Source organism: Shewanella spartinae, assembly GCF_019457555.1.
In the GTDB taxonomy this organism is placed as follows: domain Bacteria; phylum Pseudomonadota; class Gammaproteobacteria; order Enterobacterales; family Shewanellaceae; genus Shewanella; species Shewanella loihica.
Window position 1 is genome coordinate 3339708 of the sequence record NZ_CP080418.1, and the last position, 115343, is coordinate 3455050.

The 115343-nt window shown below is 54.5% G+C and carries 84 protein-coding genes and 2 tRNA genes (2 of these 86 cut by a window edge); 27 read left to right on the forward strand and 59 right to left on the reverse strand.

Features of this window, described 5'->3' with window-relative positions:
* Positions 1-409, forward strand: the 3' portion of a protein-coding gene (locus tag K0I31_RS14525) for a U32 family peptidase (protein ID WP_220078846.1). Its footprint begins 437 nt before the window's first position; 409 of the gene's 846 nt are visible here — the last part of the coding sequence; its start codon lies beyond the left edge, outside the window; the stop codon is at positions 407-409.
* Between the two features lie 86 nt (positions 410-495).
* On the opposite strand, the gene K0I31_RS14530 is transcribed toward K0I31_RS14525, so the two are convergent.
* Complete coding sequence (locus K0I31_RS14530) at positions 496-1146, reverse strand: hypothetical protein (protein ID WP_220078847.1); 651 nt, start codon at positions 1144-1146, stop codon at positions 496-498.
* Positions 1147-1663: 517 nt separating this feature from the next.
* Between K0I31_RS14530 and K0I31_RS14535 the strand changes: the two genes are divergently transcribed.
* The 3 genes from K0I31_RS14535 to olsF all read left to right on the forward strand — a co-directional run bounded on the left by K0I31_RS14535 (position 1664) and on the right by olsF (position 8827).
* Entirely contained in the window at positions 1664-3019 is a 1356-nt protein-coding gene (locus tag K0I31_RS14535; RefSeq protein WP_220043051.1) for a YjiH family protein, read from the forward strand.
* A gap of 250 nt (positions 3020-3269) precedes the next feature.
* Positions 3270-6947, forward strand: a complete 3678-nt coding sequence (locus K0I31_RS14540; RefSeq protein WP_220078848.1) for a sensor histidine kinase — start codon at positions 3270-3272, stop codon at positions 6945-6947.
* A 125-nt stretch (positions 6948-7072) separates the two neighbouring features.
* Positions 7073-8827: a bifunctional ornithine lipid synthase OlsF gene (gene olsF, locus K0I31_RS14545; RefSeq protein ID WP_491573764.1), complete on the forward strand. Its 1755-nt coding sequence runs from the start codon at positions 7073-7075 to the stop codon at positions 8825-8827.
* Between the two features lie 243 nt (positions 8828-9070).
* Here the strand turns inward: olsF and dapE are convergent, their stop codons facing one another.
* A complete protein-coding gene (gene dapE, locus K0I31_RS14550) occupies positions 9071-10360 on the reverse strand; it encodes a succinyl-diaminopimelate desuccinylase (RefSeq protein WP_220078850.1) in 1290 nt (429 codons plus the stop codon).
* Positions 10361-10559: 199 nt separating this feature from the next.
* Between dapE and K0I31_RS14555 the strand changes: the two genes are divergently transcribed.
* Positions 10560-10988, forward strand: coding sequence for a CBS domain-containing protein (locus K0I31_RS14555; protein WP_011866591.1), 429 nt, complete (start codon positions 10560-10562; stop codon positions 10986-10988).
* Positions 10989-11128: 140 nt separating this feature from the next.
* Here K0I31_RS14555 and K0I31_RS14560 read toward each other — a convergent pair whose 3' ends face one another.
* Positions 11129-12487 carry an NCS2 family permease gene (locus tag K0I31_RS14560; RefSeq protein WP_220078851.1) on the reverse strand — a complete coding sequence of 453 codons (1359 nt, stop codon included), beginning with the start codon at positions 12485-12487 and terminating at the stop codon, positions 11129-11131.
* Positions 12488-12995: 508 nt separating this feature from the next.
* Here K0I31_RS14560 and torE point away from each other — a divergent pair.
* The 4 genes from torE to torD are packed head-to-tail and all read left to right on the forward strand — an operon-like array spanning position 12996 to position 17539.
* Positions 12996-13166, forward strand: a complete 171-nt coding sequence (gene torE / locus K0I31_RS14565) for a trimethylamine N-oxide reductase system protein TorE (protein ID WP_220078852.1) — start codon at positions 12996-12998, stop codon at positions 13164-13166.
* Positions 13167-13196: 30 nt separating this feature from the next.
* Positions 13197-14375, forward strand: a complete 1179-nt coding sequence (gene torC, locus K0I31_RS14570; RefSeq protein ID WP_011866594.1) for a pentaheme c-type cytochrome TorC — start codon at positions 13197-13199, stop codon at positions 14373-14375.
* A gap of 12 nt (positions 14376-14387) precedes the next feature.
* The gene (gene torA / locus K0I31_RS14575) at positions 14388-16874 is read left to right on the forward strand and encodes a trimethylamine-N-oxide reductase TorA (protein ID WP_220078853.1); all 2487 of its coding nucleotides are present in this window, start codon (positions 14388-14390) and stop codon (positions 16872-16874) included.
* Between the two features lie 44 nt (positions 16875-16918).
* Positions 16919-17539 (forward strand): molecular chaperone TorD, encoded by a 621-nt coding sequence (gene torD, locus K0I31_RS14580; RefSeq protein ID WP_434086926.1) that lies wholly within the window; start codon positions 16919-16921, stop codon positions 17537-17539.
* 15 nt (positions 17540-17554) lie between these two features.
* Here the strand turns inward: torD and K0I31_RS14585 are convergent, their stop codons facing one another.
* Both K0I31_RS14585 and torS read right to left on the reverse strand, forming a co-directional pair.
* On the reverse strand, positions 17555-18781 hold the full coding sequence (locus K0I31_RS14585) for a DEAD/DEAH box helicase (protein WP_220078855.1): 1227 nt from the start codon (positions 18779-18781) through the stop codon (positions 17555-17557).
* A 169-nt stretch (positions 18782-18950) separates the two neighbouring features.
* Positions 18951-22082 (reverse strand): TMAO reductase system sensor histidine kinase/response regulator TorS, encoded by a 3132-nt coding sequence (torS, locus tag K0I31_RS14590; RefSeq protein ID WP_220078856.1) that lies wholly within the window; start codon positions 22080-22082, stop codon positions 18951-18953.
* A gap of 67 nt (positions 22083-22149) precedes the next feature.
* On the opposite strand from torS, the gene torT reads away from it, so the two are divergent.
* Complete coding sequence (gene torT / locus K0I31_RS14595; protein ID WP_220078857.1) at positions 22150-23298, forward strand: TMAO reductase system periplasmic protein TorT; 1149 nt, start codon at positions 22150-22152, stop codon at positions 23296-23298.
* A gap of 9 nt (positions 23299-23307) precedes the next feature.
* On the opposite strand, the gene torR is transcribed toward torT, so the two are convergent.
* Positions 23308-24033, reverse strand: coding sequence for a two-component system response regulator TorR (gene torR / locus K0I31_RS14600; RefSeq protein ID WP_220060182.1), 726 nt, complete (start codon positions 24031-24033; stop codon positions 23308-23310).
* A 284-nt stretch (positions 24034-24317) separates the two neighbouring features.
* Here torR and K0I31_RS14605 point away from each other — a divergent pair, with 284 nt between their 5' ends.
* Positions 24318-24686 (forward strand): PilZ domain-containing protein, encoded by a 369-nt coding sequence (locus K0I31_RS14605; protein WP_220072019.1) that lies wholly within the window; start codon positions 24318-24320, stop codon positions 24684-24686.
* A gap of 526 nt (positions 24687-25212) precedes the next feature.
* Complete coding sequence (locus tag K0I31_RS14610; protein ID WP_220078858.1) at positions 25213-26298, forward strand: linear amide C-N hydrolase; 1086 nt, start codon at positions 25213-25215, stop codon at positions 26296-26298.
* An 83-nt stretch (positions 26299-26381) separates the two neighbouring features.
* Here K0I31_RS14610 and K0I31_RS14615 read toward each other — a convergent pair whose 3' ends face one another.
* Together K0I31_RS14615 and radA are read right to left on the reverse strand one after the other, a co-directional pair.
* Complete coding sequence (locus K0I31_RS14615; RefSeq protein WP_220078859.1) at positions 26382-26882, reverse strand: GNAT family N-acetyltransferase; 501 nt, start codon at positions 26880-26882, stop codon at positions 26382-26384.
* Positions 26883-26908: 26 nt separating this feature from the next.
* Complete coding sequence (gene radA / locus K0I31_RS14620; protein WP_220078860.1) at positions 26909-28282, reverse strand: DNA repair protein RadA; 1374 nt, start codon at positions 28280-28282, stop codon at positions 26909-26911.
* Positions 28283-28612: 330 nt separating this feature from the next.
* Here radA and K0I31_RS14625 point away from each other — a divergent pair, with 330 nt between their 5' ends.
* Positions 28613-31003, forward strand: a complete 2391-nt coding sequence (locus K0I31_RS14625; protein WP_220078861.1) for a PilZ domain-containing protein — start codon at positions 28613-28615, stop codon at positions 31001-31003.
* A gap of 9 nt (positions 31004-31012) precedes the next feature.
* Here K0I31_RS14625 and K0I31_RS14630 read toward each other — a convergent pair whose 3' ends face one another.
* Together K0I31_RS14630 and serB are read right to left on the reverse strand one after the other, a co-directional pair.
* Positions 31013-31939 (reverse strand): alpha/beta fold hydrolase, encoded by a 927-nt coding sequence (locus K0I31_RS14630; RefSeq protein WP_220078862.1) that lies wholly within the window; start codon positions 31937-31939, stop codon positions 31013-31015.
* 263 nt (positions 31940-32202) lie between these two features.
* A complete protein-coding gene (gene serB, locus K0I31_RS14635) occupies positions 32203-33186 on the reverse strand; it encodes a phosphoserine phosphatase SerB (RefSeq protein WP_220078863.1) in 984 nt (327 codons plus the stop codon).
* Between the two features lie 42 nt (positions 33187-33228).
* Here serB and K0I31_RS14640 point away from each other — a divergent pair, with 42 nt between their 5' ends.
* Complete coding sequence (locus K0I31_RS14640) at positions 33229-33963, forward strand: YtjB family periplasmic protein (RefSeq protein ID WP_258406511.1); 735 nt, start codon at positions 33229-33231, stop codon at positions 33961-33963.
* Positions 33964-34177: 214 nt separating this feature from the next.
* Here K0I31_RS14640 and deoD read toward each other — a convergent pair whose 3' ends face one another.
* The 11 genes from deoD to pnp all read right to left on the reverse strand — a co-directional run bounded on the left by deoD (position 34178) and on the right by pnp (position 47815).
* On the reverse strand, positions 34178-34888 hold the full coding sequence (deoD, locus tag K0I31_RS14645) for a purine-nucleoside phosphorylase (RefSeq protein ID WP_011866609.1): 711 nt from the start codon (positions 34886-34888) through the stop codon (positions 34178-34180).
* A gap of 109 nt (positions 34889-34997) precedes the next feature.
* Positions 34998-36215, reverse strand: coding sequence for a phosphopentomutase (locus tag K0I31_RS14650; RefSeq protein WP_220078864.1), 1218 nt, complete (start codon positions 36213-36215; stop codon positions 34998-35000).
* An 11-nt stretch (positions 36216-36226) separates the two neighbouring features.
* A complete protein-coding gene (gene deoA, locus K0I31_RS14655) occupies positions 36227-37558 on the reverse strand; it encodes a thymidine phosphorylase (RefSeq protein WP_220043071.1) in 1332 nt (443 codons plus the stop codon).
* Positions 37559-37715: 157 nt separating this feature from the next.
* Complete coding sequence (deoC, locus tag K0I31_RS14660; RefSeq protein ID WP_011866612.1) at positions 37716-38489, reverse strand: deoxyribose-phosphate aldolase; 774 nt, start codon at positions 38487-38489, stop codon at positions 37716-37718.
* 449 nt (positions 38490-38938) lie between these two features.
* On the reverse strand, positions 38939-39772 hold the full coding sequence (locus K0I31_RS14665; protein ID WP_011866613.1) for a nucleoside-specific channel-forming Tsx family protein: 834 nt from the start codon (positions 39770-39772) through the stop codon (positions 38939-38941).
* Positions 39773-40113: 341 nt separating this feature from the next.
* Positions 40114-41373, reverse strand: a complete 1260-nt coding sequence (locus K0I31_RS14670) for a NupC/NupG family nucleoside CNT transporter (RefSeq protein ID WP_011866614.1) — start codon at positions 41371-41373, stop codon at positions 40114-40116.
* 177 nt (positions 41374-41550) lie between these two features.
* Positions 41551-42381 carry a TatD family hydrolase gene (locus K0I31_RS14675; protein ID WP_258406512.1) on the reverse strand — a complete coding sequence of 277 codons (831 nt, stop codon included), beginning with the start codon at positions 42379-42381 and terminating at the stop codon, positions 41551-41553.
* Positions 42365-42652 carry a DUF5363 family protein gene (locus K0I31_RS14680; protein WP_220080914.1) on the reverse strand — a complete coding sequence of 96 codons (288 nt, stop codon included), beginning with the start codon at positions 42650-42652 and terminating at the stop codon, positions 42365-42367. Before K0I31_RS14680 ends, K0I31_RS14675 begins: the two co-directional genes overlap by 17 nt.
* Positions 42653-42908: 256 nt before the next feature.
* Positions 42909-44489 (reverse strand): peptide chain release factor 3, encoded by a 1581-nt coding sequence (gene prfC, locus K0I31_RS14685; protein ID WP_220060172.1) that lies wholly within the window; start codon positions 44487-44489, stop codon positions 42909-42911.
* Between the two features lie 195 nt (positions 44490-44684).
* Entirely contained in the window at positions 44685-45575 is an 891-nt protein-coding gene (gene nlpI, locus K0I31_RS14690; RefSeq protein ID WP_011866618.1) for a lipoprotein NlpI, read from the reverse strand.
* A 137-nt stretch (positions 45576-45712) separates the two neighbouring features.
* Positions 45713-47815 (reverse strand): polyribonucleotide nucleotidyltransferase, encoded by a 2103-nt coding sequence (gene pnp, locus K0I31_RS14695; RefSeq protein WP_011866619.1) that lies wholly within the window; start codon positions 47813-47815, stop codon positions 45713-45715.
* A 195-nt stretch (positions 47816-48010) separates the two neighbouring features.
* On the opposite strand from pnp, the gene K0I31_RS14700 reads away from it, so the two are divergent.
* Entirely contained in the window at positions 48011-50044 is a 2034-nt protein-coding gene (locus tag K0I31_RS14700; RefSeq protein WP_220078865.1) for a putative bifunctional diguanylate cyclase/phosphodiesterase, read from the forward strand.
* Between the two features lie 120 nt (positions 50045-50164).
* Here K0I31_RS14700 and rpsO read toward each other — a convergent pair whose 3' ends face one another.
* The 14 genes from rpsO to rlmE form a co-directional block, all read right to left on the reverse strand.
* Positions 50165-50434, reverse strand: coding sequence for a 30S ribosomal protein S15 (gene rpsO, locus K0I31_RS14705; protein WP_011866621.1), 270 nt, complete (start codon positions 50432-50434; stop codon positions 50165-50167).
* Between the two features lie 95 nt (positions 50435-50529).
* Positions 50530-51477 carry a tRNA pseudouridine(55) synthase TruB gene (truB, locus tag K0I31_RS14710; protein ID WP_144203810.1) on the reverse strand — a complete coding sequence of 316 codons (948 nt, stop codon included), beginning with the start codon at positions 51475-51477 and terminating at the stop codon, positions 50530-50532.
* Positions 51477-51899 carry a 30S ribosome-binding factor RbfA gene (rbfA, locus tag K0I31_RS14715; protein ID WP_220043076.1) on the reverse strand — a complete coding sequence of 141 codons (423 nt, stop codon included), beginning with the start codon at positions 51897-51899 and terminating at the stop codon, positions 51477-51479. Before rbfA ends, truB begins: the two co-directional genes overlap by 1 nt.
* Before the next feature lie 123 nt (positions 51900-52022).
* Complete coding sequence (gene infB / locus K0I31_RS14720) at positions 52023-54680, reverse strand: translation initiation factor IF-2 (RefSeq protein WP_220043077.1); 2658 nt, start codon at positions 54678-54680, stop codon at positions 52023-52025.
* Between the two features lie 26 nt (positions 54681-54706).
* Positions 54707-56206 carry a transcription termination factor NusA gene (nusA, locus tag K0I31_RS14725; RefSeq protein ID WP_011866625.1) on the reverse strand — a complete coding sequence of 500 codons (1500 nt, stop codon included), beginning with the start codon at positions 56204-56206 and terminating at the stop codon, positions 54707-54709.
* A gap of 27 nt (positions 56207-56233) precedes the next feature.
* Positions 56234-56689: a ribosome maturation factor RimP gene (gene rimP, locus K0I31_RS14730; RefSeq protein WP_041407366.1), complete on the reverse strand. Its 456-nt coding sequence runs from the start codon at positions 56687-56689 to the stop codon at positions 56234-56236.
* A gap of 159 nt (positions 56690-56848) precedes the next feature.
* Positions 56849-56925 (reverse strand) — tRNA-Met (locus K0I31_RS14735).
* 103 nt (positions 56926-57028) lie between these two features.
* Positions 57029-57114 (reverse strand) — tRNA-Leu (locus tag K0I31_RS14740).
* A gap of 122 nt (positions 57115-57236) precedes the next feature.
* Positions 57237-57581: a preprotein translocase subunit SecG gene (gene secG, locus K0I31_RS14745; RefSeq protein ID WP_011866627.1), complete on the reverse strand. Its 345-nt coding sequence runs from the start codon at positions 57579-57581 to the stop codon at positions 57237-57239.
* A gap of 1 nt (position 57582) precedes the next feature.
* Positions 57583-58365 carry a triose-phosphate isomerase gene (tpiA, locus tag K0I31_RS14750; RefSeq protein ID WP_011866628.1) on the reverse strand — a complete coding sequence of 261 codons (783 nt, stop codon included), beginning with the start codon at positions 58363-58365 and terminating at the stop codon, positions 57583-57585.
* 168 nt (positions 58366-58533) lie between these two features.
* Positions 58534-59865 (reverse strand): phosphoglucosamine mutase, encoded by a 1332-nt coding sequence (gene glmM / locus K0I31_RS14755; protein ID WP_220078866.1) that lies wholly within the window; start codon positions 59863-59865, stop codon positions 58534-58536.
* An 80-nt stretch (positions 59866-59945) separates the two neighbouring features.
* Positions 59946-60731, reverse strand: a complete 786-nt coding sequence (folP, locus tag K0I31_RS14760) for a dihydropteroate synthase (protein WP_220080870.1) — start codon at positions 60729-60731, stop codon at positions 59946-59948.
* A 154-nt stretch (positions 60732-60885) separates the two neighbouring features.
* The gene (ftsH, locus tag K0I31_RS14765; RefSeq protein WP_220043079.1) at positions 60886-62853 is read right to left on the reverse strand and encodes an ATP-dependent zinc metalloprotease FtsH; all 1968 of its coding nucleotides are present in this window, start codon (positions 62851-62853) and stop codon (positions 60886-60888) included.
* 45 nt (positions 62854-62898) lie between these two features.
* Positions 62899-63528 carry a 23S rRNA (uridine(2552)-2'-O)-methyltransferase RlmE gene (rlmE, locus tag K0I31_RS14770; protein ID WP_011866632.1) on the reverse strand — a complete coding sequence of 210 codons (630 nt, stop codon included), beginning with the start codon at positions 63526-63528 and terminating at the stop codon, positions 62899-62901.
* A 91-nt stretch (positions 63529-63619) separates the two neighbouring features.
* Here rlmE and yhbY point away from each other — a divergent pair, with 91 nt between their 5' ends.
* Positions 63620-63919 (forward strand): ribosome assembly RNA-binding protein YhbY, encoded by a 300-nt coding sequence (gene yhbY, locus K0I31_RS14775; protein ID WP_033537396.1) that lies wholly within the window; start codon positions 63620-63622, stop codon positions 63917-63919.
* Positions 63920-63995: 76 nt separating this feature from the next.
* On the opposite strand, the gene greA is transcribed toward yhbY, so the two are convergent.
* The 8 genes from greA to dnaK all read right to left on the reverse strand — a co-directional run bounded on the left by greA (position 63996) and on the right by dnaK (position 75598).
* On the reverse strand, positions 63996-64472 hold the full coding sequence (greA, locus tag K0I31_RS14780; RefSeq protein WP_011866634.1) for a transcription elongation factor GreA: 477 nt from the start codon (positions 64470-64472) through the stop codon (positions 63996-63998).
* Positions 64473-64768: 296 nt separating this feature from the next.
* The gene (carB, locus tag K0I31_RS14785; RefSeq protein ID WP_011866635.1) at positions 64769-67990 is read right to left on the reverse strand and encodes a carbamoyl-phosphate synthase large subunit; all 3222 of its coding nucleotides are present in this window, start codon (positions 67988-67990) and stop codon (positions 64769-64771) included.
* A 20-nt stretch (positions 67991-68010) separates the two neighbouring features.
* Positions 68011-69183 (reverse strand): glutamine-hydrolyzing carbamoyl-phosphate synthase small subunit, encoded by a 1173-nt coding sequence (gene carA, locus K0I31_RS14790; protein ID WP_220078867.1) that lies wholly within the window; start codon positions 69181-69183, stop codon positions 68011-68013.
* Between the two features lie 160 nt (positions 69184-69343).
* Positions 69344-70159 (reverse strand): 4-hydroxy-tetrahydrodipicolinate reductase, encoded by an 816-nt coding sequence (gene dapB / locus K0I31_RS14795; protein WP_220078868.1) that lies wholly within the window; start codon positions 70157-70159, stop codon positions 69344-69346.
* A 96-nt stretch (positions 70160-70255) separates the two neighbouring features.
* On the reverse strand, positions 70256-70873 hold the full coding sequence (gene bamJ / locus K0I31_RS14800; protein WP_144203819.1) for a BamJ family beta-barrel-assembly machinery protein: 618 nt from the start codon (positions 70871-70873) through the stop codon (positions 70256-70258).
* 260 nt (positions 70874-71133) lie between these two features.
* Positions 71134-71922, reverse strand: a complete 789-nt coding sequence (locus K0I31_RS14805) for a M48 family metallopeptidase (protein ID WP_220078869.1) — start codon at positions 71920-71922, stop codon at positions 71134-71136.
* A gap of 276 nt (positions 71923-72198) precedes the next feature.
* Positions 72199-73329, reverse strand: coding sequence for a molecular chaperone DnaJ (gene dnaJ, locus K0I31_RS14810; protein WP_011866640.1), 1131 nt, complete (start codon positions 73327-73329; stop codon positions 72199-72201).
* A gap of 355 nt (positions 73330-73684) precedes the next feature.
* On the reverse strand, positions 73685-75598 hold the full coding sequence (dnaK, locus tag K0I31_RS14815; protein WP_011866641.1) for a molecular chaperone DnaK: 1914 nt from the start codon (positions 75596-75598) through the stop codon (positions 73685-73687).
* Between the two features lie 307 nt (positions 75599-75905).
* Between dnaK and K0I31_RS14820 the strand changes: the two genes are divergently transcribed.
* Positions 75906-76832 carry a DMT family transporter gene (locus tag K0I31_RS14820; protein WP_220078870.1) on the forward strand — a complete coding sequence of 309 codons (927 nt, stop codon included), beginning with the start codon at positions 75906-75908 and terminating at the stop codon, positions 76830-76832.
* A gap of 94 nt (positions 76833-76926) precedes the next feature.
* Here the strand turns inward: K0I31_RS14820 and K0I31_RS14825 are convergent, their stop codons facing one another.
* From K0I31_RS14825 to K0I31_RS14845, 5 genes are all read right to left on the reverse strand, one after another.
* On the reverse strand, positions 76927-77568 hold the full coding sequence (locus K0I31_RS14825) for a hypothetical protein (protein WP_220078871.1): 642 nt from the start codon (positions 77566-77568) through the stop codon (positions 76927-76929).
* A gap of 287 nt (positions 77569-77855) precedes the next feature.
* Entirely contained in the window at positions 77856-79145 is a 1290-nt protein-coding gene (locus tag K0I31_RS14830) for a glutamate-5-semialdehyde dehydrogenase (RefSeq protein ID WP_220078872.1), read from the reverse strand.
* Positions 79146-79179: 34 nt separating this feature from the next.
* The gene (proB, locus tag K0I31_RS14835; RefSeq protein WP_220080871.1) at positions 79180-80298 is read right to left on the reverse strand and encodes a glutamate 5-kinase; all 1119 of its coding nucleotides are present in this window, start codon (positions 80296-80298) and stop codon (positions 79180-79182) included.
* Positions 80299-80525: 227 nt separating this feature from the next.
* The gene (locus tag K0I31_RS14840) at positions 80526-81815 is read right to left on the reverse strand and encodes an NCS2 family permease (RefSeq protein WP_011866646.1); all 1290 of its coding nucleotides are present in this window, start codon (positions 81813-81815) and stop codon (positions 80526-80528) included.
* 885 nt (positions 81816-82700) lie between these two features.
* Positions 82701-84233, reverse strand: coding sequence for a M17 family metallopeptidase (locus K0I31_RS14845; RefSeq protein WP_220078873.1), 1533 nt, complete (start codon positions 84231-84233; stop codon positions 82701-82703).
* Positions 84234-84656: 423 nt separating this feature from the next.
* Between K0I31_RS14845 and K0I31_RS14850 the strand changes: the two genes are divergently transcribed.
* Positions 84657-86117: an aminoacyl-histidine dipeptidase gene (locus K0I31_RS14850; protein WP_220078874.1), complete on the forward strand. Its 1461-nt coding sequence runs from the start codon at positions 84657-84659 to the stop codon at positions 86115-86117.
* 556 nt (positions 86118-86673) lie between these two features.
* Here K0I31_RS14850 and K0I31_RS14855 read toward each other — a convergent pair.
* The 4 genes from K0I31_RS14855 to K0I31_RS14870 form a co-directional block, all read right to left on the reverse strand.
* Complete coding sequence (locus tag K0I31_RS14855; RefSeq protein ID WP_220078875.1) at positions 86674-87384, reverse strand: hypothetical protein; 711 nt, start codon at positions 87382-87384, stop codon at positions 86674-86676.
* A gap of 11 nt (positions 87385-87395) precedes the next feature.
* The gene (locus K0I31_RS14860) at positions 87396-87881 is read right to left on the reverse strand and encodes a hypothetical protein (protein WP_220078876.1); all 486 of its coding nucleotides are present in this window, start codon (positions 87879-87881) and stop codon (positions 87396-87398) included.
* Entirely contained in the window at positions 87871-88704 is an 834-nt protein-coding gene (locus tag K0I31_RS14865) for a ParA family protein (protein ID WP_258406514.1), read from the reverse strand. Before K0I31_RS14865 ends, K0I31_RS14860 begins: the two co-directional genes overlap by 11 nt.
* Before the next feature lie 979 nt (positions 88705-89683).
* The gene (locus K0I31_RS14870) at positions 89684-90580 is read right to left on the reverse strand and encodes a LysR family transcriptional regulator (protein WP_220078877.1); all 897 of its coding nucleotides are present in this window, start codon (positions 90578-90580) and stop codon (positions 89684-89686) included.
* A 187-nt stretch (positions 90581-90767) separates the two neighbouring features.
* On the opposite strand from K0I31_RS14870, the gene K0I31_RS14875 reads away from it, so the two are divergent.
* Genes K0I31_RS14875 through K0I31_RS14905 form a run of 7 tightly spaced genes read left to right on the forward strand, consistent with a single transcriptional unit; the run spans position 90768 to position 98647 of the window.
* Positions 90768-91952 carry an acetyl-CoA C-acyltransferase gene (locus tag K0I31_RS14875; protein ID WP_220078878.1) on the forward strand — a complete coding sequence of 395 codons (1185 nt, stop codon included), beginning with the start codon at positions 90768-90770 and terminating at the stop codon, positions 91950-91952.
* Positions 91953-91972: 20 nt separating this feature from the next.
* The gene (locus K0I31_RS14880) at positions 91973-92647 is read left to right on the forward strand and encodes a histidine phosphatase family protein (protein ID WP_220078879.1); all 675 of its coding nucleotides are present in this window, start codon (positions 91973-91975) and stop codon (positions 92645-92647) included.
* An 11-nt stretch (positions 92648-92658) separates the two neighbouring features.
* Positions 92659-93921, forward strand: coding sequence for an acyl-CoA dehydrogenase family protein (locus K0I31_RS14885; RefSeq protein WP_220078880.1), 1263 nt, complete (start codon positions 92659-92661; stop codon positions 93919-93921).
* The gene (locus tag K0I31_RS14890; protein WP_220078881.1) at positions 93918-94955 is read left to right on the forward strand and encodes a phosphotransferase family protein; all 1038 of its coding nucleotides are present in this window, start codon (positions 93918-93920) and stop codon (positions 94953-94955) included. The genes K0I31_RS14885 and K0I31_RS14890 overlap by 4 nt, the downstream gene beginning before the upstream one ends.
* Before the next feature lie 4 nt (positions 94956-94959).
* Entirely contained in the window at positions 94960-95727 is a 768-nt protein-coding gene (locus K0I31_RS14895) for an SDR family oxidoreductase (RefSeq protein WP_220043095.1), read from the forward strand.
* Positions 95728-95741: 14 nt separating this feature from the next.
* Entirely contained in the window at positions 95742-96488 is a 747-nt protein-coding gene (locus K0I31_RS14900) for an SDR family NAD(P)-dependent oxidoreductase (protein ID WP_220078882.1), read from the forward strand.
* A 32-nt stretch (positions 96489-96520) separates the two neighbouring features.
* Entirely contained in the window at positions 96521-98647 is a 2127-nt protein-coding gene (locus tag K0I31_RS14905) for a 3-hydroxyacyl-CoA dehydrogenase NAD-binding domain-containing protein (RefSeq protein ID WP_220078883.1), read from the forward strand.
* Between the two features lie 187 nt (positions 98648-98834).
* On the opposite strand, the gene K0I31_RS14910 is transcribed toward K0I31_RS14905, so the two are convergent.
* On the reverse strand, positions 98835-99611 hold the full coding sequence (locus K0I31_RS14910) for a TetR family transcriptional regulator (RefSeq protein WP_220078884.1): 777 nt from the start codon (positions 99609-99611) through the stop codon (positions 98835-98837).
* A gap of 585 nt (positions 99612-100196) precedes the next feature.
* Between K0I31_RS14910 and K0I31_RS14915 the strand changes: the two genes are divergently transcribed.
* Together K0I31_RS14915 and K0I31_RS14920 are read left to right on the forward strand one after the other, a co-directional pair.
* Complete coding sequence (locus K0I31_RS14915; protein ID WP_220078885.1) at positions 100197-101906, forward strand: AMP-binding protein; 1710 nt, start codon at positions 100197-100199, stop codon at positions 101904-101906.
* On the forward strand, positions 101903-105187 hold the full coding sequence (locus K0I31_RS14920; RefSeq protein WP_220078886.1) for a carboxyl transferase domain-containing protein: 3285 nt from the start codon (positions 101903-101905) through the stop codon (positions 105185-105187). The genes K0I31_RS14915 and K0I31_RS14920 overlap by 4 nt, the downstream gene beginning before the upstream one ends.
* A 507-nt stretch (positions 105188-105694) precedes the next feature.
* On the opposite strand, the gene K0I31_RS14925 is transcribed toward K0I31_RS14920, so the two are convergent.
* The 6 genes from K0I31_RS14925 to bfr (K0I31_RS14950) form a co-directional block, all read right to left on the reverse strand.
* Entirely contained in the window at positions 105695-107503 is a 1809-nt protein-coding gene (locus K0I31_RS14925) for an acyl-CoA dehydrogenase (RefSeq protein ID WP_220078887.1), read from the reverse strand.
* Between the two features lie 218 nt (positions 107504-107721).
* A complete protein-coding gene (locus K0I31_RS14930) occupies positions 107722-109671 on the reverse strand; it encodes a CocE/NonD family hydrolase (protein ID WP_220078888.1) in 1950 nt (649 codons plus the stop codon).
* Positions 109672-109862: 191 nt separating this feature from the next.
* Positions 109863-112370 carry a TonB-dependent receptor gene (locus K0I31_RS14935; RefSeq protein WP_220078889.1) on the reverse strand — a complete coding sequence of 836 codons (2508 nt, stop codon included), beginning with the start codon at positions 112368-112370 and terminating at the stop codon, positions 109863-109865.
* Between the two features lie 867 nt (positions 112371-113237).
* Positions 113238-114317, reverse strand: a complete 1080-nt coding sequence (gene dinB / locus K0I31_RS14940; protein ID WP_220078890.1) for a DNA polymerase IV — start codon at positions 114315-114317, stop codon at positions 113238-113240.
* A 167-nt stretch (positions 114318-114484) separates the two neighbouring features.
* On the reverse strand, positions 114485-114952 hold the full coding sequence (gene bfr / locus K0I31_RS14945; protein ID WP_011866669.1) for a bacterioferritin: 468 nt from the start codon (positions 114950-114952) through the stop codon (positions 114485-114487).
* Between the two features lie 10 nt (positions 114953-114962).
* Positions 114963-115343 carry the 3' portion of a bacterioferritin gene (bfr, locus tag K0I31_RS14950; RefSeq protein ID WP_011866670.1) on the reverse strand. Its footprint extends 93 nt past the window's final position, so only the last 381 of its 474 coding nucleotides appear in the window; its start codon lies beyond the right edge, outside the window; it ends in the stop codon at positions 114963-114965.

The window sequence follows — 115343 nt, forward strand, 5'->3', positions numbered from 1 at the left end:
CACTCAGGTGCTTGAGGATCTCGGCCCACGCCAGGTAGAAGTAGAGGTGTTCGGCCATGGCTTCATGCCGCTGGCCCATTCGGCCCGCTGCTTCACCGCCCGCCACAAGGGGCTGACCAAGGATAAGTGTCAGACCATCTGTATCGAAAATCCCGAGGGATTACTGGTGCAGACTCAGGAAGATCAGCCGCTGCTGCGCCTCAACGGCATTCAGACACAGTCGGCCAACTATATGGATCTCTGCGACCAACAGACTCAGATGCAGGCTCTGGGGGTCGACTACTTCCGCATCTCACCCTCGTCCCTGGCATCCATCGCCTTGGCCGATAAGTTACCGGCCAAATCGGCCAGCCACGACAGACAGTGCAACGGCTACTGGCATCAGCTGCCGGGTCTGACCCTTAGCTAGGCGAGCGACAACTAGATGAAAAAAGTAGGACTCATCGGGGAAATTTAAAAAAGCAGATAAAACGTCGACTTGAATCAAAAGGAAGGTTAACCTAGTCGACGCGTCTCTCGCTGGGTCCACACCAGCGAGAGTAGCCAACCCATGAAGCTAAACAGCGCGGCCCACTCCATGATCACAGGGCAGCGAAACTCGGGCCTGGGCTCCACCATCACGAGATCATGGTAAAACCAGGTTCCGCTCGCCACCACGCCATCATCCGTATGGGCCATCAGGATAAACGCCAGCAGCAAGCCCAGCGTCAGACCAGAGATCAACAGACTACCGCGCAGGGCAAAGCGCTTAGGCCTGTCGCTGCGTCTCAACAGGTAAACAAGATACGCCGCCACGCTCATCGCCGCGAAGTAGAAGAAATATTCTATGCCTAAGATATGCAAATGATAGACGTTAACTGGAAACAGGCCGACACAGGCCAACGCCAGAAGCGAGGCCACCAACACAGAGAAGCTGGTCAACACCCAAGGGCCGTCACTGTTTTGCAGGGCAAACAGGGCAAATAACACCAGGCTCAAGCTACCGAAGAAGAGTCCGCCGTTAAACACCACCGCCAGCTCGGAGTGGCCATACTGACCCAGCTCACTCAGGGAGAAGTTGTAGAAGCTAAAGCCTTGGCCGCTGTAATCGCTGAACCCTAAGCTGGCCGCCACCAAGCCGATAAGATGTCCTACGAGTCCAAGCAAGCCAAACCTAAATGCTAATTTAGACAGTTTCTGCTCTTTTGAAGTCATAGGCCCTTTATCGTTTAACACACTCATTGGTTAACCATATATGGAATCAGAATTATTTGCAGAGGTCTAGCGCATATTTCTGACACGGACTGAATAAAAACTCAACAAAAATCATACATGATAATCATAGTTCACCTCCACTAAAGGGGTATCTCTCAGACTAAACGTCGCGCCGCCACGCAACACCCAGGCAACAAATGCACAACCTTGTTTTCAAAGGAGTTTAACCAATATTTACCTAGCCTAGACCTTGGCAATTTAGGTACAATATAAATAGTCATAAAGTGCTAATAACTATGCTGCTGCGGTGAAACGGTTCACCAAGCATTATAATCGTTTTACATCACTGGACTTAGGGGGTAACCTTCCCCGCTTATCTCATGAATGGATATTCAGAGTGTATTGATTAACGGATCTTTGAGTAGATGGCTGCCCATCCTTGGGAAGCAAAGAATAAAGGCTAAATAAAGTGGCTGAAAAACAAACCCATAACATTAAAACCGTGCTGACGTTTCTAGTCCCTTCCATTATCGGACTGTTACTCTTCATGACCCCCATTAGCTATCAAGATGCCATCACGATCCCCATCGCCATCGTATCTAAGGGGCTGCAAAATCTATTGGGCGATAGCATTGTCGCCATCGTCACCGCCATTGTGGTGCTCACCGCTGTCGCGACTCTCATCTGCAAGGCGGCAAAACCCGCGATACTCAATCGCTATCCCTTCTTTCGTGCCCTGCTCGACGTCAGCCCCATGTGGGCCCTGGTGCGTGTGCTGGGTGCCATCTTCATCGTGCTGACCTTTACCGGCACTGGGCCCGAGGCGATTCACTCGGGCAATACGGGCGCACTGGTGCTAAACGACCTGCTCCCCGTGCTATTTTGCGTGTTTATCTTTGCCGGCATGTTGCTGCCACTGCTGCTTAACTTCGGCCTGCTGGAGCTGTTCGGCACCCTGCTGACCAAGGTGATGCGCCCTGTGTTCAACCTGCCGGGACGCAGCGCCATCGACTGTATGGCCTCCTGGCTGGGCGATGGCAGCGTCGGCATTCTGATGACCAGTAAGCAATATGAATCCCGTTTCTACACCCAAAGAGAAGCGGCGGTGATCGGCACCACCTTCTCGGCAGTCTCTATCACCTTCTCGCTGGTGGTGATCTCTCAGGTTAAGCTCGAACACCTGTTCGTGCCCTTCTATCTCACCGTCTGTCTGGCCGGTGTGGTCGCGGCCATCGTCGTGCCTAAGCTGCCCCCGCTCTCTTGGAAGAAAGATCACTACATAGATGAGACCCCGCGTCATCCCGACGACGAGGTGATCCCTCATGGCAAAGGCGTCTTCGCCTGGGGCCTGGAGCAGGCGCTGACCAAGGCGGCCAAGGCCGAAAGCGTGGGTCATACCCTGAAAGATGGTCTGAAGAACGTGATCGACATGATCTTCGGCGTGATCCCTGTGGTAATGGCCATAGGTACGGTCGCCCTGATGATCGCCGAATACACGCCTATCTTTAACTATCTGGGCATGCCATTCATTCCGCTGCTTGAGCTGCTACAGGTGCCGGAAGCCGCCGAGGCTTCTAAGACCATAGTGGTGGGCTTTGCCGACATGTTCATCCCGTCGATCCTGGCCAGCTCCATCGAGTCTGACATGACCCGCTTCATCATCGCCGCCATGTCGGTGACCCAGCTGATCTACATGAGTGAAGTGGGCGCCCTGCTGATCGGCAGCAAGATCCCGGTCAATATCCTAGAGCTGTTTGTCATCTTTATCCTAAGAACCCTGGTCACCCTGCCGGTGATCGCAGGCGTCGCCCACCTTATCTTCTAAGGCAGAGGCGTTAGCTAAAAAGGGCAGCTCAGGCTGCCCTTTTTTATGGCTGCAATGGCACATTATCTTATTCATTCAACTCGCAATTTCCCCAAAGACTTCTAAACTTAAACACTCAAGCAGCGCTCATTGTGTCGGGATTTACGCGGCTGTTTTTCGCCCCCCATCCCCAAAAAACTGAGCGCCAAACCGCCCCCAAGATCACAAGGGCCAAGTTATGACTTGCAAACACACAAGTTGGCGCGCCTAGATGAGAGCACTCATTCTCTCACTCCTGTTATTGCTACTGGTGAGCCAGCCCAGCCTAGCCTTCAGCTATCAGCCGCAGTTTGATTCCTTCGGCGCCAAGGAGGGGCTGTCGATGAACACGGTCACAGATATAGTCAACGACAAGGAGGGACATCTGTGGATCGCCACCCAGGCCGGGCTCAACCGCTACGATGGTAAGCGTTTCAAGATCTTCGACACCCAGGGGGATAACCGCGGCCCCACGGCCAAATATATCAAGAAGCTGCATTTCAGCCGCAGCACCCTCTGGCTCATCACCCGCAATGAAGGGATAAACCGCTATCATGCCGACAGCGGCATCTTCGAGCCCTTCAATGCCAGTAACAGCCCGCTGCCCGACGATATCGTCGATCTCGATGAAGACGCCCAGGGTAACCTATGGATCGCCACCGCCGACAATCGCCTGCTCTACTTCTCCCCCGCCAGCAACAAGCTGCTGGCGACCCTGGACAGCAGCACGACCCAGGGGCTACCCAGCGGACGCATCAACACCCTGTATCGCGACCGGCAGGAGAGGCTCTGGATAGGCACGCTCAACGGTCTCGCCAGCCTCAAGCAGACAGCAGATGAGATTAGTGTCTCCCAATACGCCCCTGAGGTGCGCGGCGTCTCCGCCATCGAGGCGGGTAAGAGCAACACCCTCTGGGTCGGCACCCAGGCCCGCGGCCTGTTCCTGCTAGATATCACCAATGATCAGGCCATGGCGATCGCCGCCGTACCCGCCAGCCCCGCCTTCTCCATCTCCGCCCTCAAGCGGGATAAGTTCGGCAGCCTCTGGATAGGCTTTCGCGCCCAAGGACTGGCCAGGTATGAGCCCAGCCGCAACGAGATCCACAGGCTTAACGCCTCCGCCGAGAACCGCTACAGCATCAACAGCCCAGTCATCACCTCACTGTGGATAGACAACGAGCAGCAGCTTTGGATCGGCAGCAAGGGCGGCGGCCTGAGTAAGACCTTTCTCGACGCCCAATACTTCGGTCATATCCATGGTTTTAGCTTCAACGACAATAACCTGCTCAACGTGGACATTCGCAGCCTGCTGGAGGACAGCCAGGGCACTCTCTGGGTCGGCACCGCCAGTGGTGTCTACCGGGGGCTGAAAAATCCCAGGGGCGAGCTGACGGGCTTCATCCCCTTCCATGTGCAAAACCCCGCCCTCAGTCAGGCCTTCATCAGCTTTATCAAGGAGGATGAGCTAGGTCAGCTATGGATAGGCACCCGGGGCGATGGCCTCTTTATCTATACCGCAGACAAGCAGAGCTATATTCACTATCTGGCCGATGCCAAGAGCCCCAACAGCCTGCCCAGCAATCAGCTCTATTCGCTCTATTTCGATAGGCAAGGGACCCCCTGGATCACCAGCAGCGATGGCGGCATAGCCAGATACGCCGGCATAGCCACTGGCTTCATTGCAGTGCCTCTGCCCATCAAGACGGTCACCGACATGCTGCAGGACGGCGACGGCAACTACTGGCTCACCTCCTCCAGCGACGGCCTGCTGAGGCTCGCAGCCAATGGCGAGATCACCCACTTCGCCAGCCACACGCCCCATGCCTTGCCCAAGCAACACCTCTTCTCCATAGTCGCCGGTGATAACCACAGCCTATGGATCGCCAGCAACGAGGGGCTAGTACACTTCAATACCCAAGACTTCAGCAGCCGACTGCTTACCACGGCGGATGGCCTGATCGACGACACCATCTATCTGCTGTTTGCCGACCAGCGCCGCCACCTCTGGCTCGGCACCACTAAGGGGCTGACTCAGCTCGACCCCGACAGCCTGAAGACCACCAACTACACAGATATCGACGGCATACAGGATAACGAGTTCAACTTCGGCGCCGCGGCGCTCGGGCGTAATAACAGCCTCTATCTTGGCGGCGTCAACGGCTTTAACCATTTCAATCCGGCCCAGCTGCCCCGCCGTCAGCCACCGACCCTGCCGGTGATCACAGATCTCTTTGTGCTGGGTCAGGCCCAGGGACTCCCCGACATGGACCAGGGCACGCCAAGACAGCCCCCTTCGCTGGCGCTGCCCCATACCGCCGATATCTTCTCGCTGCACTACCACAGCCCGGATCTGCACAACGCCTCCCGGCTCAGCTATCAGTACCGCCTGCTTGGGCTCAACGACACCTGGATAGCGGGCTCGCCGGAGCAGGTTGCCTACTTCACCGGCCTCAACCCGGGCAACTATCTGTTTGAGATCCGCGCCAAAGATATCAACCAGCAATACAGCCCCATCAGGCGCCTCAAGATCATGCTGGAGCCCGCGCCATGGCAATCCCCCTTCGCCTACACCTTGTACTTCACTCTGACCCTGATGCTGGTGAGCCTGATCTTCTATCGCAAGTGGTCACAGTATCAGCAACAGGCCGCCCTGCTGCACGAGGTGGCCCAGAGCGAGCAGCGCCTGCAGCTAGCCCTGTGGGGCAGCGGCGATGAGTTTTGGGACTGGAATATCGTTCATGGCAATGCCACCCGTACCAACACCTTCCTCAAGTATCCCGAGCAGGAACAGGAGCTGAAGAAGACCATAGCCACCTGTGTCCACCCGGACGACATCCCCAAGGTGTCACGGGTCGCCAAGGAGTGCATCAACGACCAGATAGATAAGTTCTCCCTCACCTATCGTGGCCTGGCGCCCGACGGCGAGTGGCTCTGGGTGCTCAATCGTGGTCAGGTGGTAGAGCGTGACGAGGCGGGCAAGGCGGTACGCATCGCAGGGACCATCAAGAACATACAGCAGCAGAAAGAGACGGAGCACGCCCTGCGCGAGCTCAATCAGCGTCTCGAGCAACGCGTCAACGAGCGCACCCTTGAGCTGCAACAGCGCAACGACGAGCTGAAACACACCCTGGATGAGCTGGAACATACCCAGGGCGAGCTGATGGACAAGGAGAAGATGGCGGCGCTGGGCGGCCTGGTGGCCAGTATCACCCACGAGGTCAACACTCCCATAGGGATCAGCGTCACCGCCGCCTCCCACCTGCAGGAGAGCGTCAAACACTTCGACCAGCTCTATCACCGCGGCGAGATCACCGAAGAGGATTTCGAGCAGTATCAGAATGAAGTGGCCGAGTGCTGCCGACTGATCCTGGCCAACCTGGAGCGCGCCTCAAAGCTTATCGCCAGCTTCAAACAGGTCTCGGTGGATCAGTCCCACGAGGATGTGCGCGAGTTCGACCTACATGCCTACCTGGAGGAGATCTTCATCTCCCTCAACCCCATGCTGTCTCGCACGCCCCATGAGTACAGCTATCAATGTCCGGAGAAGCTGATCATCCAGAGTACCCCGGGGGCCTTCTACCAGATCGTCAGCAACCTGTTTAACAACTCGGTGATCCACGCCTATCCAGATGGTAAGTCAGGCAAGCTCAGCCTAGACGTCGAGCGAACCGACCAGGGGATCTGCATCACCTATCAGGACGATGGCTGCGGCATGTCCCAGGAGGTTCAGGCCCAGGTGTTCCAGCCCTTCTTCACCACCAAGCGCGGCAAGGGCGGCAGCGGTCTGGGGATGAACATCGTCTCCAACATAGTCACTCAGGTCCTAAAGGGCGAGATCAGCATAGACTCCCAGGAGGGGCGCGGCAGCACCTTTATCATACATCTGCCCGACAGCCTGATCGTTCGCTAGGCGTCATCTGGCTGCAATAATTTGTTCATCTCTTAGTCAAACTCCCCTCTTACTCTGGCGCTATGGATAGGGTGTCTCCATCACGGGCACCATCCCTTACACAGCGAGCAGACCCCATGCAAAAGATGATCTTCACCGTAGACGATGTGGTTGCCAACAACCTGCCCAAGCTCAATCAGAGCCCCTGGCTGGCGACCCCCACCAAGGCGCTGCTGCGCTATTTCCTGATGGAAAAAGAGTGCCATGCCATCACCCAGGAGTTCGATTACCTGGAGGGGGTAGACTTTATCGAGCAGGTCCTGGCCAGCTTCAACTTCACCTACAGCGTGCCCAGCACAGAGGTGGAGAATATCCCCAGCGAGGGCCGGGTGGTGATCTATGCCAACCACCCTATCGGTTCACTGGACGCCCTGGCCATGATCAAGCTGATCAGCAAGGTGCGCCCGGACATCAAGGTGGTGGCCAACGAGCTACTGATGGCCCTGGAACCGCTGCACTCCATCCTGCTGCCGGTGCGTAACATGACGGGCGGCACCCCCAAACAGCATCTTGAGAAGATCCACCAACACCTCAAGAGCGAAGGCGCCGTGCTGATCTTCCCCTCCGGCGAAGTCTCGCGCCTGCGCCCCAACGGCGTGAGAGATCTGCACTGGCACAGCGGCTTTCTGAAGATCGCCAAGGCCTGTCAGGCGCCGCTGCTGCCCATGTTTGCCGATGCCAAGAACTCGGCCACCTTCTACGGTGCCTCGATGATCTACAAGCCTCTGGCCAGTCTGCTGCTGGTCAAGGAGATGTTCAAGCAGGCCAAGCGCACCATGCCCCTGCGCATAGGCCAGCTGATCCCCAAGGAGGTGGTGGCCAGCAGCGACTTCCCTCTCAAGACCCAGGTGAAGCTGCTGAAGAACCATCTCTATCGCATCGGCAAGAATCGCAGCCCACTGTTTAAGACTCAAAACGCCATCGCCCATCCCGAGTCGCGCAGCGATCTGATCGAAGCCCTGTCCCAATGCGAGCTGCTGGGCCAGACCCACGACGAGAAACTCATCTATCTCTACCGCCACAAGCAGAGCAATCCCATCATGCGTGAGATAGGTAGGCTGAGGGAGATCGCCTTTCGCGCCGTAGGTGAAGGCAGCGGCAAGCGCCGCGACACAGACAAGCACGACGCCGACTACCTGCATCTGGTGCTCTGGGATCACAAGGCGCTGGAGATCGTCGGCGCCTACCGTTTCGCCAGCGCCAAGAGCCTCTACCAGGATGAACATAAGGGCCTCTACAGCCAGTCGCTGTTTCAATACCGCGACGAATTTGCCCCCTACTTCGAGCAGGGGCTGGAGCTGGGACGTAGCTTCGTGCAGCCTAAGTATTGGGGCAAGCGCAGCCTGGATTACCTCTGGTTCGGCATAGGCGCCTTCCTCGCCAAACACCCACAATATCGTTACCTGTTCGGCCCCGTCTCCATCAGCGACGCCCTGCCGGAGCAGGCCAAGGCAATGTTGGTCTACTTCTACCAGACCCACTTCTGCCCGGTACAGGAGCTGGCCCACGCCAACAGCCGCTACAGCTTTACCCCAGAGCAGCACGAACAGTTAGATAGCCTCTTCCCCGGCGAAGACTATCAGGCGGAATTTAAGCTGCTCAAACAGGCGCTGGCCAGCATGGGGGCGGCCGTGCCCGCCCTGTATAAACAGTATGGCGAGCTGTGCGACGGTTTAGGGGTGAGTTTCCTCGACTTTGGCATAGACGCCGAGTTTGGCGACTGCATCGACGGTCTGGTGCTGGTGGACACCCACAAGCTCAAGGCCAAGAAGCGCGCCCGTTACATAGACTGCCACCTGCCCGAACTCAACACCAGCGGCGAAGACAGCCCGTTGAAATAGAAATAGCAATGGCTCTAGCAAAAGCGCTAGCTCTTGCGCTAGCAGGGCTATCTTCAAGCAATAAAAAAAGACGCCTCAGGGCGTCCTTTTTTATCGCAAGCTTTTGTGGATTGGTTTTGCGACAAGCTTTTGTGAATTTGTTTTGCGACAAAGGCTTGTGAGTTAGTTTTACCAATAGCGTTGGCGGACTCTCAATTAACATCAGCCCAAGCCACCCAAGCTTAACTATTTAGTCATGAATCTCTAGTCATGAAAGCGCATCAGCAGGGCGCGATAGATACGATACAGGCGCACTATCTGCGCCAGCTCTACCCGCTCGTTGACCTGATGTATGGTGCGATTGGGAAGCCCCAGCTCGATCACCTGAGTCTGGGGTGATGACAGAAAACGCCCGTCAGAGGTGCCCCCCGAGGTGGAAAGGCGCGGAAAGCTGGCGGTAACCTCAAAGATCGCCGCCTCCACCTGAGCGATCAGGCTCTGCTCATCATTTTCCTGGGTATGGTAGGGCAGACAGCCGCGCTCCCAGCGCAGGCTAATGGCATCCTCCCCCAGGGAAAGCCCGTCGAGACAGGCCTGGATCCGCGCCATGATCCCCGCCTCGCTGTAACGATAGCTATAGCGGATGTTGAAGCAGATCTCACAGCTACCCGGGACGATATTGTCGGTAAACGCCCCAGAATCCACATGGGTCACCTGCAAGCTGGTACCGGGGAAGTCGTCGCTGCCCTCATCCCAAATGAGAGCTTCCAATGCCTGCATCACCCGCGCCGCCATATGCAGGGCGTTGACCGCGTTCTTGGGATAGGCCACGTGTCCCTGCTTGCCTTTGAGCGTTAGCCGGGCCGAGATGGCGCCGCGACGACCAATCTTAATCACATCGCCCGCCTGCTTATCGGCGGTCGGCTCGGCCACCACACAATACTTGGGTAGACGTGCCTGAGCCTTGAGGCGCTCGACCAGGGTGCGGGTACCATGTTCCGCCTCGCCCTCTTCGTCGCTGGTGACGATAAACTGCCAGTTGGCCTTGGGCAGGCCATGACAACTGATGTGATCCTCGACCGCCGCCAGCATCACCGCCAAGCCTGATTTCATGTCCACAGCGCCGCGGCCAATCAGCATGCCATCCACTAAGGTGGCGGCAAACGGCGGCGTCTGCCAGCGGCTCAGATCCCCAGGCGGCACCACATCCGTATGTCCCGCCAGCGCCAGCTGCGCCAGGCGCTCATCGAAGGAGGCCAACAGGTTGCTCACCCCCTGATCCTGATAGTGGCTGACGTCGAAACCCATGGCAGCGAGCCTTTCTCCTAACCACTGCTGGCAACCGGCATCTTCCGGGGTGATAGAGGGGCGGCGCATCAGCTCACGGCAATAACGCACCGCCTTGTGCTGGCTAAGATCTTCCCGGCTTAGATCTTCCCGGCCTAGCTCTTCCTGGCTTAGCTCGTCTTGATTGTGCTTGCCTTGTGTGAGCTGAAAATGACTAGAATCGACATAGAAAGGGTCGGACTGACTGGCCTGGGATGCCAATGGCATGGATTTCATCTTTTTGCCCTGATACTAAGATAAACCCAACCATTAAAGGGCAAACCCATGACATTTATGTGAAATTTAGATGGTCATTTGTTGAACATTCATTTATCTGTTATAACTGGAAACAGGGTGAACATTCACCAAAGTCACTGAGAACCTTACAAAACTCAGTCAACCTCCCCCTAAGTCTCAGGAGTCTGCCATGGCAACACGGGTATCGGAGATCATGAGCACCAGGGTCGTCACCATAGAGATGGACGACAGGCTTACCATAGTCAAAGAGATCTTTGACAGCGCCCCCTTTCATCATCTGCTGGTGATCGAGAACGACAGCTTGCAAGGCGTGCTATCCGAGCGCGACTATCTGCGCACCCTCAGCCCCCATATCGGCAGCATAGGCGAGACGGAGCGCGACAGCGATACCCTGCAGCGCCGCGCCCATCAGGTGATGAGCCGGGATCCCATCACCATAGCCCCCGAGGCCGACATCAAGACCGCCGGGCAACTCATGCTGGCCCACGACATCGGCTGCCTGCCCGTGATGGCATTTAGCAAGATAGTGGGCATCATCACCTGGAAAGATCTGCTGCGCGCCTTCTGCCATGATGAGCTGGTTCCCCAACAGGAATAGTGCTCGCCAGTTTTGAAATTGGCCTACTCAACAGCCTTACTTATCAGCCTCGAACCACAGCCTTAAACGACAAACCCAGGTCAAGCGACCTGGGTTTGTGTTATTTGAGCTGCAGCTCAAAGCTGCTGACTCGATACTTTCTAGATAGCCCAGCCGCCCATGTAGAAGACCACCAGGCCGATAGTGATGGCTAACACACCGGGTTTCAGGGCGCGCCACTCGCCGCTGGCCAGACGGCCAACCACTAGGGTCACGAAGCCCAGCATGATACCGGTAACGATATTACAGCTGAGGATGATGAACACGGCGCAAGTCAGTCCCGCCATGGCATCGACCTTGTCGTCGAAGTTCAGCTTAGTCACGTTGCTCAGCATCAAGAGGCCCACATACATGAGCGCCGGCGCCGTAGCATAAGCAGGAACCAGATAGCTCAGCGGCGCCAGGAACACCATCAGCAGGAAGAGCACGCCAACGATTGTCGCCGTCAGGCCCGTCTTACCACCGGCCGCGGTACCCGCCGCCGACTCGATATACACGGCCGCCGGTGCACCGCCCACGGCACCTGCGAAGATGCTGCTCATGGAATCTGAGGTCAGCGCCTTACCGCCACCGACAATGTTGTCTTTCTCATCCAGCAGTTCCGCCTGACCGGCCACGGCGCGAATGGTGCCCGTAGCATCGAAGATCGCCGTCATCACCAGCGCCAGCACAATAGGCAGCACCACAGGGTTGAGGGCGCCCATGATATCCAGCTGACCGATCAGCGACTTATCTGACATTAAATCAGGCAGGGCGAATAAACCCTGGTAGGTCACGCTCGGGTCGAACGCCAGGCCAAATCCCGAAAGCGCGATGATCACCAGCAGAATGCCACCGGGCACGCCGCGGCGCTCTAGGCCTATTGTGGCCGCCAGGCCAATCACTGTTGCGATAACAGGCAGGCTGTGGATATCGCCAAGCTTCACCGGCAACCCAGCGTCGTTAGCCACGATCAGATGCACGCTATTGGTGGCGATCAGCAGCAGGAACAGGCCGATGCCTATGCCGGTACCGTGGGCGATCCCCTTAGGCAGGTTGGTCAGTACCCACTGACGCACGCCAGTGACACTCACCAGGGTGAAGACCACGCCCATGAGGAAGATGGCCCCTAGGGTCACGGGAATCGAGATCCCCTGGCCCAGCACCATGCTAAAGGCGGTGAAGGCGGTCAGTGAGATGGCGCAGCCAATCGCCATCGGCAGATTAGCCCACAGCCCCATCAGCAGGGAGCCGAAGGAGGCAATCAGACAGGTGGCCACGAAGACGGCGCCGGGATCGAAACCGGCGGCGCCCAGCATGTTTGGCACCACGATCACCGAATAGACCATGGCGAGGAAGGTGGTTAAGCCGGCAATCACCTCTTGGCGCAGCGTGCTGCCGCGAGCGGTGATGGCGAAATAACGGTCAAGCAGGGAGCTTGCAGGTACAGCGGGTGCAGCGAGAGTCTGTTCAGACTTCATAGTAGTTACCTTTTTTGATCTCTTAATTTGGAAGGCTGTGGCAAGTTAGAGCCCCACGACAGATGTCTGTGGGTGAGAGATCCACTGGGTACTTATTGGTGTACCTTACGTGACCTGCAGATCGGTAACCGAGGAGATACCGACCTTTTAAGGTAAGCAAACACTTACCCATAACACAGCCTTTGTTGGCGGCGCATTCTACAGCAAAGACTGTGACATAAACTAGAGCAAGCTAACAATTCGCCAAACTTTTGTTCAACTTTCGCGCGAAGGCTTTTTTAGCCTGAGATACCGCGACAACCATGGGAGGTCCGCTCAAGAGAACACTCAGTTAACTCATTTAATATCAGATAGTTAAAAACGAACTCTTCGCCATCAAACCACCAGGCTCAGTTTTATTCATATTTTTTCATAACTTGTCACCCTTGGTTCATGCCAGGCAGCACCCCCATTCACATCCCTCCTCTACCATGCAGCCATGGACAAAGATCAACTAAGAGAGTCTGTCATGCCATCACACCCAATAAGCGAAACACGAGATCAGGATAAATCCAAAGAGCTCAAAGCCCTCGGCTTCATCATAGTGCTGCTCTTCCCGATGCTGACCATCACAGGCATCAGCGCCTATGGCTTCATCATCTGGATGATCCAGGCCTTCGGCGGCGTCGTCGCCCATTAACCCATTACCAACTTGAGAAAGGATGTTGCTATGAAGTGGTTTATCACCCTTTGGCGTACCCTCAACAAACCCGCCAAAACCCTCACCCTTGGCGCCATTAGCCTGTCAGCCTTCCTGATGGGCATCATCTTTTGGGGTGGCTTCAACACCGCCCTGGAGGCGACAAACACCGAAGCCTTCTGCATCAGCTGCCACAGCATGGAGAGTAAACCCTACCAGGAGCTGCAAAGCACAGTGCATTGGTCGAATCACTCAGGCGTGCGCGCCACCTGCCCCGACTGTCACGTGCCCCACAACTGGAGCCGTAAGATCGGCCGCAAGATAGAGGCCTCCCACGACATGTGGGGCTGGCTGCTGCAAACCGTCAACACCGAAGAGAAATTCGAGGCCAAGCGTCTGGAGATGGCGAGCCGTGAATGGAAACGTTTCGATCGCGACAACTCACTCGCCTGTAAGAACTGCCACAACTATGACTCGATGAAGTGGGACGAGATGTCCAAGCTGGCCCAGAAGCAGATGAAACGCGCCGCCGAACTGGATCAGAGCTGCATCGACTGCCACAAGGGGATCGCCCACAAGCTGCCTGACATGGGCACCTCACGCGCCCCAGAGCTTATCGCCCAGGTGGGGTCTGGCGAGAGCAGCCTGGCTATCGGCGAAAGCTACTTCAGCGCCCTGACCAAGCCACTGTTCTTCAACGAGAAGACAGACGTAGAGGCGGGCACACTCAACATCGCCACTAAGGTGAAGGTGCTCGAGGTCAAGGGGCAACGCGCCAAGGTAGGTATCGACGGCTGGCGTAAGAAGATAGGCGCAGGCAGGGTGATCTATTTCGATTTCGGCATGAACATCCTCTCGGCCCAGCTCTCGAAAGATGCCGCCCTGGAGCCTGGCGTGATGCAAGTGTTCGAAGAGCAGCAAGACCCGCTCACCGGCCTGATCTGGCAGCGCGTCGAGGCGCAGATATGGGTGGATGGCGACTATCTGGTGAAAGACCTGCAACCACTCTGGGATTACGCCCGCGACACTTACTCCAGCAGCTGTAGTGTCTGTCACACCCAACCCGATGAGGCCCATTTCGACGCCAACACCTGGCCCGGCATGTTTCAGGGAATGATCGCCTTCGTCAACATGGACCAAGACACCCAGGCACTGGTGCAGAAATACCTGCAAGAACATTCATCGACTTTTGCCACCTCAGCGCACTAACAGGATAGCATCATGAACAGAAGAGATTTTCTAAAAGGCCTCGCCGCCAGCTCCTATGTCACCCTAAGCGGCTCATCGCTGTTGGCGCCGCTCAACGCCCTGGCCAGCACGGGCACGGATGAAGTGTGGAAAACCACGGGCTCCCACTTCGGCGCTTTTAAGATGACCCGCAAGAATGGCGTCATCGATAAGGTGATCCCCTTCGACCTGGATAAATACCCCACCGATATGATCAATGGGGTCAAGGGGTTGGTCTATAACCCGTCCCGCGTGCGCTACCCTATGGTGCGCCTCGACTTCCTGCTCAAGGGGCACAAGAGCAACACCTCAGAGCGCGGTGACTACCGCTTCGTGCGCGTCACCTGGGACAAGGCCCTATCGCTGTTTAAGGACTCACTCGATGAGATCCAGACCAAGTATGGTCCATCCGGGCTACACGCGGGCCAAACCGGCTGGCGCGCCACGGGTCAGCTGCACTCCTCCACCAGCCATATGCAGCGCGCGGTAGGGATGCACGGCAACTTCGTCAAGAAGGTGGGCGACTACTCCACCGGCGCCGGGCAGACGATTCTGCCTTACGTTCTCGGCTCCACCGAGGTCTACGCCCAGGGCACCTCCTGGCCGCTGATCCTCGAGCACAGCGACACCATAGTGCTCTGGTCAAACGACCCCTATAAGAACCTGCAGGTTGGCTGGAACGCCGAGACTCACGAGTCTTACGCCTATCTGGCGCAGCTGAAAGAAAAAGTGGCTCAGGGCAAGATCCGGGTGATCAGCATAGATCCCGTAGTCACCAAGACCCAGAAATACCTGGGCTGCGAGCAGCTCTACATCAACCCACAGACAGACGTGGCCCTGATGCTGGGTATCGCCCACGAGATGGTGAGCCAGAATCTGCACGACAAGGCCTTCATCGACGGCTACAGCCTGGGCTTCGAGGAGTTTCTCCCCTACCTGTTTGGGGAGAAAGATGGTATCGCCAAGACCCCAGAGTGGGCCAGCCAGATCACAGGGGTGAGCGTCGAGATCATCAAAGATCTGGCCAAGGTGCTCACCAAGGGACGCACCCAGATCATGATGGGCTGGTGTATTCAACGCCAGCAGCATGGCGAGCAGCCCTACTGGATGGCGGCGGTACTGGCCACCCTGATAGGCCAAATCGGCCTGCCGGGCGGCGGTATCAGCTATGGCCACCACTACTCCAGCATAGGCGTACCATCGTCGGGCGCAGCGGCGCCGGGCGCCTTCCCACGTAACCTAGATGAGGGCCAAAAGCCACTGTTTGACAGCACAGACTTCAAGGGTGCCAGCAGCACCATTCCAGTGGCGCGCTGGATAGATGCCATCCTGGAGCCAGGCAAGACCATAGATGCCAACGGCAGCAAGGTCACCTATCCCGACATAAAGATGATGGTGTTCTCAGGCAACAACCCTTGGAACCACCACCAGGACAGAAACAAGATGAAGCGCGCCTTCCATAAGCTGGAATGTGTGGTCACCATAGACGTGAACTGGACGGCTACCTGTCGCTTCTCTGACATAGTGCTGCCGGCCTGTACCACCTTCGAGCGCAACGACATCGACGTGTACGGTAGCTATGCCAACCGCGGCGTGTTGGCGATGCAGAAGATGGTCGAGCCTCTGTACGAGAGCCTGTCGGACTTTGAAATCTTCACCCGCTTCGCGGCGCTCATGGGTAAAGCGAAGCAATACACCCGTGGCATGACCGAGATGGACTGGCTGAGAAAGCTCTACGACGAGTGTAAGGCCGCAAACGCCGGTAAGTTCGAGATGCCAGATTTCGATACCTTCTGGCAGCAGGGCTATGTGCACTTCGGTGAAGGAGAGAATTGGACACGCCACAGCGATTTTAGGGACGACCCTGAGATCAACCCGCTGGGCACGCCATCAGGCCTTATCGAGATCTTTAGCCGCAAGATCGCCCAGTTTAACTACGACGATTGCCCCGGCCATCCAACTTGGATGGAGAAGAGCGAGCGCAGCCACGGCGGCCCTGGCTCAGACAAGTACCCCATCTGGATGCAGTCATGTCACCCGGATCAGCGTCTGCACTCGCAGATGTGTGAATCCCAGGAGTACCGTGAGACCTATACAGTCCAGGGACGCGAGCCTGTCTACCTCAATCCGCTGGACGCCAAGGCTCGCGGCATCAAGGATGGCGATCTGGTGCGCGTGTTCAACGACAGGGGTCAGCTGCTGGCGGGTGCCAGGGTATCGAACCGCTTCCCTCAAGGCGTGATCCGTATCCACGAGGGAGCCTGGTATGGCCCAGTGGGCAAGGATGGCAGTAAGCAAGGCGGCAACGAGATAGGCGCCCTGTGCAGCTACGGCGACCCCAACACCCTGACCCAGGATATCGGCAGCTCTAAGCTGGCACAGGCCTGCGCCGCCTACACCTGTCTGGTGGAGTTCGAGAAGTTCAGCGGTAAAGTCCCAGAAGTCAGCGCCTTCAGCGGCCCCATAGAGATCAGCCGCTAAAGTAAGCTAGCGGTCAAAGGAGATTTAAGATGAATAAGCCATCGATTTATCAAACACCAGCCAACCAGGCGCGAGCCAGGGTCTACCGCCTGCTGTCGGATCTGTTTGCCAAAGAGATAGATCATCAGCGCCGACAGAGCCTGCAAAGCGCCGAGGCGCAGGCCTTCTTTGACCTGCTGGCTGGGGAATCCAGGCTGGCGCCTGAGGTGAACACCATCCAGGCGGTGTTGGCGGGGCTGGGCGACGAGCCCTCCCTGCTGAATCTGGCCGCGGATTATTGCGGCCTCTTCCTGGTAGGTGACAAGCAGAGCGCCAATCCCTATGCAGGCCTATATCTGACGCCTGAAGGCGATGAGGAGCAGCCCCTGCTGTTCGGCCCTCAGCATCAGGAGATGCTTGCCCTGCTCAAGCAGAGCAAGCTGGGAGTGCAGAGTGACTTTCCCGAGCCAGCCGATCATATCTCGGTGATCTTGGCCTATGTCGCCCAGCAGGCCACCAGCCTGGATGATAAGGCGCAGCAAGTCTTTATCGCTAAATATCTGGATGCCTGGCTAACCGAATTTGCCAAGCGTGTGAGTGACAGAGACCCAGGCCGCTTCTATCAGGCCCTCGCCAGGCTCACCCAAATCTGGGTCAGCCTGGATTGTGAGGCGCTTGGCGCCTGATATCAGAGCTGCTAATTAACGTCTGCCACCCTGACCGCGCCGCTTGGCGCGGCGTTTCTGCGCCGCCTTGCCATTGCGACGGGGATTAGGGTCAGCCTTGGTGAGATCCGGCTCGAAACCGGGCAACCATTGCTGAGGCAGACGCTTATCCAGCAGTGCCTCTATCTCCTCCAGTAACAAGGCATCCTCTTCGCAGTAGAGGGTCACGGCGACCCCCTGCTTACCCGCACGGCCAGTGCGACCGATGCGATGTACATAATCCTGGGCCACATAGGGCAGCTCATAGTTGACCACATAGTCCAGAGATTCGATATCTATCCCCCGCGCCGCCACATCTGTGGCCACCAGCACCCTAATCTCTCCACGGCGGAAATCGGCCAGCACCTGCTCGCGGGCGCCCTGGCCCAGATCCCCATGAAACGCCTTGGCGGCTATGCCTTGCTCACTCAGGCGGGCGGCCAGCTTGTCGGCAGCCACCTTCTTACGGCTAAATACCAATACCCGCTGCCAATCCCCCTTGTTGATCAGATGCGACAGGAGGCCGAACTTGCGATCGCTATCCACCGCATAGACCTTCTGCTCGACATCCTGGCTGGCGCTGTTCTGCGGGCTGACGGCGATGCGTTTGGGCTGCTTTAACCAGCGATGGCTCAGTGCAAGCACCTTGTCATCCAGGGTTGCGGAAAACAGCAGGGTCTGACGCTCGCTCGGCAACAGCGTCATCAGCTCGGTAATCTCATCGGCAAAACCCATGTCCAACATGCGATCGGCCTCGTCGAACACCAGATGCGCCACCCCATCTAGCTTGGCGGCGCCGCGTCTGTGCAGATCCAGCAGGCGACCCGGGGTGGCGACGATCAGGTCGACGCCTGCGGCAAGCTGCTGACACTGGGCCTCTATGCTGACGCCGCCATAGACCAGCCCCGCCGACAGCGAGGTAAAACGGGCAAGATCTGAGATCCCCTGATGAACCTGCAGCGCCAGTTCGCGGGTGGGCACCAGCACCAGGGCTCTGGGCTGTTTATCTGACCCTTCAGCCTGCGCCAGGCCCATCAGCTTAGCCAGGATAGGCAGGGCAAAGGCTGCTGTCTTGCCCGTGCCCGTCTGAGCCGAGGCCATGAGATCGACGCCGCTCAGCACCAGGGGGATCGCCTCGGCCTGGATCTGAGTCGCCTCGCTAAATGCCAAGGCTTCCAGCGCCTGTTGCAGCGGCTGAGGCAGAGACAATTGAGAAAATAACATAGGTGAAGATCCCGCTTTAGTTGCTGTTGTGAGTAGAGGGTTAACAATGGGGCGCAAGTGTAGCAGATTTCGCCCATGGCTCTAGCAGATTCAGGCGCCTAATGCGCCGCTTTGTTAACTCCGCTATTGCATTGATGCCAGCTGCACTATTGCGTTGATGCTAGCTGCACTACTGCGTTGATGCTAGCTGTGCCTCGAAGGCGGCGACCGAGTCACGCCACAGCTGCCTGAGCCCGAGAATATCCACCGCCTCCGGCGTGCTCTGCTCCAGCTGTTGACAGCGCCTTGTCAGCCTGACCATACCCATGTTGGCGCTGCTGCCCTTAAGGCCGTGGAGCAGCTTACGACACACCTCATTCTTATCTTCGGCGGCCTGTCCGGCTTTCTGTTCGGCTGCCTGCTCAGCTTTCTGTTCAGGCGTGGATTCGACAAGCTGCTCCAACTGAGTCAGCTGCGCCTCGCTGGAGGAGAGATAGAGGCTCAGCATCTGCGCCATGGCCGACTCGCCGAGACAGTCGAGATCCCCCTGAAACTGAGCCTTATCCAATAGGGGGTCATTCAGCACAGGGTCATTCAGCAGAGGAGCATTCTTTTCTAAAGCCTCCGCCGACGTTTCATCAGATTCGACTCGTTCTACGGCTTCGGCCTCTTGTGTTTCTTCGGCCTCTTCGCTTCCTTTGGCGACAGGAGCCGATGTTTTTGTTGCCCGCCCTAGCCAGCGCATCAGGGCCTGCATGTTGAGCGGCTTAGCCAAGATCTCATCGAATCCTACCGCTCGATAAACTTCGAGATCCTGTGGCTGCAACTGGGCGGTGAAGGCGGCAAACAGCACATCACTCGCGGCGCGCTCACGGAGCTGACTCAGGAGATCTATGCCCGAGCCATCGCTGAGCTGAACATCCAACATCACGGCATCGAACCCCGGCGATTGGCGCTCAAAAACGGCTAAGGCCTCGGTGCAGCTCGGCGCCAATACCGCCTCGTGGCCAAGATGCGCCAGGAAGCCCTGGGCCACCATGGCATTGACCTGATTATCCTCCACCACCAGCACTCTCTTTGGTGCGACCAGAGGGATGATATCTGTGGTGTTTAGTATGGGCGCCTCACAAGCCTCCAAGGGCAGACTGAAGCCGAAGGTGCTGCCCTTATTCACCTCGGTCTCGACCCAGAGCCCCTCATTGCCGGCCCCCATCAGGGTGACCAGCTCCTTGCTGATCGCCAGTCCTAGGCCCGTGCCGCGGCTACGGCCCTGATTGGGCTGGGCACTATAGGCGATAAATAATCGCGCCTTGGCATCTTCGGGGATCCCAAGGCCAGTATCGCTCACGGTAAACTTAAGCCGCGCCCCTGCTTGGCTCACCCGCAGGCAGATCTCCCCCGCCGGGGTAAATTTGATGGCATTGCCCAGCAGGTTAAACAACACCTGGCGCAGCTTGGGCCCATCTATGTTGATCCACTCGGGGAGGCGGTCTCGCTCCAGACGCAGCGACAGGCCAGCGTTGCCCGCCCCGGCGAGCATGATGGAGACCACCTCGTCGAGCAGTTCGTTGATGGCCACCGGGCGCGGCTCATTACTCAGCTTGCCCTGCTCCAGGCGGGAGAAGTCTAAGATATCGTTCAGCACAGTCTGCAGCAGGGCGCCGCTGTACTGGGACAGGGCCAGCATCTGCTTCTGGGCCGTGGGCAGGTCAGATTCCCCCAACAGGGTCAGGGTGCCGAGCAAGCCGTTGAGGGGGGTGCGGATCTCATGGCTCATGGTCGCCAGGAAGAGTGACTTGGCCTTGTCGGCCGCCTCGGCCATCTGTCTCGCCTGGGCATGGCCCTGCACCTCGGCATCGAGGCGGCGATTGGCCTGGGCCAGCTCTTGGGTACGCTCCTGCACCGTCGTCTCCAGCGATGCCTTGTGGGCCGATAGCTCATCGGCCGTCTCCTGCAGCTCAGATTGCAGACGCTGATTGTGAGCAGTCTTCTTCTTGAAGGCATCGATGGCCGAGGCCATGGCGGTTAGCTCATCATCCCCATGGGGGTCCAGCGCCACCTGAGTATCCCCTCGGCTCAGCCGTGACAGGGCGTCGGTCGCCTCGTGGAGTCTAAGTGCGATCCCCTTGTAGATCACCCGGTATACCACAATCAGGATCAACACTAGCATCAACAGGCCCGTGCCCCAGAGCCCCGCCTTGGCCCAGAAGAGCTGGCGCAAGAAATCCCCCCTGGCCAGCTCCGCCTGGGTTTGCTGGGCCGTCATGGCTCCGTCAACTTGAGTGTTGAGCTGACTCAGCTTATCGCTCAGTGTCTGAAGCTGCGCCATCTGCAAGGCGAGCACCCCGGCATAGCGGCGCTGCAGCGCGAGTTTATCGCCGACGCCGCGCAGTATCGCCAGCTCATGGGCCAGCTCTGTGGCTCGCACAGGGTCTCGCACCACGCCCTTGAGCAGCTCTAATGGCATAAGATTAGGTTGATTGATGCCTGCAAGAACATAGCTCGCTGCGCTGGCGGGTTCATTGCCGGGCATGCCGACCAGGGCCTCAGTTGGCTGCAATCGATACTCGCCGCCGCCCTGCTCGGTCAGCACCCGCGACATGCTCACCAGCACCTTGCTGAGCCCCAGATGTTGCTCGGGCGATTGCAGCAGCTGGCCCACCAGCGCCAGGTGATGAATGAGGGCCAGGGCGCGATTGAGGCGCGCCTGAATATCGAGATCTTTCTCTATGATGGTATCGAGCAGATGGCCGCTCTGGGCCGTGCCAGCTACCTCGGGATAGGCCAGGCTCAGCTTGGCCAGCACGGCGGAATCGACAACCGCCAGCTCGGCCTCCAGCAACTCAATAGCTCGTCCGGAGGCGTCTACCAGCGCCAGGCCATCGCCCTTGAGCTGCTTGGCGAGGGCCAGACGCTCGCCCACCTGATGGCCTAGCTGAGTCAAGTCGTGGATGATCTCGGCCGCCCTGGGGCCTAGTTGGCTGTCGCCCTGAAGATTAAGCGATTTAAGGCGGGCGATGGCGCCGAGCAGGTTACTGCTCTCGATAGATAACTTGCGCCCGAGAAAGGCGCGCTCCGCCTCTTCCTGGGCTCGCTCTAAGGCCTGGGCATTTTCCTGCAGGGCGCTGACCGACTGCATCAACTGGCGCGCGGCTTCCGAGGCGGGCAGCGCCTCCTCATAGAGGTATTTGTCGGCGGCCTTCACCCAGTAGAGGGATATGCTGCCCAGGCTCACCAGCATCAGCAGGAGCAGCGCCAGCAGGCTAAAGGCCAGCATGAGACGACCGACTAAACTTTTCCCCGAGAGTGATAAAGCGCCCACATGGCTCCCGTTTAACTGTTACAATGAATCAATGACATGCGTCTGGTTACATTATACTGAGTGCCCTGTGGTGAAGCATAATAAATCTCCCTTTTTCCGCGCCTTTTCCCTCTGGGCTTGCCTCCATGGGCTGGCAATCGCCGCCAGTTTTTCGGTATCGGTGACGGCCAATGCAGTTGAGACCTGGTCACTGGAGCAGCGCACCCCCTATAACGCCAAGCTCCAGCAGGTGGAGTCGCTCAGCTATCGCCCCCTGAGTGTGGCGAAACAGCCCTGGCGACTCTGCGCCCTGGTGCCCCACCTCAAAGACGCCTACTGGATTGGCATAGACTATGGCTTGGTGACCCGGGCGCAAACTTTGGGGGTCGCCCTGGAGCTATTTGAGGCCGGCAGTTACTATGGCAAGGCGAAGCAGCTCGAGCAGCTGGAACACTGCATGAAATCCGATTTCGACGCCATCTTGCTGGGCACTGTGGACCCTGAGCTACTGAAGCACTATCAGGGGCAGATAAGCAAACCTATGCTGGCCCTGGTCAACCGCCTCGACAGCCCCCTAGTGAGTACCCGCATAGGCGTCAACTGGTATCAGATGGGCTGGCATGCCGGCGATTATATTCATCGCACTACAGCAAAACAGCCTGGCAAGACTAACACCGAGCAAGCTAAAACCGACAAGCCTGTGCAACTGGCACTGCTGCTCGGCCCCGAGAAACTCGGCGGCAGCACCTGGGTCGAGCAAGGGATCATGGCGGCGCTCAAGGGGAGCAGTGTGACCATCTCTTCCAACCGCCACGCCGATAACAATCGCGATCTCTATCGGGATCAGCTACATCATCTGCTCAAGGATCACAGGCCAGACTATATACTGGGCAGCGCCGTGGCCATCGAGGCTGCTATAGGCGCCCTGGCGCAACAGGACACAGCGCAAGGCATAGCCTTGGTGAGCAGCTATCTCTCACCCGCCACCCTGCGTGGGCTTTACCGCCATAGGGTCGCCTTTAGTAGCGACGATCAGGTGGTGCTGCAAGGGAAATTAGCGATAGACGTGGTGGTGCGGGAACTCGAGGGCGCAGCCCCCTTTGGCGATATCGGCCCCAGGATAAAGGTGCTCACTCCAGATAATATTCAGATGAAGCAGCTGACCGACAGCCTGGCGCCGGCGGATTTTTACCCCATCTACCGGGTCGAGGCGCCTAAGGCGACTCCTCAACCCTAGCCTTCTACCCTAATCTTCTACTTTTGCGGAGAACAGATAGCCCTCGCCGTGGACGGTAACGAAGAGCTCAGCATGTAGCTTATTACGCAGGCGGCGGATGATCACATCTATGGTTCTGTCGTTGACATCCTGATTACGGTGGCTGGTCAGCTGCATCAGGCGTTCACGGCTCAGCACCTGCTGTGGGTGCAGCACGAAGGCGCTAAGCAGCTCAAACTCAGCCTTGGTGAGCTTGATCACCGCCTCACCCTGGGAGAGCTTGCGGCTGTTGAGGGCTAGGCTGTAATCTTCAAATTCGATAAGATCGTCACAGCGCTCCAGCTCGGCAATCGCCTGCTGCTGCGCCTTCTTCACCAGTGAGATGCGCCAGAGCAGGTTCTTCACCCGCACCAGGAGTTCACGCAGCTCAAACGGCTTAGTCACATAATCGTCGGCGCCCATCTCCAGGCCGATGATCTTATCGATCGCCTCGTCACGCCCGGTCACGAGTATGATGCCTACCTCGGAGCGGCTGCGCAGTTCGCGGGTCAGGCTGAGGCCATCGACGCCGGGCAGGTTGATGTCCAACATCACGAGATCGATATGCTGCTGACTGAACTGCTGCCACATCTCTTCACCGTCGGCGGCTTCGAGCACCCGATAACCCTCTTTCTCGAAATAGCCCTTCAGGCGAGCACGGATCACCGCCTCATCATCGACCACAAGCACACAAGGTTGTAATGAAGTTAGGGCCATTACCCCGCTCCCAGACGCGTTAAATAAAGGTTAAGGCTATTATTCACAATTTTTCATAATTGCATATCAGCTTTATCTCAATTATGAGATCTGGCGCGGTTTTTAGCCGCCATAGCGCCCCTGTTATTAAGGCCTATGCTGCCTATCAGATCTCACGTTCGGTGCAAATAGATTTTGGCACAAGTCACTAAAGCTAAATATAAATCAAGATTTTTACACCCGGGTCATGTTAGCTTATGCTTACCTTATTAACATTACGCTCACACTTGAGGCTAGGACAGGTTATGAATGAACGGCGGCAATTTTCGCGCATCTTCTTCGATGTCGATGCGACGCTCACCCAAGAGGATAAGGTGTGGTCGACCAAGCTGCACGATCTTAGCCTGAATGGTGCCCTGGTCGAGCTGCCCCAAGAGTTCGCGCCAAACCCGGCACCAATACTCCTGAGTTTCACCCTGGAAGGCTCAGATGTCGAGGTCACCATGGAGACCCAGGTGATCCACCGTCAAGATGGCCAACTCGGCCTCGAATGCCTGCATATCGATATCGACAGCATCAGCCACTTAAGGCGCATGCTAGAGCTCAACACAGGCGATGCCTCTCTGCTCGACCGTGAACTCAAGATGTTTATCGAGGTACATGATCAGGGCTGATGCGCTCTCCTGACAGCCATGAGCTTAGCTTGAGCGCACTTAGCCAATCGCACTTAACTTGACCGCACCAGGCTTCAATGAAAGCAACACAAAGGGGACCTAAGGTCCCCTTTTCGATCTGGCGCAACTTGCCTTCGCTCTAGCCACTGGGCTGACTGCTAACCCTGGCACTACCTGATGCTAGTACCATAAATTAACTCCTATACTCTCCTGTCAATAGACCGCAAGCTCACCTCCCCCACCACCATCTAACCACTCGCTTAGCCACCCGCTAAAGCACTTCCTTAACTCTCTTTATAACTCTCTTAGCAACTCGCTTAACCTCTCATTTAAAAACGCGCGTTAAGGCTTACCAAAGCACAGCTAAAAGCCTCCCTAAAGGCTCGGCGCGAACCAAACCAACATATTCGAATATCGAATGGGTATTAGTTATTAACTATCAGGTTTTGAGCCTATTCTAGACCCATAGGCAAGACCTAGCCGAGAAACCAACCCATTTTAGGTTCAACCAAACGAGGCACTCATCATGAAAAAATCAATCGTCGCAGCCAGCATCGTCGCGCTTATGACAATCGGTGCAGTACAAACCGCTTCAGCTTGCTCTAGCGTTTCGGCCACCACAGACTATGGCACGCTAGTCGCCCGCTCACTAGACTGGGATGTTCACGTAGAAGCTCGCGCCAAGATCATTCCAGCTGGCGTAGAAATCAGCTCCAAGGCGCCTAGCTACAAGACTCAGGCCACTTGGACCACCAAATACAAGACAATGTCACTGTCTGACAACCCTATCTTCCATGGCACCGCCTACGATGCCATCAACGATCAAGGCCTGTCGGTACATGGTCAGTATCAGGAAGCCAGCAAGCCGTTCCTGACAATGCACAAAGACAATGATAATGGTGCCCCAGCGGTCAACAACGGCCTGCTCGCCACCTACATAACCTCAAACTACAAAACCGTTGCCGAAGCTATCGACGGCCTGGAAAAAGGCGAATGGCAGCCAGCCTTCTCTGATCCCCTGATGGACATGGATCACTTAGTACCTGCGCATTTTAACCTGCGTGATAATGAGGGTAACGTGGCCCTCATCCAGCTCAACGCAGGTGGTAAGCTGAAGGTATGGCGTGGTAGCACCAACGATGAACTGCGCTTCGTCACCAACGAGCCCCTGTTCCAGGATCACCTGGAGTTCTCTAAGACGATTGACCGCAGTGCACTTGGGACTAAACTCCCTGCAGATTACTCGCCACTGTCACGTTATGTGCGCGGCCTGCACCATGCAGAGAGCCAGGACTTCAAGAACATGACCTATCAGCAGACTATGGCGGCGCAGCTACTGGCCTTCCACAGCGCGGTAGCCATCCCACAATCAGTCCAGGCACCTTTCGTCGATGGTCCTAAGATTGCGGAAGAAGGCGGCGTGTTCCCAACCTTCTTCACCGTACAGTACAACCTGAAGAACGGCGACACCGTCTACTCAGACCTGTATGAAGGCCATCAGATCAAGTTCAACTTCGCAGAGGTTAGCGTTGGCAAAGAGCCGGTCTGTGCGAACCTCTCAGTCGATGCTCACGAAGGTCGCGCCGCACCAACCTTTGGCAAGTGTAGTTAACAGACCCTAAGCGCAAAAAAGCCTCCGATATCGGAGGCTTTTTTTTATCTAAACGGATCCGTTTTTTAATCTGGGCCGTTAGCTTAATCCCTTACCCGGAAGGCATCATGGTAACTCACCTCGCCCTGAGGCCATTCGCCGCGCAGTTTACACGCGAGAAAATAAGCCTCGGGCACACCGGGCAGAATAAGCCCTGCCTTGGGGGCAAAGCCAAAACGCTGATAAAACTCAGGCTCGCCCAGTAACACGCAGCCATGGGCACTTGCGTTATCGAGCGCCTCCAGCGCGGCGCCCATCAAGGCGCTGCCGCTCCCCTCTCCCTGACGTTCGGGCAATACCGAGATGGGGCCGAGTCCATACCAGTCTTGGCTCCCATCGGAGATGCTCACCCTTGACAGAGCGACATGCCCCACTATCTTTCCCTGCACCTCGGCCACTAACGATATCGCCAGCGCGCCTGCATCTCTCAGGGCGTTAACGATAAGATGCTCGGTATGATCTGTGTGGGGCGCCTCGAGAAAGGCGGCCTTGGTGATCTCTTCTATAGCGGCGATATCGCCGGGTGCTTCGCTACGTATATGCATGGGTTTCCTCTCGCTGTCCGTTCACCTTAACAGATCAGCTCTAGTAGCTCGTGTATCGTCTTGATGGGGTTGATCTTGGCGCCCAGACCTTCCATCGATTTATGATAGTTGCGAAACGGAATGAAGATCTCGGTAAAGCCATGCTGCACCGCCTCCTTCACCCTGGGCACGCCGCTGTCGATGGGGCGCACATCGCCGTTGAGACTCAGCTCGCCCATGATACAGGTGGTGCGCGGCACCACAAACTCGTTGAGGCTGCTCAGCAGCGCAGCCACCAGCGCCAGATCGATACAGGTCTCAGACTCGTCAATCTTGAGTCCGCCCACCAGATTGAAATAGGTGTCGTGATAGATCTTGGTGCGGGTATGTTTACGTAAAATCCCGGTCAACATCTTGATACGGTTCATGTTCAGGCCAACACAGACTCGCTGGGGAAACTCCCCTTCGGCCTCTGTGGTCAGGCACTGGATCTCCAGCAACAGGTTACGATTACCCTTGCGAATACAGGTGATGGCCGCCCCGGGAGACTCAGTAGTCGACCCCGATAGGAAGATCTCGCTGGGGTTATCGACACTTATCATGCCCCGCTCGGTCATCCTGAAGATGCCTACGGTATCCACGTCGCCGAAACGGTTCTTGTTGGCCCTCAGCGTGCGCACCTGGCCGTCGTTACACTCGAGATGCGTCAGGCAATCGACGATGTGGATCAGGGTCTGCGGGCCTGCCGTCTCGTTGTTCTTGTTCACGTGGGCCACCAAGAACATGGTGACATTGTTCTGCTTACAGTATTGGGTCAGCGCCTGGGCACTGCCCTTGACCTGGGATGGCGAGCCCGGGCTGCCGTTGGCCAGGTCCGTCACCACGGCCTGAATCGAGTCGATCACCGCAAACTTGACCTGCTTGGCCTCCAGCTCGGCGATGATCGCCTCCACATTGGTCTCGGCCATCAGGTAGAGGTTTTCCTCGTTGCAGTCGAGCCTGAGGCGATTGACCCGATTCTTAAACTGCGACAACGACTCCTCGGCGGTACAGTAGAGCGAGGGCATCAGCTGAGACATGCGCGACACCAGATCCGACAAAATGGTCGTCTTACCGGCGCCGGGATCCCCCGAGATGATGTTGACCGAGCCCGTGGTGAGCCCGCCGCACAGCACCCGGTCTAGCTCACCAATGCCGGTAAGCAGCTTCTTGGCCTCGAACTCCTCCACCTCGCTAAGCTTCTTGGAACCGCCACCGACGGCGCCCGCATAACCGGCCACCGAGCCCGCGCTTGACTTAGCCGGTGCCAGCCTCACCTCTGAGATGGTGTTCCACTCACCGCAGGCATTACACTGCCCCTGCCAGCGGGGAAAGTCCTGACCACATTCACTGCACACATATGCTGTTTTATTCTTCGCCATAGCTTAACTGTTTGTCATCTCATCAATGTCCGGACTCTCCAGTATCTGCTCGCGCAAACCCAAAAGGCCCTTTTCCATGCAGGCATTCTACATGAGTATCTTGAGCGGCTGTAGTGCGCATACGCCAATCCGCGTCATCACTCTGCAGTAAAATGATTCCCACAAGGGGGCTAAAATGCCTTACACTGGCGTTAGGGCTTTCAACCACAGTGTCCGCCGCAGCGTTAGCAAATTGTGCTGAATAAACAAAAGGCTATCAAGTTTTGACCTAAGCTGCCGACACAAGAAGATAAGCCGCGCCATCCACTTTGAGTCGAAAAGATATTATCCATGAGTCTAGAGCAACATAAGGCATTGATCGAACAGTTAAAACCCCTGCTGATGGAAACCAACTTCCAGGAGCTGTTTGAACATCTGACCTCAGGCGAGTCTAATTCGACCCGTTTTCTGCTCAAGATGGAGCTCAACCGCCTCTCCTCTCCCTGTACCCGGGTTATCGATCTCAGGGACAGATCCGAACTGCCCTGCGCCCCCTTTAGCAGCGGTGCCCAGACACACTTTATCGATGCGCCGGCGAAAGAGAACTTTATTCAGGCCCTAGCCCTGTATCAGGGGCAGTACACCCTTGGGGTATATGAGCAGGTGATCGAGGGGCATAAGCTGCGCCGGCAACGCGCGCGCGAAGGCGATCAAGGGGCCGACACTGCCCTCACCCCCTATGTGGCCAGCGGCGCCATCTTAGGCAGCTACTTCAATCGCGCCGAAGAGCGGATGAACTATGCGATCCGCATCGGCGTGCTGCAGCCGGGACGCAGCGAGGTGAAAGGAATTACGGTCGACCTCTCGGTCGGCGGCGCCCGCATTCGCCTGCCTGTGGATCACGGCCTCAATCCTGAACAGCCGCTTATCGTCAAGCTGCTGGAGCTGAGCGCCGAATACTATTTCGATGACCTGCAGAAAGGGGTGGAGTATCAGGTGGTTGATGTCGAGAGTAATCACGAGTTCAGCTGGATGCGTCTCAAGCGTGTCGGCGGCAGCGACGCCCTGTCGGACATGCTGGCCAACCTGATCCAGGGCTACAAGTTTCGCTACAAGGTGGATATCAACGACATACTGGTCGCCGCCACAGGGCTGGGCTTCGAGCGTCACTATCTGCCCCATCTGCCCCACCTGCCGCTATATGTGGAGCTTAAGGATGGCCAGCATCGCATCACCCACAAGCTGCTGAGCCGCGACAACCAGAAGCTGCAGCAGTATTTTGTCGACGAGAAGTCGGTCAGCCAGCTTGGCGGCATGTTGACCCATGAGCGGTTACAGGCGCTGTTTAATGCGTCTCAAGACCCAGATCACAACCTGTTTTTCTGCTTTACCTTTCAGGCACAGGGGGCGATCTTCTTCTATTCCGCCAGCCTGGCCGAACTAAAACAGAGCGAGCTGCTCGGCCTCTTCCTGCGCTTTGGTGCTACTAAGGCCAGTTGGCGCATCTTCAAGCTGGCCTGTCATGAGATAGACCATGAGATCTCCTATAAATCCAGTATCTTACCCGGTGACTCCAGCTATTACGCCTCGCTGACCGAGGCCCAGCTCAAGTGCTTCACCCATGTGCTGCAGCTGATCGATCTCACCAACGAGGAGGTGCTGCCGCAATATGAGGCCTGGGATGCCAAAGGCCATCAGGCCAACGAACTGAAACGCTTCGGCCAGGAGAAGCTGCCGGAAGATCAGATCAAGCTGTTGTCGCTGCAATTTACCGAAAGGCGCAACGAGGCGCGCTTCTCCTTCAAGACCCTGGTCACCGTCAGCCAGGGCAAGCAGACTCACCACGGTTTCACCTTAGATATCTCGGGCAAGGGGCTGCAGGTTACCCTGGATGAGCCGGCCAACTTCGATACCACGGCCCCTGTGATGGTCGCCTTTCCTAAGCTGCAACATCTGGCGGGTAAGACGCGTCTGGCGCAGCTGCCCTATCGGCTGATCCGCACCCGCAAGAACGGCGTCACCATACACCTGGCCGCCATGGTCGGCCACACGCCCCATGTCGGCGTCGCCTTCCTCAGCCGCCTCATCGAGGCCAATCGTGACAAGCTGAGAAAGCTGACCGAGGCCAACAGCGACATGAAGGAGCTCTCGGACGGGCTGAAGAACCTGCTGATGCGTGAGCTGGCTTCCGTCCCCTACTTCATCGAGAAGACGGCAAAATCGGCCAAACTCAGCATATTAGGGGTGAGCAAACATTCCAACGCCATCGCCGACCTCTTCGCCGCGGCCACCCAGGAGGCATTGAAATATGACCTCAGTGCTCTGCTGGACAAGGGGCGTCTCAAAGAGGATTTCATCACCCCTATCCGTCAGATGAAGCCGCAACACGGACTCGAGTTTTTCGAGACCTATGTACAGATCTCCCGCCAGTCTCAGGGACGGATCAAGATAAAATGCGTACCGCCAAGGGAGATTGGCGACCAACAGGCTCAGCTACACTTCATCAGACAGAGCCAGAACCTGGGCCGCTTCATGGCGCTTCGCGTCTACCGAGGCGCCGCCGGTAAGCCGGATATCAATTATATCAAGCGCGAGCTAGAATATATTGGCCTACATGCCCAGCACAAGGCCAAGAAACTGGAGCAGCTGATGTGGCACATCATAGGGGTTGGTGAGCTGCTGGACATCACGGACGAGGTGATGCTGCGCTATCCAGAGCTGCTTGAGCCGCAAAAAGAGTAACAGCCGAGGCTAGAGCGCTTGGTACCAGCTCAGCACCTGGGGAAAGTGATCCTCTGTGGCATCCTTGTTGGTCAGCATCTCGGCGTGGCCATAGTCGTGGCGGTTACCATTAGCCTTGCTGAGCAAGGTATAGGTCACCGGCTTGATATGGCACTCCTTAATCATCCGCTGCACGTCGGCCGGATTACCCAGCACCTGATCCCCCTTGCCAGCAATAAACCAGCTCTTAGGCCAGCCCTGCTTTGCCCCTAAGGCAGTTGCCGCCTTGGCGTAATCGAAGCCATCGTCATGATCTATCCACTCACCTCTGACCCAGTCGATGCTCTGGGACAGGGAAGCCTTGGTCTCGTTATCCATCCCCATGCGCCAACGGTCGGCGGCCAGATAGCCATGCCCGGCGGCAATCGCCGGCGCCAATTTGTTCCACACCAGATCCACCATGAGCCACTTCTTAAGGGAGCGTACCTTGATGGCGCGCTTACTGCCGAAGGTCAGCAGGGAGGCGACACTGGTCTGAAAGAAATCGAAGCGCGCGATGGCGCTAGCCATCAGCACGCCCCCCCAAGAGTGGGCGCACCAATGCACCTGATGAGCCTCGGGATGCTGAGACAAAATATAGTGCTGTACCAGAGGGAGTTGTTCGCGGATCACCTCCCCCTGACCATGGCTGGCGCCTGTGCTTAACTTGGGAGTACTCAGGCCGCGCCCCAGGGTATCGAGCACATAAACCACGAAGCCCGCCTCTGCCAGGTAGCAGCCAAGCCCCCTGCCCTTATCGCTGTAGAAGACGCGGCCGTTAGACATTGCGCCATGAAGCATCAATATGGGTGGCCTGCTCATGTCGGCATCGGGCCGTTTGAGCAGACGTAAATGGAGCTGTCCCTGGCGATAGGGGATAAAACGTGATTCTTGGATCAGAGTCGACACTGAAAACATCCCAGTAAAATTTGATTTAAAGTACTGACTTTAAAGGAGTAACACAAGAGCAAAGCGAGAGAAAAATTCTGCTCAAACAGGCCTAAATCCGTCTTAAACATCTGTTTAAAAATAATGACTTAAAGATCAAAGATAAATGGATGATTTTAAACATGAGTTTAATATTTACTCGGGCAGAAACTTAGCCATTATATTCGAGATAAAATAAGGCCCGCACAAGGCGAGCCTTTTGATGCTGTGTTAGACCTACCCAAGTATCCCACCTAAGCAAGGTTCACCAACATGTAAGGCAGCACCCTTAGATCCAACTTGGCAATCGCCGCATCGGCTGCCGCCTTTAGCTTAGGCTTGGCATGATAGGCGATGCCAAAATCCGCCGCCTGCACCATGGGGATATCGTTGGCACCATCGCCAATAGCCAGACGCTGACCCAAAGGGATCTGCCAGCTCTCGGCGCTGCGCAGCACGGTATCGGCCTTAAACTGGGCATCGACCACAGTGCCTATCACCTCACCCTTGAGTTTACCCTCGACAATCACCAGCTCGTTGGCATAGGCCGCATCTAGGTTTAACTCCTGCTTGAGATGCCCAACAAACGGCGTGAAGCCGCCCGAGGCCAACACCAGGCGCCAGCCATAATCCTGCAGTTCGGCTACCATGGCCTCCAGCCCCGGCATTAGCGGCAGCTGGGCACACAGGGTATCTATGATACCAGCATCGGCGCCCGCCAGCTTGGCCACCCGCTCACGCAGGCTCTGCTCGAAATCCAGCTCGCCCTGCATGGCGCGCTCGGTAACCTCGGCCACCGCCTCGCCAACCCCGGCCATGGCCGCCAGCTCGTCGATACACTCGATCTGAATCGCCGTCGAGTCCATGTCCATCACGAGTAGACCGGGCCTATCCAGCCTTGGCTGCTCAGCGCCGATATGCAGCAGCTCGATATCGTCTCGCTCGCCGAGCGTATCGGAGAGCTTCTGCCCCGCCTGCTTGTCGAGGCAGAGCTCGATACAGGTAAGATCGTTTTGGCGGATGATAAGGGCGATGCTCACAGACGCTGCACAGGACAAGAGCTGCTCGGCGATAATCACCTGACACTGAGAGCCCTGATAGACAAGGCGCAGGCGAAAATCAGCGTTGGGGGCGCTTGCTTCCTCATGGCGTGTAAGCTGACAGCCATCCAGGGTGATACTCGCGCTAACCTCATCATAGAGCCATGAAAACAGAGGATTTTGTTGCTGATTTGCCATTAGTCGTGCGTCTCCGGGTATCGGGTTAGAGGATAATCCATTATGATTAATAAAACCCTTATCATCTTCAGGTACAAAGTGTTTTTTCTTAAAGGACTCAAAAAGACCCAGAGGCTGACGCGACTGCTGCAGATAGCTGTGGCGGTCGCCCTCATGGTGGGCCTGTTCCAATTATGGGAAACTAGCCTACTACAAGGTCAGCAGCTTCTAAAGTCCCAAACCCAAAAGATGGCACGATTATTAGTGCAGCAGACCGCCTATGGCGCCGCCCCAGCGTTGCAACTGCAAAACGATGAGCAGCTACAATGGCTCACCAGCGCCCTGGTGCTGGACCCTAAGGTGATGTCGGCCACCATCTTCAGCGAGAAGGGACAACGCCTGGCATTTGCCCAGAGCGTCACCGACGAGCAGCTGGAACCTGAATCGGCAGAGTTAAAGGCCCTGCTGGCGCCTTATCCGCCCTATGTAGAGGCGGTGCTGCAGGATGATAAGAACCTGGGTTATATAGAGGTGCGTCTGGTGCCGCAGCGCTTCTTCAATGAGATCAAGGAAGCGCATCAGCTCAACATGGAACAGCAGCAGATGATGTTGATCATCGCAGGCCTCATCGGCATGTTGCTCTCCCGCGCCCTGTCCTTTAAACGGGCCGACTTCGAGCGTCGCAAGACCAAGAGCAAGATCGGTAAGAAAATCGCCGCCACCCTGGGAGCGGATGACGCGCAGGAGAGCGACGGCTCGGCCCCAGATGCAGCCGGTGATAAGAAGCGAGGCAATTAAGCCGTCCCGGGTGAAGGACAAAGACAAGACTCGCGCTCAACATAAGCCAGGTTTAGGCAGAGGAAACTCTTAGCCAGATGAAAGGCTAAGTCAGACAAAAACCTTGATCAGAGGAAAGCCCTGGTCAGAGAAAAACTTGGCCAGAGAACACATCGAACAGACATAAAAAAACGGGCCAATTGGCCCGTTTTTTTATTAAACACTCGCGTGATAATTACAGAGTAATTGCCGCTTCCAGTGTCATTTCGATCATCTCGTTGAAGGTGGTTTGACGCTCGTCAGAAGAGGTCTTTTCACCAGTACGGATATGGTCAGATACTGTCACCACACATAGCGCCTTAGCACCAAACTCTTTAGCAACGCCGTATAGACCAGCGGCTTCCATCTCAACGCCTAGCACGTCCATCTTTTCCATCACGTCGAACATTTCTGGATCTGGCGTGTAGAACAGGTCGGCAGAGAATACGTTACCAACGCGGTACTTAGTACCCTTCTCTTCGGCTGCCTTAACCACTGCGCTCAACAGGCTGTAGTCACAGATAGCGGCGAAGTCTTGGCCCTTGAAACGTAGACGGTTAACTTGAGAATCGGTACAAGCACCCATACCGATGATCACGTCGCGTACTTTAACGTCTGTGCTGATCGCACCACAAGTACCCACGCGGATCAGGTTTTTCACGCCGTAGTCTTTGATCAGCTCAGTCGCATAGATAGAGCAAGAAGGGATACCCATGCCTGAACCCATAACAGAGATACGAACGCCTTTGTAAGTACCTGTGAAACCTAGCATGTTACGTACGTCGGTGACTTGCTCAACGTTCTCAAGGAAAGTTTCTGCAATGTATTTAGCACGTAGCGGGTCGCCTGGGAATAACACTGTATCAGCGAATGCACCGTCGACTGCATTAATGTGTGGTGTAGCCATCTATATAACCCCTATTTTTAGACTTAAGTCTTTTTCTAGTAGCGGTGGCCCAATTTAAGCCACCAAATCATAATATTGTAGCAGGATGACCTTAAGTCATCCTTATTGCCTAGGCGACGAATGACTCGCCGTATTCCATAGGCTCTAGACCGAAGTAGCTCGCAATGCTCTGGCCGATATCGGCGAAGCTGTTACGACGACCCAGTGAACCAGGTGCTAGACCCGCGCCATAGGCGAGTACTGGCACGCGCTCACGGGTGTGGTCTGTACCCTGCCAGGTTGGGTCGCAACCATGGTCTGCAGTCAGCAGCAGCAGATCCTCTTCACCCAGCAGTGCCAACATCTCTGGCAGACGGCTGTCGAAGTACTCCAGCGCGCGGGCATAACCGGCGATGTCACGGCGGTGGCCGTAATGAGAGTCGAAATCGACGAAGTTAGTGAACACGATAGTACGGTCACCCGCTTGCTTCACCTGCTCCAGGGTCGCATCGAACAGAGCTTCCAAACCTGTGGCCTTTACCTTCTTGGTGATACCGCAGTGCGCATAGATATCGGCAATCTTACCTACACTAACCACTTCACCACCGGCCTCTTTCAGCTTATCGAGAACCGTCTTTGATGGTGGCTCTACCGCGTAGTCTTTACGGTTACCGGTACGGGCGAAATCGCTTGGGCCTGTGCCAACGAATGGACGGGCGATAACGCGGCCGATGTTGTATGGCTCAAGCTCTTCACGGGCGATTTGACACAAGGTGTAGAGGTTATCCAAACCAAATGTCTCTTCGTGACAGGCGATTTGGAACACAGAGTCTGCCGAGGTATAGAAGATAGGTAGACCAGAGGTCATATGTTCTTCCCCCAGCTCTTCGAGGATCGCCGTGCCTGAGGCGTGGCAGTTACCCAGGAAGCCTGATAGACCGGCGCGCTCAAGGATCTTATCGGTCAACTCTTTAGGGAAAGAGTTTTTCAGGTCGCTAAAGTAGCCCCACTCATACAGAACGGGAACACCCGCCATCTCCCAGTGACCGCTCGGAGTGTCTTTACCCGAGCTCAGCTCATCGGCATGACCGTAGGCACCGATCACTTCGACATCGTCACCGAAGCCTTCAGCAAAGCTGCCTGTGCTCTCTTTAGCGGCCAGTGCCAGGCCAAGCTTGGCCAGGTTAGGTAGCTTAAGCGGGCCTTCACGACCATCGTTGGCCTTGCCTTCGGCACATGCCTTAGCAATATGACCGAAGGTGTTTGAACCTGAGTCGCCAAAGGCTTCAGCATCTTTTGCTGCACCGACCCCGAAAGAGTCGAGCATCATAATGACAGTTCTTTTCATCTTTTACTCTCCTAGAGATCTGACTGACGAATGTAACGATAGATCTCTGGTGTTTTCTCTGGCGCTTCATCGCCAATGTGAATCGCTTTCTTCACGGCTGCCGCCGCTTCTTCGAAGGCGCTTTCAGATTGCGCATGTACCATGGCAATCGGCTTATCTGAGGTGATCTCATCGCCCAGTGCACAGACTTGGGTCAAGCCCACGCTGTAATCTAGGGCATCACCTGGCTTACGACGTCCACCGCCTAGGGTTACTACCGCAAGGCCTAGCTCACGGGTATCCATAGAGGCCGCGAAACCGCTACGGTCGGCGTATACAGGACGAATGATCTGCGACTGTGGCAGATACTTAGCATAGTTTTCGATAAAGTCGGCTGGGCCGCCCAGACCGGCAATCATGCGGCCGAAGATATCAGCAGCCTTACCGTTATCCAGCACGCGGTTGAGTTTCTCGCGGGCTTCGGCTTCGCTGGCAGCCAGGCCACCTAGCTGCAACATCTCGGCGCACAGACCCATAGTCACTTCATACAAGCGTGGATTACGGTATGCACCCGTGAGGAAATCCACCGCTTCTTTCACTTCTACCGCGTTACCGGCACATGATGCCAATACTTGGTTCATGTCGGTCAGCAGAGCCGTCGTCTTGGTACCGGCACCATTGGCTACCGCGGTAATGCTACGAGCCAGCTCTTCAGAGGCTTCATAAGTTGGCATGAAAGCGCCACTGCCCACCTTAACGTCCATGGCTAATGCATCGAGACCGGCGGCAAGTTTCTTAGAAAGAATAGAAGCTGTGATGAGAGAGATGGATTCAACGGTTGCGGTATTATCGCGAATAGAATAGAAACGCTTATCGGCGGGGACCAGGTCTCCAGTTTGACCTATGATGGCGACACCGGCTTCTTTAACGACTTTTCTGAACAGGTCGCTGTCTGGCTCAGTCTGGTAACCTGGAATCGCATCGAACTTATCCAGGGTTCCGCCGGTATGACCCAGGCCTCGGCCGGAGATCATGGGCACATATCCGCCACAGGCGGCAGCCATGGGGCCAAGCATCAGGCTGATCACATCGCCCACACCGCCAGTGCTGTGCTTGTCGATGATAGGACCGTCGAGGCCGAGGTTTTTCCAGTTAAGGACGGTGCCAGAGTCACGCATGGCTGTGGTCAGCGCAATACGTTCATCCATGTTCATGTCTTTGAAATAGACCGCCATACCCAGTGCAGCGATTTGGCCTTCAGAAACTGTGTTGTTGGTGATCCCCTGAACGAAAAATTGGATCTCTTGGGTAGACAACACTTCGCCATTACGTTTTTTACGAATAATCTCTTGTGCTAGAAACATGGTACTGCCTCCAAATTTGTCACAAAAAATCGTATTTGAGTGACAAATTCTCTTGTTTAACGCCAAAACCGTAATTTAATTACGAACAATATATACAAGTTTTGGCGTTATCAAATAGATTTAGATCACACTTAACTAATAAAGCTAACCGCGTCGCTTAGTAACCTTGAGGACCCTTAGGCGCTTCGGCCAATTCCAGGGTGTGTAGCAGGTTGTTTAGCAGGCTAGACGCACCGAAACGGAAGGTACGTGGAGTCGCCCAGCCTTTGCCTAGCAGACGCTCTGCGACACCTAAGAACTCTTCTGCGGCTGCGGCATCACGCACACCACCGGCTGGTTTGAAACCAACTTTAGGGTTCTTCTCGGCGATTACTGTCATCATGATCTCGGCGGCTTCTAAGGTAGCGTTTACTTCCACTTTACCGGTAGAGGTCTTGATAAAATCGGCGCCGGCGTCGATAGACAGCTCAGAAGCCTTGCGGATAAGCGCTGGATCTTGCAGTACGCCAGACTCGATGATCACCTTCAGCAGAACGTCGTCACCACAGGCTTCTTTACAAGCTTTAACCAGCTCATAGCCTACGGTTTCGTTGCCTTCCATCAGGGCACGGTATGGGAATACTACGTCAACTTCATCTGCACCATAGGCAACGGCGGCACGCGTCTCTAGCACGGCGATCGCGATATCATCGTTACCATGAGGGAAGTTGGTGACTGTAGCGATTTTGATCTCTTCACAACCCATTTCATTCAGGGTCTTACGAGCGATAGGAATAAAACGAGGATAGATACAGATTGCAGCTGTGTTGCCTGCAGGCGTCTTAGCCTTATGACATAACTCAATCACCTTCTGATCGGTATCGTCATCGTTCAGGGTGGTAAGATCCATCAGCTCAATGGCTTTCTGTGCTGCTTTTTTTAAATCACTCATATTAGCTCTCCGAAACGTAAATTATAAATTCAGAAACAAGAAATCGACGTATGGCAGCACCTAGAGTTGGCATCTTCTGATTATATTTATGGCCGGGCCTTCAGGCGTTGCCGTAAATTTGTTTTATCGGTACGACATAACAAGTTTACTAATTCAGGTATTCAATGCCCTGGTGAAACCAGTGGCGATCCTGACACAAGGGTCACGACTTGAATCCTTGAAGACCGGGAAGGGGGAACTAAGTAATTATACTTTGTAGAGTAGTGTTCCAGCCTTTCCGCGAAAAATCCTTTTTAGCGCGTAAAACTACTAACCTTTATGTAAACAAGCTCTATTAATATAGTCCATGCTTAGATAAAGATTACTCACTTAGGTTAAACAATCATGACAAACCTAAGAGAGATGAGGAGCCGCCTTCAGGCGGCTCCCAAACCTACAAAATTCTGAATTTAGAACTTGTAAGTTGCGGTGAAGTAGTGACCCCAACCAGTGGTTTCCAGGCCAACGATACCAGCGCCATCTTTCAGCAGGTAAACGTCTTTGTAGCCTTTCAGACCATAGCCAAGTGCATACTTGTCAGAGTGCCAGTACAGACCGAAGAAGGCTGCACCACCGTTGTCAGACATAGGAACGAACTCGTTACCCATATCTTCGTCACCACCGAACTGCCAATCAACATAACCTTGGAAAGATAGGAAGCTCTTGTTTTCGAAGAAGTAGAAAGGCTTGAACCAGTTAGCAGAGAACTGGTAACCGTTCCACTCTTTCTTGTTCAGGTCGTAGTGAGCGTATAGGTTCATGCCGGTTTTGCCTAACCAAGGCACGTTTACGTCAGCACCGATACCCCAGAAAGTAGCGTTTACGTCTTCACCGATAGCTCCGCCACCCCAGTTGAACAGAGTTGAGAAGTACAGCTCTTGAACAGGACCGAAAGACAGGTCTTTACCAGTGATCGCATCTAGAGAGAAGCGTGGGTTAAACTTCATGAACATTTTGCTAGCGCCAGAACCTTGTGCCTTGTCGCCAGCTTTTTCGTTGCCTAGGTTGAACACGTCAACATAACCGTATAGATCAACGATACCTTTACGGCCGCCGAATTCCATCTCTAGGTAGTTGTGTCCGCTTTCACCTGAGCTTGGTAGCTCGTCTACAGAGTACATAGCGTTGAACTGCATCCACTTGTAGTCGGTAGCGTATAGATCTGAACGATCTGCTGCAAAAGCACTGCTAGACATTGCTGCTACTGCGGTAGCGGCTAAAGCTAAAGTTTTAACGTTTTTCATCATCAACCCCATTATTTTATGGTTTTACTGCTCTTTACGAGTCAGCGTTTCTTTCTTTGTTGGCGCCGCATTTTACTCAAATTGTATTAAATCACAATATAATTAATGTAAAAATGCGAACACAATATTCTAACACTAAAACAAACTTCTGATTTATCACTGATATTGGCGTTTTATCACCGGCCAGATCGAAGTTTATCTACCCATGACTAAGCATCAACGGCTGTGATAAATAGTCATCTTGTTACTAATATGTTGAAAAATGGTTGAGTTAACGCTGACTCTGCCCTGCTGGGCAGAGTCGTCGTTCAGGGGCATCCCCCCAAGGAATTTCCTGAGACTTATAACGCTAGGAACAGACCTGCTAGCGTAGCACTCATTAGGTTAGCTAGAGAGCCAGCTATCACCGCACGGATACCAAGCTTAGCTAGGTCGTGACGACGGGTAGGAGCCATTGCACCTAGACCACCTAGTAGAATCGCGATAGAAGACAGGTTCGCGAAACCACACAGAGCGAATGAAATGATTGCCTTAGTTCTGTCAGTCATTACAGCGTTAGTCGCTTCAACTAGCAGACCACCGTCAGCAACGTCTTTCAGGTATGGAGCAAAGTTCAGGTAAGCAACGAATTCGTTAACAACGATCTTTTGACCGATGAAAGAACCTGCGATAAGCGCTTCGTTCCAAGGCACACCGATTAGGAATGCAAGTGGCATGAAGATGTAACCAAGGATCAGCTCTAGGGTGATACCTTCAGCACCGAACAGACCAGTTACGCCACCGATAATACCGTTGATCATCGCAATCAGACCAACGAAGGCTAGCAGCATAGCACCAACGTTCAGAGCTAGGTGCATACCAGATGAAGCACCGGCAGCCGCAGCGTCAAGTACGTTAGCTGGCTTGTCTGGATCTTCTGGCAGCTCATCCATTTCGTTAACAGTTTTCTCTGTTTCAGGATGCATTAGCTTAGCCATCAATAGACCACCTGGTGCAGCCATGAATGATGCAGCAACTAGGTACTCGATAGGTACACCCATCTGCGCGTAACCAGCCAATACTGAACCAGCGATAGAGGCTAGACCGCCCACCATGATAGCGAACAGCTCAGATTGAGTCATAGTCGCGATGAATGGACGAACAACCAGTGGCGCTTCAGTTTGACCAACGAAGATGTTAGCAGTCGCTGACATAGACTCAGTACGGCTAGTACCCAGAGCTTTCTGCAGACCACCACCGATGATACGGATGATCCACTGCATGATGCCCAGGTAGTAAAGTACCGCGATCAGCGATGAGAAGAAGACGATAACAGGCAGTACGTTGATAGCGAAGATGAAGCCCACTTTGAAGTTAGCCAGATCGCCGAACAGGAAGCCGATACCGTTTTGTGCGTAACCGATAACGCTAGATACGCCATCTGAAACACTTTTTAGAATGTCTTTACCGATAGGTACGTACAGTACGAAACCTGCAAAGAATGCCTGAATCGCAAGTGCACCAAATACGGTACGCATGTTGATAGCTTTTTTGTTGTTAGAAAGCAAAAAACCTATCGCGAGTAGGACGACCACCCCTACTAAACTCATTAAAATATCCATTAACCATCACCCTATTGTTAATACTTTTTAATTATGTTGTTAACCAACCTTTTTCACTGTCAGATTATACCCGACCGAATGGTTAAAATCGTCGTTTTGATCAAGTTTTTGAAGTTTTATTTCAAGGTGTTACAAAAAAAACTTGGTGCGATTAACATCTGTTTTTTCAAAAATAAACTAGAGGTCAAAGAGTTGCAGTGTATTTAGGAACACTTGTTCTGATACCAGAACGTTAGATTTTTTTTGCAATTTAGCGATTTTCTCAATTAGCAAATGCAAAATTAAGCTGGATCCGCCGGTTTTATCGGCAAAGTCCGACTTTTTCACCTGGGAAACCAGGGCTAAATCAGTCTCGATCACCAGATGTTCTAACGGTAACTTGACAAGAGTTTCTTGCAATTTTTTCGCTTTTTCCTCCAGCAACAGATGCCCAATACCTAGGTAATACCCCGCATCCACATATCGCTGAGCCAGCTGCATCGAGCCATAAAAGCCATGTATCACACCTCCTCTTGTTAGTGGGTAACGTTTGAGTAACGCCAGCACCTCGTTATGGGCCTTGACGCTATGCAAAATCACCGGCAAATCGTATTGCTGGGCCAACTGCAGTTGCGCCTCGAAACAGGGAAGCTGAGCCACCCAGGAACCTTTATGCAAGGCATCTAACCCACACTCGCCGATGGCTACCAGCTTAGGATCACCGCCTCGCTCATCAAGCAGTTTAGACAAGTTTTCAATATCTTGCCGCCAATCTGCCGTGCAATACCAGGGATGCACCCCGAGACTGTAGTGAAATCCGTAGCGGCTAGCGACCGCCTGCAGCTTAGGCCATTGACTGACACTCACCCCTGGGATCACCGCACCTTTAAGGCCATTGGCCTTGAGTCTCTCGACAAGCAGCTCACGCGCAGCATCAAATTCGTCGAAATCCAGATGCACATGACTGTCGATCACCCTAAGGCTTTTATCGACAGGGTCACCGTCTCGAATATCAGCGACTGGCATCATCGACTTTGACCTTAAGATTTTGAGATACTTGAGATTCTTTAGATTCTTGAAGGGCTTGCAGAGGCTCTTGAACCTCTTGGGAGCTTGAGCTTAAATTTGAGTCCTTCAGCTCTGGTTTATCTAACTCGGGCTTACCTAGCTCTGGTTTACCTAGCTCTGGTTTATCTAAATAGGGATCGCTCAGCTTGGGCGCGCAGCAGCGTTGATTCTCGGGCGTGAGGCCCATACGGTCGCACCAGGCGATGTAGGCCCGCCACCATTTGACTATCATCTTAACTCCTCACTTCTATGGCTCACCTTTATACCAATCACGGTAAGTGAGTGATCAGAAATAGCCAAGGAAAAACGTTCGAGAACAAGGCAGAATTTTTCGATGAGTTGTTGTTCTACAATCAAAAATAATAACGCCGTTATCGGACGTTTTAACAAGCTAGAATGACCAGTTATTTACTACGATTGGTATTACTATACTGAAGGGCTCAAAAAATGTGCATAAAAAAAGCAGCCTAGGCTGCTTTTTCGTTTGATTAGTTTTCGCGGGTCTTGGCGAACTCTATGTCAGGATAACGCTCCATCGACAGATTCAGGTTCACCATGGTCGGCGCCACATAGGTAAGGTTATCGCCACCATCGAGTGCCAGGTTGTTGCTGCACTTACGCTTAAACTCTTCCAGCTTCTTGGCATCTTTACTGTAGACCCAGCGCGCCGTTGCCACGCTGATCGCCTCGTAGATAGCCTCGACCTTGTATTCGCTCTTGAGACGCTGCACAACCACTTCAAACTGCAGTACACCCACGGCGCCTACAATCAGGTCGTTAGAGTCGAGCGGACGGAACACCTGCACCGCACCTTCTTCTGACAGCTGTACCAGTCCCTTGAGCAGTTGTTTCTGCTTTAGTGGATCTTTCAGCCTGATACGACGGAACATCTCAGGTGCGAAGTTAGGCACACCGGTGAAACGTAGCTTCTCGCCTTGGGTGAAGGTATCGCCGATACGTATGGTGCCATGGTTATGCAGACCTATGATGTCACCAGGATAGGCCGCCTCGGCGCGGTTACGATCGCCTGCCATAAAGGTAAGCGCATCGCTGACGTTCACATCTTTACCGATACGCACGTGATGCATCTTCATACCTTGCTCATAGCGGCCTGAACAGACACGCATAAAGGCGACGCGGTCCCTATGCTTAGGATCCATGTTTGCCTGGATCTTAAACACGAAGCCACTGAACTTAGGCTCATCGGGCTCGACGTTACGCTGATCCGACTCGCGCGGCTGAGGACGCGGCGCCCACTCGACGATACCGTCGAGAATATGGTCGACACCGAAGTTACCCAGCGCGGTACCGAAGAATACCGGCGTCAGCTCACCCTTAAGGAAGGCCTCAAGATCAAACTCATGAGAGGCACCCAGCACCAGCTCCATCTCATCGCGCAGGTCTTGTGCGTAGCTGCCGATAGCCTCATCCAGCTCAGGATTATCCAAGCCCTTGATGACGCGAGAATCCTGGATGGTATGACCCATGCCGTTCTGATAGAGGATCACCTCATCACGCAGCAGGTGGTACACGCCTTTGAACTCTTTACCAGCACCGATAGGCCAGGTAATTGGCGCACAGGCGATGTTCAGTACATTCTCTACCTCGTCCATCAACTCGATAGGATCACGAATATCGCGGTCAAGTTTGTTCATGAAGGTCACGATCGGCGTATCACGCAGACGAGTGACTTCCATCAACTTGATGGTGCGTTGCTCAACACCCTTTGCCGAGTCGATCACCATAAGGCAAGAATCAACCGCCGTCAGCGTACGATAGGTATCTTCCGAGAAGTCTTCGTGACCTGGAGTATCCAGCAGGTTCACCAAGGCCTCGCGGTAAGGGAATTGCATCACAGAGGTGGTAATCGAGATACCACGATCCTTTTCCATCTCCATCCAGTCAGACTTGGCATGCTGTCCCGACTTCTTACCCTTTACCGTGCCCGCCTTCTGCAACGCCTGTCCGAACAACAAGACCTTCTCGGTGATGGTGGTTTTACCCGCATCCGGGTGCGAGATGATGGCGAAAGTACGACGCTTGTCGACTTCAACTGTATAGCCTGACATGATTACCTGCGAATTTGATGGAGTGTTAAAAGCGGGCAATTATAGCGCCAAGCTGCACCTATGGCTAGTTTAGCGCGGCGGAACTGAGGCGGGCATCTAACCTAAGTAAAAAGGCCCGCCGAGAATGGCGAGCCTTATAGAGTGATAGGTTGCTGAGTTGCTGAATCGTTCGGCTTGGCGAACCTAAACCAGGCACTAGGGCTGAGCAATCAGCTCGTTTATCTTCGCCAGCTCGACCCTTGCATACCTGTGCTCCACAAAATCATAGATGTTGGTCGCCAAGGCCAGGCGGAAGTAGTTCGCGGCGTCACTGTAATTGCCCTGCTTCTCGGCGATCTTGGCGATATAAAAGTAGGCTTCGCACAGGCGCTCGGCATACTCGTTGGGGTGGCTCAGCCCCTGCTTGGCCACCTCAAACACCTGCTCGCGGCTCTCCTTACCCAGATAGAAGTCTACCAGCGTGGTCGACCATTGAGAGTCATCCAGTTTTGCTCTGTTGGCGGCGAGATGCTGCATCGCCTGCTCGCCATCGAGTTTCGATTCGGTGATATAGAGCCAAAGCGCACGGTAGCCATCTTGCTCATTGGCCTGATAGAAAGACTGCATGTCGGCCACGGCCAGCTCATCGCGCTGCCCATAATAGAGGGCGATTCCGCGATTAAGGTAGGCATAGTCATAATCGGGTGACAGCTCTAGCACGGCGTCGAAGGCCTCGTAGGCGCTCTCAAACTCCCCTTCCTGGGTGTAGTAGATGCCGATAAAGTTATAGGCATCGGCAAGATTAGGTTGCAGCTTCAACGACTGATGAAAATCGATGCGACTCAGAATGCGCAGCCCGACGCTGTCGTAGATCACTCCGCGGTCATAATGAAAACGTGCACGCTGCTCTGGGGTCAACTCGGCCGAGGCCAAGATATCGTTTAATCTGGCGAGGGTCACCTCGAGCTTATAGTCAGGCATAACCGGGGCAACCATCAGCTTGCCCTGCTCCGCCGTCGCCGCCGGTTGAGTCGATACACATCCTGTCAGTAACAAACTTAGGCTGGTCATCACCGCTAACGAGACCGAGCGTAATTTATGAGTCATCCATTTAACCTTTTCAGCGCTGCAATAGCCTCAATCATAGCAATACCAAATAGTGACGGCTATCTTCTATGAGAAAAAACCAATAAAAAAGGAGACCTAATGGTCTCCTTTCAAATTTCACTCGCTTTCGCTATCGATTATTCGCTTGCCGCTTCTTCTTTCGGCTGAGCTTCTTTCATCGACAGACGTACGCGGCCTTGGCGATCGACTTCCATCACCTTAACCTTCACTTCCTGACCCACTTCCAAGTAGTCAGAAACGTTGGCAACACGCTCCTCGGCGATTTGCGAGATGTGTACCAGACCGTCTTTACCCGGCAGGATAGTCACGAAGGCACCGAAGTCAACGATACGAACAACCTTACCGTTGTAGACAGTGCCCACTTCAACTTCGGCAGTGATCTCCTGGATACGACGGATAGCTTCTTTGGTCGCATCGCCGTTGGCAGAGGCAATCTTAACCGTACCGTCATCTTCCAGCTCGATAGTAGTGCCAGTCTCTTCGGTCAGCGCACGGATAGTCGCACCGCCTTTACCGATCACGTCACGGATCTTCTCAGGGTTGATCTTCAGTGTGGTGATACGCGGCGCGTGATCTGAGATCTCGGCGCGGTGGCCAGAGATAGCCTGGTCCATCACATTCAGGATGTGTACACGAGCACCGTAGGCTTGTTGCAGAGCGATCTGCATGATCTCTTTGGTGATACCTTCGATCTTGATATCCATCTGCAGCGCGGTAACACCGTCACGGGTACCAGCCACTTTGAAGTCCATGTCACCCAAGTGGTCTTCGTCGCCCAGAATGTCAGAAAGTACAACGAAATCGTCGCCTTCTTTAACCAGACCCATAGCGATACCAGCAACTGAAGTCTTGATTGGCACACCGGCATCCATCAGAGCCAGTGAAGTACCACACACAGACGCCATTGAGCTTGAACCGTTAGATTCGGTGATCTCAGATACTACGCGGATGCTGTATGGGAACTCTTCAGCGGTAGGCATTACCGCGTGGATACCACGCCATGCCAGCTTACCGTGACCGATTTCACGACGCTTAGGCGAGCCAACCATACCGGTTTCACCCACTGAGTATGGAGGGAAGTTGTAGTGCAGCATGAAGCGGCTGGTTTGCTCGCCCATGATGCTGTCGATCTTCTGTGCGTCACGCTCAGTACCTAAGGTACAAGTCACCAGCGCCTGAGTCTCACCACGGGTGAACAGAGCACTACCGTGAGTACGTGGCAGTACGCCCGCCATCACGCTCAGGGCACGAACCATGTCTGGCTCACGACCGTCGATACGTGGGTTACCCGCGATGATGCGGCTACGAACCACTTTCTTCTCTAGGCTACCAAGTAGGCCGTCAATTTCGCGTGCATCGGCATCTGGGTTTTCAGCCAGTAATGCTTCTTTAGCCGCCGTTTTAACGACATCAACCTGAGCATAACGATCTTGCTTAACCACAATCTGGTACGCTTCGGTTAGACCTGCTTCGGCCAAATCTTTAACCTTAGCAACCAGCTCTTCGTTTTGTACTGGAGCAGTCCAGTCCCACATTGGCTTATTAACTTCGGCCTTTAGCTCTTTGATCGCCTGGATAACAACTTGCTGTTGCTCATGACCGTAAACCACGGCGCCAAGCATCACTTCTTCTGGCAGCGCATCGGCTTCAGACTCAACCATAAGTACTGCATTTTCAGTACCGGCAACAGAAAGTTCCAGTTGGCTGTTTTCTAGCTGTGAAACCGTTGGGTTGAGGATGTACTCGCCATCGACATAACCCACGCGAGCAGAACCCAGTGGACCGTTGAATGGAATGCCTGAGATAGACAGTGCCGCAGAAGTACCGATCATAGAGATCACTTCTGGGCTGATTTCTGGATCAACAGAAACAACAGTGATGATCACCTGAACTTCGTTCTTAAAACCATTAGGGAATAGAGGACGAATAGGACGGTCAATCAGACGTGCAGTGAGGGTCTCGCCTTCAGATGGACGACCTTCACGCTTGAAGAATCCACCAGGGATTTTACCCGCAGCGTAAGTTTTTTCCTGGTAATTAACGGTTAACGGGAAAAAGTCACGACCTGGCTCTTCAGCTTTCTTGCCAACAACAGTAACCAATACTGTTGTATCGCCCATACTTGCCAAAACAGCTGCGTCTGCTTGACGTGCAATAACCCCAGTCTCTAGCGTGACTGTGTGCTGACCATATTCAAAACTCTTTACGATTGGATTCACGTGAACCTTTCCTTAATTTAATAACCTTAATTTCGCGGCTAAGTATACTGCAAGTCTAATCAATAGATAAAGAGCACATGTAGATGACAAAGCTGAATCTTTTCTCTAAAGTGGTTAGATAAAGATAAATTTCTGTCTATCGCTGCTTTTTCTGAAAATAGAATGTGATTGGTCACTAGGAACAAGGGGTGGCAAATGAGCGCTCGGTTTAAATCCTTAACATGGAAACAGACGACACTGGTCGTGTTTTCAGCGTTATTTTTTGCCGTTGCCATCTTTATCGTCGAAGTCGCCTTAGTCGGCGTCTCGGCCCGTCAACAACTCATGGTCGCCCAGGAAGAGCTGCTCGATTCCATCGAACAACCCGCCGCCAACGCCGTCTGGGCACTGGATGACAATCTGGCGACTCAGACCCTCGAAGGGGTACTCAAGGTCGAGCATGTGGGCGAGGCGGTGATCGAGCTCGACGATGGCAGCATGTTTGTCTCCATGAACAACCCCTTCACCGACAATCCGCTGGTGCGCAAGCTCAGTGAAAAGCTGTTTGGCGACCTGAAACAGATAAGCCGCACCCTCTACCGCCCCTCTTTCTTCGAAGGCACGGAGAAGCAGCAGATCATCGGCACCCTGACCATCTTCTATAACACCCAGGAGCTGACCGACTCCCTCTTCTCTCAGTTACGCTTTAGCTTCCTGGCCACCCTGGCCCGGGCGCTCTTGGTCACCATGGCACTGTCCATCATCTTCCACCGCTTCCTCACCAAGCCGATCGCGCAGATCAGTGAGGCGATTGATAAGATTGACCCTGAGCTGCCAGACGAAAACCTGCTGCCCACATCAACCGCCCACCAAGATGACGAACTGGGCCTGGTGACATCAAAATTTAATCAAATCTTAATTCAGTTTGGCCAGACCCAGAGCAAGCTTCGCCGCATGGCAACCCGGGATCCTCTCACCGGACTGCCTAACCGCACCCTGCTGCTGGAGACCATAGCGGTATCGATTCAGCGCGCCAGGGTGCATAAGCATCAATTTACCATGCTGTTTATCGACCTCGACCGTTTCAAGAACGTCAACGACTCTCTGGGCCATGCCCTTGGTGATCAGTTCCTGGCCCGTATCGCCAGGGTGCTGGAGCGGGTAGTCGGCGATCGCGGCACAGTGGCGCGTCTCGGCGGCGATGAGTTTGTCATCCTGGCCGAAGATGCCAGAACGCCGGATCAGGCCGCCGACTTTGTCGACAAGCTACTGATGCAGCTCAACGTGCCACTGCAGCTGAACGAGCACACCATACATCCCGCCGCGTCGGTGGGGATCTCCATCTACCCCGACGATGGCCTGAGCGCCGAAGATCTGATTCGCCACGCCGATATCGCCATGTACAGCGCCAAGGCGGCCGGCTCTAATCAGTGGGCCTTCTTCAAGCAGCAGATGACAGAACGGGCCGCGGTGCGTCTGAGAACCGAGGCCTCCCTGCACGACGCCCTGAAGAACAACGAATTCCTGCTGCATTTTCAGCCCAAGTTTAATATCAAGACCGGCAAGGTGATCGCCTGTGAGGCGCTGATTCGCTGGAAGAAAGATGGCAGGCTCATCAGCCCCATGTCTTTCATCCCTGTGGCCGAAGAGACGGGCATCATCATCCCGCTGGGACGCTGGGTGATCGAAGAGGCCTGCCGCACCCTGAAACATTGGCGTAAGCGCTACAACTACGCCATCCCCATCGCGGTCAACGTCGCCTCGCAGCAGTTTGCCGATGCCAGCCTGGTGCCGGACATTAAGCAGCTGGCGCTGAGATACCAGATAGACCCGAGTCTTTTAGAGGTGGAGATCACCGAGACCTCACTGATGAATGATATCGAGCTCGCCATCCATAAACTGGAGCAGCTCAAGGGGGCTGGATTTGGTATCGCCGTCGATGACTTCGGTACCGGCTACTCCTCGCTCTCCTACCTGCGTCATCTGCCGATCACCACCATGAAGATCGATCGCTGCTTCGTGACGGATCTGCCTAACGAGAGCGCCATCGCCTCGACTATCTTGATGCTCGGCAAGCAGCTCAACCTACATATCGTGGCCGAAGGGATTGAGAATGAGCAGCAGCTCAACTGGCTAAAGCAGATGGATTGTGAGATAGGCCAGGGCTTCTACTACAGTCAGCCGCTGGATATCAGCGAATTCGAGAACCGCTATATAGTCCCCAACACCGCCAGCATCAGCCAGATTTAATCGCCGCTTCAATGTCACCAAAGCGATTAGCCAGTGCGATTAGCTAAAGCCATCACCGAAAATCAGGCATAAAAAAAGGAGGCTTAGCCTCCTTTTTTCACTACAGCACTAATCGATAGATTAGCGACGTAGACCTAACTTCTTGATAAGCTCTTGATAGCGCTCGTTTTCAGTGCGCTTCAGGTAAGCTAGAAGCTTACGACGAGAGTTAACCATGCGAAGCAAACCACGACGTGAGTGATGATCATGGATGTGCTCTTTGAAGTGACCTTGTAGGTGGTTGATCTGTGCAGTTAGCAGAGCAACCTGAACTTCAGTAGAACCAGTGTCATTTTCACCACGACCGAAATCAGCCAGGATTTGTGCTTTTACTTCTTTACTTAGTGACATTTCTTTCTCCAAAAATAGATAGAAACTTCAGCCGATCACTAACTCAGCCAAAGAGAGCGCGCTATAGTACCGATTTTAGCGCCATTAAGCAAGCCTCAAGCCTGCTCGTCGTGCAATACCACCAGGCGCTTAGGCGCCAGCAAGCCATCGTCGTTCATCTGGCCGATACCGACAAACTGTTTCGCTTCACCTAGGGTGATACGCACCAACTCATCGACGGGCAAATTAGCCACCTGAACCGGATTACCGTTCATCAGATAGTGGGCCAGCTCATCGGAGACGTTGATCTCTTTGAGGCCGCTCACCGCGGTATCCATGGGCAGCAACAAAGGATCCAGCAGCTCCTTAGGCGGACGCTCCTCTTCCTGCGCCTTGGCAAGCAAGGCCTCAAGCTGCTCCAGTGTCACCATCTTATCGTAAGGATAACCGGCAACGCCTGTGCGGCGCAGCATGATGACATGAGCACCACAGCCCAGCATCTCACCGAGATCATCGGTAATGGTGCGGATATAGGTCCCCTTGGAGCAGTGGATGTCCAGGGTCAGCTCGTCACCCTCAAGCTTAATAAAGTTGAGTTCGAAGACCTTGATAGGACGCGCCTCGCGCGGCACCTCTTTGCCTTCTCTGGCGTACTTGTACAGGGGCTGGCCCTGATACTTGAGCGCCGAGTACATAGAGGGGACCTGCATGGTCTCACCACGAAAATGCTCCAGCGCCTCTTCGAGCTGCTGCTCGGTGAAGTTAATCGGGCGCGTCTGCACCACCTCACCGTCTGAGTCGCTGGTGTCTGTGCGCACACCTAGCTTGGCGGTCACCAGGTAACGTTTATCGGCATCGAGCAGATGCTGCGAAAACTTGGTGGCCTCCCCCAGGCAGATCGGTAGCATGCCGGTCGCTAGAGGGTCCAGCGCGCCGGTATGTCCCGCCTTGGCGGCGTTGTAGATTCGCTTTACTCTCTGTAAGGCGAAGTTGGAGCTCATTCCCGTGTCTTTGTCCAGCAGCACTATGCCGTCGACCAAGCGACCTCTAGGTTTACGCGCCATTATTTATCGTCCTGCTCGGTGTCGTCCAACTCTTCGTCGTCACGACCGTGTTCAGCCGCCTTAGCCTTATCTTTGGTGATCACCTGACTCACCAGGTTAGACATGCGCATCCCCTCGATCAGCGACGCATCGTAGATGAAGCGGATTTCGGGCATGACCCTAAGCTTCATACGACCCGCCACCAGAGAGCGAACATAACCCGCGGCCGCTTCCAGCGCCGCCAGCTTTTCTTCTACAACCGCCTTGTCTTCCTCGAAGAAGGTGACATAGACCTTGGCGTAGTTCAGATCGCGAGATACATCGACGTCGTTAACCGTCACCATACCGATACGCGGATCTTTGATGTCCCGTTGCAGCACCTGAGCCAGCTCCTGTTGCAGCTGCTGAGCGATGCGACGAGTACGACTAAATTCTCTTGCCATAATATTTTGCCATCTCAAAAACAGGTGACCGGCTCGGTAAAGCTGCAACCGCTGTTATTTGGGTCGCCTCTTGACGCTGGGTCATGCCTGAACAAAAAGGGCGGCTTACGCCGCCCCTTGGTATTATAAGGTTCGAGCGATTTCGACCGTTTCGAAGACCTCAATCTGATCGCCAACTTTGACGTCATTATAGTTCTTCACGCCGATACCACACTCCATACCGTTACGAACTTCGTTAACGTCATCCTTGAAGCGACGCAGTGATTCTAGCTCACCTTCGAAGATCACCACGTTGTCACGTAGTACACGGATTGGCGCGCTACGCTTGATGGTACCTTCGGTAACCATACAACCTGCGATAGCACCAATCTTAGGCGACTTGAACACGTCACGCACTTCGGCAAGACCGATGATCTCTTGCTTGAACTCAGGTGCCAACATGCCGCCCATCGCCGCCTTAACTTCATCGATCAGATGATAGATAACGCTGTAGTAACGTAGGTCAACGCTCTCGCTTTCAATCGTCTTACGGGCCTGTGCATCGGCACGAACGTTGAAACCAACCATGATAGCGTTTGACGCAGCCGCCAGGGTCGCATCTGTCTCGGTCAATCCACCTACACCGCTGGCGATGATGTTAACCTTCACCTCGTCGGTAGACAGCTTGTTGAGCGAGTCAGAAATCGCTTCCAGCGAGCCTTGTACGTCGGCCTTAAGGACGATGTTCAGCTCTTGGACTTCGCCTTCGGTCATGTTAGCAAACATGTTCTCAAGCTTAGACTTCTGCTGACGGGCCAGTTTGACGTCACGGAACTTACCTTGACGGTAAAGAGCCACTTCACGCGCCTTACGCTCGTCACGAACAACGGTAGCTTCGTCACCGGCAGATGGCACACCAGAAAGACCTAAGATCTCAACAGGAATCGATGGACCGGCTTCGGTGATCGACTTACCGTTCTCATCCTTCATCGCTCGGACTTTACCGTACTCCAGGCCACAAAGAACGATATCGCCCTGCTTCAGGGTACCTTCTTGTACCAGGATAGTCGCTACAGGGCCGCGGCCCTTGTCTAGCTTAGACTCAACCACAACGCCAGCTGCCATGCCTTCGCGTACCGCTTTCAGTTCAAGTACTTCGGCTTCAAGCAAGATGCCTTCCAGCAGCTCGTCGATACCTTCACCAGATTTCGCAGACACGTGAACAAACATGTTGTTTCCGCCCCAATCTTCTGACATCACGCCATGTTGAGACAGTTCAGACTTAACGCGATCAGGATCCGCTTCTGGCTTATCAATCTTGTTCACCGCAACGATAAGCGGTACACCGCCCGCCTTAGCGTGCTGAATCGCTTCGATGGTCTGTGGCATCACGCCGTCATCGGCGGCTACTACTAGCACCACGATGTCGGTCGCCTTGGCACCACGTGCACGCATCGCGGTAAACGCGGCGTGACCTGGGGTATCCAGGAAGGTGATCATGCCATTGTCGGTTTCAACGTGGTATGCACCGATATGCTGGGTAATACCACCCGCCTCACCAGAAGCTACCTTAGCGCGACGAATATAGTCGAGTAGCGATGTCTTACCATGGTCAACGTGACCCATGATGGTCACAACCGGCGCACGTGGCTCAACCTTAACGTTACCATCACGGTCGGCGAGTACTTGATGCTCAAGCTCGTTTTCACGAGTCAGAACCACCTTGTGGCCCATCTCCTCGGCAACCAGCTGCGCAGTTTCCTGATCCAGTACCTGGTTGATGGTAACCATAGAGCCCATCTTCATCATCTGCTTGATGATCTCGGTCGCCTTAACCGCCATCTTCTGTGCCAGCTCGGCAACCGTTACGGTTTCGCCGATGGTCACGTCACGGGTAACGGCCGCTGCAGGCTTGTTAAAGCCATGGTCCATCGCCTCAGGCGCGTTGCGCTGATTGCGGTTGTTCCGACCACCGCGAACTTCTTTACCGCCACGCTTCTTGCCGATAGGCTCTTTCTTGCCACCGGCAGGCTTACGTGCACGGCGACCACGTCGCTCGGCGTCTCTGTCCGCCGAATCTTCGGCGGCGCGCGCTTCACTCGATGTGGTCACATGGTGATCGGCACTGTTTTCAGATTCTTTACGCTGACGCTCTTCTTCCGCCCAACGCTTCTCGTTCTCTTCGGCAAGACGACGTGCTTCTTCGGCAGCAGCCTTAGCTTCTTCGTCAGCCTTAGCCTTAGCGGCAGCTTCTTTAGCCGCTAGCAGGCGAGCTTCTTCCACCTTGGCGGCTTTCTCTTCTGCTGTTTCTTCAGCAGCAGGCTTACCTTCGGCAGCCTTCTTCGCCTTAGCTTCTGCCTCGGCCTTAGCCTTAGCTTTTGCCGCGGCTTCCGCCTCAGCCTTGGCTTTGGCTTCCGCGTCTGCCTTGGCCTTAGCTTCTGCTTCCGCAGCAGCCTTGGCTTCGGCTTCAGCCTTGGCCTTAGCTTCTGCCTCGGCTTCAGCCGCTACATCACGCTTGACGAAGGTACGCTTCTTACGCACTTCTACCTTGATATCTTTCGACTGGCCGCCGCTACCCGACACGCTCAGTGTCGAGATAGACTTGCGCTGCAGAGTCATCTTGGTTGGCGCGGAATCGCCACCGTGTTGCTTCTTCAAAAACTCAAGCAACTTCTGCTTTTCATCTTCTGAAACTGTGTCGGTCTTACTCTTCTTAATACCGGCCTCAGAAAACTGCTCAACTAAGCGATCAGCACTCTTCCCTACTTCTTCGGCCAGTTTTGCTACTGTGGTATCTGCCATCTGTAAACTCCCCTCTGTTGATCGACTTAAGCTTCTTCGCCAAACCAACAGATGTTGCGGGCCGCCATAATGAGCTCACCAGCCTTTTCTTCTGTTAATTCTTCAATCTCGATCAAATCATCAATGCCTTGTTCGGCTAAATCTTCAAGCGTAATCACGCCTTTACTTGCCAACACATACGCCAAGTGACGCTCTAAACCTTCTAGGGCAAGTAAATCTTCGCTTGGCTCAGCACCGTCAAGTGCTTCCTCGGATGCCAAAGCCCGTGTAGAGATCGCAGCCTTGGCGCGTTCTCTGAGTGCCTCAACGATCTCCTCGTCGAAGCCGTCGATTTCCAGCAACTCTGACTCAGGTACGTAGGCAACTTCTTCAAGTGAGGTGAAACCTTCATCTGCCAGTACTTGAGCAAAATCTTCATCGACATCCAGTGCGGAGACGAACAGGTTAACGATCTTGGCGCTTTCCGCCTGATGCTTAGCCTGCATATCTTCCACTGTCATCACGTTTAGTTCCCAGCCCGATAACTGAGTCGCCAAACGTACGTTTTGACCGTTACGGCCAATAGCTTGCGCCAATGAGTCGGCTTCAACGGCGATATCCATAGAATGGTTATCTTCGTCGACTATGATAGAAGCCACATCGGCCGGCGCCATCGCATTGATCACAAATTGCGCTGGGTTATCATCCCAAAGCACGATATCAACGCGCTCGCCGCCTAACTCATTAGACACGGCCTGAACACGCGCTCCGCGCATGCCCACACAAGCACCGATAGGATCGATGCGACGGTCATTAGACTTGACCGCAATCTTAGCGCGAGAACCTGGGTCACGAGCGGCACCCATGATCTCAATCATCTCGTCGGCAATTTCCGGTACTTCTACGCGGAACAGCTCGATCAGCATGTCTGGCTTGGTACGGGTCAGGAACAGCTGTGCACCACGCGCCTCTGGACGTACGGCATAAAGCAACGCACGAACGCGGTCGCCAGGACGGAAGCTCTCACGTGAGATAAGATCTTCTTTGAACAGCACGGCGTCGGCGTTGTTACCCAGATCCACAACGACGCTCTCGCGGTTGCTCTTCTTCACCACACCCGTGATCAGCTCGCCTTCTTTTTCCAGGAACTGGTCGACGATCTGAGCGCGCTCGGCTTCACGTACCTTCTGTACGATTACCTGCTTAGCGGTTTGAGTGGTGATACGGTCGAAGACGACTGACTCGATCTCATCTTCGATATACTCGCCCACTTGAATCTCTGGGTTTTCGTAACGGGCCGCTTCCAGGGTGATCTCGCGGAAAGGATTTTCCAGCGCCTGACCTTCGTCCTCAACCACCATCCAACGACGGAAAGTTTCGTACTCGCCTGTCTTACGATCGATAGCGACACGAACTTCGATATCGCCTTCATATTTTTTCTTGGTAGCCGTCGCTAACGCAATCTCCAACGCTTCAAAAATCTTTTCGCGTGGCACGGCCTTCTCATTTGAAACCGCCTCAGCGACTAGCAGAATCTCTTTGTTCATTCTCTTGCCTCGTTCAGCTCGAATCCATCAAAACTTAGCGATTAAGTTGCCCTTGCGGATATTATCCAAGGCAATAATCAGTTCGTTGCCATCTACGGTAAGGGTCAGCATCTGCCCCTCAACGCCCGCGACGGTCCCTTTTAAATTACGACTACCAGCGACAGGCATAGTCAGTTGTACCTTTACGGTTTCACCTAGGTATCGCGCATACTGCTCTGCAGTAAATAATGGTCTATCGACACCCGGTGAGGAAACTTCTAGTGTATATTCGGTCGAAATCGGGTCCTCGACATCAAGCACGGCACTGATCTGGCGACTGACATCGGCACAATCATCGATAAAGATGCCGTTTTCATTATCTATATATACACGCAGCACTGAATGCTTGCCTGCCTGTACATATTCCAATCCCCACAGACTATGGCCCAATGCTTCAACTGGTGCGATAAGCATCTGTTCCAGCTTACTTTCTAAAGTTGCCAAGGTTACCCCCCGAAAAACAAAAAAGGGCATAAAGCCCCAGTACGACATCATCAAATGACGATATTTCAAAAGTCCAGATAACAAAAAACCCCGTAATCACGAGGTCATATCATTCAGAACCTGTAACAGAAATGAAGCGCTGCTTCATCACTGGGAAGCTGGTTGCGGGGGCCGGATTTGAACCGACGACCTTCGGGTTATGAGCCCGACGAGCTACCAAACTGCTCCACCCCGCGTCAACTGCTGCAATTATATTGATTGTGAACAATATTTGCAATGATAAAGGCAGAAACCTCTGCCACTTTATCGATTCAGACCAAGCTAGGCTCAATCCAAATTTGGTGCGGATGGAGGGACTTGAACCCTCACGAGCTAGGCTCACCACCCCCTCAAGATGGCGTGTCTACCAATTCCACCACATCCGCATGTGATCGTTACTTCGACTGGTTAAGAATTTTTATGAGTTTGAGGAGACTCATCTTTTCCAGTCGCGCTACCTAAATAAAACCAGGGTCTAATCTAAGTCGCGCTATGCTCTTTCGAGCGATTAGTCAGGGATCTTATCTTCTGACTTTTGTGCGTCTTTTGCTGCATCGGTAACTTGCTCAGTTACGGCTGCCGCATCGGCACCTAAATCTTTCCAAGATTCTTCTGTTTTAGCGTGGTTTGCGCTCAAGTTGCCGATCGTCAGACTCAGGGCAAAGAAGGCAATTGCCAGTATCGCTGTGGAACGAGTTAAAAAGTTACCCGAACCAGAAGAACCGAACAGAGTGGCTGATGCACCGGCGCCGAAAGAGGCCCCCATGTCAGCTCCCTTACCTTGCTGGATGAGGATCAAGCCAATCAGGCCCAACGCAACCAACAAGTAAATAACCATTAGAACTTCGTACATATTATGCGCTCATCGCTATCGAACATAAACTTAAAAACTCGGTAGAGTTTAAGCTAGCACCGCCTATCAGTCCACCATCTACATCAGGTTGAGCAAATAGATCTGCTGCATTACTCGGCGTTACGCTACCACCGTACAAAATCCTGATATTCTCTCCGATATACGGAGACACTTCAGAGAGACGCTTGCGAATAAACGCGTGTACTTCCTGCGCCTGCTCTGGCGTAGCGCTCTTACCTGTCCCTACAGCCCAAAGCGGCTCATAGGCGATAATCGCATTATCAAAAGCCATGGTGCCATTCTTCTCGATGACCACATCCAGCTCTTCGGCAATCACCTCGAAGGTGCGTCTTGCTTCACGTGCTGGACCCGACTCACCTACACATAAGATAGGGGTCAAACCATGCTTCTGTGCGGCGGCAAATTTTTCCGCCACGATGTCGCTTGTTTCGCCGTACATTCTACGACGCTCGGAGTGACCGATAATCACATAGCGACATCCAGAATCTTTCAGCATCTGCCCAGATACTTCGCCCGTATAGGCACCGAAGTCATGCTGACTCAGGTTTTGGGCACCCATTCTAACTAAGCAGCCATTTAAGGCTTCTTTGTTAGCATCGAGTTGCTGACGAACACTTTCAAGAAAAATACTTGGTGGACACAAAACCACTTCCGCAGAATCATTTTGAAGCTTGGTAGCAAACTTGGTAAACAACTCTTGCGCTAGTTGCGCAGTACCGTTCATTTTCCAGTTACCAGCGACCATTGGGCGTCTTAGTGCCATCACTGTCTCCTTCTGAAAGCGGGCTGAATAATAGCGAACCACTTGTTAAGTTACAATACCTAAATCTCGAATTTTTGCGATAAAGTGTCGAAGCGATTACTTTTTATCCTCGCGCGGGATAAATAGCACAGGATTTAACCTGGCGAGGCTAAATCCTGTACAAGGGCCTTAAACTAGCGCCTTGATGGCCTCGGCAATATAGTTTGCGTGGGCTTTTACATCGCTGGCGACATCGCCTTCGACCATGACACGGATCAGCGGCTCTGTGCCCGACTTACGCAGTAGCACGCGGCCACGTTCGCCAAGTTTGGCTTCCACTTCCGCCTGAGCGCTCAACACGCTGTCGGCCTCTAACGGATTGTGAGTACCTTCGAATCTGACATTCACCAATACCTGGGGAAGCATCTTGATCCCTTCGGTCAGCTCCTCAAGAGTCGCCTGCTTACGACACATGGCCGCCAGCACCAGAATACCGGCAACGATACCATCACCCGTGGTGCCATGATCCAAGTTCAGGATATGGCCTGAGTTCTCGCCGCCAATGCGCCAATCTTTCTCTTTGAGCAGCTCCATCACATAGCGGTCGCCCACCTTAGAGCGGGCAAAGGGAATATTACGGGCCTTGAGTGCCAAGTCCAGCCCCAGGTTAGACATCAGGGTACCGACCACACCGCCCTTTAGCACGCCGCGGTCCTGAGCATCACAAGCCAGGATATAGAGGATCTCATCGCCGTCGATCACCTTACCATGACGATTCACCATCATGATGCGATCACCGTCGCCGTCCAGTGCGATACCCAGGTCTGCCTTCTCGGCGATCACTGTCTCGCGGATCTTACCCATAGAGGTAGCGCCCACCTCATGGTTGATGTTGATGCCATCTGGCTTGTCACCTATGGTGATCACCTCGGCGCCAAGCTCGCGAAATACACTCGGCGCTATGTGATAGGTTGCCCCGTGGGCACAGTCGACCACTATCTTTAGACCGTTGAGGGTATGCTCGGCAGGGAAATTCCCCTTACAGTATTCGATATAACGACCGGCGGCGTCTTCGATACGGGACACCTTACCCAGCAGATGCGACTCGACACACTCCAGCGGCTTTTCAAGCTCACGCTCGATCTCCAACTCGACCTCGTCATCGAGCTTGCTACCATCGGTAGAGAAGAACTTGATGCCGTTATCATAGTAGGGATTGTGAGATGCACTGATTACCACACCGGCTTCCGCCCTGAAGGTACGGGTCAGATAGGCCACGGCCGGTGTCGGCATAGGCCCCATCAACATCACATTCAAACCAGCGGCCGACAGGCCGGCTTCCATCGCAGACTCGAACAGATAGCCTGAAATACGCGTGTCCTTACCTATGATCACCTTCTTAGTGCCGGCGCGGGACAACACGCGCCCCGCCGCCCAGCCAAGTTTGAGCGCCAATTCCGGGGTCATCTTACCCGCGCCCACCTTGCCTCTGATACCATCGGTTCCGAAGAATTTTCTCACTTGTTATTACCTCTGCCCCATCCCAGGGTCTTTCCTATTTAATCCAATTGGCGTCGCCGCTCTTAGCGCCGCGCATCAATCTATAATGCCTGATAATTGGCGTAAGCCTGCATGACCTTGATCATATCCATAGTCGGTTTTACGTCATGGACACGAATAATATGTGCGCCTTGCTGAATACTCAAGAGCGCTGCGCTCAGGCTGCCCACCAGACGCTCGCTTGGCGGCACGTTAAGCAGGTTGCCTATCATGCTCTTGCGAGACAGGCCGATAAGCAGCGGCAGACCGAAAGCCTTAAGCTCAGCCTGACGGTTTAACAATTCATAGTTATGTGACAGCGTCTTGCCAAAGCCAAAACCTGGGTCCAGCAGCAGATTGTCTCTGGCGATTCCCGCCCGCAGACAGGCCTCGATACGTTCCTCAAAGAAGGCGCTGATATCTCCTATGATATCTTGGTATATGGGCGCATCTTGCATGGTTCTCGGCTGCCCCTGCATATGCATCAAACAGACGGGCACATTCAGCTTGGCGGCCACGGCTAGGGCACCAGGCTCCTGCAGGGCGCGCACATCGTTGATAAGATGGGCGCCGGCGGCAACCGCCGCACTCATCACCTCTGGCTTGCTGGTATCGACCGAGATCCACACATCATGATTGGCACTGACATATTCCACCAGAGGGATCACCCTGTCCAGCTCATGTTGCACGCTGACCTCGGCCGCACCGGGGCGAGTCGACTCACCACCGATATCTATTATGCTAGCGCCTTCATTGACTAGGGTGTCGGCATGGCGACAGGCCGGCTCAAGATTGGCGAAGCGACCACCGTCTGAGAAGGAATCCGGCGTCACGTTAAGTATTCCCATCACTCTGGGCTGGGAAAGGTCCAGGCGTTTGTCACCACAGACAAGTTGAAACCCTTGCTGCAAGATAGGCTCCTCGATCACACTGATGACGTAAACAAGAAAACCCCGTTAAGGGGTTTCCTGAGATAATGCAGTTAATCTATCGCAAAGATAATTACTTGATAACAGGTGATTCATCACCTTCTTTTGGCTCGCTCGCTGGCTCCGCGGCAGGCGCTTCGCTCGGCTCTGGCGATGTAACCGCCTCACCACGACCGCCATTACCTTTGCCGTTTGAACCATTCTCGTCCATGTTCCAATCGGCCGGTGCACGCACCTCACGACGGGCCATCAGATCGTCAATCTGAGTCGCATCTATGGTCTCATACTTCATCAGTGCATCTTTCATGGCATGAAGGATATCCATGTTATCGGTCAGGAACTGATGCGCGCGTCCATAGTTATTATCGATCAGCTGCTTCACTTCGAGATCGATAATCGACGCCGTCTCATCCGACATATGCTGCGCCTTAGCCATGCTACGGCCGAGGAACACTTCGCCCTCATCTTCGGCGTACAATACCGGACCTAGCTTGTCCGAGAAGCCCCATTGGGTCACCATGTTGCGCGCAATCGTAGTCGCATACTTGATGTCTTGAGAAGCACCGGTAGAGACACGCTCGCTACCGTAGATCAACTCCTCGGCGATACGTCCACCATAGGCCACAGAGATCTGACTCTCGAGCTTACGACGGCTCTGGCTGATGGCATCGGCCTCAGGCAGGAAGAAGGTCACACCCAGGGCGCGGCCACGAGGAATGATAGTCACCTTGTGCACAGGGTCGTGCTCGGGTACCAGACAGCCAACGATAGCGTGACCCGCTTCGTGATAGGCGGTCATCTCTTTCTCTTCTTCAGACATTACCATGGTGCGGCGCTCGGCGCCCATCATGATCTTGTCTTTGGCGCTCTCGAACTCTTCCATGCCCACCACGCGGCGATTACCACGGGCAGCAAACAGCGCCGCTTCGTTTACCAGGTTAGCCAGATCGGCACCAGAGAAGCCTGGTGTACCGCGGGCAATCACGCTCGCCTTAACGTCATCGGCCAGCGGCACCTTACGCATATGCACCTTAAGGATCTGCTCACGACCACGTACGTCTGGCAAGCCAACCACCACTTGACGGTCGAAACGACCCGGACGCAGCAAGGCGGCATCCAATACGTCGGGACGGTTAGTCGCCGCGATAACGATAATACCTTCGTTACCCTCAAAGCCATCCATCTCAACCAGCATCTGGTTTAGGGTCTGCTCACGTTCGTCGTGACCACCACCGACACCCGCGCCACGCTGGCGACCTACGGCATCGATCTCATCGATGAAGATGATACAAGGCGCAGACTTCTTCGCCTGCTCAAACATGTCGCGAACACGTGAGGCACCGACACCGACAAACATCTCAACGAAGTCAGAACCGGAAATTGTGAAGAAAGGCACCTTGGCCTCGCCGGCAATCGCCTTGGCAAGTAGGGTCTTACCCGTACCTGGAGGACCTACGAGGAGCACACCGGTAGGAATACGGCCACCCAGTTTCTGGAACTTAGTCGGCTCTTTGAGGTAATCGACCAGCTCTTTGACATCTTCCTTGGCCTCGTCGCAACCTGCGACGTCACCGAAGGTGGTCTTGATCTGATCTTCACTCATCAGCTTGGCTTTACTCTTACCGAAAGACATGGCGCCTTTACCTCCACCGCCCTGCATCTGGCGCATGAAGAAGATCCATACCCCGATGAGTAACAGCATAGGGAACCAAGAGATGAAGATCTGTGTGAGGAAACCTGACTCTTCGGCTTCCTGACCTTTCATGGTCACACCCTTACGGTCAAGATCGTTGATCAGATCCTGATCATACATAGGCATGATAGTGGTAAATTTTTCCCCGGTTCTTTTGGTACCCTCGATGGTACGCTGGTCACTCTTCACCTCGACGGTGTTGATCTGGCCGGAGCGAACATCATCCAAGAAAGTTGAATAATCCATCTTCATGGAGTTCGATGAAGAGGGGGAGTAGCCCTGAAACACTGACATCAGCACGACGGCGATGACAACCCAGAGAATTAAATTTTTTGCCATATCACTCAAAATTACTAGACCTCATACAGTCTTGCGGTTACTGACGTTAGGTTACTACAACTTGTAACCCGTCGCCACAAGATAGACTTCACGCGAACGCGGTCGCGACGAGTCTGGCTTACGTGTTTTAACGGTGGTAAATGCCTCTCTCACCGCCTTCATATACTCATCAAAGCCCTCCCCCTGAAAGACTTTGACAGCAAAACTACCATTTGGTGCCAACACCTGATGACACATATCCAGCGCCAGCTCCACCAAATACATGGCGCGCGGCTGATCCACACCGCCCGTACCACTCATATTAGGTGCCATATCCGACAACACAACATCGACTTTAGCATCGCCGACCCGTTCGAGTAAGGCGTTAAGCACCTTCTCTTCACGAAAATCGCCTTGTAGAAAATCGACGCCGACGATGGGGTCCATAGGCAAGATATCGCAGGCGATAACCTTACCCGTCTCTCCCGCCAACTTGACGGCGATCTGCGACCAGCCCCCAGGGGCAGCCCCGAGATCCACCACAGTCATGCCGGGGCGGATCAGCTTATCCTTTTGTTGTATCTCTTCTATTTTAAACGCAGCGCGCGAACGCAATCCCCGTTTCTGCGACAACTTAACATAATGATCATCGAAATGTTCCTGCATCCAACGGGTGGAACTGGCTGTTCGTTTTTTACCTGACATTTAAAATCCGCAACAAATATGAGTTACACAAAGGCTATATGAGGGTAGAATAGCGGTTTTTCAACAGTAACTCAGCATAAAGTTGGTAGAAATGAACTTAACAACCAAACAAAAACAGCATCTAAAAGGCTTAGCGCATAACCTCAAGCCTGTTGTGCAGCTTGGTGCCAATGGCCTGACTGAAGGTGTACTGGCTGAAATTGATAATGCACTCTCTCATCATGAATTAATCAAAGTGAAAGTTGCCTCTGGAGACAGAGAGCTAAAAAATGCAGTCGTTGACGCCATTGTACGCGAAACTCAAGCTGAAAAGGTTCAGCTTATCGGTCACGTATTGGTCCTATTCCGTCAATCTCCAGAGATGAAGATTGCCGTACCAAGAGCGAAGTAACTCTTGGACTCATGCCCACAAAAAAGCCGCTATCGATAGCGGCTTTTTTGTGGGCATGAATCGAGCATAAATCAGTTTAGATATACTCTACCGCAGTGATCTCATAATCTGTCATGCCACCCGGGGTCTGAATAGAGACTTCATCCCCTTCCGATTTACCCACCAGGCCGCGAGCGATTGGCGAGGTCACAGAAATAAGGTTCGCCTTAATATCGGCTTCATCTTCACCCACGATACGGTAGGTAAATTCCTCGTCGCTATCCAGGTTCAGGATGGTTACCGTGGTGCCGAAAATAACACGACCCGTGTTTTCCATCTTGGTCACGTCGATGATCTGTGCATGAGACAGCTTGCCTTCGATATCGCGCACGCGGGCCTCACACAGCCCCTGCTCTTCGCGGGCGGCGTGGTATTCGGCGTTCTCTTTCAGATCGCCCAGTTCACGCGCAATCCCAATGGCCTCGGCAATTTTTGGACGCTTCTCAAACTTCAAAAAATCTAACTCTTCACGCAGTTGATTTGCACCAACAACTGTCATTGGAACCTTATTCATAGGAACACTCGTCTCCTCAAAACAAAAGCAGCCTAGTCAGCCTGACCACTAGGGCCACTGACCAGGAATAAAGAACGCTTGGAATCCATCTATTCTATACCCTGATGCATAGAGAAGCTATCGGATCCCCAAGAGATTGTTAGCGCGCCATTAGAACTGTGTGTTCCATGGCGCGCCCAAGGCAAGCAAGATGGCGCCATTCGCCCAGTATCAAGATTGCCTTGTTATATCTATTTCAACTAATTGAACGCCCATAAAAAAGGCCGCTTGCGCGGCCTTTTCTTAAGGGTTAACCCTTAGCCTTTAATGCGCTGGTGCAGCTCCTGCACTGAAGTCACATTGGTGCGACTGTCAGCAGAGTGCGCCATACAGGTCGCGAAGGCGGCGTTCAAAGTTGTGGTGTAGTTCACCTTGTAACGCAGCGCGCCACGACGCAGCTGACGTGAGTCTTCGATCGCCTGGCGGCCTTCGGTGGTGTTCACGATATAGGTGTACTCATCGTTCTTGATACGGTCAAGAATATGCGGACGCCCTTCGTGTACCTTGTTCACCAGACGAGGATTGATACCCGCCTCGCCCAGCACGACTGCGGTGCCGTGGGTAGCATCGATCTCATAGCCCAGCTCAATCAGCTTGGCAGCCAGGTCGGCAACACGCTTCTTGTCGCTGTTACGTACAGAAAGCAGCGCACGGCCAGACTTAGGCACCTCAGAGGTGGCACCCAGCTCAGCCTTAGCATAGGCCTCGGCGAAGGTTGCACCCACGCCCATTACCTCACCGGTAGAGCGCATCTCAGGGCCAAGTAGCGGGTCAACCCCCGGGAACTTGTTAAATGGCAGTACCACTTCTTTCACCGAGTAGAAAGGTGGAATTACCTCTTTGGTAAAGCCCTGCTCTTCCAGACTCTGACCGGCCATGACGCGCGCGGCGATCTTAGCTAGCGGTACACCCGTCGCCTTAGAGACGAATGGTACGGTACGGGCCGCACGCGGGTTAACCTCGATCATGTAGATGGTGTTGTCTTGTACCGCAAACTGCACGTTCATCAGACCCACAACGCCGAGTTCCATCGCCAGCTTGCGCACCTGTTCGCGCATCTGATCTTGGATCTCCTGGCTCAGTGTGTATGGAGGCAGCGAACAACCAGAGTCACCCGAGTGAACACCCGCCTGCTCGATATGCTCCATGATGGCGCCAACCACAACAGTCGTGCCATCACATACCGCATCGATATCCACCTCGGTGGCGTTATCGAGGAAGTGGTCCAGCAGTACTGGCGAGGCGTTAGAGACGCTAACCGCTTCGTTGAAGTAACGACGCAGGTCTTGCTCGTCGTAAACGATCTCCATCGCGCGGCCACCCAGTACGTAGGATGGACGTACCACAAGCGGATAACCGATACGCTCGGCGGAGATCACGGCACCTTCTACCGTGGTGACGGTATCGTTTTCAGGCTGCTTCATCTCCAGGCGTTGAATCGCCTGCTGGAAACGCTCACGGTCTTCGGCGCGGTCAATGGCATCCGGGCTGGTACCAATAATTGGTACACCGGCGGCTTCCAGGTCACGAGCCAGTTTCAGCGGCGTCTGACCACCGTACTGCACGATAACCCCTTTAGGCTGCTCGATACGCACGATCTCCAGCACATCTTCCAGGGTCACAGATTCGAAATAGAGTCTGTCAGAGGTATCGTAGTCGGTAGAGACTGTCTCTGGGTTACAGTTAACCATGATGGTCTCGTAACCATCTTCACGCAGGGCAAGCGCCGCGTGCACACAGCAGTAATCGAATTCGATACCCTGACCGATACGGTTAGGACCACCACCCAGCACCATGATCTTGTCGCGGTTAGATGGGTTAGCCTCACACTCTTCCTCATAGGTCGAGTACATGTAGGCTGTATCGGTTGAGAACTCGGCGGCGCAGGTATCGACGCGCTTGTACACCGGGTACACTTCGTGACGGTAACGCAGCTTACGCATCTCTGACTCGCTAACCCCCATCAGGGCCGCCAAACGCGCATCGGAGAAACCTTTACGCTTGAGCTTGTAAAGGAAATCTTTGTCCATGCTAGCCATGCCGGCTTCTTTCACTTGGTTCTCAAGTGATAGCAGCTCTTCAATCTGCACCAGGAACCAAGGGTCGATATTGGTCAGCTTGAAGATGGCATCCAGACTCAGACCGGCGCGGAAGGCATCGGCGATATACCAGATACGCTCGGCGCCCGGCTCTTTCAGCTCGTGGCGAATGCGCGACAGGGCATCGTTATCTTCGACATCGACGATAGGATCCAGGCCATTAACGCCTACCTCGAGGCCGCGCAGTGCTTTTTGCAGCGACTCTTGGAAGGTACGACCAATCGCCATCACCTCACCCACAGACTTCATCTGAGTGGTCAGACGGTCATTTGCACCGGCAAACTTCTCGAAGTTGAAGCGTGGCACCTTGGTAACCACGTAGTCGATGGCAGGCTCGAACGAGGCTGGCGTTGCACCGCCAGTGATGTCGTTGCTCAGCTCATCCAGGGTGAAGCCCACCGCCAGCTTGGCGGCGATCTTGGCGATAGGGAAACCTGTCGCTTTCGATGCCAGGGCAGATGAACGCGATACACGCGGGTTCATCTCGATGATCACCATACGGCCATCTTTCGGGTTAATACCGAACTGAACGTTTGAACCACCGGTTTCGACGCCGATCTCACGCAGTACTGCCAGTGAGGCGTTACGCATCAGCTGATATTCTTTGTCAGTCAGGGTCTGCGCCGGTGCCACTGTAATTGAGTCGCCGGTGTGCACGCCCATAGGATCGAAGTTTTCGATAGAGCAGACGATGATACTGTTATCGTTGCGGTCACGAACCACTTCCATCTCATATTCTTTCCAACCGATGAGCGACTCGTCGATCAGCAGCTCGTTGGTCGGTGACAGCTCGAGACCCTGAGAACAGATCTCCTCGAACTCCTCCTTGTTGTAGGCGATACCACCGCCCGAGCCACCCATGGTAAATGATGGACGGATAATACAAGGGAAACCAACCTGCTCGAGTACCTCGTAGGCATCTTCCATACTGCGGGCGATACCGGCGCGAGGACACTCGAGACCAATCTTCTTCATCGCCGCATCGAAACGGCTACGGTCTTCGGCCTTGTCGATGGCATCGGCGGTTGCACCTATCATGTCGACGTTAAATTCGGCCAGCACACCTTCTGCCTCCAGGCGCAGGGCACAGTTCAGTGCCGTCTGACCGCCCATGGTCGGCAGAATCGCATCGGGACGTTCCTTAGCGATGATGTTGCGCACCACTTCCCAGTGAATCGGCTCGATGTAGGTCGCATCGGCCATCTCTGGGTCTGTCATGATGGTCGCTGGGTTAGAGTTCACCAGAATAACCCGGTAACCCTCTTCACGAAGCGCCTTACACGCCTGAGCACCCGAGTAGTCAAACTCACATGCCTGACCGATAACAATCGGGCCGGCACCCAGGATAAGAATACTTTTTATGTCTGTACGTTTTGGCATTGCTGAAACTATCTCCCGGACTACTTGGCGTTATGACGATATTCTTCGATCAACTCGATAAAGTGATCGAACAGCGGCGCGGCGTCGTGTGGACCCGGGCTTGCCTCAGGGTGGCCCTGGAAGCTGAACGCTGGCTTGTCGGTCAGGTGAATACCCTGCAACGAGCCGTCGAACAGCGACTTGTGAGTCACCTTAACGTTGGCCGGCAGGCTGGTCTCATCGGCAGCAAAACCATGGTTTTGGCTGGTGATCATCACGTTGCCCTTCTCCAGGTTGCTTACCGGATGGTTGGCACCATGGTGACCAAACTTCATCTTCAGCGTCTTAGCGCCAGAGGCCAGTGCCAACAGCTGATGGCCAAGGCAGATACCAAAGAGTGGAATGTCAGTCTTGAGGAAAGCCTGAATCGCTTCGATGGCGTAGTCACATGGCTCTGGGTCGCCAGGGCCGTTTGACAGGAAGATGCCATCTGGATTCATCGCCAGCACTTCGGCAGCTGGGGTTTGCGCCGGTACTACGGTCACATCGCAGCCACGGTCAACCAGCATACGCAGGATGTTGCGCTTAACGCCGTAGTCGTAGGCCACGACCTTGTATTTCAGGTCTGACTCAGGGGTGTCACTCGGCAGGCCGCCCACCAGACGCCAGCTACCGCTGCGCCATTGGTATTGCTTCTGCGTGGTCACCTCTTTGGCCAAGTCCATGCCTTTCAAGCCAGGGAACGCCTTGGCAGCCGCCAGCGCCTTAGCTTCATCCATGTCACCCACTAAGATGGCACCCGCTTGTGCCCCTTTTTCCCTGAGGATACGTGTTAGTTTACGCGTGTCGATATCGGCAATGCCTACAACATTATTGCTTTTTAGGTAATCGCTGAGGGATTGCTCATTTCTGAAGTTGCTCGCCAGTAGCGGTAGATCGCGGATGATCAGACCACAGGCATGGACGGCTTCAGATTCGGTATCTTCACTATTGGTACCAGTGTTACCAATGTGCGGGTAGGTTAGAGTAACAATTTGACGAGAATAGGAAGGATCCGTGAGGATCTCTTGGTAACCCGTCATGGAAGTGTTAAATACCACTTCACCAACTGCGAGTCCATCAGCACCGATTGCAGTGCCAGAGAATACGGTTCCATCTTCGAGTACGAGTAAGGCAGACTTTGTCAACGCGACCTCCGAAAAGAGCCAAGCCATTGAATAATAAGGTTTTATTTTGTGTTTAAAATACCAACTTCCGCTTAAATACGAAATTTTGACAAATTCCGACAATTTTAAAGGTAATTGTGAAGCTCGTCTATAGATAAGCGGTACTTTCTTTCAAAAAAAAACGCCAAATTGGCGTTTTTTTTAAATACTAATCCTTCAGGCCCAAGACCTGTTGCATGTCGTATAATCCCGGGCCCTGATCGCCCAGCCAAAATGCGGCGCGCATGGCACCGTTGGCAAAGGTCATACGACTCGAGGCCTTATGGGTGATCTCCAGACGTTCACCGATATCGGCGAACATGGCAGTATGCTCACCCACCAAATCACCGGCGCGAATGGTAGAGAAGCCTATGGTCTCACGGCTACGCTCTTCGGTGATCCCCTCACGGCCATAGACGGCGCATTTTTCCAGGTCACGCCCCAAGACTTCGGCGATCACCTCGCCCATCTTGAGTGCTGTACCCGACGGCGCATCTTTCTTATGTCTGTGGTGACCTTCGATGATCTCGATATCTGTGTAGTCGCCCATCACCTCGGCGGCCAGCTCCAGCAGGCGCCACATCAGGTTGACCCCCACAGACATGTTAGGCGCCATCACGATCGGCGTGTTCTCGGCGTAGGCGGCAATCTGCTCTTTCTGGGCATGATTAAAGCCTGTGGTGCCGATGACGATCGCCTTACCGTTGCGGGAACACCAGTCGGTATGCACCACACTGGCCTCGGGCGAGGTAAAGTCGATCAGGATATCGAAGTCGTCTACGGCATTGTCCAGCGAATCAGTGATGGCAACATTCATCGCGCCCACACCGGCGAGTTCGCCCGCATCGACACCTATCAATGTAGAACCCGCACGCTCAACCGCCGAACCTAAATAGATGTTGCTGCTGAGTTTTGCCGATTCAATAAGAGTTCGGCCCATGCGACCACTGCCACCGGTTATCGCCACTCTTACTTGCTCTGTCATCTAATTCTCCTAAACATTTGCTGCAGTTATTTGAGCACAAGGCTAACGCCAAATCATTTCAAAAAAAAGCCTAAGCAAACGCTTAGGCTATTTTGATTAGATAATGTCGAGCAATTCCACTTCGAACACGAGTGCCGAATAAGGAGGAATTGAGGCACCTGCGCCACGCTCGCCATAGGCCAGGTGATGCGGTACATACAGCTTCCACTTAGAACCAACAGGCATAAGTTGTAGCGCCTCGGTCCAACCGGCGATCACGCCAGAAACTGGGAACTCGGCAGGCTGGTCGCGCAGTACTGAACTGTCGAATACGTCACCGCTGATGAAAGTACCATGGTAGTGAGTACGCACAGTCGAATCATAGCTTGGCTTATCGCCTGAACCTTCGGTGATGATTTCGTATTGCAGACCAGACTCTAGGGTCACAACGCCGTCACGCTTTTGGTTTTCAGCGAGGAAAGCTTCGCCTTCGGCCGATGCAGCCGCAGCAGCTTCTTCCTGAACCTTTTGAATACGCTGACTAATCTCAGTGAATGCAGTTTGAAGATCTTGCATAGAGACAGCACTCTCTTTACCTTCAAACGCATCTGACAGACCAACCTGAACAGCTGAAATATCGATACCTTCGAATGAGTTAGCTGCGAGTTGCTCGCCTAATTGGCGGCCAACGCCATAGCTGGCGTGCTGTTCAATTGTGGTGAACTTATCAGACATAATGATTGTACTCTCATTTATTCAATTAATTTCGCGGCGGATTTTATCACAGACTGTGATAAAAAACCTAAAAATTGCCCCTAGGGTCTGTTTATCTTTCAGGTTTACTTTTTGTTCAATCTAAACGCGGTTTGCTCAAGGCGAGAGCAATGAAGCATAGTCGCACTATGTAAATTGCGAATAACAAAGAGCAAAGCACGTTTAGATGAACCCTTCAGGCAGCTTTTGCTGCAAAAACAAACAGCAAAGGTCAACACCCCCTAGTCACAGCGATTTTTTCCACCGGCGCTCGCGGCTCGATAAAGCGGCGTCACCTCTGGCAGCATCTGCTGCAGATCGGCGATGCGGTGGTCATGGGACGGATGGGTCGACAGCAGCTCTGGGCCCTGACTGCCTCCCGCCTTGGCCATGTTCTGCCACAGGCTGATGCTCTGGCTAGGATCAAACCCGGCTCTGGCCATCAGCTCGACGCCCATCACATCGGCCTCGCTCTCTTGGGCACGGCCATAGGGCAGAATAAAGCCATATTGAGCGCCCAGGCCCAGGGCCGACATGTAGAGGTCTTTGTTGCTCAGGCCGCTGACATCGATGGCGGCGCCGGCGATCTGCATGCCAACGCCTGTCATCTGCGCCCGTGACACCTGCTCGTTGCTGTGATTGGCCAGTACGTGGGCCACCTCATGACCGATAACGGTCGCCAGCTGATCCTGATTCTTCGCCACCTTGAGCAATCCGGTATAGACACCGATATGTCCTCCAGGTAAGGCGAAGGCGTTAACCTGATCCGATTCAAACACCACCACTTCCCAATTGGGCTGACGGCCCGGTAATACCGAGGTGATGCGATTAGCCACACAGGCCACATACTGATTGACCTGCTTATCCTGGCTCACCTTCTGCTGCTTCTTCATCTCGGCAAAAGACTCGGCCCCCATCTGATCCATCTGCTGGGCTGAAAACAGCAGGGTCTGTTTACGCCCTGTGGGCGATTGTGTGGTAGCACAGCCGGCTAATAAAAGTATTACCAGCGCCGCGGTTAACTGTTTCATCTCTCATCCCTTCTCGTTATGAAACCTTATTCTTGGCTATTTAAAGATAGCTAATAGCAATCACGGTAAGTAAGTGATCAGAAATAGTGCAGGAAAAACGCTCGAGAACAAGGCAGAATTTTTCGATAAGTAGTTATTCTACAATCAAAAATAGTAACGCAGTTATCGGACGTTTTAACAAACTAGCTTGATCAATTATTTACTACGATTGGTATAAAACATGTGGCGATAAAAAAACCTCGCATCGCGAGGTTTTTAATTGTGTATCAGCACGGCTTAGCTGTTCAAGTCCTGAAAGAACTTCTTCACGCCATCGAAGAAGCCTTCCGCCTTAGGGCTGTGCTTCTTTGATGAACCCGTCAGGGTGTTATCGAACTCACGTAGCAGCTCTTTCTGCTTGTCGTTCAGGTTCACCGGCGTTTCCATCACCACCTTACACAGCAGGTCGCCAACCGCATGGCTGCGCACCGACTTGACCCCTTTGCCACGCAGACGGAACATACGACCGGTCTGGGTTTCCGATGGGATCTTCAGGTTTACCTTGCCATCGAGTGTCGGCACTTCGATCTCGCCGCCCAGTGCCGCCGTACTAAATGAGATAGGCACTTCGCAGTAAAGATTGTTACCGTCACGTACGAAGATGGCATGCTCACGCACAGTGACCTGTACATACAGATCCCCTGGAGGCGCGCCGAATTCGCCCGCTTCCCCTTCGCCCGACAGACGAATGCGATCGCCGGTATCCACACCCGCAGGAATTTTCACCGACAGTGTCTTGCTCTTCTCTACGCGGCCTTCGCCATGACACTTACCGCAAGGATCTTTGATGATCTTACCGCGGCCATGACAGGTAGGACAGGCTTGCTGCACAGCAAAGAAACCTTGGCGCATCTGCACCTGGCCCTGACCGTGACAGGTACCACAAGTGGTGGGTGAGCTGCCTTTCTTGGCACCGCTACCGTCACAAAGGTCACAGGTGGCTAATGTTGGAATACGCAGCTCTTTGGTCAGGCCACGTACCGCTTCTTCCAGTGACAATTCGAGGTTATATCGCAGATCGGAACCGCGCGCCGCCTGACGCTGGCCACCACGGCGTCCACCACCGAAGATGTCACCAAATACGTCACCGAATACATCACCGAAGTCGGCGCCGCCGCCAAATCCGCCACCGCCGCGGTTAGGATCGACTCCCGCATGACCAAACTGGTCATAGGCCGCCTTCTTATCGCTGTCGGTTAGAATTTCGTAGGCTTCTTTTACCTCTTTGAAGCTGGCTTCGGCCGCCTTGTCACCTGGGTTACGGTCCGGGTGAAATTTCATGGCGAGGCGCTTATAGGCCTTCTTAATCTCACGCTCGCTGGCGTCGCGACCTACGCCCAATACTTCGTAATAATCTCGCTTTGACATAGTCTCATACTTTCTGCGCTAGGGTCTGTTGACCTTTTAGGTTTACTTTTTGTTCAATCTAAACGCGTTGTGCCCAAGGCTCGCGCTGCGCAGCATAGTTATTCTATGTAAGTCGCACGTAACGCAGGGCAAGGCGCGTTTAGATGAATCCTTTGGACAGTGTTTGTTAGCCATTTCTACGGCGTTATCGCCTGCTTATGTAGAATAACTACACCGCACAGGCTCTGCCTTGTATAACTGACCAACAAATAACTGCAAAAACAAACAGCAAAGGTCAACTGACCCTTAAGTTGTACGAACGGGCGTTAGAGTTACCCCATAACGCCCGCTGGAAATAATTTAGGCTGGGCCTGAATTATTTTTTGTCGTCTTTAACTTCTTCAAACTCGGCATCGACAACATCATCAGCAGGAGCTTCGTTAGACTGCTGAGCCTGCTCGCCTTGGCCAGCTTGCGCCTTAGCCTGAGCGATCTCCATCAGCTTGGCAGACGCTTCCATCAGGGCTTGCGTTGCCTTTTCGATAGCTTCTTTGTCGTTGCCCTTAGTGGCAGTGTCGACGTCAGCCATCGCAGCTTCGATCTTCTCTTTGTCTTCGCTTGGCAGTGCATCGCCCGCTTCTTCGATCTGCTTCTTAGTCGCGTGAACCATGCCGTCAGCTTGGTTGCGTGCAGACACTAGCTCTTCGAACTTAGCATCTTCATCGGCGTGCGCCTCGGCGTCACGTACCATAGCTTCAACTTCTTCATCGCTCAGACCAGAAGAGGCCTTGATGGTGATGTTTTGTGCCTTGCCCGTCTTCTTGTCGGTCGCAGACACGTGCAGAATACCATCGGCATCGATATCGAAGGCCACTTCAATTTGTGGCATGCCACGTGGTGCTGGCTCGATACCTTCCAGGTTGAACTGACCCAGCGACTTGTTGGCGCTAGATTGCTTACGCTCACCCTGTAGCACGTGAATGGTTACCGCGCTCTGGTTGTCATCGGCCGTCGAGAAGGTCTGGCTAGCCTTAGTCGGGATTGTGGTGTTCTTCTCGATAAGCTTAGTCATCACGCTGCCCATGGTTTCGATACCCAGAGACAGAGGCGTTACGTCTAGCAGCAGTACGTCTTTCACGTCACCGGCCAGTACACCCGCCTGAACCGCAGCACCGATAGCAACCGCTTCATCAGGGTTAACATCTTGACGCAGCTCTTTGCCGAAGAAGGCAGATACTTCTGCACGAACCTTAGGCATACGGGTTTGACCACCCACCAGAATCACTTCGTTGATGTCTGATACAGACAGGTCTGCGTCAGCCAGTGCCACTTTTAGCGGCTCGAGTGAACGTTGGATCAGGTCTTCAACCAGAGACTCAAGCTTGGCGCGAGTGATCTTAACCACTAAGTGCTTAGGACCTGTCGCATCTGCCGTGATGTATGGCAGGTTAACTTCAGTCTGAGTCGTGCTAGACAGCTCGATCTTCGCCTTCTCGGCAGCTTCTTTCAGACGCTGCATCGCCAGTGGATCGTTACGTAGATCCAGAGACTGTTCTTTCTTGAACTCGTCGGCCAGGTAGTTGATCAGACGGTTATCGAAGTCTTCACCACCTAAGTGAGTGTCACCGTTAGTTGCAAGCACTTCGAAAGTTTGCTCGCCATCAACGCTGTCGATCTCGATGATAGAGATATCGAAGGTACCACCACCTAAGTCGTATACCGCAACGATATTGTCGCCTTGCTTCTTATCGATACCGTAAGCCAGTGCCGCAGCAGTAGGCTCGTTGATAATACGCTTAACTTCCAGACCAGCGATACGACCGGCGTCTTTTGTCGCCTGACGTTGTGAATCGTTAAAGTAAGCCGGAACGGTAATAACCGCTTCGGTTACTGGCTCGCCCAGGTAGTCTTCGGCAGTCTTCTTCATCTTCTTCAGAATCTCTGCAGAAACTTGTGGCGGTGCCATCTTCTTATCGTGCGCTTCAACCCATGCATCACCGTTGTCTGCCGCGATGATCTTAAATGGCATGATGTCTACGTCGCGCTGTACTTCGTCATCTTTAAAGCGACGACCGATAAGACGCTTAATAGCAAAGAAGGTATTCTTTGGGTTTGTTACAGCTTGGCGTTTCGCAGGCTGACCAACTAATACTTCTTCGCCTGTATATGCGATGATCGACGGGGTAGTGCGATCGCCTTCCGCGTTTTCAATCACGCGTGCTTTATCGCCATCAAGTACAGCTACACAAGAGTTAGTTGTACCTAAATCGATACCAATAATTTTACCCATGGAGTCCTCCAAAAAAACTTTTAACTTACGCTAACTTTGTTATCTGATTCAGATATGGGGATAGGCGAATTCGTTTTCAAGCCTAATTTTCCGAGCCAATATCTTTCCTTAACACCCTATATTGGGACAGCAATTGGGATTACAAGGGCAAGAAAGATAAAAATTAACTTAATTGAGTATTTTTTTGATCTTAAAAGCTGCCGGCCGGCCAACAAGAAGCGTATAATGCATGCAATCGAAGTAAAACTCCCTCTGTGCCCCTGGCGCGTGGGATTTTTTTAGTTGTCTCGTTTAGTGAGAAGGTTCAGTGAAATCATCCAACCAAGCTTATCTCTATGCCTTAGCGGCCATCTTACTCTGGTCGACCGTCGCCACCGCCTTCAAGTTGGCCCTTAGCCATTTTACGCCGCTGCAGCTGGTGTTTGTCGCCGTCTCGACCTCTATCGTCACCCTAGGCGTCATACTGGCCGCGACCGGTAAGCTGCACCTCATTAAGCGCCAATTTAGCAGTCGTCCCTGGTTCTACCTACAGACGGGGCTGCTCAATCCCTTCCTTTATTATCTGGTGCTGTTCAAGGCCTACGCCCTCCTGCCTGCCCAGCAGGCGCTGTCGCTCAACTACACCTGGGCCATACTGCTGCCGCTGCTGGCGGTGCCGCTACTGAAACAGAAGCTGCGTAAGAGCGATCTCACCGCGGCGCTGGTCGCCTATCTGGGTGTCTTCGTCATCGCCACCAATGGCGAGATCACCAGCGTGCGCTTCGAGAGTGCTACCGGGGTACTGCTGGCGCTCACCAGCACCCTGCTTTGGTCCCTCTACTGGATAGTCAACACTAAGGATGAGGGCGACCCAGTAGTGAGTCTGCTGCTGAGCTTCTTGGTGGGACTGCCGTTTATTTTGGTGACCCTGCTGCTGACCCAATCGCTGCCGAGCTGGGATCTCAAGGCCCTTGGCGCCGGCATCTATGTAGGCCTGTTTGAGATGGGAGTCACCTTTGTCCTCTGGCTGGTCGCGCTGAAAAAAGCAGATCGCACCGCTAGCATGAGTACCCTGGTGTTTATCACCCCTGTGCTCTCGGTGGGCTTCATCGCCTGGATCCTGCAAGAGACCATTACCCCGTCGACCTTTATCGGCCTGGGACTTATCCTGACCGCGCTGGCGCTGCAGCAGCTATTGCCTCAGCTTAAACGCCTACGAACCAAAACAGCCCCTGCCCTGACGCCGGAGAACTAAGTCATCGGCTAACATAAGCTGTCAGAGATAGACGCCCTTGCATAAAAAACCGACCCTAGGGTCGGTTTTTTTATCGCTCATTGATATTCAGTGGCTAGTTGCGCACGTCTATCTCGCCCACACCCACCGAAACATACAGATGGTCATCGCCACCGGCGCCTTGCTGATGATAGCTCTGGCTCACCAAGTTCTGGTTTACCTTGAGGCGCTGACCACCATCACGAATGCTCACCTCGCCCACGCCTGACTCGAGCGATACATCACCAAAGCTCGCCTGGTGAGTGATCTCCGCGCGGCCTACCCCAAGTTCCACCTCTATGCTGGCACTCAGGCCATCGACAATCACCTCGCCGACGCCGGCATCCACCTTGAGCGCGGCGTTACGGGGCAGATAGACACGCCACTTCTGGTTCACATCATCCTGATCCGCTAGGCGCAGCACCAGCTTGTCGCCATCATCGAGGATATCGAACTTGGCCGAGCTCACATCGCTGTTTTGCCAGAAGCCAAACCATTTCGAATCGTTGGCTTTTACGACCACTTCGACCCGTACCTTATCCTGGTCGCCGGCGATCAGCTCCGCCTGACCTACATCCATGTCCAGCGCCACCTTCTGGCCGCGATAGTCGAACTCATCGTTGAGTGTAATGCTAGAGGCCGCCTGAACGCCCACGCTCATCAAACCTACTAGTAGACTTAAACTTACCAATGCCTTGTTAACCATGTTGTTTTTCATCTTAAGCTCCGTAACCGACTCCCTGTGAGATTGATTAAGACAAAGCAAGCAAGATGCCAAAGCTGTAACCTATTGTTATTAAAATAATTTATAGTTATTTAGTATTTTTGATTTAAGGTTTTCCCCAAACAAGTTGCGAAACTCACCAAGGGATCTGGTCAATTTCATCACTAGCGATCATGAGACAAAGCTACTGAGATAAAGTGACTTGAATAAAATTTAGCGAAGCAGAAAAACGAAAAGGAGCCCTAGGGCTCCTTTGTAAACTCACTGTCGGTTAGTTTGAGTTAACCGCGGGCGGTGTAGTCGCCGACACCAATCCACTTATAGGTGGTGAGCGCCTCGAGCCCCATAGGGCCTCTGGCATGCAGCTTCTGGGTCGACACCGCCACCTCGGCGCCCAGACCAAACTGGCCACCGTCGGTGAAGCGGGTACTGGCGTTGACATACACGGCCGCCGCATCCACCTCGTTGATGAAATGGGCCGTGGCATGAATGTTATCGCTCAATATCCCCTCAGAGTGACCACTTGAGAAGCGGCGAATATGGGCGATCGCCATATCCATATCATCCACCACCCTAACACCCAGGTTCAGCGACAGCCACTCTGTGCCAAAAGTCTCATCACTCGCCTTATGAGTGACAGTGTCGGCATCCTTGCCTATCGCCTGGGCCTGGTCACAGGCATAGAAACTCACGCCGAGTGCACTTAGGTGGGCATAGAACTTAGGCAGGAAAGTTTGGGCGATAGACTGGTGAACCAGCACAGTATCCAGGGCGTTACACACGGTCGGGCGCTGCACCTTGGCATTGGCGATCACCTCGATGGCTTTTAGCTGATCCACCTCGCTATCCACATAGAGATGACAGATACCGATACCGCCCAAGATCACCGGAATGGTCGCCTGCTCGGCGCACAGGCGCTGCAGGTTCTGACCACCACGGGGCACTATCATATCCACATATTTGTCGAGCTTGAGTAGGCCAGAGACCAAGGCGCGATCTGGATCTTGGATCAGCTGCACCGCATCGCTCGGCAGCCCCTGCTCGCTAATGGCTTCCCTGATCGCCTCGCTTAATGCCAGGTTAGAGGCCAGGGTTTCCTTGCCACCTCGCAGGATCACCGCATTGCCGGTCTTGAGCGCCAGCACGGCGATATCTACGGTCACATTGGGGCGCGCCTCATAGATAACCCCGAGCACGCCAAGCGGCACCCGGCGTCGGGACAGACGCAGCCCGTTATCCAGCAGCTGGCTCTCCAGCTCGCTGCCGATGGGATCGGCCAGGGCCACCACGTTTTCGATGTCGGCAATCACGCCAGATAGACGCGCCTCGTCCAGCAGCAGTCTGTCTATCATGGCATCATTCAGGCCGTTTTCCCGTGCCTTGGCCACATCCTGCTGATTAGCTGCAACTATCTGCGCGCGCTTGTCGGTAAGCTTGGCGGCAATTGCCCTAAGCAGGTCGCGCTTCTGCGAAGCCGTGAGGCTCGCCATGGCATAGCTGGCCGCCTTGGCCTGCTCACCGAGTGTGTTTAAGTACTGCTGTTTATCGTCCATCATTTCTGTTCCACTCATCTTTAATCTGCACAGATTGACTCTGCCGAAAACCTTACAGGACCACCATGTCGTTGCGATGCACTATGGCATCGCCGTAGTCGTAGCCCAGCAGCGACTCAATTTCATCCGAATGTTTACCGGCGATCTTCTGCAGATCTTTGGCGCTGTAACGACTCATGCCTCTGGCATGCTCCCGCCCCTGTTCATCCACCAGCTGCAGGGTGGCGCCGCGGTCGAACACACCGCTCACCGACAGTATCCCTTTAGAGAGCAAGCTGCGTCCCTTCAGGGTCACGGCGTTGATGGCGCCGCTGTCCAGCACCAGCCGGCCCTTGGTCGCCGGGCCCGCCAAGATCCACTGTTTGCGGCTCTCCAGTGGATTTTCCAGCGCGGTAAAATGGGTGCCCACCGGCAGCTGACATACGGCATCTAAGATCACCTTAGGATGATGACCCGAGGCGATCACCACCTCGATCCCGGCGCGGCGGGCGATATCCGCCGCCTGCAGCTTGGTCGCCATACCGCCCGTGCCCAGGCCGGAAACCGCGCCGCCCGCCAGGCTGCGTAGGCTATCGTCGATGTTCACCACCTGCTTAATAAGCTTGGCATCCGGGTTGGCCCTTGGGTCGGCATCGAACAGCCCCTTCTGATCCGTCAGCAGGATCAGCAGGTCGGCGTCACACAGCAGCGCCGCCCGAGCCGACAGGTTGTCGTTGTCGCCCACCTTGATCTCGTTGGTGGCCACCGCATCGTTCTCGTTGATGATAGGAATGATGCCGTTGGCCAGCAGGGCGTTGAGTGAGTCTCTGGCGTTGAGGTAGCGCTCCCTGTCATGCAGATCGGCGCGGGTCAGCAGCAGCTGGCCCACATGCAGCCCATAGATGCTAAACAGCTGTGACCAGGCTAGGATCAGTTGACTCTGGCCGACGGCCGCCAGCAGCTGCTTGTTGGCGACCGTATCCGGCAGTGTGGGGTAACCTAAGTGCTCGCGCCCGGCCGCGATGGCGCCCGAGGTGCACAGCACCACTTCGACACCCGACTTCATCAGCTTGGCCATTTGTCTGGCCAGCTCAACCATATGCGCCTTATCCAGCTGGCGCGATCCGGAGGTGAGCACGCTAGTGCCCAACTTTACCACCACACGGCGGTAGCCTATCTCACTTAAGTTCATTGACATTTAGACAGAAAAAAACCGAACCCCAAGTTATACCCAATCCCCAGGGCAAATGGTAGCGGGTAAGATAAAAGATTAGAGCCAGTCTACTTTCCTTCAATAAAAGCCCATAAAAAAGGCCATACATTGTATGACCTTTAATCTAAGCTGGCTGGCACTCAACTTAAGCTAAATTCGGCTCCTGCCAAAAACCTAAGCATAGATGAACTTAGCCATAGATAGACTTAGCCATAGATGAATTTGGCCAGAAACAGCGCCGCCAGCACCAAGACGCCCAAAGAGAGATCCTTGTAGCGACCGCTGAAGAGCTTGATCCCCGCATAGGCAACAAAGCCCATGGCGATGCCGGTCGCGATCGAAAAGGTTAGCGGCATCAAGATACAGACCACGACCACAGGCGCCGCCTCGGTGAGATCTTCCCAGTCCACATGCACCAGGCCAGACATCATCAGGATGGCGACATAGAAGAGTGTGCCCGCGGTCGCGTAGGCCGGCACCATGCCCGCCAGCGGCGAGATAAACAGCGACAGCAGGAACATGATCCCCACCACCACGGCGGTCAGTCCGGTGCGGCCACCTGCGCTCACCCCGGCCGTACTCTCGATATAACTCGTAGTCGTCGAGGTGCCCAACATGGCCCCTGCGATAGTGGCGCTGCTGTCGGCGGTCAGGGCGCGGCCGAGACGCGGCAGTCTGCCTCTGTCGTCGAGGAAGCCGCCGCGCTGAGCCACGGCCACCAAGGTGCCAGAGGTGTCAAACAGGTCCACAAACAGGAAGGCGAACACCACAGAGAGCATGCTGATCTCAAGCACATTGGAGAGATCCATCTTCATGAAGGTGGGCGCAATCGACGGCGGCGTCGAGATCATGCCGCTATATTGCACATCCCCCAGCAGCAGGCCCAGCGCGGTGATCCCCAGGATGCTGATGATCACCGCCGACTGATAGCCTCTGTGTACCAGGGCGATAATGATGAAGAAGCCCAGCACAGACATCACCGCCGGCAAGGCGGTCACATCGCCCATGGTCACCAGAGTCGCGGGGCTGGCCACCACTATGCCGGCACTCTTGAGGCCAATCAGCGCCAGAAACAGGCCGATACCAGCGGCGATCCCCAGACGCAGCGACATAGGAATGCTGTTGACGATCCACTCACGGATCTTCACCAAAGACAATATCAGGAAGCAGATACCCGAGAGGAATACCGCGCCCAGCGCCGTCTCCCAGCTGTAGCCCATCTCGCCAACGACGGTATAGGTAAAGAAGGCGTTGAGCCCCATGCCCGGTGCCAGGGCGATAGGATAGTTTGCCACTATGCCCATCACCAGACAGCCCACGGCCGCGGCCAGACAGGTGGCGACGAACACGGCGCCATGGTCCATGCCCGCATCGGCCAGCATCATGGGATTGACGAAGATGATATAGGCCATGGTTAAAAAGGTGGTCAATCCGGCCACCACCTCTTGTTTTAACGTTGTCTGGTGCTCGGTTAACTTAAATACTTTTTCTAACATGGAACGAGGTTCCTTGATTTAATTATGGTTTATTTAGGTAGGGTAAAAGTTGAAACCAAGTTAACCACTTGATAACAAGCGACGATTATATACGCAATAATTGCGCAAACGCGAGCCAGTTTAGAGCCATGACTCGAGACAATTACATAAAGGTGATCTACGCCAGATTTATCGCCGGGGATGCGAGACAGAGATGGCAAATTTCAGGCAAAAAAAAGCCTGCTCAAAGAGCAGGCGAGACATGTTTCAAGTGTTCCGAAAGGAAAGAGTTACCGCGCTAGCGGGTTACACTGGCCTACCGCTCAATGAGCAATAGACAACTTGAGTCTAAAAATCCCCAAATGGGGTAAGGTTGATGGATGATGCAACTACTTTAATCAAGTGAACTAGGTTCAAATGATCTCAGGGGTAGTTAGCCCTTAAAAGTCATAGCGTACAGACCACCGCGAAGGGCATCGGTACAAAACCAAGTATTCTGCCAATAAACGTGCTGAATTCCTGTATAAGACATAGTCATTAACTCCTAACAAAGTTGAAAAAATAATCTCTAGTGAAACTTGGCAGGCCTTTCATTTCCGGGGCCATGCCGCAGTCAACTTGTCGCTCGGTTCCTTGGAGAGTTATCCATCCTGGATAGACTTTGAGGTGGAAGACACTGTGTCTAACCAACGAGAGCCATTATATTTAAATGTAGTTTTATTACAAGCTTTTTTTCTATTTTTTTTAAAAAACCCTTCAAACTGTAATTTTACTACATCAAAACCCCATTACGAGGCGGGTCGAGATCACGCTTTTTCACCCTATTGTGATCCGGCAACAAAAAGGGGCAAGCCTATGCTTGCCCCGGTCAAATTTTGCGCCCAGCTAGGCTAGGGTCTGCTTGGTTCAGCCGCGGATCAGCTGACACAAACTGACAAGTGGCGCCGCGGTAGGCGTGCCATACAAGGGATCCCCCTCGGTCGCACTACCCGCAATATCCACATGGGTATAGGCCAGCGGCTTGTCGCTCGTCAGTCCATGGGCCTCCAACCCTGAGGCCTTCAGCAGGAAGGCCGCGGGATACTGATGGCCCCTGGCCGTCACAGAGGAAGGCGCGTTGTTGGAGGACAGCACATCCGCCGCGCCAGAAGGATCGACAATCTTCTGATAATCGTCACGGCGCAGGCGTGATACCTCTATCGGCTCACCCCAGGCCTCACTGATCGCCTGCAGGCTGTCACCCACCTGCTGCTGACGCGCCACGGCATTTTCGACCACTGCGGTATAGCCGCCGTAGGCGCGCACCACATGGCCGGTCAGAGTCGCTACCGAGAAGAGCTGCGGCGCCACGGCGTCCTGGGCCTTGAGTCTGAGATGCGACAGCAGATCCGCCAGCACCAAACGCCCTTCGGCGTCTGTATTGCCGATACGCACCCGCACACCTGCGTGGCTGGCGATGATCTCATCGGTCACGAAGGCCTCGCTGCCAATGCTGTTACGCACCAGGCCAAGCTCGGCCACCACACGAACGCCCTTAGGTTTCAGCAGGGCCAGGGTCTTCATCAGGCCGGCAACCGCGGCCGCGCCGCCCTTGTCACGGCTCATCCCCGCCATGGCGCCGCCAACCTTAAGGTCGGCCCCGCCCGTGTCATACACCACCCCCTTACCGGCAAAGAAGTAGCTGCGCTCGATAGGCCCCTCGGCCTTATATTCCAGCTTGACCACTCTAGGCTGATGCCTTGAGACCGCAAAAGAGGCGCGGCCCACGGCGCTTAGCAGCGGATAGTCACGCTCCAGCACGTCTCTGTCTTCGACAACCGACATGGTCAAACCCAGCCCCTCAAGCGCATCGACACAATACTGGGCGAAGGCGGGCGCCGACATGCGCTCAGGCTCAGTGCCGCAAAGGTCGCGCGCCAGGTGTTTACCCGCCTCGATGGCGCTGAGCAGTTCACCTGCCTTATCGTCCACCAGCAGGCCTATCTGCGAGATGTTGTCCATCTCACCCAGTGCCTCGCGGCGCTCCAGCGACTGCCATAACGCCTGGGCACAACCCAGCGCGGCAACCCCTATGGACTGCGCATATCTCGCCTGAGTCGATGGCGTGACGATCAGCAGCGGACGTCTGGCGCCGGCATCGAAGGCTACTTTTATGCCTTGGCGAGCGGCGTCGCTATAGCCGCGTACATCCTGAATATCGCTGTCGCCATCTGCCACCGGCGCCACAATCAGGCGACCACCGGCCAGCCCGGGGGCAAACAACAGCGTGGTCGAGCGCCCTACCCTGGCATCCACCTGGGCGCCATGGCTGGCGAGCATGGCCAGCTCCTCCTGGGCGATGGCGTCTAGGCCATGGGTTACCAGCACCACGGCATCCCACTGGTTATCGTCAAAAATGGCTTCTGAATCTGTTACATCTATAAATTGAACCCCGGTCATGCCTCATCCTTTTCATCTAGCGGTTTTTCGGTCTTAGCCGAATCAACTGGCACCTATATAAGCCATACAAGCGCCCTGAGCTTTGACAGATCTTTGCCTGCCTATCGTGAATATCAACCTCTCACTAAAGACAATACTAACCCCTGCCATCTCTGTAATGCCGCTTACCCAAGGTTTGAGGGTTGGGTTAAGGCCATGTCCAGCAAGGTTAAATCGCCGTGAGTGTTGGCATTATTCTCCTATCTGGCGCCAATGCCAAATGAAAATAATGATGCCGCCCCTTAAGGCGCCTTTTGGCGGGTGGCAACTTAGTATGACACTTGATGGATACCTACCCGCTTTCATGCCCCCGCACCACTAGAGTCTATGATAGACTATCGCCAAATTTGACCTCAAAGACCTTTATTACAGAGGAGTTTGTCCGTGAGCACATTAAGTCAATTGCAACCTCAGGCACTTTGGCAGTGGTTTGAACAGATCTGCGCCATTCCCCACCCTTCCAAGCATGAGCAGGCACTAAGCCAATACATCCAAAACTGGGCCAAAGACAAACAACTCAGCGTTGTCGAAGATAAGGTTGGTAACCTGATCATCAAGAAGCCGGCGACCCCTGGCATGGAAAACCGCAAGGTCGTGGCCCTACAGGCGCACATCGACATGGTGCCGCAGAAAAACGCCGACAAGGTGCATGACTTCGAGAAAGATCCAATCGAAGCCTATGTAGACGGCGAGTGGGTTAAGGCCAAGGGCACCACCCTGGGCTCAGACAACGGCATCGGCATGGCCTCTGCGTTGGCGATCCTCGGCAGCGACGACATCCCACACGGCCCGCTGGAAGTCCTGCTGACCATAGATGAAGAAGCAGGCATGACAGGTGCCTTCGGCCTGGAAGCCGGCTACCTGGACGCCGAGATCCTGATCAACACAGACTCAGAGCAGGAAGGCGAGATCTACATGGGCTGCGCCGGTGGCGTCGATGCCCAGATCACTGTGCCTATGGTATGGCAGGCGGCCGAGCCGAGCCTGTCGACCTACACCCTAACACTCTCAGGACTTAAGGGCGGTCACTCAGGGGTGAACATTCACCTGGGTCGAGGCAACGCCAACAAGCTGTTGGCCCGATTCCTGTTTAACCACGCCGACGAGCTGGCACTGGAGCTGACCAACTTCAGCGGCGGCTCGCTGCGTAACGCCATCCCTCGTGAGGCCAGCGTCAGCTTCATGCTGCCAAGCGAAAACCTGCCACGCCTCGAGGCCCTGATCCAGGAATACACAGCTTTGGTGCGTCAGGAACTGGCCATCGCCGACCCAGACATGCTGTTGACCCTCAGCGAGATCCCGGCCGCCACCCAGGTGATGAGCGAAGCCACCCAGCAGACACTGATCGACCTGCTTAACGCTTGCCCTAACGGCGTGATGCGCATGAGTGATGAGATCCAAGGCGTAACCGAGACCTCGCTCAACGTTGGCGTGATCACCACAGAAGCCGAATCGGTAAGCATCCTCTGCCTCATCCGCTCGCTGATCGACTCGGGCCGCGAAGAGGTCGAAGGCTACCTCACCGCCCTAAGTAACCTGGCCGGTGCCGAAGTGGAATTCAGCGGCGCCTACCCAGGCTGGAAACCTGACAGCAGCTCTCCTGTGATGGCGATTGTGAAAGACACCTACGAGTCTATCTACAACAAGGAACCTGTCATCATGGTGATCCACGCGGGTCTGGAGTGTGGTCTGTTCAAGAAGCCTTACCCAGAGATGGATATGGTTTCCATTGGCCCCACCATCCGCTTCCCACACAGCCCAGATGAGATGGTACTTATCGAGACCGTCGAGCAATACTGGAAGCTACTCCTCGCCGTATTGGAACGTATTCCAGAGAAAGCGTAATAGATATCGGAACTAGGTAACTGATGAGAAAAGGCGTCTAACAAGACGCCTTTTTTGTTGGCGAAATTTAGGGGGTTATCTTCGTAAAGGTAGAATTTAATGCCTTAGCGTAATAGAGCACGCCTTGATTTGAGTCTCTACCAGACTCTGGTATTTGAAAGGTTATGGAATGTCACCACTTCATGGTGTATCAATTGCCTGCAGCATGCCTTTCGTGCAAACACGCTTTTGGCTCGCAGCAAGTCCATCCATGGATGCTCTACGAAATCACCCATGATTTCGAAGGCCATAAGCGTGTTCACACCGAGTTATCAGTCTCTTCGATTTGGCCTTGCTTGTATCACCCTAAAATCAACAGCTAAATCATTTTTGGACAAAAGTGCGCTAACGCAAACACTCTAAAGGTAGACTGAAGGATTAAGAAAAGTATTAGTAACGCCAAGCTCACCTGCAGTTTTTGCGGAGAGAAATTGTGCAAAATGGAGCTACGCGACATACACAATTAAGCGTAGCAAAAAATGTCAGGTGCAACTTTTTGTTATATGCGTTGTTTAAATTAAACTACGTTTAAAACCACAGGACGGTAACTTTTTTTTATGGCCTTCATTATATTGGACTTGTTAACATGGTGTATTTGATGAAATTGTCGATTAAATTTCATTGAAATAATAAAAATATAAGATTTTGTCAGCGATACAAATATGTCCGAAATTTTCCTTGCATTTTCAATATCTTGGTTAGGGAAATAATTTAGAGCGGAAATGTGTTGCATGTTTGATTTTCGAGCAGTATGAGTATCCTCACACAAATCAGAATACTGTTTTTTTATGTCATTAAAGCATGATGTAAGAGGTTCATCTGAAAATAAACTGATTTTAGAAGCTTCTTCAAATATTTTGTAAACACGTTTTTCAGAAGTTATGTCTGGTAGTTCTTCCACTGAAATACCTTTTACAAAAGTCTCAATTGAACTCCGCAACATTAACCTAGAAGCCTTATACCCACCATTAAAGGTAAGAAAAAAACTGTTCCCTAAATCAGATAAAGACTCAAAAAGATAGTTTTTACAATCATCATTATTATTAAACTCGTTATTGTCGAGATCTTGACTATTAAGCTCAACTAATAAAGCTAATAGGGAAAAATATTTTTTATGTATTTTGGAAATAATAGGCAACATAGCTGTGTTTTCAGCAAGGCCTTGAAGGTTATAGTTTTTTATAAACCTGACTAAGTGTTCCAAGTCAGCAGATAACTCTCTAGACATTCAATTACCTATCAAGATTTATTTAATTTTGAAATTGCTTCATTCCAAGAGAAATCTATATTATTACGAGATTTTTTGAATTGAATTAACTTATCGTCACTTTCCGTCAACACGGATAAAGCATCCATCACAGTTAATAGTTTGTCTTTATCTACTTTTGTAATCTCTGTAACAATAAAACCAATTAGCTCGTATCGAGAACGTCGATCATTTCTAGACATTTTTATACTAAATAGGTTTTCTGCAAAATCTACAATATCCATATTTGTCCTAAACAATTCTTTATCCTGCAGGAGAAATGGCAAAACACCTATATAATGCTTCAGTTTATTGACCTGTTGAACCTCAGGAATTACAGACTGAGCTGGATCAATTTGACTACGGAGCAACTCCGAAATACTTTCGAGATCTACTTTTTTCTTAGAGTTCAACAACCAAGCTAGCTCTTCAATAAAGTTAGCGGCTTGCAATACTTTGTTTTTATCTCTAACTTTCATTGTCTATCCTTGTAAGCATTTCATCTACAATGCCCGACAGGGCAGTTTTAATTGCTGAGTCACTCAAATCTAAAATAAAGTTGTTTAATTGTTTACCTGCTACTTCCGTACGTTTAGGTAACTCTCTATTGTAAATTAAATTACTCCACCTTGAGTTCGAAGCGATAGTGCTTTTAGCAGAATTATAAACTCTTGTGCCTTTCTCTGTAATGGTTAAAACTAAACCAATACACTTGATAGAGAGATCAAGGTCGTCTTTCTTTTCGCTTACAATATTATTCAGCAAATCTATCCCTGTTAAAGAAATAGGATCTGCCTTAACAGGTATTAAGTAATAATCTGATGCAATTAATGCGCTTGTCATCCATAAAGATGGCGTTGGTGGCGTGTCTATTATTACATAATCAAATAGTTCCTGATTGCTTTGAAGGTACTTTTTAAGTCTATTTTCACGTCCTTCACCGGGTGCAATCTCTAACCTGTAAAGCTCTAAATTTCCGGGCAAACACCATAGATTATTTTTTACTTTTACTGGTTCTATATCTGCGAGTTTTTTTGCAGTATTTTCAGATGCGCCATTGACCACACTAACACTGATTTTAGTTTCCTTATCAAAGAGATCAGTGATAGTTTCTTTTTTTTCTTTTAAGTGGTTCATGTATTGATCAGGAGTGAAAAGACATTGAGTAGCATTAAACTGAGGATCAATATCTACGATCAATACTTTTTTGTTGAATCTACGCGCTAAACTATCTGCAATATTTACTGATAATGTTGTTTTTCCAACACCACCTTTCATGTTTATTAAACTAATAACCTTCAAAATGACTTCCTTTAATTATATTGATTTTTACTTCACTCTTCCATACTCAGGTGCTTCACAAACATTTGGGGTAACTTCAAAGCATATAACATTTTATTAGTGTGCATGCGCGTTTACCTCGTTGGACCAGTGAAAACGCGCACAGTTAACTATCTGTATACAATGAACTTATCAGCATTCTGCTAAATATACCATCTGAAAAAACGCGCATGCGCGTTTTCCAAACCTATTATCTACTCAACTAGTACTGTAAACGATTGATTTTAAGCCAATATATTTAAACCGAAATGAAAAAACGCGCACGAATACAGGATGAAAATCGTTCAAAATCCTGATGATTCAAATGTAACTGTGTACTTATCCAGTTTTTTTGAGCAGGAGAGGTGAATTACATCTTACGGGTGTAGCGATGAAAACTTCTAGGCCAGAAAATCTGCTCGTTAATGATCCACCGACAACTTGTTAACTCATTTGGGGCAAAACCAAGCCGGCTTTTTTGATTAGCTATTCGTGTCCAACGCCGCCAAATCGAAGAGACGATAGATACCGAGTGCAGATGCATCTGCGGACGTCGATGGCAGGGATGCCATCGTCGAGCCTACAAGGAAGTATTCACGGCGTGTAGCAGATGTATCTGCACAAAAGCGAGCCGCAGGCTATTAATTACAGCGAAGGTACAACCTTCAATCGCCTCTCCAGCATCCATGCAGGTCTGAAGACGTACAGCGTGTCACAAAATGTACTTGCACATACGTCGTTCCTCCACATCTGACCCATAGGGATATGGGAAATGTCGGCCTGATGTCGGGAGCATCACTGACCCTGTGACCACGACATTGGTACTTCCTGTACGGCACCCGCCGGGCAGGCGTTAGATAAAGATGAAGGAGTGACATTCAACCTTCCAGCCAATAAACAAGGTGGTGAAGGCAATAGCTAGATTTCACCGACCAAAAATGGCAGGCGAACATTCGCCAATCTACCCCTGCCCCTGCATCAAGGCAGTAATAAACTCCCTTAACCAGCGGTTGGCGTTATCCTGATCGGCGCTGCGATGCCAGTAGAGATGCCACTCTATCGGCTCCACCTCGAAGGGCAGCTTGAGGACCTTAAGGTCGGTATTTTTTGCCAGACTCTCGGGCACTGTGGTCGCCAGATTCGTCTCGGCCACCAGCTTGGGCGCGGCCTGATGATGCTTGGTACGTACCTGGATGTTGCGATGTTTGCCGAGACGGTTAAGCGCGGCGTCGACATAACCTACCCCCTGACGGCGGCTGGAAACATGAACATGGGATAGGGCCAAATACTGCTCCAGGCTCAGGGTGTCGCCAACCTCAGGATGATCCTTCCTCACCAGGCACACATAGGGCACAGTAACCAGTGGATGATGGTAAAGGTCGGGATGGGTGACTATGGGGGCGTCGATGGCCAAATCCAGCCTGCCGGAAACAAACTCCTTTAGCATCTCCTCCCGCGATACCGGATAGCTGGAGATAGACAATTTGGGCGCGTGCACCTGCAAGGCGGCAAGCAGGGATGGCAACATGGTCTCTTCGGTCACATCGAACATCCCCAGCTGAAAATGATGCTCCGCAAGTAGGGGGTCGAAGCTGTCCCCAAGGTGCATGCTACTGCTCAGCAACTTAAGGGCTTCGCGTACCTGGCCTATCATATTTTCTGCCACGGGCGTGGGCATCATGGCCTTAGGGGTGCGGATAAACAGGGGGTCGTTGAGGCTGGTTCGCAGCCGGCTCAGGGCATTGCTGACCGCAGGTTGAGTGATACAGAGACGCTCGGCTGCCCGGGTGAGGTTGCGCTCGGTGTAGATGGCGTCGAACACCACAAACAGATTTAAATCAACATTTTGTAGACGCATTGGCGCTCCCATCGGCAGCTGGTTATATACATCACATGAATAACAAGGTATCAAAATAATAAAGTACGTAAATATTAGTACAGCCACTATACTTTTTTCAACGCAAAGATCGCCAACGGGCGGTCTAAACCATTATTAAAGATGCGAGGATTGAGCATCAATCCGTCACTAGTTTAGGGAGCCCAAGATGAGAGAAGCCGTAATCGTATCCACCGCCCGCACAGGGATGGCAAAGTCATTTCGCGGATCGTTAAACAACACCAAGTCCCCAACCATGCTGGGCCACTGCATCAAGCACGCCGTCCAACGCGCCGGGGTTGAGGGCGGCGAGATAGATGATGCCATCATGGGCACAGTGCTCACCGCCGGCACCGCCGGGATGAACATCGCCCGCAACGCAGTGCTTGCCGCAGGCCTGCCTAACACCGTCTCGGCCCAGACCATAGACCGTCAATGCTCATCGGGCTTGATGGCCATCGGCATGGCCGCGAAACAGATCATCGTCGATCAACAGCAGATAGTGGTTGCCGGCGGCCAGGAAAACATCACCGCCGTACAGAATGAATATATGAAGTGGGCCGCCGATAACGCCGACCCCAAGGTGATGCAATTCGAGCCCCACGCCTACATGCCAATGCTGAAGACCGCCGAGCATGTGGCCAAGGTCTATGGCGTCAGCCGCGAGGCTCAGGACATCTACGCCTTGATGTCGCAGCAGCGCACCGCGGCCGCCCAGGAGGCAGGCTACTTCGACGACGAAATCGTCCCCTTCACCACCACCATGGCGATTCAGGACCGTGAGACCAAGGCGATCTCCTACCAGCAGGTGACCCTGGACCGCGACGAGTGTAACCGCCCATCGACCACCATGGAGAGCCTGCAAAATCTGGCGCCGGTGATCGAAGGTGGCTTTATTACTGCGGGTAACGCCAGCCAGCTCAGCGACGGCGCCTCCGCCTGTGTGGTGATGGAACGTAAACTGGCCGAACAGCGTGGCCTAGCGCCACTTGGCATCTATCGCGGCATTGCGGTAGCCGGCTGCGCGCCGGAAGAGATGGGCATAGGCCCCATCTACGCCATCCCTAAGTTGCTGAAACAACACGGCCTGACCATAGATGACATCGGGCTGTGGGAGATCAACGAAGCCTTCGCGGTGCAGGCGCTCTACTGCCGCGATCATCTGGGTATCGATCCCGCCCGCTACAACGTCAACGGCGGCGGCATCTCCATCGGCCACCCCTACGGCATGACGGGCTCGCGTCTGGTGGGCCATGCGCTCATCGAAGGCAAGCGCCGCGGCGTCAAATATGTGGTCGTCGGCATGTGTATCGGCGGCGGCATGGGTGCGGCCGGCCTGTTCGAAGTCGCCTAACAAGACGCGGCACCAGACTGATGGCAGCGCTCTATCTCATCCGGCACGGTCAAGCCTCCTTTGGCAGCGCCAACTATGATCATCTCTCTGACCTTGGCACCCAGCAGTGCCTCTGGTTGGGAGAGTACCTCAAAGAGCGCAGTATCCGTTTCGAGCGCATCATCTGCGGCGATATGGCGCGCCATCGCCAGTCGGCCGAGGCGATCTGCCAAGGGCTTGAGCACCGCCCTGAATTTGAATGCCACCCTGGCTTCAATGAGTTTGACTTTATGACGCTACTGAAAGGCTTCGGCGAGGCAAACCCGCAGCACGCCATCAGGGATTGGCGCAATCCCCGCGAGGTGTATTCCTGCCTCAGGCTCGCCATGTTGGCCTGGTCGGAGAACACCCTGCCCGCCGAGGTGCCGCTGGAAAGCTGGCAGGCCTTTCAGCAGCGGGTGGCCGACGGGCTGGATTTTGCCCGCCGCCAGCCCAAGGGCAACACTCTGGTTGCCACCTCGGGCGGCGCCATCAGCATCGCCCTAAGCCAAATTATGGGCTTTGGCGCCCAGACGGTGGTGAACCTGAATTTGCAGAGCAAGAACTCGGGGATCACCCACTGTTATTTCTCTGACAGCGCCACCTATGTTACCGGCATCAATGCCACCCCCCATCTGGATCGTCCAGACCGATGGGATTCGGTCAGCTACAGCTAAAGGAATCTACCATGAACTTCGAATTCTCACCCAAAGTACAAGCGCTGCGCGAACGTCTGCTGGCCTTCATGGATGAGCACATCTACCCCAACGAATCCCTGTGGGAGCAACAGGTCGAAGAAGGCGATCGCTGGGAGTCACCGGCTATCCTGGCCGAGCTGAAGGCCAAGGCCAAAGACGCCGGCCTGTGGAACCTCTTCCTGCCCCAAGTCTACGGCGAGTTCAGCCCAGGCCTGACTAACCTTGAATATGCGCCCCTGGCGGAGATCATGGGCCGGGTCTACTGGGCCTCGGAGGTCTTTAACTGCAGCGCGCCGGACACGGGTAACATGGAGGTGCTGGCCCGCTACGGCAACAAAGAGCAACAGGAACGCTGGTTGCAGCCGCTGCTAAATGGCGAGATCCGCTCGGCCTTCTCCATGACAGAACCCGATGTCGCCTCCTCAGATGCCACCAACGTTGAGACCTCCATCGTCCGTGACGGCGACGAGTATGTGATCAACGGCCGCAAGTGGTATATCTCAGGCGCCTGTAACAATCACACCCAGATCCATATCGTGATGGGCAAGACAGATCCCGATAACAGCAACAAATACCTGCAGCAGTCTATGATACTGGTGCCGGCCAACACCCCTGGGGTCAGGGTCGTGCGCCCCATGAAAGTGTTTGGCTATGACGATGCCCCCGAGGGCCATGCAGAGGTGATCTACGACAATGTCCGCGTGCCGGTGAGCAACATGCTGCTGGGTGAAGGACGCGGCTTCGAAATCGCCCAAGGCCGCCTCGGCCCAGGCCGTATTCACCACTGCATGCGCACCGTGGGCCTGGCCCAGCGCGCGCTGGAGCAGATGTGTGAGCGTGCCGAGACCCGTATCGCCTTCGGCAAACCGCTGAGCAAGCAACAGTCGGTGCGTGAAGCCATCGCCAAGTCGGCCTGCGAGGTCGAGCAGGCACGCCTGCTGACCCTCAAGGCGGCGGCCAAGATGGATCAGGGCGGCAACAAGGCCGCGAAAGACCTGATCGCCATGATCAAGATTGTCGCCCCCAACATGGGCTGCGCCGTCATCGACCGCGCCATTCAGCTCCACGGCGGCGGTGGTCTGAGCCAAGACTTCTTCCTGGCAAAAGCCTACACGATAACCCGCTCCATACGTCTGGCGGACGGCCCGGATCAGGTACATATGATGCAGCTGGGTCGTAACCTGGCCCGCGACGTTCACGCCCAAAACCTGGTCGCTCAACATGCTGCAAAACCTGTGGGAGCCGTATCATGAGCCGCGCCGTGGAAAACCTGGACCTCGATACACTCCAGCCCTATCTCGAGGCCCATGTTGCCGGCTTTAAGGGGCCAATGCAGGTCGAGAAGTTTGCCGGCGGCCAGTCTAACCCTACCTTCAAGCTGACGACGGCGTCCGGCATCTATGTGCTGCGCCGTCAGCCGCCGGGCAAGTTGCTTAAATCCGCCCACGCGGTGGATCGCGAGTACCGAGTGCTCAAGGCGCTCGCCGACACAGATGTACCGGTGGCCAAGGTGTATCACCTGTGTGAAGACACCAGCGTCATAGGCTCAATGTTCTACCTGATGGAGTACTGCGAGGGGCGCATCTATTGGGACGCCGCCCTGCCCGAGGTAAGCCGCGAGGAACGCGGCCAGCTGTACGACGAGATGAACCGGGTATTAGCGGCGCTACACAACGTCGACATCGACAAGGTGGGCCTTAGCGATTACGGCCGGCCCGGCAACTATTTTCAGCGCCAGTTCGACCGTTGGAGCAGCCAATACCGCGCCTCGCAGACCGATCATATCGAGGCGATGGAAGCCTTGATGACCTGGCTGGGTAATAACATTCCCGAGGATGACGGCCGGGTATCCTTGGTCCACGGCGACTACCGACTGGACAACCTGATGTTCCACCCAACTGAGCCAAAAGCCGTCGCCTTGCTGGACTGGGAGCTCTCGACCCTGGGCCACCCCTTTGCCGATCTTGGGTATCTCTGCATGCAGATGCGCATGCCCGCCATAGGCACAGTGTCAGGCCTTCGCGGCAAAGATCTGGCCGAGCTTGGGATCCCAGATGAGCAGGCCTATGTGAACAGCTACTGCCAGCGCACTGGCATAGACAAGATAGACAACTTCGGTTTCTACATCGCCTTTAGCTTCTTCCGCCTGGCCGCCATCATCCAGGGCGTCGCCAAGCGCGCCATCGATGGCAATGCCTCCAACAAGAACGCCGCCGAGCTGGGCCAGCATGTAGGGCCGCTGGCGGAAATGGCACTGGAAGCCATCGCCGATCAGATTAAGGAGTAACGCCATGGACAATAAATCACTGTTTGACCTAAGCGGGCGTATCGCCCTAGTAACCGGCGCCAGCCGCGGCATAGGCGCCGCCATCGCCGAGCTATTGGCCGCATATGGCGCCCATGTGATTGTCGCCAGCCGCAAGGCCGAAGGTTGCCAGGCGGTGGCCGAGCAGATCATCGACAATGGCGGCAGCGCCGAGGCGATGGCCTGTCATGTGGGGGATCTCGAGGCCATCCAGGCCACCTTCGAGCAGATCCAGGCCAAACACGGCAGGCTGGATATCCTGGTCAACAACGCCGCCACCAACCCCTACTTCGGCCATATTCTCGATACGGATCTCAATGCCTTCAACAAGACCATGGAGGTGAACCTGAGGGGCTACTTCTTTATGTCGGTCACCGCGGGTCGCATGATGCGCGAGCAGGGCCACGGGGTGATCCTCAACACCGCTTCGGTCAATGCGTTGCAGCCTGGGGAGATGCAGGGGATCTATTCCATCAGCAAGGCGGCCGTGGTCAGCATGACCAAGGCCTTCGCCAAGGAGTGCGCGCCGCTAGGAATCCGCTGCAACGCCCTGCTGCCCGGTTTCACTAAGACCCAGTTTGCCGGCGCCCTGTTCAGCAACGACAAGATCTATCAGCAGCTGATCGCCAGGATCCCCATGGGCCGCCACGCCGTGCCCAGCGAGATGGCCGGCGCCGTGCTCTACCTGGTCAGCGATGCCAGCAGCTACACCACGGGGGAAACTCTGGTGGTGGATGGCGGCCTGACGCTCTAACAGAGGAAGAATCAATGCAGTCGAATTTTGAAGGTAAGGTGGTGCTCATCACGGGCGCCGCCAGCGGTTTTGGCAAGCTGCTGGCCCAGCGCTTGGCCCCTCAGGGCGCCAAGCTGGTGCTGGGCGATATTAACGATACGGCGCTCGACGCCCTGTGCAGCGAGCTGGGCGAGTGCGCGGTCGGCCAGCGCTGTGATGTCAGCATCGAGGCCGATCAGCTGGCCCTGGCCCAGCTGGCCGAAGAGAGTTTTGGCCGTCTGGATATCGCCATCAACAATGCCGGTATCTCGGCCCCCATGAAGAGCCTGCTAGAGACCACAGAGGCCGACATGGACCTTAGCTTCGCCATCAATACCAAGGGGGTGTTCTTTGGCATGAAGGCGCAGATCCCTCTGATGCAGAAACATAAGTGCGGGGCGATTTTAAATGTCGCCTCCATGGCCGGCATTAACGGCGCCCCCAAGCTGACCCCCTATGTGGCCGCCAAGCATGCCGTGGTCGGCATAACCCGCACCGCGGCGCTGGAGTTTGCCGCCCAGGGTATCCAGGTCAACGCCATCTGCCCCTTCTTCACCCCAACGCCTATGGTGACCGAGGGGGTCGATCCCGCGCTAATCGAGCAGCTGACCCGCGCCGTGCCCATGCGCCGCTTGGCCGATCCAAATGAGGTGGTCAGCGCCATGCTGCACATGGTCAACCCGGACAACGGCTTTATGACCGGCCAGGCCATTGCCATCGATGGTGGCGTCTCTGCCATCTAATCCTCATTCACAACAATAACAAGGGTATCCCTATGACAAACGCCACCCTGTACCAAATTCACGGACGCACCGCCGTCATCATACTCAACCAGCCTCCGGTCAACAGCCTGGGGCTGGCGCTGCGCACCCACCTGCTGGCCGATCTCAAGAGAGCCGAAGCCGATGAGTCGGTAGATGCCATATTGCTCGCCTCCTCGGGTAAGCTGTTTTGCGGCGGCGCCGACATCAGCGAATTTTCTTCCGACGACGCCCTCGCCAAGCCAAACCTGCCTCAGGTCTGCGATGCCCTCGAGAACTCACCTAAGCTGGTTGTTGCCGCCGTGAACGGCCTGGCCCTTGGCGGCGGCTGCGAGCTGACGCTGGCCTGCGACTACCGCATCGCCCTGCCTGCGGCCAAGCTGGGTCTGCCCGAAGTTAATTTAGGCATTCTGCCCGGCGCCGGCGGCACCCAGCGCCTGCCCCGCATCGGTGGCGTTCAGCTGGCGCTTGAGATGATCACCAGTGGTCGCCCCCTCGGCGCGGCGGCTATGCTGGATGCTGGGGTGATCGATAATTTGTATCAAGAGGGCGGCGACTTCATTCAGGCCGCGGTCGACTTTGCCCAAGAGCTGGTCACGCAGCACCAGCCTAAGCGCAGCTGCTTCGAGATGAGTGTCGATACCCGCAACATCAGCAGTGAGATCTTTAACGAGTTTCGCGCCGCCATTGCCAGACGCAGCCGCGGCTATTACGCCCCCGAGCGCTGCATTCAGGCGGTGGAAGCCGCCTGTGAACTGCCGCTGACCGAGGGCCTCAAGCGTGAGCATCAGCTCTTCATGGAGTGCCTGAATACGCCCCAGGCCCGCGCCCAGCAACACCTGTTCTTCGCCGAGCGTGGCGTTGCCAAGATCCCTGGAATAGACCCTAAAACCACGGCGACCCGCGAGATCCGCAAGGTGGCGGTGATAGGCTCAGGCACCATGGGCGGCGGCATCGCCATGAACTTCATCAACGTGGGGATCCCCACCCAGATCCTGGACCTCAACGGCGAGGCACTTGAGCGTGGCCTTGGGGTGATCCGCAAGAATTACGAATACACCCTCAAGAAGGGCAAACTGAGTCAGGCCCAGCTCGATGAGCGCATGGCGCTGCTCAGCGGCACCACAGATTATGCCGACATCGCCGATGTCGACCTGGTGATCGAAGCCGTATTCGAGAAGATGGAGATCAAGAAGCAGGTATTTAAGACCCTGGATGCCACCTGTAAGCCCGGCGCCATACTGGCCACCAACACCTCCACCCTGGATGTGGACGAGATAGCGGCGGTGACCTCCCGCCCTCAGGACGTGCTCGGCCTGCACTTCTTCAGCCCGGCGAACGTGATGAGGCTGCTGGAGATAGTGCGCGCTAACAAGACGGCGCCGGATGCCCTGCTCACCACTGTGCAGCTGGCACAGCGCATCAAGAAAGTCCCTGTGGTCTCTGGTGTCTGCTGGGGCTTTATCGGCAACCGGGCGACCGACTCTTACCTGCGTGAATCCATGTCGCTGATCCTCGAAGGGGCGAGCCCGGCGCAGATAGACAAGGTACACACAGAGTTCGGCATGCCGATGGGGCTGCCCTCCATGGTCGACCTGGCCGGTATCGATGTGGGCATCCTCACCCGGGAAGATCGCAAGGCGTTCACCACAGATCTGGACCCCAGCCACTTCGCCATACTGCACAAGCTCTATGCCAAGCAGCGTTACGGTCAGAAGACGGGCCGCGGCCTCTATATTTACGAGGGACGCGACAAACAGGAGGACCCAGAGGTGCTTGAGCTGGCCGCCGAGGCCGCCAAGGAGTTTGGCGTGACCCGCCGCTCGCCAGAGCAGATAAGCGACCGGGAGATCCTCGAGCGCACCATCTACCCCATCATCAACGAAGGGGCGCGGATCCTGGAGGAAGGCATCGCCCTGCGGGCCAGCGATATCGATGTAGTGCTGGCTTACGGCTTCGGTTTCCCCATCTTCCGTGGCGGCCCAATGCAGTATGCCGACGAGATAGGTCTGGAGACGGTCCTGACGGCGCTGAACAAGTATCGCGACACCCTCGACAAGGGAGAGCTGTGGTTTAAGCCTGCGCCCCTGCTGGAGCGGCTGGTGAGAGAAGGCAAGACCTTCGCCCAATACCAGGCTTAACTGGCGATTGGCGAACGGCCGTGTAGCTAACTCACGGCCAGCAAATATCTGCTGATAAACAAGGCGCGCCCAAGGGCGCGCTTTCGTCGTGCTCGAAGTCTGTCGAAACTAGCTTTCATTATGGCTGGCTTTGCACTAAACAAGAAACAGCAATCACCAAGCTAAGTGCAAACCGGTCTGGTTCAGACTAGTTACTGTCGGGCTGCAGTCCGCGGAAGAAGATGGCCACCATCTCATCATAGGTGCGTTGATACAGCTCGCCACAGGCCTGCTCCTCAGGCATACAGAGCCAACGCTGCACTATGTCGATGCGCAGCAGGTCATACATCTCACAGACGAGCTCTGGGGCGATATCGCCGCGTATGACGCCCTGCTCCTGCGCCCGCTTGACCCTGTCCATCCGCGGCTGGCGATACTCGGGCGGGAATAACAGATTCTTGCCTGCAGGCACCTGGGAGGAGTAATAGACGGAGGCGAAGAGCTCCGTGTGGCGCATGATCATCTGCAGAATATGCCTGTGGGCGATCACCCATAGCTGAATCTCATTGAGGTTTGGCGGCACCAGCGCCGAACGCACATCGGTCACATTCTCCGTGGGTGACGGCCAGAGGTTAACCTGGCGCAGCCAGCTCAGCAGCAGCTCCTCCAGCAACTGCGCCTTAGTGGGAAAGTAGTTGAAAAAGGTTTTCTGGCTGATGTTGGCCCGCGCCGCGATCTCATCGACCATCACCTCCTCGAAAGGCAAGGTCGAAAAGAGCTCCTCGGCGATATCCAGCAGGGTTTGACGCATCTGCAGCTTCTTGCGCTCCCTGAGGCTCATCTCGGCTCTCTTACCCCCAGCCTTAACCTCAGCCTTAACCTCAGCCTTAACCTCAGCCTTACCTTTAACCTTAACCTCAGCCTTACCTTCTGCCATGCCCTCTACCTTCCCCTCAGCCTTACCGTCTGCCATATCGTCCGCCACCTAAAACCTCACCTTGAGCGCGCTTCAAGTGAAAATGCCTTTCCTGAAAATGCCTTTCATTAAAACGCTTTTCTTAAAAACACTTTTCTTGAAAACGCTTGTCTCGAAAACACTTTTCTTAAAAACGCTTTTTTTCGAAAGCACATAAAAAATATCCCGGCATTCTAACTTACTGCCTTGATAAAACGAACTTTCGTTAGCTCGTCGCCACGCCGGTCTCGCCTTCAGAGATGTCACGTCCACACAAGTCTAAATGTAAATTAATTTAACAATAAGTCGTAAGTATTAACATCATAATTGACATATTTTTATAGTTACTGTAATTATACATTTGCTGTATAAGTAATGCCTAATGCCGAAATCCACAGATGGCTGCCGACCAAAAATCAAGGTCGAAACGGCCGCGGGATACGGTGTCGCAGCGTCAACAAGACTATAAGAAATTTCAAGCAGGACAGTTAACGGCTCCGGCTGCAAGGACTGGGTTGACTTGAATCGAATACGCCAGGTGGTGCCATAGGGCTAATCACGGGTTAGCACGATATGACCGGCACCGGCCCATAACAACAATAGCGAGGCAGAAACATGAACGAGCAAACCTATCTCCAGCAGGTCAAAGCACTCCAAGCGGCAAGATGGCCCAAAGGCACAACCCGGGAACCCATCTACCCCCATGGCGAAAAGCCGGTCACCGAGTATCTCTCCGCCTGGGCGAGACTCAACCCTACCAAGGTGGCCATCCAGTTCTACGGCTATGAGCTGACCTACGCCCAGTTGGATGAGATGAGCACCCGCTTTGCCAACGTCCTCAGAGGGCTTGGCGTGGGCCAGGGTGACGGTGTTGCCGTGTTCATGCCCAACTGCCCGCAGTTTCACATCGCCTTTCTCGGCATCTTAAAGTGCGGCGCCGTGCACATGCCGGTGAGCCCACTGTCGAAAGAGATGGAACTGCGCCACCAGCTGGGTGACAGTCAACCTAAGGTCGCCCTATGCTACGACGCCCTGCTGCCCACCATGCGCCCCGTCTGTCAGGAGCTGGGCATAGAGCACATCATCACCACCAGCTATACCGATGTCAGGCCCCGCGCCATCACCGCCGTGCTGCCTGATCTGTTTGAGATCCCCAAGACCCCCTTGGCAGATGGCATTATCGATTTCTTCGAGGCGATAGATAACGCCTCTAAGGAAGTACTGGACTATATCCCGGCGCTGGACGATCTTGCGGCCATCAACTACACCAGCGGCACCACTGGCATGCCCAAGGGCGTGATGCACACCCACCGCAACATGATAGGCACCATGGCCTCTTACTATCCGGTCACCTTTGGCGAGGTCGGCCCCGAAGGCACAGATCTGGTGATGCTCAGCTTCCTGCCAGAGTTCTGGATTGCCGGCGAAGACACAGGCTTACTGCTCCCCCTGTATTCGGGCGCGACTCTGGTATTGATGGCCCGCTGGGACACCAAGGCCTTTATGGAGCTGGTACACCACCACAAGGTCAATATGACCATCATGCTGATAGACAGCGTGGATGAGATCCTCAACCACCCTCAGCTCCACCAGTTCGACCTCACCTCGCTGACCACAGTGCCCTGCATCTCCTTCATCAAGAAACTCAACCGAGACTACCGTCAACGTTGGCGCGAGCTGACCGGCACCACACTGTTCGAGGTGGCCTATGGCATGACAGAGACCCACACCTGTGACACCTTCACCCGCGGCTTCCAGGTGGATGACATGGATCTCTCCTTCGACCCGGCATTCCTTGGCCTGCCCGTGCCCGGCACAGAGATTAAGATCTGCGACTTTGTCACCGGCGAGCTCATGCCCCTGGGCGTGGAAGGCGAGATTCAGATCCGCACCCCAACCCTACTCAAGGGCTACTGGAATAAGCCAGATCTGAACAAAAACCTGTTTGAAGAGGGTGGCTGGTACCGCACCGGCGATCTGGGAATGATCACAGAGGAAGGCTTCTTCCGTTATCTGGGCCGCCGCAAGGAGATGCTCAAGGTCAACGGCATGAGCGTATTCCCCACCGAGGTGGAAAGCATGCTGGGCCAACATCCGGCCATCGCCTCATGCGGCGTCGTCGGTCGCCCCGACGAGCGCAAGGGTCAGGTGCCCGTGGCCTTCGTTACCCTAAAGCCGGGCTTCGACGAGACCCAAGAGTCCCTGCAGGCCTGGTGTGTGAATGCCATGGCCATCTTCAAGGTGCCGGAGATCCGCATCCAGGAGAGATTACCTATGACCGCCACCGGCAAGATCCGTAAGGTGGATCTGGAGAAAAGTTTATGACACGTGTTTTAAATCGGATCCTGATTGCCAATCGGGGTGAAATCGCTATCCGTATCGCACAGACCTGTGCCGATATGGGCATCGACAGCCTGGCAATCTACGCCGAAGACGACAGTCAGTCGCTGCATACCAAGAAGGCCGATCAGGCCGTGGCCCTCGAAGGCCGCGGCGTCAAGGCGTACCTGGATATCGAGCAGCTGATTGCCGTGGCTAAGGCCCATGGGTGTGATGCCGTGCACCCCGGCTATGGCTTCCTGTCTGAAAACAGCAGCTTCTCAAAGCGCTGTCACGAGGAGGGGATCTGCTTCATCGGCTCATCGGCCGAGTTGCTTGACTTGCTGGGCAACAAGGCTACCGCCCGGGAAACCGCCCTGCGCTCAGACACGCCGCTCACCGGCGGCATCAACAAGCCCTGCAGCCTGGAAGAGGTGCAAGCCTTCTTCACCAGCCTGGGTGATGGCGCGGCGGTGATGATAAAGGCCCTGGCCGGCGGTGGCGGGCGCGGCATGCGTCCCGTCAGCCGCTATGAGGATCTGGCCGAGGCCTATCGTCAGTGCCGCGAGGAGGCGATCATCGCCTTCGGCAGCGGCGAGCTGTACGTGGAGCAACTGGTGCAACATGCCCGTCACATCGAGGTGCAGATCTTGGGTGACGGCACAGGCGCCGCGGTGCATGCCTGGGAGCGCGAGTGTACCCTGCAACGCCGTAATCAGAAGCTGCTGGAGATCGCCCCCAGCCCGAGCCTTGACGACGCGACGCGCATGCCAATCATCGAGGCGGCATTACAACTGGCCAGCGACGTGAAATACCAGGGCCTTGGCACCTTCGAGTTCCTGCTGGATGCTGACGATCACAGCAAGTTCTACTTCATGGAGATCAACCCACGGATCCAGGTGGAGCACACCATCACCGAAGAGATCACCGGCCTGAACCTGGTCAAGTTACAGATATTGCTCGCCGCCGGTAAGACGCTGGCGGAGCTGTCGCTGACTGAAGCGCCAATCAAACGCGGCTGCGCCATTCAGGCCCGCATCAACCTGGAGCAGATGTTGCCCGATGGCAGCACCAAGCCTGCCTCTGGGGTGATCAAGGCCTACCAGGTGCCTAACGGCCATAACGTGCGCGTGGATGACTACCTGTACGCAGGTTACAAGGTCAGCCCCAGCTACGACTCATTGGGCGCCAAGATCATCGCCAAGGGCGAAGACTACAGCGCCGCGCTAAACAAAGTCTACCTCAGCCTCAAGGCGCTGAATATCGACGGGGTGCAGAGCAACAAGGCGCTGCTGATGAATCTGCTGCAGCGTGAAGAGGTGCAGCACAACCGTCTCAGCACCCGCTTCGTCGAGGCCCACATGGCCGAGCTGTTGGCCGATGACGACCACCACGAGCACTTCTTCAACATCGCCAGCGACCAGCAAGAGACGGTGCAGGCGGTGAATATTCCCGCCGGCTGTGAGGGGGTCAAGTCTCCCACCGCAGGCGTGCTGGTGCAGGTCAACATCGAATCTGGCGACGAGGTGTACGCCGGCCAGGAGATCGCCGTCATCGAGGCGATGAAGATGGAGATCCCGGTAAAATCTGAGCACGCAGGTATCGTCACCGAGGTGCTAACCGGCAACATCGGCGAGGTGATCGACGAGCATCAGATCCTGGCGGTGATTCAGCCGGGCGAGGTCTCAGTCACCGGCGGTCAGACCGAGATGGAGATCGATCTCGATTATATCCGCGCCAACCTGGCCGAGTTCTTCGACCGCCGCGACAAGACACTGGATGAGAGCCGCAGCGATGCCGTGGCCAAGCGTCATAGCGAGGGCAAGCGCACCGCCAGGGAAAACCTTAACGATCTCCTCGACGAAGGCAGCTTTAACGAATATGGCCAGCTGGCCATCGCCGCCCAGCGCCAGAAGCATGCCATCGATAAGTTGGTGGAGATCAGCCCGGCCGATGGCAAGATCACCGGCATAGGCACAGTCAATGCCAATAGCTTCGGCGAGGAAGCCGCACGCTGCGCCGTGATGTCCTACGACTACACTGTCATGGCGGGCTCACAGGGCCTGGTCAACCACAAGAAGACCGACCGCCTGCTGGAACTCTGTAAGAAGTGGAAACTGCCACTGGTGATATTCGCCGAGGGGGCCGGTGGGCGCCCCTCGGATACCGACTACCCTGGTGTGGCCTTCCTGAACCTGCACACTTTCTCCTCCCTGGGCGAGTTGTCAGGTTTGGTGCCCACCGTGGGTATCGCCGCCGGTAACTGTTTTGCCGGTAACGCGGCCCTCTACGGCGTGTGCGATCTCACCATCGCCACCCGTCAGGCCAGCATTGGCATGGCGGGGCCGGCGATGATCGAAGGCGGCGGCCTGGGCGTCTTTAAACCCGAAGAGGTGGGGCCGCCGTCGGTACTCAGCCCCAACGGGGTGATCGACATTCTGGTAGAAGATGAAGCCGAGGCGGTTGCGGTCACCAAGAAGTACCTCTCCTACTTCCAGGGCGATATGAGCGAATGGCAGGTGGCGGATCAGCGCAAATTGCGTCATCTGATCCCCGAAAACCGCATGGCCATCTATGACATCCGCGAAGTGATCGACACCCTGTGTGACAAGGACTCGGTGTTGGAGCTAAGGCGCGAGTTTGCCAAGAATATGATCACCGCCATGGTGCGTATCGAGGGCAAGGCCTACGGCCTGTACGCCAACGATCCACGCTTCCTCGGCGGCGCTATAGATGCCGATGCCGGCGACAAACTGGCCCGCTTTATCCAGCTGTGTGACGCCCACGATATCCCTATGATCTCTTTGTGCGACACCCCTGGCTTCATGGTGGGCCCTGAGTCGGAAAAACGCGCCACTGTACGCCATATCTCCCGCCTCTTCGTCCACGGCGCCAACAGCACTGTGCCTCTGTTCGCCCTGGTGCTGCGTAAGGGCTATGGTCTGGGCGTCATGGGGATGACGGGTGGCGGCTTCACCGCACCTGTGTTTACCGCCTCCTGGCCAAGTGGCGAGTTTGGCGCCATGGGCATAGAGGGTGCGGTGCGCATCGCGGCCAAGCGACAGCTGGAGGCGATAGAGGATCTTGAGGAGCGCGAGGCCACCTTCAAGGCCATGGTGGATAAGCTCTACAGCCACGGCAGCGCCATCAATACCGCCAGCTATCTGGAGCTGGATGCGGTGATCGACCCCATGGAGTCCCGCGACTGGATCGTTCGCGGTCTGGCCTGCCTGCCAAAACCCGAGAAGCGCAGCGGCAAGAAACGTAACTGTATCGATACCTGGTAAAGCCCAAGGCTGTCAAACAACTCATTTTACCGGTATCAGATAAGCCCAAAGCCAGCCAGTGCGACGCACAGGCTGGCTTTTTTTCTCCCTGTTTTATCGCGTCTAACCTCCCCTATCACGGCCCTGTCACAGCCCTTCTCCTGTCGCCTCTTAAGCGGCTCACTAAGCAGCATTACGCAGCGCTAGGCGCCCTGAGGCTGCCCCAAGCCGATACAATGCAACCGGGCAATACAGCGTCTCGACGACAGGCAAAGCGCGCTGAGAAGAGGCTGAGAAAGCTGAGAACGCTGAGAAAGGCATGCCGCGATTCGGTGAGGCGCAGATGGGAGAAGCAGGGATTCGAGTTAAAGAGCAGAAGGGAAGGAGCTGGAGAGAAAGAGCAGAAGGTAAAAAAATGCCAGCCGGAGATCCCTCTCGACTGGCATTGCTAATGTTAATCCTACTTGTATGGCTAGTATCGGCTATCTAAGACCCAGGCCATAGACAGCCCTAGCGTGCCCCCTAGGACTAGAACCAGGCGTCCTGCATATCGAAGGGCACACTGTTATGGCTCTCCAGCAGGGCGATCTGCGGGTCGATCTCCGGCAGTTCCCACTCCAGGTAATAGCGAGCCGCCTGCAGCTTACCCTGGTAGAAGTTGGCGTCATCGACAGACAGAGCCCCCTCTTCGGCCAGCTTGGCCGCGGCGATATTGGCCTGCTGTAGCCAGATCCAGCTAGCAGTGATGCGGCCAAACACGTCCAGATACAAAGTGGCGTTGGCCAGGCCCAAATCCGGATCTTTGGCCAGCATGGGCAGTAGCACGGCATTGAGCCTGCTCAGCTTGCCAAGTGCGGCGAGCAGGGAATTCCCCATCTCGGCCGTCGCCTCTCTTGCGCCAGCCTCGGCGGCAGTGGCTTCCACCGCCTTCACGAAGAGCTCATAGGCGGCCATATTTCCCATAGGCACCTTGCGTCCCAGGATATCCAGGCCGTGGATCGCCTCCGTCCCCTCATGGATTGGGTTGAGGCGATTGTCGCGATAATACTGCTCCACCGGATACTCGCGGATATAACCCGAGCCACCTAGCACCTGTATGGCCAGATCGTTGGCCTTGAGGGCGTACTTTGAGGGCCAGGATTTGACTATGGGCGTCAGCAGATCCAGCAGCATAAAGGCCTGCTGACGGGCCTCTGGCGTATCTGCCGTGTGGCTATCTTCAAACAGCGAGCTGGCATATAGACACAGCGCCAGCGAACCTTCCACATAGGCTTTCTGCGCCAGCAGCATGCGGCGCACATCGGCATGTTGCACGATAGGGATCTGCATGGACTCTGGATCTTTGTTCGATGGCAGACGCCCCTGGGGACGCTCACGAGCGTATTCCAGGGAGGCATTGAAGCCCTGGTAGCCCAGCACCGCCGCCGTGCTGCCGACGAAGATGCGCGCCTCATTCATCATCTGGAACATGTAGGCCAGGCCCTTGTGGGGCTCGCCGACCAGGTAACCCACGGCGCCGCCCTTCTCGCCAAATGACAAGACGGTAGAGGTGGTGTTACGAAAGCCCATCTTGTGCAGCAGACCGGCCAGGGCCACGTCGTTGCGCTCCCCCTGGGAGCCATCGTCATTGACCAGGAACTTGGGCACGATAAACAGGGAGATCCCCTTGACGCCGGCCGGGGCGCCCTCGATCTTCGCCAGGGTCATGTGGATGATGTTCTCTGTGATGCTCTGATCGCCGCCTGAGATAAACATCTTCTGGCCCGTGATCAGATAGCTGCCGTCGGCCTGTGGCACCGCCTTGGTGGTGATGTCGGCCAGCGCCGAGCCCTGACCCGGCTCTGTCATCGCCATGGTACCGGCGAAGCGGCCCTCCTGCATGGGGGGAATAAATTTAGCCTTCTGCTCGTCGCTGCCAAAGCTCTGGATCAGGTTAGCCGCCCCCAGACTCAGGCAAGGATAGCCGGCGGTGGCGGTATTGGCGGCGCTGAAATAGGCCATCGCGGCGCGCAGTATGATCTCTGGCAGCTGCATGCCGCCATCTTCGAAGTCATAGTGGGCAGCCAGAAAGCCAGCATCGGCAAAATGATCCCAGGCCTCCTTGGTTTCCGGGATCATCTGCACCCTTTCACCATCGAAGGTCGGCTCCTGCTCATCCCCCTTGTGGTTGTGATTGGCAAAGTATTTCTCGGCGATGGTTTTCGCCGTCTCCAGGGTGGCGTCAAACACCTCGCGGCTGTGCTCGCAATAACGGGGGCGCTGCAGTAGTCCTTCTGTGTCCAGGAATTCATACAGCAGAAAATCCATGTCGCGGGCATTGAGTAGTTGTACTGTCATTGGGAAACTCCATTAACGTCTGCGAAAATTGGCCTAGTGAACCGCACTCTGGCACAAAAGCCCTCACGAGTGAGGGCGCTGTGGCGCAGGGACAAGATCTGCCCGGCCGGTATAAACTGGGTACCTAAACCTAAGCCGATATCCAATAAACTCAATAAGTTATGTGATGAAACGGCAGCACTATCTCCGCCGTTTTATCAACCATTAGGATTAACACGCTACATCAGCGGCAAGGCGATTTGCGATGCCTGGGCACCACCTACGCTCAGGGAGAGCTGCGCCTCGGGATATGGCGGCGCCTCCATATTGTCTTTGTCACCGCCCATGATGGCGACGCGCAGACGATTGCCTTTGTTGATGCGATAGACCACGGGCATGATGTCGAAGTTGGCTTCGACCACCTCGCCCGGCGTCAGCAGTTGCTGATCCTCTTTTAAGGCGCGATGCCAGGGGATATCCAGATTATTCCAGGGCGCCTTGTGCTGCTTGCGCAGGGATAATCTCAGATTGCCTTCCGTGATGTAGTTGGAGCGACCGTCGGCCTCCACCTCTTCCAGCAGGGCATACACATCGGCATCTGGCGTACTGGCCGAGACGAAGAGTTTGACCAGCGGGATACCGGCGATCACCATATCCTTGTCGAGGGGCGCCGTCGTAAAGGTCAGCGAACGCCCGTCGTTAGCCGTCATATCCGGATAGTTGACCTGAGTGCCATAGTTGGAGTCCCAGCGAGTTGCCGTGCCCGTAGTGGTCAGATTGTTAACCTGATAGGCCAGTAGCGCGCTGGCATCGGGTTTCTGCGTCGACAACACAGGCGCCTGAGTCGACAGCAGATGATCTGTCACCAAGTCGCTCTTGGCGCTGGATTCACCAAAATAGAAGCTGGTGCGCGCCTTCTGGAGGGGGAACTGGGGCAACGAGATCCACTGCCACTGCTTGCGCATGCTATCCACCTCGGCCACATGAATTTGCGGTCCATCCATCACGCCGTTCTTGATCCCCTTCAGCCAGTAGTCGAACCAGCGCAGAAACTCGGCGCCATACACCTTGTCACGCTCCAGCTTTTCCGCCTCGTTATTGGTGACGTGGGACCAGGGGCCAAAGGCCATCTTCTGCGGGCCGTGATAGTTTTCGAAATGCACTAAGGTGTCTGTGGTGTAGGGATCATGCCAGGAGCCGAAATGGTAGATGGCCACGCCAGACTCGTTGAGGGCAGTGTTTATCGCCGAGGGCATATCCTTGTACCAATCGAACTCGGGCGCGGTATCGTCGCGCAGCTTCGCCGCCGCGAGTGGCGCTATGGGGTCGAAGTTGGTGGCATGCTCCTTCACGGCGGCCGCCGCCAGAGTGCCATCGCTATCGGCATCGACCGGCGTTGGCTTGCGTACCTTATCCAGGTACTGGGTGCCCTTGCCCCAGCTTTCCACTAAGTCCTGACGCATTATGCCGCCACGACGAACGGCGTCATAGAGGCTAAAATAACCGTTTTCCGGGGTGATCGCCTTAAGCGCCGGATGCTTAGTGCTGGCAGCCATGTACTGGGTGATCCCCATGTAAGAGAGGCCATACATACCTATGTTGCCGCTGCTGTACGGCCGCTTGGACAACCAGTCGATGACATCATAGGCATCGCGGGTCTCGGGCGCGCTGAACAGCCCCTGATAACGACCGAAAGAGGCCCCGCCGCCACGCACGTTGACGCTGGCGATCACATAGCCGTGCCTGGCCAGACGCTGCAAGATGGCATCGTCATCTATGTTAGTTACCCCAGGCTCAAACTCTCTGTGGTAGCGAGAATAGGTCCAGAGTACGGGTAACTTTTCTTTCGTCACCACGCCATGGTTGGCCGGGCGCGAGATATCCGCCGCCAGCTTGGTGCCGTCGCGCGTGGTGATGTACTCTGAGCTGGTCACCCAGCCATCGAAACGCTCCTGAGAGTAGCCTTGGTAGTGGCCAAAGCTGGACACCTTACTATTTTCACTAAGAGCCTGTTCACTAAGAGCCTGTTCGCTACGAGCCTGTTCGCTCTGCCCAGGCTGGTTAGTTGCAGACTCGGCCGCGGCGATTGGCGCGGCGATTACCACGGGAGTTACACCAGCCGAAATCGTCAACAAGCCGGCGGCCAGCCAACAAGCGGCGCGCTGTGATTTTCCCCTAACTTGTTCCATGTCTCATTTCCTATCTGTTATTGATCTTATTGCACTTACTTCAACTTAAGTCCTTCCCTCCAGGGTTATCCCTTTCCGCCCCGCCTTCGAGGCCTGGCGATGCAGTCACATCGCCAGGGAAGGAATAAAAAGCGGCTCCCTGACGACAGTGTGCAGTCTTTAAGTCAGGGAAGCCGGGGAAAAGCAGTGCTCTAGTAGTTGTAAGACAGGCTCACACCAAAAGTTCGCGGCGCGTTATATTCGCTATAGCCACTGTCCAAACCATCCAGATAGAAGCTGTTGCGATAGGTCTTGTCGGTCAGGTTGCGTCCCCAGACAGCCACACTCCAGTTGTCGGCCGGGCTGAAGATCTCCGCACGCATATTGACCAGGGTGTAACCCTTCTCGCGATAGATGGGTTCGTTAGACACAGACAGCCAGTAGTCATCCTTGAAGGAGGCATCCAACTGGATGAAACCTTCCAGCTCGGCGCTGAGCTGATAGTGATAACGGGCGATCAGGTTGCCGCTGAACTTAGGCGCATTGTTGAGTTCGTTACCCTGAATGTCGATCACTTCACCGAAGATGTTGGTGATACCGACGTCGGCAGACTCGAACTTGGTGACCTTGTCGACTTCGGTGTCGAGCAGGCCGATAGCGGCGCGGATCTCGAAGTCCTCGGTCGCCATCCAGCGCAGATCCAATTCGGCGCCCTGCATGATGACGTCACCCAGGTTACGCAGGCCGTTGAAGACGCCGCCGGTTGACTGGTCAACCTCCTGGATAGCCGACTGGAAGTCGCGGTAGTCGTAATAGAAGGCCGCGCCGTTGATCTGCACGCGATAATCTTCCAGAGTCGACTTGAAGCCCAGCTCTACCCCGTTGTTGCGCTCCGGCTTGTAGGGGCGGATAGCGTTAGGGTTGGTCAGGAAGCCACCGAAGAAGCCGCCAGATTTAAAGCTGCTGCCCACACTGGCATACAAGAGGGTATCCGGGGTGACCTTCCAGTCCAGGTTAACCTTCCACGACGGGTCGCTCTCGTCATAGTGAGACGTGTTGCCTCGCGCCAGATCGTAGCGGCCGGTAACTGGGTCCCAACCGATGAAGTTGGCACAGTAGGTCGGGCTATCGGGGTCTGTGGTGTTAAGGCCATTGGCCGTACAGATCCAGGTGCCGTCGTTGACAAACACGTCGCCGACATAATCCTTCTTCTCCTGGGTGTAACGCAGGTCCACAGTAGTCGACAGGGTGTCGCTGATGGCATAGGTGAGCTGGGCATAGCCTGAAGTCACCTCGGTATCCTGGGTATAGGCCATGGTGCCGCAGCCCGGGAACTGCTTCCAGTCGGCATAGACGTTGGCGGCAAAGGAGCAGTTTCTCAGGTCGTCCAGGTTATCCTCGGCATACACCAGACCCACCATCCAGTTGAAGTCGCCACCATAGTTGGACAGCAAGCGCAGCTCCTGGCTCCATGAGCTGGTGTCTGAGTCATATTGGGTGACATACATCTCGTTGAGATCGCCGCCATTCAGGCGACCATAATCGCGACTGGCTTGCTCCCAGGCTTCTTGATCCTGACCAGGGCCAAGACCGACCGAGCCGACACCGTTGCGATGCTTAAACTGCATCTGGGTGTAGTTGGTTATGGAGATCAGCGAGTAGTCGGAGAAATCCCAGTTCATGTTCAACGACACAGAATGGTAGGTGTCGTCGTTAGGGTGCACCCTGGCATCGGCGCCGCTGTATGGGTCGCCATCGGCGCTGGCGCGGTTCATGTTGATACAGCTGGCATCCGGGATACCGGTTTGCAGCACGGCGTCACAATAGGCCGGCGTGCCATCCTGATTGTAGGGAATATTCATCGACGGCAGCCCAGGGAAGCCCGCCAGCGGTCCCTCCCAGTAGGCGTTGCTGTCCAGCAAGCCTGTGACCTCGGGGATCGACGCCTCTGAAGTGTCACGGCCATAGGTATATCTGAGATCTGCTGCGAAATAATCGGCTGGCTCATAGTGCAGGGTGAAGCGTGCCTGCTGCTTATCTTTGCCGCCCTGATCGCGATTCAGATAAGTGTTGTAGTAGTAACCGTCGCTGGTCTCTGACTGCACGGCGAGGCGCACCGCGGCGACCTCGCCCAGCGGCAGGCTGGCACCGGCGCGGATGTTGAGCGAATTATAGTTACCGTAATCCACCGCCACATTGGCTTCCGTGGTCTCCAGCTCTGGTCGCTTGGAAGAGAAAGAGATGGCGCCGCCGGTAGAGTTACGTCCATACAGACCGCCCTGAGGCCCCTTGAGCACCTCTACCCTATCGGTATCGAACATGGCGAAGGCGCTATAGATGCCATAGGGCTGATAGACGTCGTCGACGACCACGGCCGTGTTAGGCGTGTTGTTGGTGTTGTAGTCCTGCAGACCCACACCGCGGATCACGAAGATAGGGATGCCGCTATCGTCTGAGACGGCGACCTCCATGTTAGGGATAAATTCCGCCAGAGCCGATGCCTGATAGGCACCGAGATCTTCCAGTTCATCGGCTTTAAACGCGGAGATCGCGATGCCGACATCTTGCATACGTTGCACACGTTTTTGCGCCGTCACCTCGATGACTTCGAACGCGCTCGCCTTCTGCTCTTTCGCTTCTTCTGGCGCCTGCGCTTCCTCTGCTAAAACTTGACCTGAAATAGCCCCAAAAACCGCCATGGCCAAACAACTTAGCTTCATGTTGCTCCGACTTACTGCTGCTCGGGAGCGTAATAAGTGATTGGGTTTAATGTATTTTTCCATCATCCTATCCTTCCTTTATTACGTTTTATATTTATTAGGATGTTGGCGATGTGGAAATCAGCCGCACCTCCCTACCGAGTCCTGCACTAACTGCAATATTTATTGCCATAGCACCTATTCCCCCCGCGGTACATCAGGCCACAAACATAAGCAAAGACTGTAAGAATCGAGTATATGGAGCGCGTTACCAATTTTTAAATTTATTATAATGATTGTGTAACATTCATAATGGTGATGATGAATCATTCATCTGCCCCCATAGCTCCCCTAAAAACCCCTACCCCTTGTAGGGGCTCGTTTTTTAAGCAAATCTGGCCCTAATACATCAGGGCAAACGCAATGAATGAGAGAGGAAAACAGCCCATAGATGGCCCAAACTAACAAGCTCATCGGAGCTGTTACAAAGAGTTAAAGTCAATTCGCGCCAAACCATTGGAAATAAAAAAGGTCAAATCGAAGAGATAGAAGATACAGGTGTAAGCAGGCTTTTGACCCTCTGCGACATGGCCAAAAATGTTCCATACATTTTTTGGCATTCCCAACATCCATGTCGGTCAGTACCGCCGCGGAGCGTATAGGGACATCTTCAAATAACATCCGTGTTTAAATGCCAGTTCGGCATCCATGCCTCTCGTTCGCGAGCGCGAAGCTGCGCTTCACTCACCGTGTCAAAGCGTGCTTGCACAACCCCCGCCGGGCAGGCGTTAGATTGCCATGAAGGGTAAAGCTTCAAAAATCTAACCTGGCGCAATAACCGTCCAAGCTACGAGCCAAATAAGGTTAATAGGGTTAATAGGGTTAACGCTAAAACCCGAGATCCATCTGCGCCCCATGCTCCTCCTCATCCAGCCCGGCTCCCACAGCCTCGCTCTCGAGCCCGACCGATACCCCCAGCAGACGGATGCCTCTACCCGCGCGGCGCTCCAGCGCCTGTTTAAGCAGGTCGTAAAACAGCTTCACCGAGACCTCGTCACTGCGCTGCTCTATGGTGGTCTGTTTGAAGTCATCGAACTTAAGCTTAACTACCTGCTTGTGAATACGACGCGACTTGGCGCTGCGACTGATACGCCCAGACAGCTCCTGAATAAGCTGGGGCATCACCGCCTGGCACTGCTCATAGGTGTAGATATCTTTGGCCAGGGTGGTCTCGACGCCGACAGACTTACGCTCCCTATGGGGCGAGATGCCGCGGGGGTCTATCCCCTGCGCCCTGTCATAGAGCACACCACCAAACTTACCGAAGCGCTCCATCAGGCTCTGACGGCTAGAGGCCTGCACGTCGGCGCAGGTAATCAGCCCCATGGTTTCCAGCTTAGCGGCGGTCACCTTGCCGACACCGGGGATCTTAATCAGCGGCAGTGTCTTCACAAACTCGGGGATCATCTGCGGAGTGATCACATACTGGCCGTTGGGCTTATTGAGATCCGAGGCTATCTTGGCCAGAAACTTCACCGGCGCGATGCCGGCAGAGGCGGTGAGCCCGGTCACCTCGAAGATCTCCCGGCGAATCGCCTCGGCGATCAGCGTGGCCGAGCCCTGGTGTTGGGTGCAGTCACTGACATCCAGATAGGCTTCATCCAGGGAGAGCGGCTCGATCAGCTCAGTGTAGCGGGCAAACACCTCACGGATCTGCGCCGACACCTCCTTGTAGACAGACATGCGTCCGGGCACCAGGATGAGATCCGGGCAGAGCTTGAGGGCATAGGCGGAGGCCATGGCCGAGCGCACGCCAAACTTGCGCGCCTCGTAGTTACAGGTGCTGATGACGCCGCGGCGATCGCTGCGTCCGCCCACGGCTATAGGCTTGCCCCTGAGCTCGGGAAAATCACGCATCTCGACCGCCGCAAAGAAGCAGTCCATGTCTACATGAATAATCTTTTTCACCTTAATACCTCCACCGCCAAGAATACTGTACATTTAAACAGTATTCAATCACTTCGCGATGAACGGCAGCCAGACGCCAGATGACAGGCAGCAAAAAGCCACCCTAAGGTGGCTTTGTCTCTGTTTCGTGGCGTCGAATGGCTAATGCATTATATCGGCTCAGTCTATTACATTTTAGACTGGAGGTAGTTCTGCAGACCTATCTTGTCGATGAGGCCCAGCTGCTTCTCTAGCCAGTACATATGATCAGACTCTGTCTCTTCCAGCAAGACCTCTAACAGTTCACGGGAGACGTAATCCTGCTTTTCCTCGCACAGGGCGATGGCTTCACGTAGGTTGGCCGCCACCTGATACTCATAGTTGAGATCATTCTGCAGCATCTCCTGGGGATCTTTACCTATATTCAGCGCCTCGCGGCTGGCCACATCTGGCGTGCCCTCGAGGAACAGAATCCGCTGCACCAGCTTCTTGGCGTGTTCGCGCTCGTCGTCAGACTCGTGGGAGATCCGCTCGTGCAGCTCGTTAAGCCCCCAGTCTTCGTACATCAAGCCGTGGACAAAGTATTGATCCATCGCCGACAACTCACCGGTGAGCAGCTTGTTGAGGGTGTCGATCACTTCCTGATTGCCTTTCATGCTTCTCTCCCTATTCAGATTCCATCTGCGACTGCAGGTAATTTTGAATGCCCGTCATCTTAATCAGATCTTGCTGCGCCTCGATCCAGTCCAGATACTCCTCCTCATCTTCGAGCAGGTCTTCGAGGATCTCGCGGCTCACATAGTCTCGCTCCGTCTCACACAGGGCGATCACGCTGCGCAGCTCGACCAACTGCTCTTCGAGCATGGTCTTGTCGCACTGCAACATCTCTTCCGGGTTCTCACCTATGCGCAGCTTCTCGAGCTGTTGCAGATTAGGCAGGCCTTCGAGAAACAGCACCCGCTCGATCAACTTGTCGGCATGCTTCATATCTTTGATCGACTTCTTGTAGCACTTCTCATTGAGCTCTTCCAGACCCCAATTTTTGTA

Excerpts from the sequence above, each read along its gene's own strand:
- K0I31_RS14540 (WP_220078848.1), top strand. The coding sequence starts at position 3,270 with ATGAGAGCACTCATTCTCTCACTCCTGTTATTGCTACTGGTGAGCCAG.
- olsF (WP_491573764.1), top strand. The coding sequence starts at position 7,073 with ATGATCTTCACCGTAGACGATGTGGTTGCCAACAACCTGCCCAAGCTC.
- dapE (WP_220078850.1), bottom strand. The coding sequence starts at position 10,360 with ATGCCATTGGCATCCCAGGCCAGTCAGTCCGACCCTTTCTATGTCGAT.
- K0I31_RS14555 (WP_011866591.1), top strand. The coding sequence starts at position 10,560 with ATGGCAACACGGGTATCGGAGATCATGAGCACCAGGGTCGTCACCATA.
- K0I31_RS14560 (WP_220078851.1), bottom strand. The coding sequence starts at position 12,487 with ATGAAGTCTGAACAGACTCTCGCTGCACCCGCTGTACCTGCAAGCTCC.
- torE (WP_220078852.1), top strand. The coding sequence starts at position 12,996 with ATGCCATCACACCCAATAAGCGAAACACGAGATCAGGATAAATCCAAA.
- torC (WP_011866594.1), top strand. The coding sequence starts at position 13,197 with ATGAAGTGGTTTATCACCCTTTGGCGTACCCTCAACAAACCCGCCAAA.
- torA (WP_220078853.1), top strand. The coding sequence starts at position 14,388 with ATGAACAGAAGAGATTTTCTAAAAGGCCTCGCCGCCAGCTCCTATGTC.
- K0I31_RS14585 (WP_220078855.1), bottom strand. The coding sequence starts at position 18,781 with ATGTTATTTTCTCAATTGTCTCTGCCTCAGCCGCTGCAACAGGCGCTG.
- torR (WP_220060182.1), bottom strand. The coding sequence starts at position 24,033 with ATGGCCCTAACTTCATTACAACCTTGTGTGCTTGTGGTCGATGATGAG.
- K0I31_RS14605 (WP_220072019.1), top strand. The coding sequence starts at position 24,318 with ATGAATGAACGGCGGCAATTTTCGCGCATCTTCTTCGATGTCGATGCG.
- K0I31_RS14610 (WP_220078858.1), top strand. The coding sequence starts at position 25,213 with ATGAAAAAATCAATCGTCGCAGCCAGCATCGTCGCGCTTATGACAATC.
- K0I31_RS14615 (WP_220078859.1), bottom strand. The coding sequence starts at position 26,882 with ATGCATATACGTAGCGAAGCACCCGGCGATATCGCCGCTATAGAAGAG.
- radA (WP_220078860.1), bottom strand. The coding sequence starts at position 28,282 with ATGGCGAAGAATAAAACAGCATATGTGTGCAGTGAATGTGGTCAGGAC.
- K0I31_RS14625 (WP_220078861.1), top strand. The coding sequence starts at position 28,613 with ATGAGTCTAGAGCAACATAAGGCATTGATCGAACAGTTAAAACCCCTG.
- K0I31_RS14630 (WP_220078862.1), bottom strand. The coding sequence starts at position 31,939 with ATGTTTTCAGTGTCGACTCTGATCCAAGAATCACGTTTTATCCCCTAT.
- serB (WP_220078863.1), bottom strand. The coding sequence starts at position 33,186 with ATGGCAAATCAGCAACAAAATCCTCTGTTTTCATGGCTCTATGATGAG.
- K0I31_RS14640 (WP_258406511.1), top strand. The coding sequence starts at position 33,229 with ATGATTAATAAAACCCTTATCATCTTCAGGTACAAAGTGTTTTTTCTT.
- deoD (WP_011866609.1), bottom strand. The coding sequence starts at position 34,888 with ATGGCTACACCACACATTAATGCAGTCGACGGTGCATTCGCTGATACA.
- K0I31_RS14650 (WP_220078864.1), bottom strand. The coding sequence starts at position 36,215 with ATGAAAAGAACTGTCATTATGATGCTCGACTCTTTCGGGGTCGGTGCA.
- deoA (WP_220043071.1), bottom strand. The coding sequence starts at position 37,558 with ATGTTTCTAGCACAAGAGATTATTCGTAAAAAACGTAATGGCGAAGTG.
- deoC (WP_011866612.1), bottom strand. The coding sequence starts at position 38,489 with ATGAGTGATTTAAAAAAAGCAGCACAGAAAGCCATTGAGCTGATGGAT.
- K0I31_RS14665 (WP_011866613.1), bottom strand. The coding sequence starts at position 39,772 with ATGAAAAACGTTAAAACTTTAGCTTTAGCCGCTACCGCAGTAGCAGCA.
- K0I31_RS14670 (WP_011866614.1), bottom strand. The coding sequence starts at position 41,373 with ATGGATATTTTAATGAGTTTAGTAGGGGTGGTCGTCCTACTCGCGATA.
- K0I31_RS14675 (WP_258406512.1), bottom strand. The coding sequence starts at position 42,381 with ATGATGCCAGTCGCTGATATTCGAGACGGTGACCCTGTCGATAAAAGC.
- K0I31_RS14680 (WP_220080914.1), bottom strand. The coding sequence starts at position 42,652 with ATGATAGTCAAATGGTGGCGGGCCTACATCGCCTGGTGCGACCGTATG.
- prfC (WP_220060172.1), bottom strand. The coding sequence starts at position 44,489 with ATGTCAGGCTATACAGTTGAAGTCGACAAGCGTCGTACTTTCGCCATC.
- nlpI (WP_011866618.1), bottom strand. The coding sequence starts at position 45,575 with ATGACTCATAAATTACGCTCGGTCTCGTTAGCGGTGATGACCAGCCTA.
- K0I31_RS14700 (WP_220078865.1), top strand. The coding sequence starts at position 48,011 with ATGAGCGCTCGGTTTAAATCCTTAACATGGAAACAGACGACACTGGTC.
- rpsO (WP_011866621.1), bottom strand. The coding sequence starts at position 50,434 with ATGTCACTAAGTAAAGAAGTAAAAGCACAAATCCTGGCTGATTTCGGT.
- truB (WP_144203810.1), bottom strand. The coding sequence starts at position 51,477 with ATGGCGCGTAAACCTAGAGGTCGCTTGGTCGACGGCATAGTGCTGCTG.
- rbfA (WP_220043076.1), bottom strand. The coding sequence starts at position 51,899 with ATGGCAAGAGAATTTAGTCGTACTCGTCGCATCGCTCAGCAGCTGCAA.
- infB (WP_220043077.1), bottom strand. The coding sequence starts at position 54,680 with ATGGCAGATACCACAGTAGCAAAACTGGCCGAAGAAGTAGGGAAGAGT.
- nusA (WP_011866625.1), bottom strand. The coding sequence starts at position 56,206 with ATGAACAAAGAGATTCTGCTAGTCGCTGAGGCGGTTTCAAATGAGAAG.
- secG (WP_011866627.1), bottom strand. The coding sequence starts at position 57,581 with ATGTACGAAGTTCTAATGGTTATTTACTTGTTGGTTGCGTTGGGCCTG.
- tpiA (WP_011866628.1), bottom strand. The coding sequence starts at position 58,365 with ATGGCACTAAGACGCCCAATGGTCGCTGGTAACTGGAAAATGAACGGT.
- folP (WP_220080870.1), bottom strand. The coding sequence starts at position 60,731 with ATGGGAATACTTAACGTGACGCCGGATTCCTTCTCAGACGGTGGTCGC.
- rlmE (WP_011866632.1), bottom strand. The coding sequence starts at position 63,528 with ATGTCAGGTAAAAAACGAACAGCCAGTTCCACCCGTTGGATGCAGGAA.
- yhbY (WP_033537396.1), top strand. The coding sequence starts at position 63,620 with ATGAACTTAACAACCAAACAAAAACAGCATCTAAAAGGCTTAGCGCAT.
- greA (WP_011866634.1), bottom strand. The coding sequence starts at position 64,472 with ATGAATAAGGTTCCAATGACAGTTGTTGGTGCAAATCAACTGCGTGAA.
- carB (WP_011866635.1), bottom strand. The coding sequence starts at position 67,990 with ATGCCAAAACGTACAGACATAAAAAGTATTCTTATCCTGGGTGCCGGC.
- carA (WP_220078867.1), bottom strand. The coding sequence starts at position 69,183 with ATGGCTTGGCTCTTTTCGGAGGTCGCGTTGACAAAGTCTGCCTTACTC.
- dapB (WP_220078868.1), bottom strand. The coding sequence starts at position 70,159 with ATGACAGAGCAAGTAAGAGTGGCGATAACCGGTGGCAGTGGTCGCATG.
- bamJ (WP_144203819.1), bottom strand. The coding sequence starts at position 70,873 with ATGTCTGATAAGTTCACCACAATTGAACAGCACGCCAGCTATGGCGTT.
- K0I31_RS14805 (WP_220078869.1), bottom strand. The coding sequence starts at position 71,922 with ATGAAACAGTTAACCGCGGCGCTGGTAATACTTTTATTAGCCGGCTGT.
- dnaJ (WP_011866640.1), bottom strand. The coding sequence starts at position 73,329 with ATGTCAAAGCGAGATTATTACGAAGTATTGGGCGTAGGTCGCGACGCC.
- dnaK (WP_011866641.1), bottom strand. The coding sequence starts at position 75,598 with ATGGGTAAAATTATTGGTATCGATTTAGGTACAACTAACTCTTGTGTA.
- K0I31_RS14825 (WP_220078871.1), bottom strand. The coding sequence starts at position 77,568 with ATGAAAAACAACATGGTTAACAAGGCATTGGTAAGTTTAAGTCTACTA.
- K0I31_RS14830 (WP_220078872.1), bottom strand. The coding sequence starts at position 79,145 with ATGAGTGGAACAGAAATGATGGACGATAAACAGCAGTACTTAAACACA.
- proB (WP_220080871.1), bottom strand. The coding sequence starts at position 80,298 with ATGAACTTAAGTGAGATAGGCTACCGCCGTGTGGTGGTAAAGTTGGGC.
- K0I31_RS14840 (WP_011866646.1), bottom strand. The coding sequence starts at position 81,815 with ATGTTAGAAAAAGTATTTAAGTTAACCGAGCACCAGACAACGTTAAAA.
- K0I31_RS14845 (WP_220078873.1), bottom strand. The coding sequence starts at position 84,233 with ATGACCGGGGTTCAATTTATAGATGTAACAGATTCAGAAGCCATTTTT.
- K0I31_RS14855 (WP_220078875.1), bottom strand. The coding sequence starts at position 87,384 with ATGTCTAGAGAGTTATCTGCTGACTTGGAACACTTAGTCAGGTTTATA.
- K0I31_RS14860 (WP_220078876.1), bottom strand. The coding sequence starts at position 87,881 with ATGAAAGTTAGAGATAAAAACAAAGTATTGCAAGCCGCTAACTTTATT.
- K0I31_RS14870 (WP_220078877.1), bottom strand. The coding sequence starts at position 90,580 with ATGCGTCTACAAAATGTTGATTTAAATCTGTTTGTGGTGTTCGACGCC.
- K0I31_RS14875 (WP_220078878.1), top strand. The coding sequence starts at position 90,768 with ATGAGAGAAGCCGTAATCGTATCCACCGCCCGCACAGGGATGGCAAAG.
- K0I31_RS14880 (WP_220078879.1), top strand. The coding sequence starts at position 91,973 with ATGGCAGCGCTCTATCTCATCCGGCACGGTCAAGCCTCCTTTGGCAGC.
- K0I31_RS14885 (WP_220078880.1), top strand. The coding sequence starts at position 92,659 with ATGAACTTCGAATTCTCACCCAAAGTACAAGCGCTGCGCGAACGTCTG.
- K0I31_RS14890 (WP_220078881.1), top strand. The coding sequence starts at position 93,918 with ATGAGCCGCGCCGTGGAAAACCTGGACCTCGATACACTCCAGCCCTAT.
- K0I31_RS14895 (WP_220043095.1), top strand. The coding sequence starts at position 94,960 with ATGGACAATAAATCACTGTTTGACCTAAGCGGGCGTATCGCCCTAGTA.
- K0I31_RS14900 (WP_220078882.1), top strand. The coding sequence starts at position 95,742 with ATGCAGTCGAATTTTGAAGGTAAGGTGGTGCTCATCACGGGCGCCGCC.
- K0I31_RS14905 (WP_220078883.1), top strand. The coding sequence starts at position 96,521 with ATGACAAACGCCACCCTGTACCAAATTCACGGACGCACCGCCGTCATC.
- K0I31_RS14915 (WP_220078885.1), top strand. The coding sequence starts at position 100,197 with ATGAACGAGCAAACCTATCTCCAGCAGGTCAAAGCACTCCAAGCGGCA.
- K0I31_RS14920 (WP_220078886.1), top strand. The coding sequence starts at position 101,903 with ATGACACGTGTTTTAAATCGGATCCTGATTGCCAATCGGGGTGAAATC.
- K0I31_RS14925 (WP_220078887.1), bottom strand. The coding sequence starts at position 107,503 with ATGACAGTACAACTACTCAATGCCCGCGACATGGATTTTCTGCTGTAT.
- K0I31_RS14930 (WP_220078888.1), bottom strand. The coding sequence starts at position 109,671 with ATGGAACAAGTTAGGGGAAAATCACAGCGCGCCGCTTGTTGGCTGGCC.
- K0I31_RS14935 (WP_220078889.1), bottom strand. The coding sequence starts at position 112,370 with ATGAAGCTAAGTTGTTTGGCCATGGCGGTTTTTGGGGCTATTTCAGGT.
- bfr (WP_011866669.1), bottom strand. The coding sequence starts at position 114,952 with ATGAAAGGCAATCAGGAAGTGATCGACACCCTCAACAAGCTGCTCACC.